Source organism: Streptomyces caeni (assembly GCF_042678285.1).
GTDB classification, from domain to species: domain Bacteria; phylum Actinomycetota; class Actinomycetes; order Streptomycetales; family Streptomycetaceae; genus Streptomyces; species Streptomyces caeni.
The window spans coordinates 41,238-123,613 of the sequence record NZ_JBHUDX010000026.1; the positions used below are offsets into that span (position 1 = coordinate 41,238).

At 71.6% G+C, this 82,376-nt stretch carries 68 protein-coding genes, 5 pseudogenes and 1 riboswitch; of the genes and pseudogenes, 46 read left to right on the forward strand and 27 right to left on the reverse strand.

Annotated features, from left to right (window positions below; genetic code table 11):
- Window positions 1-673 precede the first annotated feature (673 nt).
- Entirely contained in the window at window positions 674-2,206 is a 1,533-nt protein-coding gene (locus tag ACFSL4_RS10495) for an RNA polymerase sigma factor (protein WP_381080935.1), read from the forward strand.
- A 122-nt stretch (window positions 2,207-2,328) separates the two neighbouring features.
- On the forward strand, window positions 2,329-3,147 hold the full coding sequence (locus tag ACFSL4_RS10500) for a S1 family serine peptidase (protein ID WP_381080937.1): 819 nt from the start codon (window positions 2,329-2,331) through the stop codon (window positions 3,145-3,147).
- A 217-nt stretch (window positions 3,148-3,364) separates the two neighbouring features.
- On the opposite strand, the gene ACFSL4_RS10505 is transcribed toward ACFSL4_RS10500, so the two are convergent.
- Window positions 3,365-3,595, reverse strand: coding sequence for a DUF7455 domain-containing protein (locus ACFSL4_RS10505; protein WP_381080939.1), 231 nt, complete (start codon window positions 3,593-3,595; stop codon window positions 3,365-3,367).
- 438 nt (window positions 3,596-4,033) lie between these two features.
- On the opposite strand from ACFSL4_RS10505, the gene ACFSL4_RS10510 reads away from it, so the two are divergent.
- The 6 genes from ACFSL4_RS10510 (at window position 4,034) to ACFSL4_RS10535 (ending at window position 11,300) form a co-directional block, all read left to right on the forward strand.
- Window positions 4,034-6,157: a DNA gyrase/topoisomerase IV subunit B gene (locus ACFSL4_RS10510; protein ID WP_381080941.1), complete on the forward strand. Its 2,124-nt coding sequence runs from the start codon at window positions 4,034-4,036 to the stop codon at window positions 6,155-6,157.
- A gap of 560 nt (window positions 6,158-6,717) precedes the next feature.
- Window positions 6,718-7,242, forward strand: a complete 525-nt coding sequence (locus tag ACFSL4_RS10515; protein WP_381080943.1) for a DUF1453 domain-containing protein — start codon at window positions 6,718-6,720, stop codon at window positions 7,240-7,242.
- Window positions 7,239-8,405 carry a sensor histidine kinase gene (locus tag ACFSL4_RS10520; RefSeq protein WP_381080945.1) on the forward strand — a complete coding sequence of 389 codons (1,167 nt, stop codon included), beginning with the start codon at window positions 7,239-7,241 and terminating at the stop codon, window positions 8,403-8,405. The genes ACFSL4_RS10515 and ACFSL4_RS10520 overlap by 4 nt, the downstream gene beginning before the upstream one ends.
- Window positions 8,402-9,079, forward strand: a complete 678-nt coding sequence (locus ACFSL4_RS10525) for a response regulator (RefSeq protein ID WP_381080947.1) — start codon at window positions 8,402-8,404, stop codon at window positions 9,077-9,079. The genes ACFSL4_RS10520 and ACFSL4_RS10525 overlap by 4 nt, the downstream gene beginning before the upstream one ends.
- 68 nt (window positions 9,080-9,147) lie before the next feature.
- Window positions 9,148-9,711 (forward strand): DUF485 domain-containing protein, encoded by a 564-nt coding sequence (locus ACFSL4_RS10530; protein WP_381080949.1) that lies wholly within the window; start codon window positions 9,148-9,150, stop codon window positions 9,709-9,711.
- Complete coding sequence (locus ACFSL4_RS10535; RefSeq protein WP_381080951.1) at window positions 9,708-11,300, forward strand: solute symporter family protein; 1,593 nt, start codon at window positions 9,708-9,710, stop codon at window positions 11,298-11,300. The genes ACFSL4_RS10530 and ACFSL4_RS10535 overlap by 4 nt, the downstream gene beginning before the upstream one ends.
- A 41-nt stretch (window positions 11,301-11,341) precedes the next feature.
- Here the strand turns inward: ACFSL4_RS10535 and ACFSL4_RS10540 are convergent, their stop codons facing one another.
- The gene (locus ACFSL4_RS10540; RefSeq protein ID WP_381080953.1) at window positions 11,342-12,034 is read right to left on the reverse strand and encodes a response regulator; all 693 of its coding nucleotides are present in this window, start codon (window positions 12,032-12,034) and stop codon (window positions 11,342-11,344) included.
- Window positions 12,035-12,194: 160 nt separating this feature from the next.
- Here ACFSL4_RS10540 and ACFSL4_RS10545 point away from each other — a divergent pair, with 160 nt between their 5' ends.
- The 3 genes from ACFSL4_RS10545 (at window position 12,195) to ACFSL4_RS10555 (ending at window position 15,044) form a co-directional block, all read left to right on the forward strand.
- Window positions 12,195-13,010: an ABC transporter ATP-binding protein gene (locus ACFSL4_RS10545; RefSeq protein WP_381080955.1), complete on the forward strand. Its 816-nt coding sequence runs from the start codon at window positions 12,195-12,197 to the stop codon at window positions 13,008-13,010.
- Window positions 13,000-13,863 carry an ABC transporter permease gene (locus ACFSL4_RS10550; RefSeq protein ID WP_381080957.1) on the forward strand — a complete coding sequence of 288 codons (864 nt, stop codon included), beginning with the start codon at window positions 13,000-13,002 and terminating at the stop codon, window positions 13,861-13,863. The genes ACFSL4_RS10545 and ACFSL4_RS10550 overlap by 11 nt, the downstream gene beginning before the upstream one ends.
- 119 nt (window positions 13,864-13,982) lie before the next feature.
- On the forward strand, window positions 13,983-15,044 hold the full coding sequence (locus ACFSL4_RS10555; RefSeq protein WP_381080959.1) for an ABC transporter substrate-binding protein: 1,062 nt from the start codon (window positions 13,983-13,985) through the stop codon (window positions 15,042-15,044).
- Between the two features lie 18 nt (window positions 15,045-15,062).
- Here the strand turns inward: ACFSL4_RS10555 and ACFSL4_RS10560 are convergent, their stop codons facing one another.
- The 4 genes from ACFSL4_RS10560 to ACFSL4_RS10575 all read right to left on the reverse strand — a co-directional run bounded on the left by ACFSL4_RS10560 (window position 15,063) and on the right by ACFSL4_RS10575 (window position 20,004).
- A complete protein-coding gene (locus ACFSL4_RS10560; protein ID WP_381080961.1) occupies window positions 15,063-15,752 on the reverse strand; it encodes a response regulator in 690 nt (229 codons plus the stop codon).
- Window positions 15,749-17,488, reverse strand: coding sequence for a sensor histidine kinase (locus ACFSL4_RS10565; protein ID WP_381080963.1), 1,740 nt, complete (start codon window positions 17,486-17,488; stop codon window positions 15,749-15,751). Before ACFSL4_RS10565 ends, ACFSL4_RS10560 begins: the two co-directional genes overlap by 4 nt.
- A gap of 171 nt (window positions 17,489-17,659) precedes the next feature.
- Complete coding sequence (locus ACFSL4_RS10570; RefSeq protein ID WP_381080965.1) at window positions 17,660-18,610, reverse strand: sucrase ferredoxin; 951 nt, start codon at window positions 18,608-18,610, stop codon at window positions 17,660-17,662.
- Between the two features lie 134 nt (window positions 18,611-18,744).
- Window positions 18,745-20,004, reverse strand: a complete 1,260-nt coding sequence (locus ACFSL4_RS10575; RefSeq protein WP_381080967.1) for a citrate synthase — start codon at window positions 20,002-20,004, stop codon at window positions 18,745-18,747.
- A 96-nt stretch (window positions 20,005-20,100) separates the two neighbouring features.
- Here ACFSL4_RS10575 and ACFSL4_RS10580 point away from each other — a divergent pair, with 96 nt between their 5' ends.
- Window positions 20,101-21,267: a citrate synthase/methylcitrate synthase gene (locus ACFSL4_RS10580; RefSeq protein ID WP_381080969.1), complete on the forward strand. Its 1,167-nt coding sequence runs from the start codon at window positions 20,101-20,103 to the stop codon at window positions 21,265-21,267.
- 275 nt (window positions 21,268-21,542) lie between these two features.
- Here ACFSL4_RS10580 and ACFSL4_RS10585 read toward each other — a convergent pair whose 3' ends face one another.
- Together ACFSL4_RS10585 and ACFSL4_RS10590 are read right to left on the reverse strand one after the other, a co-directional pair.
- Complete coding sequence (locus tag ACFSL4_RS10585) at window positions 21,543-21,779, reverse strand: hypothetical protein (RefSeq protein ID WP_381080971.1); 237 nt, start codon at window positions 21,777-21,779, stop codon at window positions 21,543-21,545.
- Window positions 21,780-21,963: 184 nt separating this feature from the next.
- Entirely contained in the window at window positions 21,964-22,485 is a 522-nt protein-coding gene (locus ACFSL4_RS10590) for a DUF6082 family protein (protein ID WP_381080973.1), read from the reverse strand.
- Between the two features lie 370 nt (window positions 22,486-22,855).
- Here ACFSL4_RS10590 and ACFSL4_RS10595 point away from each other — a divergent pair, with 370 nt between their 5' ends.
- On the forward strand, window positions 22,856-24,070 hold the full coding sequence (locus ACFSL4_RS10595) for a CobW family GTP-binding protein (protein ID WP_381080975.1): 1,215 nt from the start codon (window positions 22,856-22,858) through the stop codon (window positions 24,068-24,070).
- Window position 24,071: 1 nt separating this feature from the next.
- On the opposite strand, the gene ACFSL4_RS10600 is transcribed toward ACFSL4_RS10595, so the two are convergent.
- The gene (locus ACFSL4_RS10600; protein ID WP_381080977.1) at window positions 24,072-26,528 is read right to left on the reverse strand and encodes a DNA gyrase/topoisomerase IV subunit A; all 2,457 of its coding nucleotides are present in this window, start codon (window positions 26,526-26,528) and stop codon (window positions 24,072-24,074) included.
- Between the two features lie 493 nt (window positions 26,529-27,021).
- Here ACFSL4_RS10600 and ACFSL4_RS10605 point away from each other — a divergent pair, with 493 nt between their 5' ends.
- The 4 genes from ACFSL4_RS10605 to ACFSL4_RS10620 all read left to right on the forward strand — a co-directional run bounded on the left by ACFSL4_RS10605 (window position 27,022) and on the right by ACFSL4_RS10620 (window position 31,831).
- Window positions 27,022-28,395, forward strand: a complete 1,374-nt coding sequence (locus tag ACFSL4_RS10605) for a M16 family metallopeptidase (RefSeq protein WP_381080979.1) — start codon at window positions 27,022-27,024, stop codon at window positions 28,393-28,395.
- Window positions 28,392-29,780, forward strand: a complete 1,389-nt coding sequence (locus tag ACFSL4_RS10610; RefSeq protein WP_381080981.1) for a M16 family metallopeptidase — start codon at window positions 28,392-28,394, stop codon at window positions 29,778-29,780. The genes ACFSL4_RS10605 and ACFSL4_RS10610 overlap by 4 nt, the downstream gene beginning before the upstream one ends.
- A 246-nt stretch (window positions 29,781-30,026) precedes the next feature.
- A riboswitch (cyclic di-AMP (ydaO/yuaA leader) is annotated at window positions 30,027-30,173 on the forward strand.
- A gap of 12 nt (window positions 30,174-30,185) precedes the next feature.
- On the forward strand, window positions 30,186-30,938 hold the full coding sequence (locus tag ACFSL4_RS10615) for a M23 family metallopeptidase (protein ID WP_381080983.1): 753 nt from the start codon (window positions 30,186-30,188) through the stop codon (window positions 30,936-30,938).
- Window positions 30,939-31,135: 197 nt separating this feature from the next.
- On the forward strand, window positions 31,136-31,831 hold the full coding sequence (locus ACFSL4_RS10620) for a GntR family transcriptional regulator (RefSeq protein WP_381080985.1): 696 nt from the start codon (window positions 31,136-31,138) through the stop codon (window positions 31,829-31,831).
- A 245-nt stretch (window positions 31,832-32,076) separates the two neighbouring features.
- Here ACFSL4_RS10620 and ACFSL4_RS10625 read toward each other — a convergent pair whose 3' ends face one another.
- A complete protein-coding gene (locus ACFSL4_RS10625) occupies window positions 32,077-32,358 on the reverse strand; it encodes an HPr family phosphocarrier protein (protein WP_381080987.1) in 282 nt (93 codons plus the stop codon).
- Window positions 32,359-32,514: 156 nt separating this feature from the next.
- Here ACFSL4_RS10625 and ACFSL4_RS10630 point away from each other — a divergent pair, with 156 nt between their 5' ends.
- The 6 genes from ACFSL4_RS10630 (at window position 32,515) to ACFSL4_RS10655 (ending at window position 41,021) form a co-directional block, all read left to right on the forward strand.
- On the forward strand, window positions 32,515-35,316 hold the full coding sequence (locus ACFSL4_RS10630) for a bifunctional acetate--CoA ligase family protein/GNAT family N-acetyltransferase (RefSeq protein WP_381080988.1): 2,802 nt from the start codon (window positions 32,515-32,517) through the stop codon (window positions 35,314-35,316).
- Between the two features lie 113 nt (window positions 35,317-35,429).
- Window positions 35,430-36,017: a DUF5998 family protein gene (locus tag ACFSL4_RS10635; protein ID WP_381080990.1), complete on the forward strand. Its 588-nt coding sequence runs from the start codon at window positions 35,430-35,432 to the stop codon at window positions 36,015-36,017.
- Window positions 36,017-37,207 carry an alkaline phosphatase family protein gene (locus ACFSL4_RS10640; RefSeq protein WP_381080992.1) on the forward strand — a complete coding sequence of 397 codons (1,191 nt, stop codon included), beginning with the start codon at window positions 36,017-36,019 and terminating at the stop codon, window positions 37,205-37,207. The genes ACFSL4_RS10635 and ACFSL4_RS10640 overlap by 1 nt, the downstream gene beginning before the upstream one ends.
- Before the next feature lie 259 nt (window positions 37,208-37,466).
- Window positions 37,467-38,117 (forward strand): thymidine kinase, encoded by a 651-nt coding sequence (locus ACFSL4_RS10645; RefSeq protein ID WP_381080994.1) that lies wholly within the window; start codon window positions 37,467-37,469, stop codon window positions 38,115-38,117.
- Window positions 38,118-38,733: 616 nt separating this feature from the next.
- Complete coding sequence (locus tag ACFSL4_RS10650) at window positions 38,734-40,464, forward strand: lamin tail domain-containing protein (protein ID WP_381080995.1); 1,731 nt, start codon at window positions 38,734-38,736, stop codon at window positions 40,462-40,464.
- The gene (locus ACFSL4_RS10655; RefSeq protein WP_381080996.1) at window positions 40,461-41,021 is read left to right on the forward strand and encodes an SH3 domain-containing protein; all 561 of its coding nucleotides are present in this window, start codon (window positions 40,461-40,463) and stop codon (window positions 41,019-41,021) included. The genes ACFSL4_RS10650 and ACFSL4_RS10655 overlap by 4 nt, the downstream gene beginning before the upstream one ends.
- A 152-nt stretch (window positions 41,022-41,173) precedes the next feature.
- Here ACFSL4_RS10655 and ACFSL4_RS10660 read toward each other — a convergent pair.
- Window positions 41,174-41,488 (reverse strand): annotated as a pseudogene (locus ACFSL4_RS10660) (transposase); the annotation flags it as partial.
- Here ACFSL4_RS10660 and ACFSL4_RS10665 point away from each other — a divergent pair.
- Window positions 41,486-41,602, forward strand: a pseudogene (locus ACFSL4_RS10665) (thymidine kinase); the annotation flags it as partial. The pseudogenes ACFSL4_RS10660 and ACFSL4_RS10665 sit on opposite strands and share 3 nt — an antisense overlap.
- A 24-nt stretch (window positions 41,603-41,626) precedes the next feature.
- On the opposite strand, the gene ACFSL4_RS10670 reads toward ACFSL4_RS10665, so the two are convergent.
- Window positions 41,627-42,430 (reverse strand): VOC family protein, encoded by an 804-nt coding sequence (locus ACFSL4_RS10670; protein ID WP_381080998.1) that lies wholly within the window; start codon window positions 42,428-42,430, stop codon window positions 41,627-41,629.
- A 218-nt stretch (window positions 42,431-42,648) separates the two neighbouring features.
- On the opposite strand from ACFSL4_RS10670, the gene ACFSL4_RS10675 reads away from it, so the two are divergent.
- Window positions 42,649-43,500: a sulfurtransferase gene (locus ACFSL4_RS10675; protein ID WP_381081000.1), complete on the forward strand. Its 852-nt coding sequence runs from the start codon at window positions 42,649-42,651 to the stop codon at window positions 43,498-43,500.
- A gap of 144 nt (window positions 43,501-43,644) precedes the next feature.
- Here the strand turns inward: ACFSL4_RS10675 and sepH are convergent, their stop codons facing one another.
- From sepH to ACFSL4_RS10690, 3 genes are all read right to left on the reverse strand, one after another.
- Window positions 43,645-44,682 carry a septation protein SepH gene (gene sepH / locus ACFSL4_RS10680; RefSeq protein WP_381081002.1) on the reverse strand — a complete coding sequence of 346 codons (1,038 nt, stop codon included), beginning with the start codon at window positions 44,680-44,682 and terminating at the stop codon, window positions 43,645-43,647.
- A 456-nt stretch (window positions 44,683-45,138) separates the two neighbouring features.
- Window positions 45,139-46,458, reverse strand: a complete 1,320-nt coding sequence (locus tag ACFSL4_RS10685) for a D-arabinono-1,4-lactone oxidase (protein WP_381081004.1) — start codon at window positions 46,456-46,458, stop codon at window positions 45,139-45,141.
- Window positions 46,418-47,656 (reverse strand): MFS transporter, encoded by a 1,239-nt coding sequence (locus ACFSL4_RS10690; protein WP_381081006.1) that lies wholly within the window; start codon window positions 47,654-47,656, stop codon window positions 46,418-46,420. The genes ACFSL4_RS10685 and ACFSL4_RS10690 overlap by 41 nt, the downstream gene beginning before the upstream one ends.
- Before the next feature lie 215 nt (window positions 47,657-47,871).
- Between ACFSL4_RS10690 and ACFSL4_RS10695 the strand changes: the two genes are divergently transcribed.
- Both ACFSL4_RS10695 and ACFSL4_RS10700 read left to right on the forward strand, forming a co-directional pair.
- On the forward strand, window positions 47,872-48,999 hold the full coding sequence (locus ACFSL4_RS10695; RefSeq protein WP_381081008.1) for a ferrochelatase: 1,128 nt from the start codon (window positions 47,872-47,874) through the stop codon (window positions 48,997-48,999).
- Between the two features lie 8 nt (window positions 49,000-49,007).
- Window positions 49,008-49,835: an inositol monophosphatase family protein gene (locus ACFSL4_RS10700; RefSeq protein WP_381081010.1), complete on the forward strand. Its 828-nt coding sequence runs from the start codon at window positions 49,008-49,010 to the stop codon at window positions 49,833-49,835.
- Between the two features lie 231 nt (window positions 49,836-50,066).
- Here ACFSL4_RS10700 and ACFSL4_RS10705 read toward each other — a convergent pair whose 3' ends face one another.
- Window positions 50,067-50,240, reverse strand: a complete 174-nt coding sequence (locus ACFSL4_RS10705) for a hypothetical protein (protein ID WP_381081012.1) — start codon at window positions 50,238-50,240, stop codon at window positions 50,067-50,069.
- Between the two features lie 413 nt (window positions 50,241-50,653).
- On the opposite strand from ACFSL4_RS10705, the gene ACFSL4_RS10710 reads away from it, so the two are divergent.
- The 4 genes from ACFSL4_RS10710 (at window position 50,654) to ACFSL4_RS10725 (ending at window position 54,188) form a co-directional block, all read left to right on the forward strand.
- Complete coding sequence (locus ACFSL4_RS10710; RefSeq protein ID WP_381081014.1) at window positions 50,654-51,307, forward strand: response regulator transcription factor; 654 nt, start codon at window positions 50,654-50,656, stop codon at window positions 51,305-51,307.
- Window positions 51,308-51,312: 5 nt separating this feature from the next.
- Window positions 51,313-52,545 (forward strand): sensor histidine kinase, encoded by a 1,233-nt coding sequence (locus tag ACFSL4_RS10715; protein WP_381081016.1) that lies wholly within the window; start codon window positions 51,313-51,315, stop codon window positions 52,543-52,545.
- A 394-nt stretch (window positions 52,546-52,939) separates the two neighbouring features.
- Window positions 52,940-53,236 carry a DUF4193 domain-containing protein gene (locus tag ACFSL4_RS10720; protein ID WP_003993510.1) on the forward strand — a complete coding sequence of 99 codons (297 nt, stop codon included), beginning with the start codon at window positions 52,940-52,942 and terminating at the stop codon, window positions 53,234-53,236.
- Between the two features lie 13 nt (window positions 53,237-53,249).
- The gene (locus tag ACFSL4_RS10725) at window positions 53,250-54,188 is read left to right on the forward strand and encodes a hypothetical protein (protein ID WP_381081018.1); all 939 of its coding nucleotides are present in this window, start codon (window positions 53,250-53,252) and stop codon (window positions 54,186-54,188) included.
- Between the two features lie 198 nt (window positions 54,189-54,386).
- Here the strand turns inward: ACFSL4_RS10725 and ACFSL4_RS10730 are convergent, their stop codons facing one another.
- Complete coding sequence (locus tag ACFSL4_RS10730; protein ID WP_381081020.1) at window positions 54,387-54,848, reverse strand: DUF3093 domain-containing protein; 462 nt, start codon at window positions 54,846-54,848, stop codon at window positions 54,387-54,389.
- A 58-nt stretch (window positions 54,849-54,906) separates the two neighbouring features.
- Between ACFSL4_RS10730 and ACFSL4_RS10735 the strand changes: the two genes are divergently transcribed.
- The 8 genes and pseudogenes from ACFSL4_RS10735 (at window position 54,907) to ACFSL4_RS10770 (ending at window position 61,852) form a co-directional block, all read left to right on the forward strand.
- The gene (locus ACFSL4_RS10735; RefSeq protein ID WP_381081022.1) at window positions 54,907-55,491 is read left to right on the forward strand and encodes a PaaI family thioesterase; all 585 of its coding nucleotides are present in this window, start codon (window positions 54,907-54,909) and stop codon (window positions 55,489-55,491) included.
- On the forward strand, window positions 55,488-56,003 hold the full coding sequence (gene dut / locus ACFSL4_RS10740) for a dUTP diphosphatase (protein WP_381081024.1): 516 nt from the start codon (window positions 55,488-55,490) through the stop codon (window positions 56,001-56,003). The genes ACFSL4_RS10735 and dut overlap by 4 nt, the downstream gene beginning before the upstream one ends.
- Before the next feature lies 1 nt (window position 56,004).
- On the forward strand, window positions 56,005-56,775 hold the full coding sequence (locus tag ACFSL4_RS10745; protein WP_381081026.1) for a DUF3710 domain-containing protein: 771 nt from the start codon (window positions 56,005-56,007) through the stop codon (window positions 56,773-56,775).
- Between the two features lie 165 nt (window positions 56,776-56,940).
- Window positions 56,941-57,161, forward strand: a pseudogene (locus ACFSL4_RS10750) (alginate lyase family protein); the annotation flags it as partial.
- Window positions 57,162-57,382: 221 nt separating this feature from the next.
- A complete protein-coding gene (locus tag ACFSL4_RS10755; protein WP_381081028.1) occupies window positions 57,383-59,932 on the forward strand; it encodes an ATP-binding protein in 2,550 nt (849 codons plus the stop codon).
- Complete coding sequence (locus tag ACFSL4_RS10760; protein WP_381081030.1) at window positions 59,929-60,612, forward strand: response regulator; 684 nt, start codon at window positions 59,929-59,931, stop codon at window positions 60,610-60,612. Before ACFSL4_RS10755 ends, ACFSL4_RS10760 begins: the two co-directional genes overlap by 4 nt.
- 88 nt (window positions 60,613-60,700) lie before the next feature.
- Entirely contained in the window at window positions 60,701-61,099 is a 399-nt protein-coding gene (locus ACFSL4_RS10765; protein ID WP_381081032.1) for an OB-fold nucleic acid binding domain-containing protein, read from the forward strand.
- 3 nt (window positions 61,100-61,102) lie between these two features.
- Complete coding sequence (locus ACFSL4_RS10770) at window positions 61,103-61,852, forward strand: DUF3159 domain-containing protein (protein WP_381081034.1); 750 nt, start codon at window positions 61,103-61,105, stop codon at window positions 61,850-61,852.
- A 255-nt stretch (window positions 61,853-62,107) separates the two neighbouring features.
- Here the strand turns inward: ACFSL4_RS10770 and ACFSL4_RS10775 are convergent, their stop codons facing one another.
- Both ACFSL4_RS10775 and ACFSL4_RS10780 read right to left on the reverse strand, forming a co-directional pair.
- Complete coding sequence (locus ACFSL4_RS10775; RefSeq protein ID WP_381081036.1) at window positions 62,108-62,779, reverse strand: potassium channel family protein; 672 nt, start codon at window positions 62,777-62,779, stop codon at window positions 62,108-62,110.
- Window positions 62,779-63,450, reverse strand: a complete 672-nt coding sequence (locus tag ACFSL4_RS10780) for a potassium channel family protein (RefSeq protein WP_381081203.1) — start codon at window positions 63,448-63,450, stop codon at window positions 62,779-62,781. The genes ACFSL4_RS10775 and ACFSL4_RS10780 overlap by 1 nt, the downstream gene beginning before the upstream one ends.
- Window positions 63,451-63,671: 221 nt before the next feature.
- Here ACFSL4_RS10780 and ACFSL4_RS10785 point away from each other — a divergent pair, with 221 nt between their 5' ends.
- Together ACFSL4_RS10785 and ACFSL4_RS10790 are read left to right on the forward strand one after the other, a co-directional pair.
- Window positions 63,672-65,723 carry an APC family permease gene (locus ACFSL4_RS10785; RefSeq protein ID WP_381081038.1) on the forward strand — a complete coding sequence of 684 codons (2,052 nt, stop codon included), beginning with the start codon at window positions 63,672-63,674 and terminating at the stop codon, window positions 65,721-65,723.
- A gap of 141 nt (window positions 65,724-65,864) precedes the next feature.
- The gene (locus ACFSL4_RS10790) at window positions 65,865-67,193 is read left to right on the forward strand and encodes a class I SAM-dependent RNA methyltransferase (protein ID WP_381081040.1); all 1,329 of its coding nucleotides are present in this window, start codon (window positions 65,865-65,867) and stop codon (window positions 67,191-67,193) included.
- A gap of 318 nt (window positions 67,194-67,511) precedes the next feature.
- Here ACFSL4_RS10790 and ACFSL4_RS10795 read toward each other — a convergent pair whose 3' ends face one another.
- Window positions 67,512-68,882: a hypothetical protein gene (locus ACFSL4_RS10795; protein ID WP_381081205.1), complete on the reverse strand. Its 1,371-nt coding sequence runs from the start codon at window positions 68,880-68,882 to the stop codon at window positions 67,512-67,514.
- 127 nt (window positions 68,883-69,009) lie between these two features.
- Here ACFSL4_RS10795 and ACFSL4_RS10800 point away from each other — a divergent pair, with 127 nt between their 5' ends.
- A complete protein-coding gene (locus ACFSL4_RS10800) occupies window positions 69,010-70,239 on the forward strand; it encodes a molybdopterin-dependent oxidoreductase (RefSeq protein ID WP_381081042.1) in 1,230 nt (409 codons plus the stop codon).
- 316 nt (window positions 70,240-70,555) lie between these two features.
- Here the strand turns inward: ACFSL4_RS10800 and ACFSL4_RS10805 are convergent, their stop codons facing one another.
- From ACFSL4_RS10805 to ACFSL4_RS10815, 3 genes are read right to left on the reverse strand one after another with little or no spacing between them, the layout of a single operon-like run.
- On the reverse strand, window positions 70,556-71,296 hold the full coding sequence (locus ACFSL4_RS10805; protein WP_381081044.1) for a class I SAM-dependent methyltransferase: 741 nt from the start codon (window positions 71,294-71,296) through the stop codon (window positions 70,556-70,558).
- Window positions 71,293-71,913 carry a TIGR04282 family arsenosugar biosynthesis glycosyltransferase gene (locus ACFSL4_RS10810; RefSeq protein ID WP_381081046.1) on the reverse strand — a complete coding sequence of 207 codons (621 nt, stop codon included), beginning with the start codon at window positions 71,911-71,913 and terminating at the stop codon, window positions 71,293-71,295. The genes ACFSL4_RS10805 and ACFSL4_RS10810 overlap by 4 nt, the downstream gene beginning before the upstream one ends.
- A complete protein-coding gene (locus ACFSL4_RS10815; RefSeq protein WP_381081048.1) occupies window positions 71,910-72,614 on the reverse strand; it encodes a glycosyltransferase family 2 protein in 705 nt (234 codons plus the stop codon). The genes ACFSL4_RS10810 and ACFSL4_RS10815 overlap by 4 nt, the downstream gene beginning before the upstream one ends.
- Window positions 72,615-72,713: 99 nt before the next feature.
- Here ACFSL4_RS10815 and ACFSL4_RS10820 point away from each other — a divergent pair.
- A pseudogene (locus ACFSL4_RS10820) lies at window positions 72,714-73,245 on the forward strand (IS701 family transposase); the annotation flags it as partial.
- A 73-nt stretch (window positions 73,246-73,318) separates the two neighbouring features.
- Here the strand turns inward: ACFSL4_RS10820 and ACFSL4_RS10825 are convergent.
- The gene (locus tag ACFSL4_RS10825; protein WP_381081052.1) at window positions 73,319-74,320 is read right to left on the reverse strand and encodes an NAD-dependent epimerase/dehydratase family protein; all 1,002 of its coding nucleotides are present in this window, start codon (window positions 74,318-74,320) and stop codon (window positions 73,319-73,321) included.
- A 126-nt stretch (window positions 74,321-74,446) separates the two neighbouring features.
- Here ACFSL4_RS10825 and ACFSL4_RS10830 point away from each other — a divergent pair, with 126 nt between their 5' ends.
- Window positions 74,447-75,166: a flavodoxin family protein gene (locus ACFSL4_RS10830; RefSeq protein ID WP_381081054.1), complete on the forward strand. Its 720-nt coding sequence runs from the start codon at window positions 74,447-74,449 to the stop codon at window positions 75,164-75,166.
- A 256-nt stretch (window positions 75,167-75,422) separates the two neighbouring features.
- Here the strand turns inward: ACFSL4_RS10830 and ACFSL4_RS10835 are convergent, their stop codons facing one another.
- The 3 genes from ACFSL4_RS10835 to ACFSL4_RS10845 are packed head-to-tail and all read right to left on the reverse strand — an operon-like array spanning window position 75,423 to window position 80,107.
- Window positions 75,423-76,832, reverse strand: coding sequence for a phytoene desaturase family protein (locus tag ACFSL4_RS10835; RefSeq protein WP_381081056.1), 1,410 nt, complete (start codon window positions 76,830-76,832; stop codon window positions 75,423-75,425).
- Entirely contained in the window at window positions 76,829-78,634 is a 1,806-nt protein-coding gene (locus ACFSL4_RS10840) for a DUF3556 domain-containing protein (RefSeq protein ID WP_381081058.1), read from the reverse strand. The genes ACFSL4_RS10835 and ACFSL4_RS10840 overlap by 4 nt, the downstream gene beginning before the upstream one ends.
- 3 nt (window positions 78,635-78,637) lie before the next feature.
- Entirely contained in the window at window positions 78,638-80,107 is a 1,470-nt protein-coding gene (locus tag ACFSL4_RS10845; protein ID WP_381081060.1) for a class I adenylate-forming enzyme family protein, read from the reverse strand.
- A gap of 147 nt (window positions 80,108-80,254) precedes the next feature.
- Between ACFSL4_RS10845 and ACFSL4_RS10850 the strand changes: the two genes are divergently transcribed.
- Both ACFSL4_RS10850 and ACFSL4_RS10855 read left to right on the forward strand, forming a co-directional pair.
- The gene (locus ACFSL4_RS10850) at window positions 80,255-81,523 is read left to right on the forward strand and encodes a PucR family transcriptional regulator (RefSeq protein WP_381081062.1); all 1,269 of its coding nucleotides are present in this window, start codon (window positions 80,255-80,257) and stop codon (window positions 81,521-81,523) included.
- Window positions 81,524-81,702: 179 nt separating this feature from the next.
- Window positions 81,703-82,146: pseudogene (locus ACFSL4_RS10855) on the forward strand (CoA-transferase); the annotation flags it as partial.
- Between the last annotated feature and the right edge of the window lie 230 nt (window positions 82,147-82,376).

Here is an 82,376-nt window from a genome sequence, read left to right on the forward strand (position 1 = left end):
CGCCAACTGCTCACCGTCCACCCCGAGGTGGAGCGCGTGGTGCCCGCGCCGCGCGAGCACTGACCGCACGGCGCGAGCGGTGCGACCGGCAGTGGGCAGCCCCTTCGGCCGACGCCCGGTCCGTGCGGTCGACGGCCGCCACCGGGGGCCCTCGCCCGCCGCCGGACTCCGTCGGATCCTCCCGGGACCCGGCGGAGCCCGGCGGAGCCCGGCGGAGACCCCTGGCGTCGTCCGGCACGTGCGGCCGACGCGGTCACGGACGGACGTCGTCGCCATGGCCGGTGCCGGCCGTGGGTACGGCGGTGCAGCCCGGAGAATCCCTGCGCCCGGGGCCGGCTCCACGGCGTCGGTTCCACGGCATGGCGGGTCGTGAAGCGCCGCACGTCCACGTCTGGCCTGACCATGGCACCGGTTGAACGCTTCTGCCCGCATCTGAACGCCTTTGGGTGGTTGCGGGGTGTGACTCGGGCCACGCGGATTGGGCGTAACGCTCTACGGGACTGCGCGATGACCTAAGAGGTGACAGCCGAGGAGGGAATACGGACGCCGTTCACGGCGCTGTGCATCCTCCAGGCCCCGCCCGCGCCGTCGGCCCATCCCCAAGCCGGCGGTCGGCCCCTGTCCGCTGTGGACGGGGCCGGAAGCCGTTTTCCAACGTTCCGAGAGGTTGTTCGTGTCGGCCAGCACATCCCGTACGCTCCCGCCGGAGATCGCCGAGTCCGTCTCTGTCATGGCTCTCATTGAGCGGGGAAAGGCTGAGGGGCAGATCGCCGGCGACGATGTGCGTCGGGCCTTCGAAGCTGACCAGATTCCGGCCACTCAGTGGAAGAACGTACTGCGCAGCCTCAACCAGATCCTCGAGGAAGAGGGTGTGACGCTGATGGTCAGTGCCGCAGAACCGAAGCGCACCCGAAAGAGCGTCGCGGCGAAGAGTCCGGCCAAGCGCACCGCCACCAAGACCGTCGCGGCGAAGACGGTGACGGCCAAGAAGGCCGCAGCCCCCGCCGCTCCGGTCGCACCGGTCGCCGACGACCCGGCTGAGGAGGCGCCCGTCAAGAAGGCCGCTGCCAAGAAGACGACCGCCAAGAAGACGGTCGCGAAGAAGGCCGTCGCCAAGAAGACGGCGGCGAAGAAGACGGCCGCCAAGAAGGACGACGCCGAGCTGCTCGAGGAAGGCGTGCTCGAGGAGACCCCCGGCAAGGCCGGCGAGGAGCCCGAGGGCGCAGAGAGCGCCGGCTTCGTGCTCTCCGACGAGGACGAGGACGACGCGCCCGCACAGCAGGTGGCCGCCGCCGGCGCAACCGCCGACCCGGTCAAGGACTACCTCAAGCAGATCGGCAAGGTCCCCCTCCTCAACGCCGAGCAGGAGGTCGAGCTCGCCAAGCGCATCGAGGCCGGCCTCTTCGCGGAGGACAAGCTGGCCAACGCCGACAAGCTCGCCCCCAAGCTCAAGCGTGAGCTGGAGATCATCGCCGAGGACGGCCGCCGCGCCAAGAACCACCTCCTGGAGGCCAACCTCCGTCTCGTGGTCTCCCTCGCCAAGCGCTACACCGGTCGCGGGATGCTCTTCCTGGACCTCATCCAGGAGGGCAACCTCGGTCTGATCCGTGCGGTCGAGAAGTTCGACTACACCAAGGGCTACAAGTTCTCCACGTACGCCACCTGGTGGATCCGTCAGGCGATCACCCGCGCCATGGCCGACCAGGCCCGCACCATCCGCATCCCGGTGCACATGGTCGAGGTCATCAACAAGCTCGCTCGCGTGCAGCGCCAGATGCTCCAGGACCTGGGCCGCGAGCCCACCCCGGAGGAGCTGGCCAAGGAGCTCGACATGACCCCGGAGAAGGTCATCGAGGTCCAGAAGTACGGCCGCGAGCCCATCTCGCTGCACACTCCGCTGGGCGAGGACGGCGACAGCGAGTTCGGTGACCTCATCGAGGACTCCGAGGCCGTGGTCCCGGCCGACGCGGTCAGCTTCACGCTCCTCCAGGAGCAGCTGCACTCCGTCCTCGACACCCTGTCCGAACGTGAGGCGGGCGTCGTCTCCATGCGCTTCGGTCTCACCGACGGTCAGCCGAAGACCCTCGACGAGATCGGCAAGGTGTACGGGGTCACCCGCGAGCGCATCCGTCAGATCGAGTCCAAGACGATGTCGAAACTGCGTCACCCGTCGCGCTCCCAGGTGCTGCGCGACTACCTCGACTAAGTCCCGGTCCGCGTCGCCGAAGGGCCCGGCTCCTGAGCGGAGTCGGGCCTTCTGCGTGTGCGCGATGGGGCGAGCTGGATCACTGTAGGTGTTCTACGAACACCTCACAGTGAGGAGCGCCCATGCGTCGTCCCTTCACCCGAGCCCTGGCCCTCGGAGCCGCGGCCGCCCTGATAATGCTGACATCCCCCGCGCCCGCGACGGCGGACAGCGTCGTCATCGGAGGCTTTCCGGTCGACATCTCGCAGAGCCCGTGGACGGTCGCCCTCTCCAGCCGTGACCGGTTCGGGGGTACGCGGGCGGGGCAGTTCTGCGGGGGAGTGGTGGTCGGCCAGTCCAAGATCCTGACTGCGGCACACTGTCTGAGCATGGCCGTTCTGGGGCTGCCGCCCGGCCAGGTGCGGGACCTCAAGGTCATAGCGGGGCGGACCGACCTGACGTCAAGTCAGGGTCAGGAGATCCCGGTGACGGCCACATGGGTCAATCCCCAGTACAACAGCTATACGAACGCTGGGGACTTCGCCGTGCTGACCCTCGCGTCGCCGCTGCCCGCCAGCTCGGTCATCCCCATGGCGGCGGCCGGCGACGGTGGCTACGCGTCGGGCACGGCCGCGACGGTGTACGGCTGGGGTGACACCACGGGGGGCGGAGAATACGCCCACAGTCTGTGGGGTACGAACGTCAAGGTTCTGCCGGACACGACCTGTGAACAGGCGTATCCCGGCGGAGCGGACGGACGGTACGTGGCCGCTTCCATGCTGTGCGCCGGGGAGCCGGAGGGGGGCCGCGACGCCTGTCAGGGTGACAGTGGCGGCCCGCTGATCGCCGGGGGGCGCCTGATCGGCCTGGTGTCATGGGGCGACGGCTGCGGACAGCCCGGCAGGCCCGGGGTCTATACGAGGGTGTCGGCTGCCGTCGGCGCGCTGAGCGATGGCCGCTGAGATGCGGCCTTCCGCGTACCGCAAGCGCCGTACGGGTGCCGAAGGGGGCCCTGCGGCGGGGCCGCGAAGAGCGGCACCGCGCATGTGGGCCGTGCACGCGTCATGAGGATACCGACCGGCCGAGACCCAGAAGTGCGGGCGGTCACCCCGTGTGATCGGGGCGACCGCCCGTTCCCCGGCCTCGGTGCCGGTGCAGGCTCGTCGTCGACGTGAAGTGTCAGCGCTCCTCGTTGGAAGCGCTTGCCGGAACGGAGGTGAGTCGCTCCGTTTCGTCCTGTATCTCAGCGGCGATCTTCTTGAGTTCTGGCTCGAACTTGCGGCCGTGATGGGCGCAGAAGAGCAGTTCTCCACCGCTCAGGAGGACGACGCGCACGTACGCCTGGGCGCCGCAGCGGTCGCAGCGGTCAGCGGCCGTCAGCGGGCTCGCGGGGGTCAGAACAGTAGTCACGTCGCCTCTTCTCTAGCTCGACGAGCTGTCGTACCAGGGTCAACATCCAACCAGGCCGAAAACGTTCCCGCTCGCGGCTCTTCCTCGAAAAATTCTTTCCGGGCCGGCTGTCTGCTGCCGGTTGGCGGCGAATGTGCCGTATTACGTGGTGTGTGTCGTACGGGTTCGCGCTGTCTGTCGGTTGTCCGTCCTCCCGGCGGGTTGCCGGTTGTGGATGAGGACGTGCCCCGAGGCTAAATGGTTCATGCCTCGAAGGGAACGTGATATGTACTTCACCCTGTCGAGGGATCGAACGTCCGTGCGAGTCTGGACTAGTCTGAGTGTGGACGAGGGTGGCGTTACAACGGCTCTACCTGGCCTCGGTACCCTCGGACCGCAACTGAAGCCGGCCCCTTACCCCAGAGGGCCCCATCTGAAATTCAGCGAGGAGCGAACCGCGTGACCGCCGACACGTCCGTGCCGTCCACCGCGTTGCTGACCGGAGCAGACCGGGACGGTTCCAACTACACCGCGCGGCACCTGCTCGTCCTCGAGGGCCTCGAGGCCGTGCGCAAGCGCCCCGGTATGTACATCGGCTCGACCGACAGTCGCGGCCTGATGCACTGCCTGTGGGAGATCATCGACAACTCCGTCGACGAGGCCCTGGGCGGCTACTGCGACCACATCGAGGTGATCCTGCACGACGACGGCTCGGTGGAGGTGCGGGACAACGGGCGCGGCATCCCGGTCGACGTCGAGCCCAAGACCCGCCTTTCCGGCGTCGAGGTCGTGATGACCAAGCTGCACGCGGGCGGCAAGTTCGGCGGCGGCTCGTACGCGGCGTCCGGCGGCCTGCACGGTGTGGGCGCGTCCGTGGTGAACGCGCTCTCCGCGCGCCTGGACGTCGAGGTGGACCGCAGCGGCCACACGCACGCCATCAGCTTCCGGCGCGGCATGCCGGGCGTCTTCGCGGCCGACGGTCCGGACGCGAAGTTCGAGGCGGCGAGCGGTCTGCGGAAGGCCAAGAAGATCCCCAAGACCCGCACCGGAACGCGCGTGCGCTACTGGGCCGACCGCCAGATCTTCCTGAAGGACGCCAAGCTCTCCCTGGAGACGCTCCACCAGCGTGCCCGCCAGACCGCGTTCCTGGTCCCCGGCCTGACCATCGTCGTCCGCGACGAGTGCGGGCTCGGCGAGGGCGGCAGCAAGGGCGAGGAATCCTTCCGCTTCGACGGCGGTATCAGCGAGTTCTGCGAGTTCCTGGCGAGTGACAAGCCGGTGTGCGACGTCCTCCGTTTCTCCGGACAGGGCACCTTCAAGGAGACGGTCCCCGTTCTGGACGAGCACGGCCAGATGACGCCCACCGAGGTCACCCGTGAGCTGGGCGTCGATGTCGCGCTGCGTTGGGGAACCGGCTACGACACCACCGTCAGGTCGTTCGTCAACATCATCGCCACGCCCAAGGGCGGCACCCACGTCGCCGGCTTCGAGCAGGCCGTCACCCGCACGATGAACGAGGTGCTGCGCGCCAAGAAGATGCTGCGGGTCGCCGAGGACGACATCGTCAAGGACGACGCGCTCGAGGGCCTCACCGCGGTCGTCACCGTGCGCCTGGCCGAACCGCAGTTCGAGGGCCAGACCAAGGAGGTCCTCGGCACCTCCGCGGCCCGCCGCATCGTCACGAACGTGGTCTCCAAGGAGCTCAAGGCGTTCCTGACCTCCAGCAAGCGGGACGCGGTCCAGCAGGCCCGTGTCGTCCTGGAGAAGGCCGTCGCCGCCGCCCGTACGCGCATCGCCGCCCGCCAGCACAAGGACGCGCAGCGCCGCAAGACGGCCCTCGAGTCCTCGTCGCTGCCCGCCAAGCTCGCCGACTGCCGCAGCGACGACGTGGAGCGCAGCGAGCTGTTCATCGTCGAGGGGGACTCCGCGCTCGGTACGGCGAAGCTCGCCCGCAATTCCGAGTTCCAGGCGCTGCTGCCGATCCGCGGCAAGATCCTGAACGTCCAGAAGTCGTCCGTCACGGACATGCTCAAGAACGCCGAGTGCGGGGCGATCATCCAGGTCATAGGGGCCGGTTCGGGCCGGACCTTCGACATCGACACGGCCCGCTACGGCAAGATCATCATGATGACCGACGCCGATGTGGACGGCTCGCACATCCGCTGTCTGCTGCTGACGCTGTTCCAGCGCTACATGCGGCCCATGGTCGAGGCCGGCCGGGTGTTCGCCGCCGTGCCGCCGCTGCACCGCATCGAACTCGTCCAGCCGAAGAAGGGCCAGGACAAGTACGTCTATACCTATTCGGACCGCGAGCTGCGCGACAAGCTGCTGGAGTTCCAGAGCAAGGGCGTCCGGTACAAGGACTCCCTCCAGCGCTACAAGGGTCTCGGTGAGATGGACGCCGACCAGCTGGCCGAGACCACGATGGACCCGCGCCACCGCACCCTGCGCCGGATCAACCTCTCCGACCTGGAGGCCGCCGAACAGGTCTTCGACCTGCTGATGGGCAACGAAGTGGCGCCGCGCAAGGAGTTCATCTCCGGCTCGGCGGCGACGCTGGACCGGTCGCGCATCGACGCGTAGACCGCGCCCCGCGGGGTCCACGGGAAGGGGCGGGCCGCCGCTGGTGGGGTGGCCCGTTCTGCGTGTTGCGCGGCCGGCTGCGGCGCGTCGCCCTCCTGCCGCCCGGATGGCCGGGGATCGCTGCGGCGCGGACCACGTGGCCGATTGTGCGCGCGGTTGCGAGCGCGCGGTTACCTGTGACCGGTGTCGTGTGGCAGAGTCTCGGTGCGGAGCCCGGGGACGGGCGGTGACACCGAGGGTGCCGGCTGGCGAGGACCCCGCACGTCGGCGACAGCGCAGGGCATGCGCCCCCGACGGCGGCCGAGGTCAGTACCGTGCGGCTGGTGCGCCGGTACGGCCGGTACGGCCGGTGCGCCCGACGGCGGGTACATCCGCGCGGCCTGTACACGTACGGCCACGCCGGTGCTCTCTCCACCCGCGGGTGGACGTGCGGGCCCGTCACGGATCCACCCGGGATCCACCCAGGCTCCGATCTCCCGGATCACCGATGTCCGTAGCGTCGAAGGCGCCGACGGCACCCACCGCCGGCATCCGCTCTTCCCCGCCGACGGAGGTCCCAGATGTCCGGGCTCGCCGATGCCCTGCTGCTCACCGCGGCGGTCGTCCTGATCGTCGTGCGCCAGTTCCGTGCGCGCCGCATCACCGCCGACCGGCGTTGGTGGAGCATCCCCCTCGTCCTGGGCCTCCTCGCCATGCGCAAGCCAGGCGTCCTCGACCACCACCACCCCGCCGAGTCCGCCCTCCTGCTCGGGGCCGAGCTGCTGACAGGACTGGCCACCGGAGCGGGCTGGGCCTGGACCACGCGGATATGGACGGAGCCGGACGGCACGGTCTGGAGCCGGAGCACCAAGGCCAGCGTCGCGGTGTGGCTCGGCGGGGTGGCCCTGCGCGTCGGTCTCTTCGGCGTCGGCGCGGCACTCGGCGTGCATCAGGACGGTTCCGCCCTGGTCCTCGCCCTGGCCGCCACCCTGCTGGTGCGCGGAGGGATCCTGGTCCGGCGGTGCCGGTCCGTGGTCCCTGCGGGCGTGCGGAGCGCGGCGTACGGTGACCGCGTGCCCCAGCCCTCGTGGAAGGAGCCAGTGTGACGGACAACGTGTGGACGTGCTGGCCCTCCCGAGAGGCACTCTCCCGCGCGGGAGTCTCCGGCGCCCGGCGCGCGCTCGCCTGGTCCGGTCGGCTCGCCGCCCTCGCCATGCTCCTGTGGACGACCTTCGCGGGTGGCGGCCTGCCGGCGTGGGGCATCGTCCTGGCGGCCTTCGGGCTCCTGGTGTGCGCGGGGGCGGTGTGGGCCTTCTTCCGGACCACGCTGCATCACCGGCTGCTGCCCTCGGTCATCCTGCTCGTGGCCCTGATGGGGCTGGCGCTGGCCGCCTATGTCACGGATCTGCGCATCCCGGCGGTCGTGCTGTGGTGCGGGTGCGCCATCACCGCCATGGAGCGGCTGCCCCTCGCCGCCGCGGTGCCCGCCGCCGCGGTGCCCGCCGTCGCGGCGGGTCTGGGGGCGTACGCGGCGGTCAACGGCGACGCCTGGACGACGACGGCGATCACCGCCGTTGGGATCGCCCTCGCCGGATATGTGCTGCGCCTCGACGCCGAGGCACGCGGCAGCGCCCTGCGGTTGCTGACCCAGGAGCGGGCCGCACGGGCGGCCGAGGCGACCTCCGCGGCCCTCGCGGAGCGGGCCCGGATCGCGCGGGAGATCCACGACGTGCTTGCCCACAGCCTCTCGGCCCAGCTCGTGCACCTGGAGGCGGCCCGGCTGCTGATCGAGGGAGGAGCTGACCGGGACAGGATCCTCGAACGGGTCGTGGCGGCCCGGGGAATGGCCCGGGAGGGACTCGCCGAGACCCGGCAGGCGCTGTCCGCGCTGCGCGGCGAGATGTCCCCGGTCGAGGACTTCCTGAGTGAGCTCGTCACCTCGGAGGCCGGCGCGGATGTCACCGTCTCGGGTGAGCGCAGGCCGCTGCCCGCCGAGGCATCGCAGGCGGTCCGCAGGGTCGCGCAGGAGGCCCTGACGAACGTCCGCAAGCACGCGCCCGGCGCCAAGGTGCACATACGGCTGGAGTACGCGGAGCGCGAAGTGACGCTGGACGTACGGGACTCCGGCGGTTCGCCGGGCGACCTGACCGGGGCGGGCACCGGATACGGTCTGCTGGGCATGCGCGAGCGTGCCGAGTTGCTGGGCGGCTCGCTGGAGGCGGGGCCGGGCGAGGAGGGATTCGTGGTGACGCTGAAGGTACCCCTGTGACGGAGGAGAGGAAGAGGAAACCCGCCCGGGTCGTGGTGGCCGACGACCAGACGGTGGTGCGTGAGGGCATCGTGATGCTGCTCGGGCTCCTTCCGGGGATCGAGGTCATCGGGGCCGCCGGGGACGGGGAGGAGGCCGTGAAGCTGGTTGCCGAACTTGCCCCGGACGTGGTGCTGATGGACCTGCGCATGCCGCGGTGCGACGGTGTCGAGGCGACCCGGCGCATTCGCACCGGGCATCCCGGCACCCAGGTCGTCGTGCTCACGACGTACGCGGACGACGATTCGCTGTTCCCGGCGCTGAGAGCCGGGGCGCGGGGCTACCTCACCAAGGACGCGGGCGGTGAGGAGATCGTGCGGGCGGTGCACGACGTGCTGTCCGGGGCCGCCGGGCTCTCGCCGAGCATCCAGCGGCGGCTGCTGGAGCGGCTGTCGGAGCCGGCGCCGATGACGGTCCCGGAGGTGGCGGACGGACTCACCGCGCGGGAGACGGAGGTACTCGCGCTGATCGCCGAAGGGCTGACCAACCAGGAGATCGCCCGCAGGCTGCACGTGTCCACGGCCACCGTGAAGACCCACATCAACAACCTCTTCGCCAAGACGGGGCTCAAGGACCGTGCCCAGGCGGTTCGTTACGCATACGCCAGAGGGCTGGTGACGCCTCCCTCGCTGTGAGTCACCTGATGGGGTGAGAGCACAGAGAAGAAGAGCCGGAGAACTTTCCGTTCTGTCCATCCTTGGGCATGCAGTCAAGTGATGGTCATCCCCGCGGGCGCGGGGGTGGTTCCGAGGGTTCGGACGAGACCTACGAAGGCCGTGAACCGGATTCCGCGGCCCCGGGAGCGACCGGGCACGCGGGGTGCAGCGACCCCTGGTACGACGCCCTCGCCTCCGGCTGGGGCGAGGTGGACGGAACGGGCGCGCTCGCTCCCGTCGTGCCGCCCGCGCGCCGGGAACAGGAAGGGACGGCCCGTGCGGCCGAGGTCTACCTGGAGGTGCAGCGCAGTGCGGCGTTCCAGGAGGTGCGCAGCCGGTACCGCAGGTTCGTGATCCCGGGGCTTGCGGCCTTCCTCACCTGGTACGTGGCTTATCTGGTGACCGCCCAGACGGCGCACGGGCTGATGGCACGCCCGGTGGCGGGGGCCGTGAACGTGGCGATGCTGGCGGGGCTCGGGCAGTTCCTGACCACGTTCCTGTTCACCTGGGCGTACGCCCGGCACGCCCGGTTGCGCAGGGACCGGGCGGCGCTCGATCTGCGCTGGAACACCGAGGAGTCGACGCGGGGACACGGGGGTGGCGAGCGGTGACCGGAGAGCAACGGCCACTGGGGCTGCTGCTGTTCGGCGTGTTCGTCGCGATCACGCTGGCGATCACGGCGTGGGTCAGCCGCAACCGGCATGGGTCGGCGGAGGAGTTCTATGCGGGAAGGCGGCTGTTCTCTCCGATGGAGAATGGTTTTGCCATCGCGGGCGACTACCTGTCGGCGGCATCCTTCCTGGGCGTCACCGGGCTTGTCGCGCTGTGCGGATACGACGGGCTGCTGTATGCGGTGGGCTTCCTCGTGGCCTGGCTCGTGGTGCTGTTCTTCGTCGCCGAGCCGGTGCGCAACTGCGGCCGGTTCACGCTCGCCGACGTCGTCGCCGCGCGCATGGGGCAGCGGCCGGTGCGGATCGCGGCGGGAACGTCCTCGGTGACCGTGTCGGTGCTGTACCTGGTGGCGCAGATGGTGGGAGCCGGGAGCCTGGTCGCGCTGCTGCTCGGGGACACCGGCACGGCGGCGCGTGCCTGGGCGGTGATCGCGGTGGGCACGCTCATGGTGGTCTACGTGGCGTTCGGCGGGATGCGCGCCACCACCTGGATCCAGATCGTCAAGGCGGTCCTGCTGCTCGGCTGCACGATGGTACTGACCACGCTCGTCCTGGTGCGTTTCCATGGGGACCTCGACGCGCTGCTGCGCACGGCCGCGGAGCGCAGCGGGCACGGTGCGGCGTTCCTCGCGCCCGGCCTGAAGTACGGCGGGAGCTGGTCCGCGCGGATCGACTTCATCAGCCTGGGCCTGGCACTCGTGCTGGGCACGGCCGGGCTGCCGCACATCCTGTCCCGTTTCTACACCGTGCCGACCGCGCGGGCCGCCCGTCGCTCGGTCGTCTGGTCGGTCGGGCTCATCGGCGGCTTCTACCTGATGACCGTCGTGCTGGGCCTCGGCGCGGCCGCCCTCGTCGGCCCCGAGGCCGTCCGGGGGTCGAACGCGGCCGGGAACACGGCGGTGCCGCTGCTGGCGCTGAGGCTGGGCGGAGGGGCGGAATCCACCGGAGGAACGGTTCTGTTCGCCGTGGTGGGCGCCGTCGCGTTCGCCACGATCCTGGTGGTCGTCGTCGGCCTGACCCTCGCCTCGTCGGCCGCTGTCGCCCACGACCTGTACGCGTCACTGCGGCGCCGACGTGCCGGCCCGCGGAGCGAGGTGGCCGTGGCCAGGGCCGCCGCCGTCGGCATCGGCGTGGTCGCCATCGCGCTCGGGCTGCTCGCCCGCGACCTGAACGTGGCCTTTCTGGTGGGGCTTGCCTTCGCCGTCTCCGCGTCGGCGAACCTGCCGGTGCTGATGTACTCGCTCTTCTGGCGCGGCTTCACGACACGGGGCGCCGTCTGGGCGGTCTACGGCGGTCTCGTGCCCGCGCTGGGACTCGTACTGCTGTCCTCGGTCGTCTCGGGGAGCCCCGAATCGCTGTTCCCGGCCATCGACTTCCAGTACTTCCCGCTGCAGAACCCGGGCATCGTCTCCATCCCGCTCGGCTTCCTTGCGGGCTGGCTCGGCACGGTCACCTCGGCGGAACCGGCGGACGAGGCCCGGCACGCGGAGACCGAGGTGCGCTCACTGACGGGAGCGGGGGCGGCGTGAGCGGGACCACGGGGGCCTGTCCGCATCGCGTGTGCGGAGTTCTACGGAGCCACCCACGCATACCGGTGCTCGGGACGTCCCGTGTCGCCGTACTTCAAGGACAGACGCAGCCGGCCCGCCTGTTCCAGGTGGCGCAGATAGCGCTGGGCGGTGGAGCGGCTGAGACCTGTTCTGGCGGCCACATCGTGGGCCGAGAGCGGTCGGCCCGCCCGGTGCAGCACATCGCAGATGAGGTCTGTCGTCGGCTCCGAGTGACCGCTGGGCAGCCCGGGCGACGAGGCCGCGGGCGCGGTGCGCAGGGCGCCGAAGATGCGGTCGACCTGCTCCTGTCCTGCGACGCCGCGACCACCGACGCGGTCGACGGTGCGTCGTAGGGCGGCATACGACTCCAGGCGTGTGCGCAGGGCCGCGAAGGTGAACGGTTTGACCAGATAGTGCAGGGCGCCCAGGCGCATCGCGGTCTGCAGGGTCGCCACATCACCCGCCGCCGTGATCATGATGACATCGGTGCCGTGGCCGCGTTCGCGCATCCTGTGGACCAGTTCGAGGCCCGTCTGGTCGGGCAGGTAGTGGTCGAGCAGCACCAGGTCGATCGGGGCGCGGTCCACCCTGGCAAGCGCCTGAGCGACGCTGTGCGCGCGGTCGGCGACCCTGAACCCGGGAACCTTTCCCACGTACTTGGCGTTGATCTCCGCGACGCGGAAGTCGTCGTCCACGACCAGGACGTCAATCATCGGGCCTCTCTCCTCAAGGCCAGGCGAGCGTGAAGCCCGTGTTTCGGCTCCGTTGTTGTAGCGCGAGCAAAACGAGCACAACAGCCCCCTGTAAGCAGAAGTAGGGGTTGCGCCCAGAAGACTGCTGCCAGGGCCAGCACCGCATCTACGGTCCGGGGCCATGAGCACAGACACCAGCCCCGCCATCGAGCTGCGGGGCGCCGGCAAGACCTTCCGGACCCCCTCAGGGGCCCTGCACACGGCCGTCAGGGACCTGGACCTGAGGATCGGGCGTGGCGAGTTCGTCGCCGTCGTCGGACCCACCGGGTGCGGCAAGTCGACGACCCTGACCCTGGTCAGCGGTCTGGAGGAGCCCACCGAGGGCGAGGTCCTGGTGGCGGGCGAACCGGTCGCCGGAGTGGGCGACAAGGTCGGTTTCGTCTTCCAGCAGGACGCCACGTTCCCTTGGCGCACGGTCCTGTCCAACGTCATGGCGGGCCCGCGCTTCCGCGGTGTGCCGAAGGCGGAGGCCAAGCGGAAGGCGCGCGAGTGGCTGGCCCGGGTCGGCCTCGCGGCGTTCGAGGACCGTTACCCCCACCAGCTCTCCGGTGGGCAGCGCAAGCGCGTCGCCCTCGCCGCCACCTTCGTCAACGACCCGGAGATCCTGCTCATGGACGAGCCCTTCTCGGCGCTCGACGTGCAGACCAGGGCCCTGATGTCGGACGAACTGCTCGAGCTGTGGGAGGGCACGCGGGCCTCGGTCGTCTTCGTCACGCACGACCTCGAGGAGTCCATCGCGCTCGCCGACAAGGTCGTCGTGATGACTGCCGGGCCGGCCACGGTGAAGCAGATCTTCGACATCGACCTGCCGCGGCCGCGCAAGGTCGAGTCGGTGCGCCTGGAGCCGCGGTTCATCGAGATCTACCGGGAGATCTGGGAGTCGCTGGGCGAAGAGGTCCGCATCACGCGCGAGAGGGGTACCGCCCGTGTCGCCTGAGGTCATCTCCGCGCCTTCCCGCGTCGACACCTCCAAGGCCGGCCGTTCGCACTCACGCGCGCGTGCGGTGCGCCGGCGCAGGGCTGTCGTCCTGCTGGCCCGCGTGCTGCTGCTGGTCGCCGTGCTCGGGCTCTGGGAGGCGCTGTCGCGGACCGGCGTCATCGATCCGTTCAACTTCTCGATGCCGTCGAAGATCTGGGACCAGATCTCCACCTGGGTCACGCACGGCACGGCGCTCGGCTCCCTCGGCGAGCAGATCTGGGTCACGCTGCAGGAGGCGCTGCTCGGCTGGGTCATCGGTGTGGTGGCCGGTGTGGTCTTCGGTATCGCGCTGGGGCGGATCGCCTTCCTCGCCGACATCCTTGGCCCCTACATCAAGGTGCTCAACTCCATACCCAGGATCGTCCTCGCCCCGATCTTCGTGATCTGGTTCGGGCTGGGGCCCTCCTCCAAGGTCGCGTCGGCCGTCGTCCTGGTCTTCTTCCCGGTCTTCTTCAACGCCTTCCAGGGCGCCCGTGAGGTCGACCGCAACCTGGTCGCCAACGCACGCATCCTGGGGGCGAGCGACCGCCGTGTGACGCTTCAGGTCGTCATCCCGTCGGCCACCTCGTGGATCTTCACCAGCCTCCATGTCAGCTTCGGCTTCGCCCTCATCGGCGCGATCGTCGGCGAGTACATCGGTGCCACCAAGGGCATCGGTCTGCTCGTCGCACAGTCCCAGGGCACGTTCAACGCGGCCGGTGTGTACGCCGCGATGGTCATCCTCGCGGTCGTCGCGCTGGTGGCCGAGGGGCTCCTGACCTTCGCCGAGCGCCGCATCTTCCGCTGGAAGCCGTCGGACTCCGGGCACTGACCGGCCTTTTGGGGACGCCGGAGGCCCCGCACGGACGGCCCCGCTCCCCTCTGCCCCCAGGGCACCCCTTCTCCCGCTCGCACCGCCCCGCACCGCCTCTCCCAAGGACGTGAACCCTCATGCGCAAGTCCGCCAGAATCGCCGCCCTCGCCGCGGCCGGTCTCCTCGCCGCCACCTCCCTCACCGCCTGCGCCAACGACGCCGCCGGTACCGCCTCGTCGGGTTCCGGCAGCAAGGGTGACGGCAAGGGTGTGAAGGTCAAGATCATGGTCGGTGGCCTGGACAAGGTCATCTACCTGCCGGCCATGCTCACCCAGCGGCTCGGCTACTTCGACGCCGAGGGCCTCGACGTGGAACTGCTGAGCGAGCCGGCCGGCGTGCAGGCCGAGACCGCGCTCGTCTCGGGCCAGGTCCAGGGAGCCGTGGGCTTCTACGACCACACCCTCGACCTCCAGACCAAGGGCAAGCACGTCGAGTCGGTGGTGCAATTCTCCCAGGCGCCCGGCGAGGTCGAGATCGTGTCCGGCAAGCGTGCGAAGGACATCACCTCGCCCAAGGACTTCAAGGGCAAGAACCTCGGCATCACCGGCCTGGGCTCCTCGACCGACTTCCTCACCAAGTACCTCGCGGTCAAGAACGGCGTGAAGATCAGCGAGTTCAGCCCGGTGGCGGTCGGTGCCGGCCCGACGTTCATCTCCGCCCTCCAGAAGGGCTCCATCGACGCCGGCATGACCACGGACCCGACCGTCGCCACGGTCATGCAGAAGAACCTGGGCCGGGTGCTCGTCGACATGAGGACGCCTCAAGGTTCGCAGGACGCGCTCGGCGGCCCCTACCCGTCGTCGAGCCTCTATATGCAGACCGACTGGGTCAACAGCCACAAGGACACGGTGCAGAAGCTGGCCAACGCCTTCGTGAAGACCCTGCAGTGGATGTCGACGCACTCCGCGAACGAGATCGCCGCCAAGATGCCGGCCGACTACTCCCAGGGCGACAAGACCCTCTACGCGAGCGCCGTCGGGAGCACGCTGCCGATGTTCACCAAGAACGGCGTGATGCCCGAGGGCGGTCCCGAGACGGTCGAGAAGGTCCTCAAGGCGTTCAACCCCAACATCAAGAACGCCACGATCGACCTCAGCAAGACCTTCACCACGGAGTTCGTGGAGAAGGCCGCCGGCTGAGGCCCGCCGGCCGCGCCCTCAGAGGCGGGTCGCCCGGACGTAGCGATGCTCCGGGCGGCCCGTTTCGCCGTACCTGAGGGTCAGCGTGGCCCGCCCCGTGCGCTCCAGGAGCTTCAGATAACGCTGGGAGGTCTGGCGGCTCAGCCCGGTCCGCTCGGCCATCTCCTGGGCGGACAGCGGCCCCTCGGCGGTCATCAGGGCACGGCGCACCAGATCCGCGGTGGCGGGGGAGTGGCCCTTGGGCAGCCCCGGTGCCGCACTCGCCGACAGGGCGCCGAACATCCGGTCGACATCGGCCTGTTCGGCCTCGCCTCCGCCGTCAAGGGCACGGCGCAGCTCGGCGTACGCCTCCAGCTTGGCGCGCAGGCCCGCGAAGGCGAACGGCTTGACCAGGTACTGGAGTGCGCCGTGCCGCATCGCCGCCTGCACGGTCCGCACATCGCGGGCCGCCGTCACCATGATCACGTCCGTTTCACGACCGCGCTGCCGCATCTCCCGGACGACCGAGAGTCCCGTCCCGTCGGGCAGGTAGTGGTCCATCAACACGAGGTCGGGACGAGGCGGCGACTCCATCCGGTGCAGCGCGTCCCCCGCGGTGTGCGCCTGCCCGATCACCCGGAAGCCGGGGACTCGTTCGACGTACGCGGCGTTGACCCGGGCGACCCGGGTGTCGTCGTCCACGACCAGCACCTCGACCGGGCGGTTCACCGGGACTCCTGCCCCGGGGCCGGCACGGGTGCGTCATGGGCCCGTACCGGGGACGTCGCGGGCCCCTCGCGGCCGGCGGCGACGTCCTCCGGGTCGGCCCCGGTGGCCGGCTGCGGCGCCGGGGCGGGCTCCTCGAACGCCTCCGGCAGGACGACGGTGAACTCCGCGCCCCCACCGAGGGCTTCGGTCACCTGAGCGCTACCCCCTTGGCGTTCGGCGAGACGGCGCACCAGGGGCAGGCCGATCCCGCGCTGACCGTGAGCCGGCGGCTGCTTGGTCGACCATCCCTCGGTGAAGACCAGTTCCCGTCGCTCGGCCGGGATCCCCGGCCCGGTGTCACGCACCCTGAGGACCGCGGTACGCCCCTCGGCGCGCAATTCGACCTCCACGCGCGCGTGCGGCGTGCCCGCGACGGCGTCGAGGGCGTTGTCGACCAGGTTGCCGACGATGGTGACCAGGCCCCTCGGGTCGATCAAGCGGTCAGGAAGCAGCGTCCGGTCCGCGATCCACAGGGCCACGCCGCGTTCGGCCGCCACCGTGGCCTTGCCCACCAGGAGGGCCGCGAGCAACGGGTCGTGGATCTTCTCGGTGACCTGTTCCGACGTGGCCCGGTGGTCGCCGACCACCTCGCCGACGAACTCCACCGCGTCGTCGAACATCTCCAGTTCCAGCAGGCCCAGAAGCGTGTGCATGCGGTTGGCGTGCTCGTGGTCCTGTGCGCGCAGCGCGTCGATCAGACCGCGGGTGGAGTCGAGTTCGCGGCCGAGTCGTTCCAGTTCGGTGCGGTCGCGCAGGGTGGCGACGGCGCCGCCGTCGTCGGTGGGCATGCGGTTGGCGACGAGGACGCGATGCCCGCGCACGGTGACCAGATCGGTGCCGATGACGCGTCCGGCCAGCACATCGGTGGTACGCCCCTCGCCGAGCGCCTCGTCGAGAGACCGGCCGACGGCCTCGTCGCCGAGGCCCAGCAGACGCCGGGCCTCGTCGTTGAGGAGGCGGACCCGGCCGCCGCGGTCCAGGGCGACGACGCCCTCCCTGATGCTGTGGAGCATCGCCTCGCGTTCGGCCAGCAGTGCCGAGATATCGGAGAAGGCGAGGTCGCGGGTCTGGCGCTGCAGTCGGCGCGAGATCAGGTAGGCGGCCAGCGCGCCCACGGCCAGGGCGGCGCCCGCGTACGCGAACAGCCCCGGGATCGCGTGGAAGAGACGGGCCCGCACGCTGTCGTACTCGATGCCGACGGAGACCGCGCCGATGATCCTGTTGTGCGCGTCCCGCAGCGGCACCTTGCCACGGGCCGAGCGGCCCAGGGTGCCGCTGTCGATCTGCATGACTTCCTTGCCGGCCAGCGCCCGGCTGGGGTCGGTCGAGACGACCTTGCCGATCCGTTCGGGGTCCGGGTGCGACCAGCGCACCCCGTGCATGTTCATCACCACGACGTACTCGGCCCCGCTGGCCTTGCGGATACGCTCCGCCTCCCGCTGCACGGGCCCGTCGGGCGACGGCGGCGTCGACTGCAGGTCCCTGGCGATCTGCGGCTGGGCCGCCGTGGCCTGCGCGATCGCGAGAGCCCGGCGCATCGCCTGGTCGTCCAGCTGATGGCTGAGCGGGGCGAGGAACAGCCCTGTGGCGAGCACGGCGACGCCTGCGGCCATGGCCACCTGCATCAGCAGGACCTGCGAGAACATCCGCCGCGGCAGACCGAGGCGCAAGCGTCGTACCGGGGGTGACGGGCTCATGCGTATGACGGTACGGGCCGGGGGCGCGGCGCCGCAGGGGGTATGGCATGGATCTCCTGTGCGGCGGCGGTCCCGCAGCTCCGTGCGGCCGTACGGCATCGGCCCCGTAGCTCCGCGCGACCGCACGGTGGCCGGTACCGCGTCCGTGCCCCGGCTCGCGGGCCCGGCGCCTCAGCGGGGCCCGGGACCCGCGGCGTCCGGCGCGGGCATCTCCCGTACCGATACGACATCCATCCGGGCCGGCGAGCCCACTGCCGAGCCGCAGCTCTCCGGGCGCGGTGGCAGAGAGGCGCCCTGTGCCACGACGACGCGCCACAGCCGGCCGTCGGCGTGGGCGACGGTGACCTCCCACCGCGGTGCCGCGCCCCGGGTGCGGACGACGTTCAGCGCGTCCGCGGCGTACTCGTGGGCCGATGCGCGCACCGCGAGCTCCGCGGCCTGTGCGGGCCGCTCCCAGGCGGAGCGGCCGCGGCAGCCCTCGGTCACGACCCGGCCTTCGCGCACACCTTGGAGGACTTCCTTGACGTGGGGGGCCTGGGCCCGCCCGTATGCGTAACCGAACGGCAGGACGAGCAGGGTGGGGGCGAAGCGGTGGCCGCCCAGGTGCGTGACCTCCCACACTCCGTCCACTCCGGACGAGGACAGTTCGGCCGCGAGCGGACGGCCCAGAAGAGCGCAGCAACGGTCTCGCTTGCCGTTGGTGCAGACGAAAGCAAGCGGGTCGCCTGTGTGGGGCTGTCCCCGGAGCGTGGTGTCGAAGGTGTGGGGGTCACCCATGCCGAGCGCCGGGAAGTCCAGGTCGAGCAACCGTTCCGGCTCGGCGGTCGTGGCGGAGTGCAGCCATATGGTGCCCGGAACGGTGTGGGCCGCATACACCCGCCGCGCGGCGGGTGCACCGCAGTCGGCGTGCCGGCCGGGGCGGCGGATGAGCGCGATCCGGACGCCCGTGCCGTGCGCGGCCGCTTCCAGGGCGCGGCCCAGTTCCGGATCCAGGTGGCTCGATGTGAGTGCCTTGGCACCCCAAGGGCCGGGCTGTTCCAGGAGCAGCCATGTCCTCGCGGTCGCCGCGGTCCCGATGAGGGGCTCGTCGAGGTCCCGGGACGCGGTCGTACAGATACTCACAGAGGTGAGCCTAACCTGACTCCGTCGACGTCGACTTCCGTCCGTATGGAGGGGCGCGTCCGGAGCGCGTCCGGCGTGCGGTGGGGGCGCCGAGATGTGCGACAGGGAGGCCGGTGAAGGGCGGCGCGCCCGGCTCATCCGGGGAGCGGCTGTGGGGGACGCGCGCCCACGTAGTGTCCGCTCGGGCGCATGCGCAGCGGGCGCTCCTCGTACTCCTCCAGGGAGTGGGCGATCCAGCCCGCCGTACGCGCGACGGCGAAGACGGCCTCGCCCGCCGTGGCGGCCATGCCGGAGGCGACCGTGAGAACGGCGAGGGCGAGGTCGACGTTGGCGTGCAGGGGCGCGTGGCGGGCCGTCGTGGCGACGATGTCCCGGGCCGCCGCCAGGGGCGGTGCCGCGGCCGGTACGTCCTCCAGGAGTGCGAAGAGCGCACGCGCGCGGGGGTCTTCCCCGGGGTACAGCCGGTGCCCGAGCCCGGGCACGCGGCGGCCGGCGCGCAGTTCGTCGGCGACCACGGGCGCGGCGGTGCCCCGGTCCAGGACGTCGAGGAGCATCCGGTGCGCGAGGCCGCTGGCCGCGCCGTGCAGGGGGCCCTCCAGGACGCCGAGTCCCGCCGAGACGGCGGCGTACGCGTGCGCGCGGGCGGAGGCGGCGACGCGGACCGCGAGGGTCGAGGCTGCCAGGTCGTGGTCGACCAGCAGTCCGAGCGCCGCGTCCAGGACGCGAAGTGACGCCTCGTCCGGGATCCGGCCGGTGAGCCGGCCCCACAGGCGCCGGGCCAGCGGGCCCGTGTCGCGGTGGTCGTGCCGCAGCGGCGGGAGGGCGGCGACGAGGGTGGGGATGAGAGTGCGGGCGGTGCCGAGGACCGCGTCCGGCGACAGGTCGAAGCGGAGCGGGTCCGCGGTGGCCGCCGCGATGGCCGCCACGCGCAGCCGGTCGGTGGGGCTGCTGTGCTCGGGCAGTGCGTCCACCGCGCGCCGGGCGACGGCGACGGACGCGTCCGGGGCGGTGAAGGTGACCCCGGGCCGCAGGTGCCCGGTCCACAGCCACTCTGCGATCTCCTCGTAGGAGTGGCGCGCCGCCAGTTTCGTCGCGTCGACGCCGCGGAAGTAGTACCGGTCCTTCTCGATCAGGGTGATGCCCGTACGGACCGAGAGCTCGCCGCCGGTGGATGAAGTGCCGCTCGGCCCGCGCCTGTTGCGCCGGGCGAGCGCGGCCACCTCGTCGGCGTCGAACGTGCTGCCGCGCCCGCCCGGCTCACGACGGCTGCCGAGCTGGCCGCGGCTCACGTATGCGTAGACCGTCTCCGGCTTGACGCCGAGCAGTTCGGCCGCCTCCCTCGTGGTGAGCCGGGCCTCGCCGTGACGGGTGCGAGCCGCTTCTTGATCCCTCATGTCGGTCACCGTATCCATGGACACTGCATTGAATCAATCAATATTGACATGACTTGAGTCAAGCATGGACAGTCAAATCAATTCAAGGGAGGAATCATGCCGAACAGCAGGGCCGCGTCGACCTCCGTCGACGTCCCGCGAGGGCTCGCGGGTGTCGTCGTCACCGACACCGCACTGGGTGACGTCAGGGGGCAGGAGGGCTTCTATCACTACCGCCAGTACTCGGCCGTCGAACTCGCCCGGACCCGTGGCTTCGAGGACGTCTGGCACCTGATGGTCCACGGCGCGCTGCCGGACGCCGCGCAGCGGTCCGCCTTCGCCGCGCGGACCGCGGAACTGCGCCGCCTGCCCGACGCCGTACGGGCCGCGCTTCCCGCCGTGGCGGCGGCGAGCGGCCGCTCCGGCCCGCTGTCGGGACTGCGCACGGCGCTCTCCCTGCTCGGCGCCTCCCTGGGATTCCAGCCGGTGTACGACGTCGACGCGGACCGGCGCCGCGAGGACACGATCGCGGCGACCGCGGCCGTCCCGACCCTGCTGACGGCCCTGTACCGCCTGGGCCGGGGCCTTGAACCGGTCGAGCCCCGGGAGGATCTGCCGCACGCCGCGAACTATCTGTACATGCTCACAGGCTCGGAGCCGGACACCGCGCGTGCCCGGGCGATCGAACAGTACTTGATCTCAACCATTGATCATGGATTCAATGCATCAACCTTCACGGCCCGGGTGATCGCATCGACCGGGGCGGACGTCGCGGCGGCCCTCGTGGGCGCCGTCGGCGCCCTCTCCGGGCCGCTCCACGGCGGAGCGCCGAGCCGCGCCCTGGACACCCTCGACGCGATCGGCACCCCCGACCGCATCGACTCCTGGATCCGTGAACGGGTCCTCGCGGGTGACCGCATCATGGGTTTCGGCCACCCCGTCTACCGCACGCGGGACCCGCGCTCGCGCATGCTGTGTGACATCGCGAAGCAATTCGGCGGCCCACTGGTGGACTTCGCGGTCGAGGTCGAGCACCGCGTGGAGGTCATCCTGGCGGAGCTGAAGCCCGGCCGCGAACTCCACACGAACGTGGAGTTCTACGCGGGCGTGGTCATGGAGCTCTGCGGTCTGCCCCGCGAGATGTTCACCCCGACCTTTGCGACGGCCCGGGTGGTCGGCTGGAGCGCCAACATCCTGGAACAGGCGGAGGACCCGAAGATCATCCGACCGGTGGCGCGGTATGTGGGGCCGGTTCCACCGGTGGCGGTACCGGCGGTCGCCTGAAGGAGCGCGCGCACCACGAGGGCGGTGCACGCCCACGGCCCGGCCTCGGGGAGGGCCGGGTCGGCGAGGAGTGTCTGCCGCGGCCTTCACCGGACTCGGTGGAGGCCACGGTCCGGTGTCGTGCGCAGGACCCGGAGCCGATCTGGCACCGGGTCCGACGACGTGTGCCGCCGAGCAGGGACCGGGTGTTGTACTGCTCGGTCGGGTAGGGCCCCTGGGCGCGCAGATGGCGTGCAACGGGGCGGGGTGACGCGTGGAGCGGACGGGGTGGAGGCTCAGGCGTCCGGGATCTCGACCTTGGCGCGGACCAAGGTCTCCCGGCTGATGATCACAATGCGTTCGTGGTCGGCCCGTGCGGCGTCGGCGGGCAGTTCGCTGTCGAGCGTCGCGGTGGCTTCGGTCCCGATGACGGCGAAGTTGCCGTCGCTGAGTTCGAAGATGTCGGGGCAGGTCTCGCCTGTCACGCTGCCGCGTTCACGGGGAGATGCACCGATCCGGCGCACAATCTTCAAAGGTGATCCCGGTCCTCAGAGCAGTGGGTGGTGATTGCGGGGTCAGGTTAGTCTTTCGATGCCGGTGGTGTGATCAGACCCCGCTAGCCCAAGTGACTCATTCGGCCCGTGGCCGACTCCCGGACGAGCTGCTCCTCCCGGGCTGCGGCTCCTGGGCTGCTCCCCCCGGGCTGCTCCTCCCGGGCTATTCTTCCAGCGGCTGGCCGACCACCCACCACTCGTCTGTGTCGGCGTCGTCCAGATCGCGCACGATGCGGTCCATCATTCGGCCCACGTGTGCCTCCGTGGAAGCCCGCGCGAGGCTGTCGCGGTGGTGGCGCGTGGCCTCCCAGTACTCGCGGACGGCGTGGCTTTGGCAGAGTACGCGAAGATGCCCGTGCAGTTCCTGCCAGTTGATGTATCCCGCGAGGTAACTCTGCAGGGCGTGGGTGTACAGCGCGTTGGCGAAGAGGTACTGCCGCCGCAGCCGGGGCCGCTCCGGCTCGGGCCGGCTGCTGAGGTCGACGGTGCTCATCACGGCCGCCAGTTCGGGGTCATCGATGGCCTTGCTCAGCAGATGGAAGTGCATCCGCTGCTGCTCGATCTGCAGTCGCAGTTCGATGCACCTGCGCTGCTGCCGGGTGAGGACCGCCAGAGCCCCCGCCGCGAGCACGAGTCCCGTCGCGGCGGAGCCCGGCCCCCGCAGCCCCAATTTCCGTGTGACCATGTCAACCCCCGAATCAGGCGACCGTCCGCCGGTCGCCGGGCGCGGGTCGGCTGGAGGGGACCGGCGAGCGATGGGCGGCGCGCTTGCCGTCTCCCAGGGTGCCGAGCGGCTCTGATCGGCGGGGAGGCGGAGAGGAGGCGCACAGAGGGAAGTGCGGGTCGCGTTCCCCGGCGCCATGCCAAACGTGTGCCCCGCGAGCGCCGCTAACAATCGTTCACTTCACGGGGTTTCCACCCGCTCGTATCCTGGGTCGGCATTCAATCCTCAAACGAGAGCCGCCCCGTTCCGGCTGGATCCGGTCCGTGCGCCGTTCTCGTACGGCCGTCGGTATGCGATCCGGCGCACGCATCGGTGTGAGAAGGGGCGCACGTTGAGCCAGTCGTCGGATTCGCAGCAGATCCCGGTCGTCGTACTCGCGGGATTCCTGGGCTCGGGCAAGACCACCCTGCTCAACCACATCCTTCACCACAGCGGAGGCAGCCGCGTCGGCGCCATCGTCAACGACTTCGGGGCCATCGAGATCGACGCGATGGCCGTCGCCGGGGCACTCGGGGACTCCACCGTCTCGCTCGGCAACGGATGTCTGTGCTGCGCCGTGGACGCCGGTGAACTCGACCGCTACCTCGACCGCCTCGCCGACCCCGCAGCCGGCATCGACGTCATCGTCATCGAGGCCAGCGGGCTCGCCGAACCGCAGGAAATCGTCCGCATGGTGCTCGCCAGCGAGCAGCCGCGTGTGCACTACGGCGGGCTCGTGGAGGTCGTCGACGCCGTCGAGTTCGACGCGACCCGGGCGAGGCATCCCGAACTCGACCGGCATCTCGCCCTCGCCGACCTCGTCGTCGTCAACAAGACCGACCGGGCAGGCGACGGCGAGCGGATCGTGCGGCTCGTCCGGTCGCTCGCCGACGGCGCCGCCGTCGTCCCGGCCGCCTACGGGCGGATCGACCCCGGGTTCCTCTTCGACCGCAGACCGGCCGCGGAACGGATCGGGCAGCTGTCCTTCGACGATCTGCGGTACGAGGAGCCCGACTTCGGCGAACCCGGGCCTCATGGCCATACGTCCGGTGACCACACGTCGTGCGATCACACGTCCGGCGAGCACACATTGTGCGACCACGCGTCGTGCGACCACGCGTCGTGTGACCACACGTCCTGCGCGCTCGGGCACGACAGCGCCCCTCGCATCCATCTGCACGCCGGATATGACAGTCTCCCCTTCCGCTCCACCCTGCCGATGAACCCCCGGCGGCTGATGAGCTTTCTCGACAGCAGGCCGCAGGGCCTCTACCGGATCAAGGGCTACGTCGACTTCGGCGCCGCCGACCCGCGCAACCGCTACGCCGTGCACGCCGTGGGACGGTTCCTGCGTTTCCAGCCGGAGCCGTGGACAGCCGGTGACGAGCGGCTGACCCAGCTCGTCCTCATCGGGGCCGGCATCGACGCCGACACTCTCCGCAAGGAACTGGAGGCGTGCGCGGACGACGCCCCGCACGCCGACGAGCACGGTATGTGGGGCGTCCTTCGCTACGTTCGGGACAGGGAGGCCGAGGCCGCCGCAGGCTCCGGCGACCTCCAGGACTGACCTACACCGCTCCCGCCACCGCCGCCACCGTCTTCGGCAGCGACACGCCCGATCCGTCGCGGCGTGGATCGATCTCCGGCAGCTCGGCCGGCATGCCGTTCTTCTGCGCGGCCCGCGCGGGCGTCGCGCCCGCCCACGCCAGCGACAGGCAGTCCTCGCCCTTCAGGAACCGCTGGCAGCGCACGCCGCCAGTGGCGCGGCCCTTGCGCGGGAACTGGTCGAACGGCGTCAGCTTGGCCGTCGTCTGGACCGAGTCGTCCAGCGTGCCGCGCGAACCGGCGACCGTGAAGACCACCGCGTCGACCGCCGGATCCACCGCCGTGAACGAGATCACCTTGGCACCTTCCGAGAGCTTGATCCCCGCCATGCCGCCCGCGGGACGGCCCTGCGGGCGCACCTGGGAGGCGGGATAGCGCAGCAGCTGGGCGTCGTCCGTGATGAAGACCAGGTCCTCCTCACCCGTGCGCAGCTCGACCGCGCCGACGATCCGGTCGCCCTCCTTGAGGGTGATGACCTCCAACTCCTCTTTGTTGGCCGGGTAGTCCGGGACCACACGCTTGACGATGCCCTGCTCCGTGCCGAGCGCGAGGCCCGGGGAGGACTCGTCCAGGGTGGTCAGGCAGACCACCGTCTCGCCCGCCTCCAGGGAGACGAACTCCGAGACCGGCGCGCCCCCCGAGAGGCTGGGCCGCGCGGCCGTGTCCGGCAGCTGCGGAAGGTCGATCACGTTCAGGCGCAGCAGCCGTCCGGCGGACGTCACCACGCCGAGCTCGCCGCGTGCGGTGGCGGGGACGGCGGAGACGATCAGGTCGTGCTTGGTGCGCCTGCCGTCGGTGTCCTCCGCGAACGGGTCGCCGTTCGTCGTGCGCGCCAGCAGCCCGGTCGACGACATCAGCACCCGGCACGGGGCGTCCTCGACCTGGAGCGGGACCGCCTGGGCCGGGGCGCCGGAGGACTCCAGCAGCACCGTGCGCCGGTCCGTGCCGAACTTCTTCGCCACCGCGGCCAGTTCGCCGGAGACCAGCTTGCGCAGTTCCGTGTCCGACTCCAGGATCCGGGTCAGCTCCTCGATCTCGGCGTTGAGCCGGTCCTTCTCCGCCTCCAGCTCGATGCGGTCGTACTTGGTGAGGCGGCGCAGCGGCGTGTCGAGGATGTACTGCGTCTGGATCTCGCTCAGCGAGAAGCGCCGCATCAGGCGCTCCTTGGCCTGCGCCGAGTTCTCGCTGGAGCGGATCAGGCGGATGACCTCGTCGATGTCCACCAGCGCCGTCAGCAGGCCCTCGACGAGGTGGAGGCGGTCGCGCCTCTTGCCGCGGCGGAATTCCGAGCGGCGCCGCACGACATTGAAGCGGTGGTCGAGGTAGACCTCCAGCAGCTCCTTCAGACCCAGGGTGAGCGGCTGGCCGTCGACGAGCGCCACGTTGTTGATGCCGAAGGACTCCTCCATCGGCGTCAGCTTGTAGAGCTGCTCCAGGACCGCCTCGGGCACGAAGCCGTTCTTGATCTCGATGACCAGGCGCAGGCCGTGCTCACGGTCGGTGAGGTCCTTGACGTCGGCGATGCCCTGCAGCTTCTTCGACCCGACCAGGTCCTTGATCTTGGAGATCACCTTCTCCGGGCCGACCGTGAAGGGCAGCTCCGTGACGACCAGGCCCTTGCGGCGCGCCGTCACGTCCTCCACGGCGACGGTGGCGCGGATCCGGAAGGTGCCGCGGCCCGTCCCGTACGCGTCGCGGATGCCGGACAGGCCGACGATGCGGCCGCCCGTGGGCAGGTCGGGTCCCGGGACGTGCTTCATCAGGGCGTCCAGGTCCGCGTTCGGATGCCTGATCAGGTGGCGGGCGGCCGCGATCACCTCGCGCAGGTTGTGCGGCGGCATGTTCGTGGCCATGCCGACCGCGATGCCCGACGCGCCGTTCACCAGGAGGTTCGGGAAGGCGGCCGGGAGGGCCTCGGGCTCCTGCTCCTGACCGTCGTAGTTGGGTGAGAAGTCGACGGTGTCCTCGTCGATCGACTCGGTCATCAGGCTTGTGGCCTCGGCCATACGGCACTCGGTGTACCGCATGGCGGCCGGCGGGTCATCGTTGCCCAGCGAGCCGAAGTTGCCGTGGCCGTCGACCAGCGGGACGCGCATGGAGAAGGGCTGTGCCATGCGCACCAGGGCGTCGTAGATGGACGCGTCGCCGTGCGGGTGCAGTTTGCCCATGACCTCGCCGACGACACGGGCGCACTTCACATAGCCGCGGTCGGGGCGCAGACCCATCTCGTTCATCTGGTACACGATCCGCCGGTGCACCGGCTTGAGGCCGTCGCGGGCGTCCGGCAGGGCCCTGGAGTAGATGACCGAGTACGCGTACTCGAGGTAGGAGCCCTTCATCTCGTCGACGACGTCGATGTCGAGGATCTTCTCCTCGTACGAGTCGCCGGGCGGCGGGGTCCTCGTGCTGCGGCGGGCCATTGCTGCCGGCTCCTTCACAGTTCTGCGCTGGGCATGAACGGAATCTGACGCGGACCATTGTGGACCGCCGCACCGACAACGTGTGACCGGCTCCCCCGGGAGCCCCGGGCCGGGGGGCCCCGCACGGAGCCCACGGCCGCCGGGGATCCGGTGCCGACGGCGGCGCACCCGCCCGTCCCGGCGCCCCGCGGAAGCAGCCGCGGGACGGTCGCGCCCGTGGCCCTCTGCCGCCCGTGGTCCCCTGCTGCCCGGCGGTCCGCCGTCCGGGGTTCGGCGTCCCGGTCTGCCGTCCGGGGTCCGGCGTCCGGACGACGGCAACCGGTGCCCGCGCCGCGTCAACCGTGTGCTCGTCCTCCACCCCCCGTAATCCTGGTCTCGCTCTCGGCGTACGGCGCACGGGAACTTGGCCACCCGCGCGCACGCTTGCATACAGTGACAGGACCGGCAGGAAACCGCGGTTTCCCCGACAGTTTCCGCGATCGAAGGGACGTACATGCCCATGGGTCACACGGCCACAGCCGAGGCAGGCTCCGGCGGCCTGACAGCGACCGAGCACCGCCTGTCCAACGGCCTGCGCGTGGTGCTCTCCGAGGACCACCTGACCCCGGTCGCGGCGGTGTGCCTCTGGTACGACGTCGGCTCGCGCCACGAGGTCCGGGGCCGCACCGGCCTCGCCCACCTCTTCGAGCACCTGATGTTCCAGGGCTCGGCCCAGGTCAGGGGCAACGGCCACTTCGAGCTGGTGCAGGGCGCCGGCGGTTCGCTCAACGGTACGACGAGCTTCGAGCGCACCAACTACTTCGAGACCATGCCGGCCCACCAGCTGGAGCTCGCCCTGTGGCTGGAGGCCGACCGCATGGGCTCGCTGCTCGCCGCCCTCGACGACGAGTCCATGGAGAACCAGCGGGACGTCGTGAAGAACGAGCGCCGCCAGCGCTACGACAACGTCCCCTACGGCACCGCCTTCGAGAAACTGACCGCGCTCGCCTACCCGGAGGGCCACCCCTACCACCACACGCCGATCGGGTCGATGGCGGACCTGGACGCGGCCACCCTGGAGGACGCGCGGGAGTTCTTCCGCACCTACTACGCGCCCAACAACGCCGTCCTGTCCGTCGTCGGCGACATCGACCCGCGGCAGACCCTCGCCTGGGTGGAGAAGTACTTCGGGTCCATCCCCGCGCACGACGGCAAGCCCGCGCCCCGCGACGGCTCGCTGCCGGACATCATCGGCTCGCAGCTGCGTGAGGTCGTCGAGGAGGAGGTCCCGGCGCGTGCCCTGATGGCCGCCTACCGGCTGCCGAACGACGGCACGCGCGCGTGCGACGCGGCCGACCTCGCGCTCACCGTCCTCGGCGGCGGTGAGTCCTCCCGCCTCTACAACCGGCTGGTACGGCGGGACCGCACCGCGGTCGCCGCCGGGTTCGGTTTGCTGCGGCTGGCCGGAGCGCCGTCCCTGGGCTGGCTCGATGTGAAGACCTCCGGCGACGTAGAGGTGCCCGTCATCGAGGCGGCCATCGACGAGGAGCTCGCCCGGTTCGCCGAGCAGGGCCCCACGGCCGAGGAAATGGAGCGCGCCCAGGCCCAGTTGGAGCGTGAGTGGCTGGACCGACTCGGCACGGTCGCGGGCCGCGCCGACGAACTGTGCCGCTACGCCGTGCTCTTCGGCGACCCCCAGCTCGCCCTGACCGCCGTCCAGCGCGTGCTCGACGTCACCGCGGAGGAGGTGCAGGCGGTCGCCCAGACCCGGCTGCGCCCCGACAACCGCGCGGTGCTCGTGTACGAGCCGGTCGCGGCCGAGGCCGAGGAAGCCGCTGAAAGCACTGCCCTCGAAGGCAACCGCAACGACGAGGAGTCGCAGAAGTGACCGAGCTCGCGACCATGGACTTCCACCCGCAGCCCCAGCCCGGCGAGGCCAGGCCGTGGGCGTTCCCGGCCCCCGGGCGCGGCACGCTCGACAACGGCATGACGGTGCTGCGCTGCCACCGCCCCGGCCAGCAGGTCGTCGCCGTCGAGGTGCTCCTCGACGCGCCCCTGGACGCCGAGCCGGCCGGTCTCGACGGCGTCGCCACGATCATGGCGCGCGCCTTCTCCGAGGGCACAGACAAGCACTCCGCCGAGGAGTTCGCGGCCGAGCTGGAGCGCTGCGGCGCCACCCTCGACGCGCACGCCGACCACCCCGGCGTCCGCCTCTCCCTCGAAGTGCCCGTCTCCCGCCTCCCGAAGGCGCTCGGGCTGCTCGCCGACGCCCTGAGGTCGCCGGCGTTCGCGGACAGCGAGGTCGAGCGCCTGGTGCGCAACCGCCTCGACGAGATCCCGCACGAGACCGCCAACCCGGCCCGTCGCGCCGCCAAGGAACTGTCCAGGCAGCTGTTCCCCGCGGCCTCGCGCATGTCGCGCCCGCGCCAGGGCACCGAGGAGACGGTCGAGCGCATCGACTCCGCGGCCGTCCGCGCCTTCTACGAGCGGCACGTACGGCCCGCGACGGCCACCGCCGTCGTGGTCGGCGACCTCACCGGGGTCGACCTGGACGCGCTGCTCGGCGAGACGCTCGGCGCCTGGACGGGGGAGCCCGCCAAACCGCGCCCGGTGCCGCCGGTGACCGCCGACGACACCGGCCGGGTGATCATCGTGGATCGCCCCGGCGCCGTCCAGACGCAACTGCTCATCGGCCGCGTCGGTGCCGACCGCCACGATCGCGTGTGGCCCGCGCAGGTGCTCGGCACGTACTGCCTCGGCGGCACCCTCACCTCCCGCCTGGACCGCGTCCTGCGCGAGGAGAAGGGCTACACCTACGGTGTGCGGGCGTTCGGCCAGGTGCTGCGCTCCGCGCCGGACGGCACCGGTGCCGCGATGCTGGCCATCAGCGGCTCCGTCGACACGCCCAACACCGGCCCGGCGCTCGACGACCTGTGGAAGGTGCTGCGCACCCTCGCCGCCGAGGGGCTGACGGACGCCGAACGCGATGTCGCCGTGCAGAACCTGGTGGGGGTGGCGCCGCTCAAGTTCGAGACCGCGGCGGCCGTCGCGAGCACGCTCGCCGACCAGGTCGAGCAGCACCTTCCGGACGGCTACCAGGCGGCGCTGTATCAGGCGCTCGCCGCCACGGGCACGGTGGAGGCCACGGCCGCGGTCGTGAGCGCCTTCCCGGTGGACCGTCTGGTGACCGTCCTGGTGGGCGACGCCGCGAAGATCGCGGAGCCGGTCAGGGCGCTCGGCATCGGTGAAGTGAGCGTCGTAGCGGCCGAGTAGAACGGCGGGCACGCGCGCGTGCAGCCATGAGGGGACACGCGCGCACGGCAGCGGTGTCCGAGGGGCCCCGGTGACCACACAGTCACCGGGGCCCTGCCGTCGGAGATTTGTCCGCATTGCCATGGAGGCTGCCCTTCTGCCCTGTGGGATGCGCTACAAATCCCCTGCTCGGTTTGTCGCGGGAATCGGGGCCCGCTTAGCGTCTGCCCGGCTGTCCGTCAGGCAGTAGGCCGCGTCCGCGGCACCGGACAGTCATCGCCGAGTCCCCGCACGGCGCGAGCCAGGGGAGCCGGGGACCCACCGCAGTCCCTGGGGTGAATCGGGTCCTGCCCGTAGGAGACCTTCCTGCTCCGAACCCGTCAGCTAACCCGGTAGGCGAGAGGGAAGGAAAGGACCAGTCACTTCATGGCGTTCACCTGCGCCACCGGGAAGCACCGCCGTCCGAGCCGCGTGAAGCGCACGACCACGAACGCCATGGGCGTCGCGGCGCTCACCACCACCGGTGTCATCGGCACCCTGTCCGCCCCCGCGCTCGCGGCCGGCAACCCCGTCGAGCAGACCGGACTGATGCAGGCCGTCATGCTCGGCCACTCGGTCGCCGAGAAGATCGACGCCCAGGCCGCCGCCCAGAAGCAGGCCGCCGAGCACAAGAAGGCCGAGGAGGCCGCGCGCAGGAGGGCCGCGGAGAAGGCCGCGAAGGAGCGCGCGGCCAAGGAGCGCGCCGCCCGTGAGGCCGAGCGCAGGCGCCTGACCGCGTACGTGGCGCCGGTCTACGGCTCGTACGTCTCCACCGGTTACCGCACCGGCGGCTCCCTGTGGTCCTCCGGCACCCACACCGGCATCGACTTCCACGCCGCCACGGGTACGCCCGTGCACGCGGTCGGCGCCGGTACCGTCGTCGAGGCGGGCTGGGCCGGCGCGTACGGCAACCAGATCGTCATCAGGATGAACGACGGCACCTACACGCAGTACGGCCATCTGTCGTCCATCGGTGTCTCTGTGGGCCAGCGGGTCACCCCCGGCCGGCAGATAGCCCTCTCCGGGGCCACCGGCAACGTGACCGGGCCGCATCTGCACTTCGAGGCCCGTACGAGCCCGGAGTACGGCTCGGACATCAACCCCGTCGCCTACCTCCGGGCGCACGGTGTGAACGTCTGACCGCGCGCCCCGGAAGGGGTGCGGGTGCCCGATGGCCCCGGCCGGCGAGCCGGGGTCATCGTCGTTTCCAAGAGCGGCTGTCCAAAAAATATACATGGATTCCGGCCCGCCGTCGGAAATTCCGGCCGACTGCAATAGAGTCGGTTGAACACGCGTCAATCGGCGACGTTTCACGGGGATTAAGGCGGAGGTCGGACATGCGTATTCCGGCGCACTCGGTATGCACGGCGATCCGTGATGACATCGTCGCGGGTGTCTACGAGCGGGGCAGCCGGCTCACCGAGGAACTCCTCGCACGTCGCTACGGTGTCTCGCGCGTCCCCGTGCGCGAGGCCCTGCGCACGCTGGAGGCCGAGGGCTTCGTCGTCACCCGCAGGCACGCCGGCGCGTGCGTGGCGGAACCCACCGAGCGGGAGGCCGCCGACCTCCTGGAGATGCGGATGCTGCTGGAGCCGCTCGGGGCCGCGCGGGCCGCCCAGCGGCGCACCGAGGCCCATCTGAAGGTGCTGCGGGGGCTGGTCAGGCTGGGGCAGGAGCGGGCCAGGAAGGGCAGCAGCGACGATCTGCGCTCACTGGGCGGCTGGTTCCACGAGACGCTCGCACAGGCATGCGGGAGCCCGGCGCTGACGTCGACGCTCGCCCAACTGCGGCACAAGATCGCCTGGATGTACACGGTGGAGGCGCCGGCCAGCCCCGTGGAGTCCTGGGCGGAACACGGCGGCATCGTCGACGCCGTCGCGCGTGGGGACGGCGAGCGGGCGCGGGCCCTCACGGCGCTGCACACCGAGCGTGCGACCGCCGCGCACCGCCTCCGCTTCCCGGGCACGGGAGACCGGACGGACCGTGTGAGGACTTCGCAACAAGCCGTAAACATCTCAGGACTGCGGAATTAACACGGGCGCCGTATACAAAGAGAGTGATATTCGGCGGGTCCTATTTCGGCTGCCCGTTTTTCGCGTGTCGCGGAAAAACCAAGTGTGCGATTCGTGCGTGGCTCGCGGATTTTTTGCGCACCCTGCGGAATGTGCCGTGCGCGGTGGTGCCGGCGGTGCGGTTCGCGGCCTTCGGGGCGGACGCGTCGTAGCCGCGTCCGCCCCGAAGGCCGACGCGGCTTTGACGCGCCGCGGGGAGTGAAGGGTCAGACGGTCTCGGGAAGCTCCTCCAGCCCCTCGGCGACCAGCTTGGCCAGGCGGTCCAGCGCGGCGTCCGCACCCTCCGCCTCGGAGGCGAGCACGACCTCCTCGCCGCCCTGGGCGCCCAGACCGAGAACCGCCAGCATGGACGCGGCGTTGACGGGGTTGCCGCCGGCCTTGGCGATCGTCACGGGGACGCCGGAGGCCGTGGCCGCCCGGACGAAGATGGAGGCGGGGCGGGCGTGGAGGCCCTCGGCCCAGCCGACGTTGACGCGGCGCTCAGCCATGTGTTGCTGCCCTTCAGGTGTCAATGTTGTCTAGACCAGTTTCCCATACCGTGAGGTGCGCCCGGAAGGGGCGCCGGTCGTGTCCGGAGCGGCCCCGGACCGGTTCCCCCAGACTGCCTCGCGCCGTTGTCACACGCGAGCCTTACTCTGGGGCCCATGCAGATCGCGTCGGACCGGCACGAGTATCCCGCCCACTGGGAGGCCGATGTGGTGCTGCGCGACGGCGGCACCGCGCGCATCCGGCCCATCACCGCCGACGACGCCGAGCGCCTCGTCAGCTTCTACGAGCAGGTCTCGGACGAGTCGAAGTACTACCGCTTCTTCGCGCCGTACCCCCGCCTGTCCGCCAAGGACGTCCACCGCTTCACCCACCACGACTTCGTGGACCGGGTGGGACTCGCGGCGACGGTGGCGGGCGAGTTCATCGCAACCGTGCGGTACGACCGCATCGGCGCCGACGGCCGGCCCGCCTCGGGGCAGGCCGACGAGGCCGAGGTCGCCTTCCTGGTCCAGGACGCGCACCAGGGCCGCGGCGTCGCGTCGGCCCTCCTCGAACACATCGCGGCGGTGGCCCGGGAGCGCGGCATCCGCCGGTTCACCGCCGAGGTGCTGCCCGCCAACACCAAGATGATCAAGGTGTTCACGGACGCCGGGTACCAGCAGAGGCGCAGCTTCGAGGACGGCGTCGTCCGGCTGGAGTTCGACCTGGAGCCCACCGACCGGTCGCTCGCCGTGCAGCGCGCGCGGGAGCAGCGGGCCGAGGCGCGGTCGGTGAAGCGGCTGCTCGCGCCCGGCTCGGTCGCCGTCATCGGCGCGGGCCGCACGCCCGGGGGAGTGGGCCGCAGCATCCTCGACCATCTCCGGGACGCCGGCTTCACCGGCCGCCTGTACGCGGTGAACACGGCGTTCGCCGAAGGGCAGAAGGCACTCGACGGAGTCCCCGCCCACCGCTCCGTCCGCGACATCGCCGAGCCGGTCGACCTCGCCGTCGTCGCCGTACCCGCGCAGCGCGTTCCCGAGGTCGTCGCCGAGTGCGGCGAGCACGGGGTGCAGGGGCTCGTGGTCGTCTCCGCCGGGTACGCCGAGAGCGGTCAGGAGGGACGCCTGCGGCAGCGGGAACTGGTGCGCCAGGCCCGGTCGTACGGAATGCGGATCATCGGGCCGAACGCCTTCGGGATCATCAACACCTCGCCGTCGGTCCGGCTCAACGCGTCCCTCGCGCCCGAGATGCCGCGCCCGGGACGCATCGGCCTCTTCGCGCAGTCCGGGGCCATCGGGATCGCGCTGCTGTCGCGGCTGCAGCGGCGCGGGGGAGGCGTCACCGGGGTCACGGGCGTGTCGACCTTCGTCTCCTCCGGGAACCGGGCGGATGTGTCGGGCAACGACGTCCTGCAGTACTGGTACGACGACCCGGACACCGACGTCGCCCTGATGTACCTGGAGTCCATCGGCAACCCGCGCAAGTTCACCCGCCTCGCGCGCCGGACGGCCGCGGCCAAGCCGCTGGTCGTCGTGCAGGGAGCACGGCACGGGGGCGCGCCGCAGGGCCACGCCGTACGGGCCACACGGCTGCCGCACGCCACGGTGTCCGCCCTGCTCCGGCAGGCCGGCGTGCTCCGGGTGGACACGATCACCGAACTGGTGGACACGGGACTGCTGCTGGCCCGTCAGCCGCTGCCCGCGGGACCGCGGGTGACCATCCTCGGGAACTCCGAGTCGCTGGGCCTGCTGACGTACGACGCGTGCCTGACTGAGGGGCTGCGGCCGTCGCGGCCGCTGGACCTGACGACGGCGGCCACGGCAGGGGACTTCCACCGGGCGCTGTCGGCGGCGCTGGCCGACGACTCGTGCGACGCCGTCATCGTGACGGCGATACCGGCGGTCGGCGAGAACTCCCCCCAGGACGCGGCCCTGGCGGAGGCGCTCCGGTCGGCCGCGGCGGCAGCCCCCGCCAAGCCGGTCCTCGTGGTGCACGTCGAGATGGGCGGGATCGCGGGGGCGCTGTCCGCGGCGACCGGCACATCACCGCAGGCCCAGCGGAGCGATGTCGCGCGCCCCGCGGAGCGGCCGATCCCCCCGGTGGCACCGCCCGGCGCCCGCCTCATCCCCGCCTACCCCGCCGCCGAGCGCGCCGTCAGGGCCCTCGCGGAAGCCGTCGAGTACGCCCAGTGGCGGCGCGAGGCCGCCGAGCCGGGCAAGGTGCCCGAGTACGACGACATCGACGAGAAGGGAGCCGCCGAGCTGATCGGCTGGCTGCTCGCACGCGACGAGGGGCCGACCCTGGGCACGGACGAGACCTGCGACCTGCTCGCGCGCTACGGCATCCAGGTGCGCAAGGCGCTGCCGGCACCCACGCCCGAGACCGCCGTCGGCGCCGCCCGCGCGATCGGCTACCCGGTGGCGCTGAAGGCGACCGCTCCCCATCTGCGGCACCGCGCCGACCTGGGCGGGGTTCGCCTGGAGCTGGCCGACGAGGAACAACTGCGGCGCGCCTACGCCGAGTTGACCGAGCTGTTCGGGGCGCCCGAGGAGATCCGGCCGGTCGTCCAGGCCATGGCGCCGCGCGGCGTCGACATCCTCATCCAGGCCGTCATCGACCCCGCCGCCGGTGCCGTGCTGTCGTTCGGGCTGGCCGGGGCCGCCTCCCAGCTCCTCGGCGACACGGCGCACCGGCTGATCCCGGTCACGGACCGCGAGGCCGCCTCCCTGGTGCGATCGATCCGGACGGCCCCGCTCCTGTTCGGCTGGCGCGGCTCCGACCCCGTCGACACATCCGCCCTCGAGGAGCTGATGCTGCGCGTGTCCCGGCTGGTCGACGACCACCCGGAGGTCGTCGCGGTCACCCTGGAGCCCGTGGTCGTCGCCCCCCACGGCCTGAGCGTCCTCGGCGCCACCGTGCGGCTCGGGCCCCCGCCCGCCCGCGACGACCTCGGCCCGAGGACGCTCCCCGTGTACTGACGGACCGGTCTCCGGCGCCCGCCCGCGGCGCCGTGCACGGCCCCGCCGTTCGAACAGCCCGGATGCCCATGACCGTCCCGGAGTGGTCCGGCCCACGGACTAGGATGGACGTCATGGCCAAGACCAGTACGACGACCCAGGGGCTGCGCGCGGCGATCGAGCGCAGCGGCTACTACCCGGCTCTCGTGGCCGAGGCGGTGGAGGCCGCCGTGGGCGGCGAGCCCATCCGGTCGTATCTGGTCCACCAGGAGACGACCTTCGACGCGAACGAGGTGCGCCGGCATGTGACCGTGCTGGTCCTCACCGGCAACCGCTTCATCGTCAGCCACACAGACGAGCAGGCCGCGGACGACACCTCCCCGACCCCGTACGCGACGACATCCACCGAATCGGTGAAGCTCGGCCGGATCTCGTCGGTCGTCGTCAGCCGCGTCGTCGCCCACCCGGAGTCGTACACGCCGGGCACGCTGCCCCGCGAGGTCGTCCTGACCATCGGCTGGGGCGCCGTCTCCCGCATCGACCTGGAGCCCGCCGCCTGCGGCGACCCCAACTGCGAAGCGGACCACGGTTACACGGGCAGTTCGACGGCGGACGACCTCAGCCTCCGCGTCAGCGAGGCCGGCGACGGTCCGGAGACGGTGCGCCAGGCGCTCGCCTTCGCGCAGTCCCTCTCCGAAGCGACCGCGGACCTCACCCGCTGATGGCACTGCCCACCTGGGACCACCACCCGGAGCCGCTCGCCGTCGGCTCCGCGCCCGTCCCCGAGTACGGCACCGGCTCGCTGGCCGACCTGCTGCCCACCCTCGCCGCGGGCATGGGGGTACCGGGGCGGACCGCCGGCATATCGGAACTGGCCGCCGCCGACCGGGCCTGCGTCTTCCTGGTCGACGGGCTCGGCTGGCTGCAGCTGAAGGCGCACCCCGGCGACGCCCCCTTCATGTCCTCGCTCCTGGCGTCCTCCCGCGGCGGCACCGGACGCCCGATCACCGCGGGCTATCCGGCGACCACCGCGACCTCGCTCGCCTGCGTCGGCACCGGTCTTCCGCCCGGGGCACACGGCTTGCCCGGCTACACCGTCCGTAACCCGGAGACCGGCGAGCTGATGAACCAGCTCCGCTGGCAGCCGTGGACCTCGCCGCGCGCCTGGCAGCCGCACCCGACGATCTTCCAGCTCGCCGACGCGGCCGGTGTCCACACGGCGCAGGTGTCCTCCCCGGCCTTCGAGAACACCCCGCTGACCAAGGTCGCGCTGAGCGGCGGAACGTTCCACGGGCGGCTGACCGGCGAGGACCGCATGGATCTGGCGGCCGAGCAACTGGCCGCAGGCGACCGCTCGCTCGTCTACACCTACTACTCCGAGCTCGACGGTGCCGGCCATCGGTTCGGGGTGGACTCGGACGCCTGGCGCGGCCAGCTCATGTACGTCGACCGGCTTGCGCAGCGCCTGGCCGAGCAGCTGCCGCCGCGCACCGCCCTGTACGTCACCGCCGACCACGGGATGATCGACGTTCCGTTCGACGAGCGGCACCGCATCGACTTCGACCAGGACTGGGAGCTGCGTGCCGGAGTGGCCCTGCTGGGCGGTGAGGGGCGTGCCCGGCACGTCTACGCCCTGCCGGGCGCCGAGAACGACGTCCTGACCTGCTGGCGGGAAGTCCTCGGTGAGCAATTCTGGGTGGCCTCGCGGGACGAGGCGATCGCGGCGGGCTGGTTCGGCCCGCACGTCGACGAACGGGTGTACGCGCGCATCGGGGACGTGGTCGCGGCCGCCTATGACGACGTGCTGATCATCGCGTCCGAGCGGGAGCCGAAGGAGTCGGCGATGGTCGGCAACCACGGGTCGCTGACGCCCGTGGAACAGCTGGTGCCGCTGCTGGAAGTCCGCACCTGAGCGCGCCACGCCTCCCGCGGCCCAGTACGCTCACGATGCCCCCGCACGCCTCTGGCTCCGCTCCGAAAGGTCCTCGACTCCTCATGCCCGAGCTGGTGTTCTCCTCCGGAACGGTGGACTGCGGGAAGCCAACCGACTCTCTTGGGTATGCGCCGTCGGCTGCCCATGGCGCGGGTCGTGTCACGTCGACCGGCGGCGAGGTCGTCTGTGTCGACAGCGCCCTTTCTGTTCGTTTGGTCCGAAAGGTTCCTCTGGCCTGATGTCCGAATTGGTGTTCTTCTCGGGGACGATGGACTGTGGAAAGTCAACTTTGGCGCTACAAATCGAACATAATCGAACGGCGCGTGGTCTGCAGGGTCTGATCTTCACGCGTGACGACCGTGCGGGTGAGGGCAAGCTGTCGTCGCGTCTGGGGCTGGTGACCGATGCGGTGGAGGCCGGGCCGGGGCTTGATCTGTACGGGTATGTGGTGGAGCGGTTGTCCCGGGGCGGCCGGGTCGATTACGTGATCGTGGACGAGGCACAGTTCCTGCTGTCCGGGCAGATCGACCAACTGGCCCGGGTCGTGGACGACTTGGAGCTGGATGTCTTCGCGTTCGGCATCACCACCGATTTCCGCACGAGGCTCTTCCCCGGCTCCCAGCGTCTGATCGAACTTGCCGACCGCCTGGAGACGCTGCAGGTGGAGGCGATGTGCTGGTGCGGTGCCCGGGCCACGCACAATGCGCGCACCGTGGGTGGGGAGATGGTCGTCGAGGGGGAGCAGGTCGTCGTGGGCGACGTGGCCCGGTCGGCGGCGGAGGTCGGGTATGAGGTGCTGTGCCGGCGTCATCACCGCAGGCGGATGACGAGCGCCGCGGCGCGGGCGGCGGCGCTCTCGCCGGACGTGCTGCCGGTCACCGCCACATGACCTCCGGCCGGCGAGAAGCGCGTCAGACCTGCTTGCCGGCCGCGCCGGTCATGGGGGAGCGGGAGGCTCTGGGCCGTGGGCTCGGGAGGGTGGCCCTGGCCGCGGGGTCGAGTCCTGGGGGACGTCCACGGTGATCCTGTGGAGAGTGTTCGAACTCGAATCCCGCTGGGCTGGGGGCTGAGGCATGTGCTGTGGGGCGGGGCCGCGGACCGGAATCTTCTCGGCGCTGACGCTTCCCTTGCGGAGATGTCGCACGGCCGACTTGTCGTCCTGTGTCGGCTGAGGACCTCGTGGAGGCAGGCTCGGTGGCCGAGACCAGGCGTCGCGTTCGGAGGCGCTCTCCGGAACGTTCAAGAGCCGGGTGCGATGGCAGCGTTCTCGTGACCGGCGCGGGATCTTTTGAGTTCGCGTCAGGTGTCGTAGTGCTCGCGACAGCCGGACCGGGAGCATCGTCCGCAGAGGCCGCGTCTCACGCAAGGGGCGTCGCGCACCGACTTCAGTCGATGGACGCAGAGAAGTAACGCCCCGTCTGTTCAGAGGCGTTGGCGGGCACTGTATTCTCCGGCGACCGCTGCGATCGGCCGCGTCGTCGACCCGAACTTGGGAGGATCCCCCTGTGCGCAGACGCCGTATCCTGATACCCCTCTTTCTGGCAACCGTGTTCACGGTCGCCAGCGCCTTTCTGAGTCCCCACACCGCTTCTGCGGCCGTGCCGGACGCGCCGCACTGCTCCACCGCGGGCACATGGCGCCACGGTGAGCTCAACGTCTACTGGTTCGACGTCAACCAGGGCGACTCACAGCTCGTCGTGGGCCCGACCGGCCGCACGCTGCTCATCGACCTCGGCGAGACCGCGTTCAACTCCACCGGCACGAACACAAACGCTACGCGCGTTGCCTCCGAGATACGCTCCATATGCGGCATATCCTCCGGGCCGGTGCACCTGGACTACGTGATGGCCTCCCACCAGCACCTCGACCACATCGGCTACGCCGCAAACCCCAATGACACCACCAAGTACGGCAACGGCCTCTACCAGCTGCTGACCCCGCTCTCCTCCGGCGGCCTCGGCTTCACCGTCGGGCAGCTGCTGGACCACGACGGCGGCGTGTGGACCGACACCAACGGCGACAACGACTGCGACGTCGGCACGTCCGCCGCGCCCAGCACCGAGACCGCCTGGCACAACGCGGGCACCACCTCCCTGACCGCCAAACGGTGGATCTGCTGGCTCTACGGACCCTCGGGACAGGCCGACCGCGCCAACATCGACGGCAAGGTCCTGCGCATCACCAACGCGAACCCGTGGCCGTCGCTCGACCTCGGCACCGGCGTCGCCTCCAACGTCGTCGAGGCCAACGGCAAGGACGTCATGCAGGCCGACGGCACCACCCCGGTCAGCGGCGACCACAGCGCGGACGCCACCCCGCCGAGCGAGAACGACTACTCGATCGCACTGCGCACCACCTGGGGGCCGTTCGCCTACGCCACCGCAGGCGACAGCGACGGTGAGTACTCCGTCAGCGCCAACGGCTACACCTACAACAACATCGAGAGCCTGCTCGCGTCGAAGATGGGCGCGGTCAACGCACTGCGCGCCAACCACCACGGCTCCGCGCACTCCTCTTCCGACGCCTATGTGAACTCCACCCACCCGCAGGTCGGCTTCATCTCCTGCGGCGTCAACTCCTATGGGCATCCGGGCAACCGCACCCTGAACGCCTTCCGCAGCGTCGGCGCGGACATCTACCTTGCCAACAACCCCTGCGACACCACCGACGCGACCGGCGCGGCCATCGACTACTCCGGCACCTTCAACCACAACGGAACCGTGCACCTCGCCACCAGCAACAGCGGAGCCGGCTTCACCGTCGACTACGACGCGGGCACCCGCACGTACACCACCTCGGGCAGCTCCGGCGGCGGCGCCGGGGACCCCACCCAGGTGAAGGTCAACGAGTTCCTGATGGCGCCCTCCTCCGGAACCGAGTGGGTGGAGCTGTACAACCCGACCGCGAGCACGGTGGACGTCAGCGGCTACTACATCGACGATGTCGCCGGCGGCGGCGGTTCGCCCAAGCAGATCCCGTCGGGCACGACCATCCCGGCCGGGGGCCGGTGGGTGATGGACTTCGCCTCCGGGTTCCTCAACAACACCGGCTCGGAATCCGTACGGTTCCTGAAGATCGTCGGGGGCGTGGAGACCGTCTACGACACCTACTCGTACTCGCTCGGCTCGACGCAGTACGACAAGGTCTTCCACCGTGCCGGAGACGGCGGAACATGGTGCGGCACCATTTCCTCCAACGTCACCAAGGGCACCGCCAACCCGACGAGTTGCCCGTGAGAGCCCTGACCATCCGGGTGGCGGTGGGCGCCCTGGCCCTGGTCGCCGCCGCCGTCGGGACCGCTTTCCTCGCCACAGCCCGGCACGTGCCCGCCGGCCCCCTGAGCGGCGACGGCCGGCTGGTGCTGATCAGCGGGCGGGACGACCACGGGCTTGTCGCCACCGCACGGGTCGCCCTGTACCGGCAGCCGGGCGACCGGACCCCGGTCGCGCAGGTGAAGGACGGCGTCCTGGCCCGGGTCCTGTCGGTGAGCGGCAGCTTGCTCCAGGTGCGCACCGTCGACGGCGCGTCCGTTCAGGGCTGGGTCGACGACTTCTACCTGCGCGGCACCGTCCACCTGGTCGGTCCGGCCCCGGTCTGCCGGGTCCGGCTCGGCGGCCGGCTGCTCCCCGCGGGGGAACAAGCGGTCGTCCTCGACGCGCGGGGCTCCGAGGCCCGCGTCCGTGACGTCCGGACCGGCCGGTCCGGGTGGGTGCCCCGCTCCGCCGTACAGGAGCTGGCGCCGGCACCGGAGGCAGGATGCGCGCGGCAGAAGCAGGGGCACGACGAGCCGTGAGACGCCGCTGACCCCGGCCGCGGGTCCGGAAGGCCGTCGCCGTCCGGACCCGTGGCGCGGTTCCGGACGGGCCCGGCCCGGTGTCCGCCGCATGCTGGATCGACGCTGGACAGCGGCCCCCGACAGGCGATCAACACAGGTCACTGCCGGGTCACCGAAGTTCTCTCTTTCTGTCGACGGCGCGGGATGACCAGGCCAGTGCCTCGGCAGCCGCCGTCGGCGATCGTCATCGTGGCGTCGGCGGCGGCCCTGGCGCCGGATTCCTCCCAGCCCCGGGAGTCGTGCCGGTTGCCGGGCAAGGGCCGGCCGGCCGCGACGACCGGACGGGTGTCGGCGTCGATGACGACCTGGTGGGCGGTGGAGTAGCCGTGGTATTGGGACTGCACGGCTATCGAGCGGTCGCGGGTGGGCACGAGGGCGCCGTCCACGATGAGCGCGGTGTCCTTGCGGAACCGCCGGCGCGGTCGGCGGGTGACATCGGCTGCGAAGTCCTGTGCCGTCGCCATCGCCGGCGCCGTATGACGGCGGCCGCCCGCGCGGCGGCCCCCTCCCCTGAAGTGCTCCCGGTGCCGTCCACATGACGCCCCGTGGATTCACCCGAGGGCTCAGCCGGGCCGGCTGACCACCGAGAACGTCGCGCCCTCCGGGTCGGTCACGGTGACCACCGGGCCCAGGGCCGTGTGGCACGCTGGACGCACGACATGCCCGCCCAGCCCGGTGACCCGGGCGGCCGCCACCTCGATGTCCGCGACCTGGAAGTACGTCATCCAGTGCGGGCCCCGGTCCCGGGGCAGGGCGTGACCGACGCCGTGGATGCCCGCGACGGGACGGCCCTGGATGTGCAGGGTGACGTAGTCGGCGTCGGCGGAGACCACGGGCTCCTCCTCGTAGCCGAAGACGGTCTGGTAGAACTTGGCGACGCTCTCCGTGTCGTAGGTGAGCAGCTCGTTCCAGACCGGAGTGCCGGGGCGACCCGTCAGGCCCGCGACGGGACGGCCGGCCGCCTGCCAGACGCCGAACACCGCGCCCATCGGGTCGCAGACGATCGCCAGCCGTCCCGCTTCCCCCGCGTCCAGGGGGCCGACGCCCACCGTTCCGCCGCAGCTGCGTACCGCCTCGGCGGTGGCGTCCACGTCGTCGGAGGCGAGGTACGGCGTCCAGGCGATCGGCAGATGGCGGTCGGGCGGCAGCTGACCGATGCCCGCCACCTCGTGGTTCTTCAGCACGCCCCGGACGTAGGGGCCCAGATGGCGCGGTCCCGGCCGGAACTCCCAGCCGAACAGCGCCCGGTAGAACTCCTGGGTCGCGGCCATCCCGTGCACCATCAGGCTCACCCGGCACGGTGTGCCGGGCGCGTGCCGATCGTGCGGTGTGCCGTCTTGGCCGGCCGGCCCCCGTGCCTCGGTCATGGTCACTCTCTCCTCGGCCCTCGTGGCGGCCGTTCAGCCCCACGGCCTGAGGATGACCGATCCACCGTCTCTCGTCCGCTTCGGTGCGGTTGCCGCGGGATGTCCGTCAGCCGTACGGCATGTGCCCGATCCCGTACACCGGGTGATCGCACCTGTCCGGCGGAGCAGAGTAGCCGGACCTGGGCGAGGCGGCCACCCCCGTGCGCAAGGATGGCCCCATGAAGGTCATCATCTCCGCATCCGAACTCGCGAGCGACCTGGCGGGAGCGCGACCGCCCACGCTCCTGGATGTCCGCTGGCAGCTGACCACCGCGAAGACGGCCGGCGCCGCGCCCTTCGACGGTCGTGCCGAGTACGCGGCCGGGCACATTCCCGGTGCCGTCTTCGTGGACCTGGACGCCGACCTCGCGGATCCCCCGGGGCGTGCCGGACGGCATCCGCTGCCCGGCACGGGGCGTTTCGGCGCCGCCATGCGGGCCGCCGGGGTCTGCGCGGACCGGCCGGTCGTCGTGTACGACGGCGGGCAGTGCTGGGCCGCCGCACGCGCGTGGTGGATGCTGCGCTGGACGGGTCACCCGGACGTGCGGGTGCTCGACGGCGGGCTGGCCGCCTGGGACGGACCGGTGTCGTCGGGGACGGAGGAGGCCGTCCCGGGGGACTTCCGGCCCGTGCCGGGTGCGTTGCGGCTCCTGGACGCCGACGGTGCCGCGGCGCTGGCCCGTACGGGGGTGCTCCTGGACGCTCGGGCCGGTGAGCGCTACCGGGGCGAGGTCGAGCCGATCGATCCCGTGGGCGGACACGTCCCCGGCGCGGTGTCGGCGCCGACGGGGGAGAACGTGGCCGCGTCCGGGCACTTCCTGCCCGCCGCCGAACTGGCGCAGCGCTTCACGGCGCTCGGCGTCGCGGAGGGCAAGGAGGTCGGTGTGTACTGCGGATCGGGTGTCTCCGCGGCCCACGAGGTACTGGCGCTCGCGATCGCGGGGATCCCGGCCGCCCTCTATGCGGGGTCGTGGTCGGAGTGGTCCGCGGACGGCAGCCGTCCGGTGGCGGTGGGCCCGGACCCGCAGTAGACGGGTGGCCGACGGGTTCGCCGCATGTGGCCGACCTGTCCACCGCACCGGCGGCCGACCGGTCGGCCCGCTCCGTGAACGCCGCGTCGGTACGGGGGCCACGCCGTCGTCGGGTGGGCCCCCGTACCTGTGGACCCGGCCTGGTTACTCCTGCTTCTTGCGCCGGGTCCCGAACACGATCTCGTCCCAGCTGGGGACCGCGGCCCTGCGGCCCGGCCGGACCCCGTCCGCCTCGGCCTGACGGTCCGTCGCACCGACCAGACGGTCGCGGTGGCTGCCGACCGTGCGCGGCATGAGGACGTCCGCGTACGCGGAGCCGGCCGAGGCCGCGGGCGCGGGGGGCTCCTCCGCCGCGGGTTCCTGGGCTGGCTCCTCCTGCGGTTCCGCGGGCCGCTCGGGCACCACCATGTCGCCGCGGAAGCTCGGCACCGCCTCCAGGAGGCTGGTGAGCGAGTCACGCTCGGCGGTGCTCTCCTCCGCGGGGTCGGACGACTGCGACGGCAGAACCGGGCGCTCCGCCTGGCGGTCCAGGGCACGGTCCAGCCGGCCCTCGCGCGGCAGGCGGGCGATCCGCGGCACGAAGGGGTAGCTCGGCTCGGGCGCCGCGAGGTCGTCGGACTCGCCGATCAGCGAGCGCGCCTCGTCGTCGACGGCCTGGACGAGTCGCCGGGGCGGGTCGTACGTCCAGCTCGCCGAGTGCGGTTCGCCCGCGACCCGGTAGACCAGCAGGACCTCCCAGGTGCCGTCGTCGCGGCGCCAGGAGTCCCATTGCACGGTGTCCTTCTCGGCGCCGCGCAGCAGCAACCGCTCCTGGACGGCCTCGCCGAGCTGTGGACCGGTGTTCTCGCCGGGCCGGCGCACGGGCGTCTTGCGGGCCCGTTCGGCCATGAAGGCGCGTTCGGCCAGCACCGGCCCCTCGAAGCGGCGCACACGGTCGACGGGGATCCCCGCGAGCTGTGCGACCTCCTCCGCGGACGCGCCGGCCCGTATCCGCGCCTGGATGTCCCGTGGGCGGAGATGACTCTCCACCTCGATCTCGATCTGGCCGAGGCGAGGACGGTCGCCGCGCACGGCGGCGCGGAGCCGTTCGTCGATCGGAAGCGTGTACTCCGTGCTGTCCGCAGCCTTCAGCACCAGCCGTGTGCCGTCATTGGAGACGGCCACGACACGCAGTTCGGGCATGGGGACCTCCCGGGTGGTGCCTGCCGACGTCACGTGCGTCGCTGCTTCCGCTAGTCGAGTGTGGCCTGCCCGGGTGCAGCCTGCCACAACCTTGCCGAGTTGCCCGGCGTGTCGGGCACGGGCCCTGGATCGCCGTTATGGCACGGTTACCTGTTCGCAACGCTAAGTGACCAACTGCGTCACCCTGTGCACCTAGCCCCCTCCCGGCGGTCCAGCGAGGTCCCGGACATCCTGGTGGGAGGCCGGGCCCAGGGCTCGCAACAGTACTCCATTCGGACCATGTCCGTGGGTCGGCGCGCCGCCCAACTTCTGGCAAGGGGGGCGAGTTGACCGTCCGATGCGCCTCTTTCGTGCCCCTCAAACGTGGCGTTCCTCACCCGACCACCAGAAACGGAACCAATCGCTTCGCTCGGGTCCCCCTCTTCTTCTCGTGCGGTCCGGCGCCGGGCGCGCGGGCTACGAACCCAGCACCCGGCGCAGGTAGGCGTTGCCGAAGCGGCGATCCGGGTCGAGGCGGTCCCGCAGGGCGGCGAACTCCCCGAAGCGCGGGTACACCTCGGCGAAGTACTCCGCGTCGCGCGTGTGCACCTTGCCCCAGTGGGGGCGCCCCGCGTGCGCTGTGAAGATCCGCTCGGCCGCCGTGAAGTACGCCTGATAGGGCGTACCGCGGAACATGTGCACGGCGACGTAGGCGCTGTCCCGGCCGGACGCGGTGGAGAGCGTGATGTCGTCGGCGGGCGCGGTGCGTACCTCGACGGGGAAGCTGACCCGCAGGCCCGACCGGTCGACCATGGCCTTGAGTTCGCGCAGGGTGTCCACCAGGGCCTCGCGCGGGACGGCGTACTCCATTTCCACGAAGCGCACCCGGCGCGGAGAAGTGAAGACCTTGTAGGGGATGTCGGTGTAGGTGCGTGCCGACAGGGCGCGGCTGGAGATCTGGGCGATCGCCGGGATCGTGGCGGGCACGGCGCGGCCGACCCAGTTGGCCACCTGGAAGACGCCGTTGGAGAGGAACTCGTCCTCGAACCAGCTGCTCAGCTGTCCGACCGGACGCTCGGGCCCGGCGCTGCGGTTGTTGCGCTTGGTGTTCGTGTTGCCGGTGTGCGGGAACCAGTAGAACTCGAAGTGCTCGTTCTCGGACCAGAGTTCGTCGAACTCGGCCAGCACCTTCTCGAAGGGCATCGGCTCCTCGCGGGCCGTGAGCAGGAAGATCGGCTCCACCGCGAAGGTGATGGCGGTGATGATGCCCAGGGCGCCTATGCCGATACGGGCGGACGCGAAGACGTCCGGGTTCTCCTGCTCGGAGCAGGTGAGCACCGAGCCGTCCGCCGTCACCAGCTCAAGCCCCTTGATCTGGGCGGCGATCGAGCCCGAGTCGCGGCCGGTGCCGTGCGTGCCGGTGCTGGTGGCGCCGGAGACGGTCTGCTCCATGATGTCGCCCATGTTCGTGAGCGACAGGCCCTCGCGCGCGAGGGCGGCGTTGAGCCTCTTGAGCGGCGTGCCCGCCTCGACGGTGACGGTGCCCGCCTCCCGGTCGATCCGCCGGATGCCGGCGAGCAGCTGAGGGCGTATCGACACCCCGTCGGTCGCGGCGGCGGCCGTGAAGGAGTGACCCGTGCCGACGGCCTTCACGGTGAGGCCGTCCTCGGCCGCCTTCCGCACGGCCGCGGCGAGTTCGTCGACCGAAGCGGGGGTGACCTCCCGTGCGGGCCGGGCGGTGACGTTCCCCGCCCAGTTACGCCACGTGCCGCTCTTCTCGCTCACTGTGGTGCTCATGGGATCCTCCCCGCTGCGGAGCCGGCCTGCTCAGCCGGCGATACCCGAGAAAACCGACCGTGACCGCGACGCCCCCGGCCGCCGCCGGAACCCCGTACCCGGCCCCCGGTCCGACCGCGTCGATCACCCGGCCGGCCACGGAGGAGCCGATCGCGATCCCGACCGCGAGCCCGGTGGACACCCAGGTCATCCCCTCGGTCAGGTGCGCGCGTGGTACGTGCCGTTCGACGAGGGCCATCGTCGTGATCATCGTGGGTGCGATGGACAGGCCCGCAACGAACAGCGCCACGGCCAGAGACAGCAGGTTTCCGACCAGTAGGAGGGGGATCATACTCACGGCCATGGCACATACGCCCAGTAGCCACCTGCGGTGCGGTTCCCCGGCGAAGCGCAGCAGCCCGAAGACGACGCCTGCGACGCAGGAACCCGCCGCGTACAGCGCCAGAACGACGCTGGCTGCCGCCTTGTGGCCCTGCCCGTCGGCGAAGGCGACGGTCACCACGTCGACCGCGCCGAAGACGGTTCCGGTCGCCGTGAACGTGGCCACCAGGACCCGGAGCCCGGGGGAGCGCAGCGCGCTGCCGCGGGTGTGCCGCTCGCGCGGATGCGGCTCGGGCTCGGTGGCGCGCTGGGCGGTCAGCCACAGGACGCCGGCCGCGAGGAATCCCGCGGCGAGGAGGGGGCCGGCCTCCGGGAACCAGCTCGTGGACAGCCCGATGGAGATGATGGGTCCGAGGATGAAGCAGACCTCGTCCACCACCGACTCCAGGGAGTAGGCGGCGTGCAGGTGAGGGGTGCCCCGGTACAGCGCGGCCCAGCGGGCCCTGACCATGGCGCCGAGGCTGGGCACCGTGCCCATGCCCGCGGCGCAGACGAACAGCAGCCAGTCCGGCCCGGCGAGGTGCGAGGCCAGCAGCAGCCCCGCGGCCGCGGTCAGCGTGCAGAGCGCCGCCGGGCGCAGCACCCGCCGCTGCCCGTAGCGGTCCACCAGACGTGAGGCCTGCGGGCCGGCCACGGCGGCGGAGAGGGCGAGGGTGGCCGAGAGGGCCCCGGCGAGCCCATAGCGCCCGGTGCGCTGGGAGATCATCGTGACCACGCCTATGCCCATCATCGACAGCGGCATCCGGCCGAGGAGACCGGCGGCGGAGAAGCCCTTGGAGCCGGGGGCGGCGAACAGGGCACGGTAGGGGCTGGGCACGGGGTCTCCGGGAGATGCGGTAAGGCGCGAAGCATGGCATGCGCCTTACGGGCGGGGCGAGCCCAAAGTATGCCGGGCATCGGGTTCGCGCCAGCGTTCGAACAGGCCGGGGCCCGTTGGTTCCTCCCTCCGCTCCCGCCGGCCGCTCCCCGAACCCGCGACGGCACGGGCGGGCGGCGGGGGTGTCGTCGGCGGCGGGTGGCAGGATCGGAGACATGCCCGACGCACTCGACGCCAGCCCGTACGACGCCCTGCTGCTCCTCTCGTTCGGAGGCCCGGAGGGCCCGGACGACGTGGTCCCGTTCCTGGAGAACGTGACGCGGGGCCGGGGCATCCCCAAGGAGCGCCTGAAGGAGGTGGGGCGGCACTACTTCCTCTTCGGTGGGGTCAGCCCCATCAACGGCCTGAACCGCGCCCTCCTCGACGCCCTCCGCAAGGACTTCGCCGATCACGGCCTCGACCTGCCGGTCTACTGGGGCAACCGCAACTGGGCGCCCTATGTGACCGACACCCTGCGCGAGATCGTTGCCGACGGCCACCGCCGCGTCCTGGTCCTCGCCACCAGCGCGTACGCCTCGTACTCCGGCTGCCGCCAGTACCGCGAGGACCTCGCGGCCGCCCTGGCCGCCCTGGCGGACGAGGGCCGCCCGCTGCCGCGTATCGACAAGCTGCGGCACTACTTCAACCATCCCGGCTTCGTGGAGCCCATGATCGAGGGCGTCCTGAACTCCCTCGCCGACCTGCCCGAGGACGTCCGGGCCGGCGCGCACATCGCCTTCACCACCCACTCCATCCCGCACTCCGCGGCGGACACCTCCGGCCCGGCCGAGGGGCACGGGGGCGGCGGGGCGTACCTGCGGCAGCACCTGGACGTGGCGCGGCTGATCGCCGACGCCGTGCGCGAGCGGACGGGAGCCGACCACCCCTGGCGGCTCGTGTACCAGTCGCGCTCGGGCGCACCGCACATCCCATGGCTGGAACCGGACATCTGCGACCACCTGGAAGAGCTGCACGCCGCCGGGGTCCCGGCGGTGGTGATGGCACCCATCGGGTTCGTCTCGGACCACATGGAGGTGCTGTACGACCTCGACACGGAGGCGACGGCGAAGGCCGAGGAGCTGGGGCTGCCGGTGCGCCGCTCCGCCACCGTGGGCGCCGACCCCCGGTTTGCCGCCGCGATCCGCGACCTGATCGTGGAGCGCGCCGCGATCGAGCGCGGGCAGCGGGTGACCCCGTGTGCCCTGGGCGCGCTGGGTCCGAGCCACCACGTCTGCCCGGTGGGCTGCTGTCCCGCCCGCGCCGCCAAGCCCGCCGCCGCGGGCGCCGACAGCCCGTACGCGTGAGGAGCACCGTGACCGAGCAGCCCGAGCAGCCCGAGCCGACCGACCCGCTGGAGGCCGAACTCCTGGAGATCGCGCTGGACGCCGCCACCCGCGCGGGCGCCTTCCTGCGCGACGGGCGCCCCGAGGACCTCGGGGTGGCCGCCACGAAGTCCAGCGCCATCGACGTCGTCACCGAGATGGACATCGCCGCCGAGAAGCTGATCACCGGACTGCTCGCAGACCGCAGGCCCCAGGACAGCCTGCTCGGCGAGGAAGGCGCCAGCGTCGAGGGCAGCAGCGGAGTGCAGTGGGTGATCGACCCGATCGACGGCACCGTGAACTACCTGTACGGCCTGCCCAGCTGGGCGATCTCCATCGCGGCCCGCAAGGAGGGGGAGACGCTCGTCGGAGTGGTCCATGCGCCCGTGCGCGGGGAGATCTTCCGGGCCGTCCGCGGGCAGGGCGCGTTCCTGAACGACCGCCCGGTGCGCGTGCGCCCGGCGCCCGAGCTGGGCCTCGCCCTGGTGAGCACCGGCTTCGGCTACCTCGCCGAGCGCAAGGCCCACCAGGCCGAGGTGGTCCGGTGGCTGATCCCCGAGGTGCGGGACATCCGCCGGGGCGGCTCCGCCGCGATCGACCTGTGCGATGTGGCGGCGGGCCGTCTGGACGGGTACTACGAGCGGGGACTGAACCCCTGGGACTACGCGGCCGGCGACCTCATCGCCCGCGAGGCGGGCGCCCTGACCGGCGGCCGCCCCGGAGAGCCCCTCTCGCCGGCCTTGACGGTCGCGGCCGCGCCGGGCCTCTTCGAACAGCTCCAGCGCCGGCTGGACGAACTGGGGGCATGGCACGACTGAGCCGAGCGGGCCGGCGCTGTACCGGCCCGCGCGTTTGGCGACCCCATCGCCCGTGCGTGCGGGCGGCCGCCGCCCGCACGCCCGGCTGCCAACCGGCACGCCCGGCCGCCGCCCGCGCGCCCGACGCCGGCGCCGGCCGTATGGCCGGGCCGATCCGGACCGGACCCTCCGGACGGACATGAAGCGGGGCCCCGGCCTGGATCTGCCGGGGCCCCGCTCCGAGCGAGCCGATCAGACGCGGATCGCGCCGACCTCCACACCGTGCTCGGCGGCGAGACGGTGCAGGTCGTCGAGTTCCGACTGCTCGACATCCGCGAGGAAGTCGTCGCCTGTCTCGCGAGCCCGCGTCAGGTCGGACTCGGTCGCCCTTATGCGCTGCAGAAGTCCTGTGGTGAATGCGTCCATGCTGCGCCCCCTCGTCCTGGGTCGTGGGTCGATGGCACGGGGGTGTGCCCTGGGAAGGGGCGATCACGTCTCCACTGGGTGCCCAGCGCTGCCCCGGCCGGGCGGCGACGGTGCCGGACACCCACGCCCGCCCGTGGTGGAAGCGATGGACGGCCGACCACATGGTGGTGTGCCGGATGCAGAGTGTGATCGCGGGGTGTAAAGCCGTCCTCCCCCCGCTTCCTTCCGCGGAAACCTCAACCGCGCGAGAAAATTTCGCATTCCCGGGTCCCCGGCCCGCGGGCCCCGGTCCGCTGACCTGTCTTACAGCCGGTTTATGGCCGAAAAGGGCAGGATGGAGGTCTCATCCACGACAGACCTGCCCGCGGGCTGCCCGTATCGGGCGCGCGGGTGGACACAGGAAGGACAGCGACGTGCGCGTACTCGTCGTCGAGGACGAGCAACTGCTCGCCGATGCGGTGGCCACCGGACTGCGCCGGGAGGCCATGGCCGTCGACGTCGTGTACGACGGTGCGGCCGCCCTGGAGCGCATCGGCGTCAACGACTACGACGTGGTCGTCCTCGACCGCGACCTCCCGCTCGTACACGGCGACGACGTGTGCCGCAAGATCGTCGAGCTGGGCCTGCCCACCCGCGTGCTGATGCTCACCGCGTCCGGCGACGTCAGCGACCGTGTGGAGGGCCTGGAGATCGGCGCCGACGACTACCTCCCCAAGCCTTTCGCGTTCAGCGAGCTCATCGCGCGCGTGCGAGCCCTCGGCCGGCGCACCAGTGTGCCGCTGCCGCCCGTCCTGGAGCGTGCCGGGATCAAGCTCGACCCCAACCGCCGCGAGGTCTTCCGCGACGGCAGGGAGATCCAGCTTGCCCCCAAGGAGTTCGCGGTCCTGGAGGTCCTCATGCGCAGCGAGGGCGCAGTGGTCTCCGCCGAGCAGCTCCTGGAGAAGGCATGGGACGAGAACACGGACCCGTTCACCAACGTCGTACGCGTGACCGTCATGACCCTGCGCCGCAAGCTCGGCGAGCCCCCGGTCATCGTCACCGTGCCCGGCTCCGGATACCGGATCTGATACCTGTGGCCACGACCCCCGCACCGCCCACGGCGCCGCCCAAGCCCACCTGGGACCCCAGGAGGCCGGAGCCGCCGTTCCCCTGGCTGCGCCCGACCATCCGGATAAGGCTCACGCTGCTGTACGGCGGCATGTTCCTGATCGCCGGCATCCTGCTGCTGTCGATCATCTACCTCTTCGCGGCGCACGCGCTCAACGTGGGCAGCGACCTGCCGTTCAAGATCGTCTCGGGCCAGGTCGCCAGCAACAGCTGCAACCTCCCGTCCCAGCCGACGCCCGACGAGCTCAACAACGCCCTGAACGCCTGCGTGAACGAGCAACGTCAGCACGCCCTGGACAACCTGCTCAGCCGTTCGCTGCTGGCCCTGCTCGGCCTCGCCGTGATCGCCTTCGCGTTCGGGTACGCGATGGCGGGCCGCGTGCTGTCGCCGCTGGGCCGGATCACCCGCACCGCGCGCGCGGTGGCCGGCTCGGACCTCTCCCGCCGCATCGAGCTGGACGGCCCGGATGACGAGCTGAAGGAGCTGGCCGACACCTTCGACGACATGCTGGAGCGGCTGCAGCGGGCCTTCACGGCCCAGCAACGGTTCGTCGGCAACGCCTCGCACGAGCTGCGCACGCCACTCGCGATCAACCGCACGCTCCTTGAGGTGCACCTGTCCGACCCCTCGGCATCCCCCGAGCTCCAGCAGCTCGGCAAGACGCTGCTGGCCACCAACGAGCGCAGCGAACAGCTGGTGGAGGGGCTGCTGCTGCTCGCCCGCAGCGACAACCAGATCGTCGAGCGGGGGCCCGTCGACCTGGCGGAGGTCGCCACCCAGGCCATCGACCAGGTGCACGCAGAGGCGCAGGCCAAGGGCATCGAGATCCGTGGTGAGCGAGCCCCGGCGGTAGTCCAGGGCAACGGTGTGCTGCTGGAGCGGATCGCCCTGAACCTCGTCCAGAACGCGGTGCGCTACAACATCCCCGAGGGCGGCTGGGTCGAGGTGACCACCGAGGTCCAGCACGGCCAGGCGGTCCTGGTGGTCTCCAACACCGGTCCGGTGGTCCCCGCGTACGAGATCGACAACCTCTTCGAGCCCTTCACGCGGCTGCGTACCGAGCGCACGGGCAGCGACAAGGGGGTGGGCCTCGGCCTGTCCATCGCGAGGTCCGTGGCGCGCGCCCACGGCGGTCACATCACCGCGCAGCCCCGAGAAGGAGGCGGGCTGATCATGCGGGTCACCCTCCCCGACTGAGATCCCGCCGCCGAACCGGGCTGGTGTTCGCTTTGCGCGGAATGTCCGGGCCGCTCTCCCGGCGTGGTCCTGTGTGATCGATCACACGCATGTCATTCCGGCCATCTACTCTCCGTGACGCTTTCTGCCCCCGTAAGACCGTAAAAATCCAGGTTTTCCAGGGGCTTGATCACGGGAAGTACACGGTGAGATGCCTTTGAAGTGCGGCAGGGAGACCGTGTACGGTCCGGTTCGCCATCCAACCCGATCACTCTTGAGGAGTCCGGTTGGGTGTCGATTGAGTAACAGACCTTGATGTGAGGCAAAATCTCCGCCTCGAGGCGGGCACAAGTCCGGCCTCTCACGCGTTACGTGCGCTGGAGACACCCGCAGACACCCAGAGGGGGAGAGCGAAATGGCAACGGATTACGACACCCCACGCAAGACCGACGACGACGTCGACTCCGACAGCCTTGAAGAGCTGAAGGCCAGGCGGAACGACAAGTCCGCCTCCGCCGTGGACGTCGACGAGTTCGAGGCCGCGGAGGGCCTTGAGCTCCCGGGCGCCGACCTCTCGAACGAGGAGCTGGCCGTCCGGGTGCTGCCGAAGCAGCAGGACGAGTTCACCTGCATGAGCTGCTTCCTGGTGCACCACCGCAGTCAGCTGGCCCGCGAGAAGAACGGTCAGCCGATCTGCCGCGACTGCGACTGAGGCGGGGTCGGCCGTGACCGGCTCGACCCCTCCTCGGAAGCGCCGCTTCCCGCGCTGGGGAGCGGACTCGGAGCCGGATTCCGGCTCCCACGGCGTGCGTGACGACGAGCGAGGCTCTTCCGGTAGGGGAACAGCCTCGCTCGAACCGGTAGACGCCCCCGCGGCACCGGTGGGGCCTGTGGTGCCGGCCGATCCCCCGGCACCCCTGGCACGACGCCGTGCTGCCGCCGTCCGGGACGGAATCCGGAAGGGCGTCCGCAAGGGCGGCAGCCGGGCCAGGGAGGGCCTGGCGTACGTCACCGACCGGATCATCGAGACGGCTCCCCGGATACCCGTACGGGACCTCAGGACGCTCCGTGGGCAGTTCCCCGGCCTGGGGCCCGAGGAGCTCGCGGACAAGCTCGTCGCCGGCGCTGCGGGGGCGACCGCAGTGGTCGGGGCCGGGATCGGGGCGGCGGCGATGCTGCCCGTGCCGCCGGCCATGCCGACCGAACTGGCCGCGGAGATCACCGGCGTCGCGTCGATCGAACTGAAGCTGATAGCCGAACTGCACGAGGTGTACGGGCTGCGGCCGCCCGGTGGCCTGGCCCAGCGCAGTGTGGCGTATCTGAGGTCCTGGTCCGGGGAGCGCGGGATCGACGTGACCAAGCCGTCGACGATCGACGCGGCCCTGGGCGGGCAGATGCGGCGCGAGCTGCGGCAGCAGATCACCAGGCGCATGGTGCGGGACCTGCCGAGTCTGACGCCGTTCATGGTGGGGGCCGCCGTCGGGGCGGTCATGAACCGGCGGGACACCAGACGGGTTGCCGAGCGGATCCGCAGGGATCTGCGCAGGATGCAGGTCCCGTGGGAGGCGTTGCCCGAGCTGCCGCCGCTGGAGCAGCCGGCCCGCTCCCCGGAACTCGAGAGACTCCAGGCACGCGAAGACTTCGAGGCACGCGAAGACCTCTGAGAACCCCACGACCGGGCCGCTCTTCCGGCCGCTCTTCCGGCCGCTCTTCGCGGCCGTCTTCTCGCGGGCCGTCAGCGACGCCGCCCGCGCCGCAGAGAAAGGGCCGGGGAGAAAACGCCGCAGAGGAGGCGCCGCAGAGGAGGCGCCGCAGAGTAAAGAGAAAGCGCCGAACAGAAGGAGCCGCGGGCAAGCCGGTCGCTACACCGCCGCCCGCGCGGACTCGATCGCCGCCGCCAGCCGCTCGGGCTCCCTGGTCGACAGGTACAGGTACGGCGTCGGGTCGGCCGGGTCCGTGACCTCGACCTTCAGGGCTTTCGGGATGTACGCGCGCAGCAGCATGAAGGCGCGCGTGTCCGCCTTGTGCGTGCGCCAGGCGCGGGCCTCCTCCGGGTCCAGGACCTCCGCGTCACCGAGCGCCGACACCGGGATTTTCGCCTCACCCGCGATCAGTGAGCCGCCGACCACGCGGATGCGGACCGACCCGTACGAGCTGGCCACGACCGCCGACACCGCCGTGCCGCCGACCAGGCCGCCGAGCATCGGCAGCGTGCCGAAGGGCAGCAGGATCAAGGCGATGGCGACACCGACCAGGAGGCACATCAGCCACCAGGAGCGGGGCGCGGTGAGGCGTTCTTCGTACGGTGTCGCGGAAAGCTGCATGGAGCCAAGCTTGGCACGGTGTCGGCGACCCGTTCACGCGCGGGTAAGGTCTGCGGCTGTGAGTGGTACTTCCGCAGCCCTGATGCCCCCCGCCGATGCCGTGGCGCCGATACGGCACCCTGACGCTCCCGCCCCGGGCGAACTGCTCGGCGAACACTACGGGCAGTGTTTCGGCTGCGGGGGAGAGCAGCCCCATGGGCTGCACCTGGCGGCGCGCGCCGGTGAGGGTGTGTCCCTCACCGCCGAGTTCACCGTCCAGTCCGCCCACCAGGGCGCGCCCGGCCTCGCCCACGGCGGGGTCCTCGCGACCGCCCTGGACGAGACCCTCGGCTCGCTGAACTGGCTGCTGCGCACCATCGCGGTGACCGGACGGCTGGAGACCGACTTCGTGCGGCCCGTCCCCGTCGGTACCGTGCTGCACCTGGAGGCCGAGGTGACGGCGGTGGCCGGACGGAAGATCTATTCGAGGGCGACCGGGCGTATAGGCGGCCCCGACGGGCCCGTCGCAGTGCGGGCTAAGGCGCTCTTCATCGAGGTGAAGGTCGACCACTTCATCGACCATGGCCGCCCTCAGGAGATCAAGGCGGCCATGGACGACCCGGACCAGGTGCGGCGTGCTCGCGCCTTCGAGGTGAACCCGTGAGCCGTGAGGCCGTGCAGGTGCTGATCCGGCGCGTCGACCCCGATGTACCGCTTCCGGCGTACGCGCACCCCGGCGACGCGGGGGCCGATCTGCGCACCACCGAGAGCCGCGAGTTGCGGCCGGGGGAGCGGGCCGTGCTGTCCACGGGCGTGTCCGTCGCGCTGCCCGAGGGATACGCGGCCTTCGTGCACCCGCGGTCGGGCCTCGCCGCCCGCTGCGGTGTCGGCCTCGTGAATGCCCCGGGGACGGTTGATGCCGGGTACCGTGGGGAGATCAAGGTGATCGTGGTGAATCTCGACCCGCGCGAGTCCGTGCGGTTCGAGCGCTTCGACCGGATTGCCCAACTGGTCGTCCAGCAGGTCGAGAGGGTCCGCTTCCAGGAGGTCGCGGAGCTTCCCGATTCGGCGCGGGCCGAGGGGGGCTTCGGGTCCACCGGCGGTCATGCCGCTGTGGGCGGCGCAACGGGCGGGAATCGATACGCTTCGGTCGTATCCGACCGGGAAGGACAGTGACGTGTTCGGACGTCGCAAGAAGAAGGGTGCCGCCGAGGACGCGGCCGGCGAGGCCGAGCAGGTCGTCGACGGTGTCGACACTGAGGCGGAGGAAGAGGCCGAGCGCGAGCGCGAGCGCGTGAGGCTCGAACCGGAACCCAGGCCCGACGGACCCTGGGACAGCTCCGAGATCCGTGAGCCGGGTGAGGGCCGCGTGGACCTCGGCGGGCTGTTCGTGCCCGGGGTGGACGGCATGGAGCTGCGGGTCGAGGTCGCGGGTGACGCGATCGTGGCGGCGACCGTCGTCCTGCGTGACAGCGCCGTTCAGCTGCAGGCCTTCGCCGCGCCCAAGCGTGAGGGCATCTGGGCCGAGGTGCGCGAGGAGATCGCCTCCGGCATCACCCAGCAGGGCGGCATCGTCGACGAGGTCGAGGGCCCGCTGGGCTGGGAGCTGCGGGCACAGGTGCCGGTGCAACTGCCGGACGGCACGGGTGGTTTCCAGGTCGTGCGGTTCGTCGGTGTGGACGGTCCCCGCTGGTTCCTGCGGGGTGTGATCTCCGGCCAGGGCGCCGTGCAGCCGCAGGCCGCCGGCCTGCTGGAGCAGATCTTCCGGGACACGGTCGTGGTGCGCGGCGAGGGCCCGATGGCGCCGCGCGACCCGATCGTCCTGAAGCTGCCGAACGACGCCCAGATGGTGCCCGAGGGCATGCAGCAGGACGAGGGAGCCTCCTCCCGTTTCTCCGGCGGCATGGGCCAGTTGCAGCGCGGCCCCGAGATCACCGAGGTCCGCTGACCCCGTCGCGGGACAGAACGATCAGGCAGGCCGTGCCCCTGGTTCAGGGGTGCGGCCTTTTCGTGTGCGTACCCTTGACCTGCGGCTGGTCTGTACCTATCTTCTCGGGTCGTCGATCGTTCAAGAGGATGCTCATCGTTCACATGCGAGAGCAAACGCGGTCGTATGCCTGCCGCTCCCTCACGTCGTCGCCGCGCATCGCACGCCTTACCGTTCCTGACGCTGGTCATCGCGCTGACCGGCGGCCTCCTGATCCAGCCGGCGGCCCGTCGCGCCGAGGCGGCCCCGCCCGTCTTCGTTCACCCCGGAGTCACCGTTTCCAGGGCTCAGCTCGACTTCGCGCGCGACGGGGTCGAGCCGGCGCCCGGCCCTGGAAGGGCGCCTTCGTCGCCTGGGAGACCCTCACCCACGGCGACAACCCCGGCTGACCGCTGTGCGGCGCCGTCGCGCCCTCGCCGCCGCCGTGCCCGCTCGGGGCGCGGCGGCCCCCGCCCCACATCAGGGTGTCGTCGGGGACGCCCCTCCTCACGCACCACACCCGGCTGCCGTGATGATGGACCTAGGGTCGAGACGGCGCACACAGCCGTGACGGGAAGACGATGAGGCCATGGGACGCGGCAAGCTTCGGATCTATCTCGGCGCGGCGCCGGGCGTGGGCAAGACCTACGCCATGCTGTCCGAGGCCCACCGCCGCGTCGAACGGGGCACGGACTGCGCGGTGGCCGTCGTGGAACACCACGACCGGCCGCGCACCGAGGCGATGCTGCACGGCCTGGAGCAGATCCCGCGCAGGGAACTGGAGTACCGCGGAAGCCGCTTCACGGAGATGGACGTGGACGCGGTCCTGCGCCGGGCCCCCGCGGTGGCCCTGGTGGACGAACTCGCCCACACCAACGTCCCCGGCTCCCGCAACGCCGAGCGCTGGCAGGACGTCGAGGAACTGCTGGCCGCCGGGATCGACGTGGTCTCGACCGTCAACATCCAGCACCTGGAGTCCCTCGGCGACGTCGTCGAGTCGATAACGGGCGTACGGCAGCGCGAGACCCTGCCCGACGAGGTGGTGCGCCGGGCGGACCAGATCGAACTGGTCGACATGTCGCCGCCGGCGCTGCGCCGGCGTATGGCGCACGGCAACATCTACGCGCCCGACAAGGTCGACGCGGCCCTGTCCAACTACTTCCGGCCCGGGAACCTCACCGCCCTGCGCGAGCTCGCCCTGCTCTGGGTGGCCGACCGCGTCGACGAGTACCTGAACGAGTACCGCAGCCGGCACCGTGTGTCGGCCATCTGGGGCTCACGCGAGCGGATCGTCGTCGGCCTCACCGGCGGCCCCGAGGGGCGCACCCTGATCCGCCGGGCGGTGCGGCTGGCGGAGAAGGGCGCCGGGGGTGAGGTCCTGGCCGTCTACATCGCCCGCAGCGACGGGCTGACCTCGGGCTCGCCCAAGGAGCTGGCCGTCCAGCGCACCCTGGTCGAGGACCTGGGGGGCACCTTCCACCACGTGGTGGGCGACGACATCCCCGCAGCGCTCCTCGACTTCGCGCGCGGAGTGAACGCCACCCAGATCGTCCTCGGCTCCTCGCGCCGCAAGGCATGGCAGTACGTCTTCGGGCCCGGCGTCGGCGCCACGGTCGCCCGGGAGTCCGGCCCCGATCTCGACGTGCACATCGTCACCCACGAGGAGGTCGCCAAGGGGCGCGGTCTGCCCGTGGCCCGGGGCGCCCGGCTCGGCCGCTCGCGCATCGTCGCCGGCTGGCTGGTCGGCGTGGCCGGCCCCGCACTCCTCACCCTTCTGCTCGCCGGCATCGGCACCGGCCCCGGCATCGCCAGCGACATGCCGGCGTTCCTGGCGCTGACGGTGGCCTCGGCCCTGCTCGGCGGGCTGCTGCCGGCGCTCGCCTCGGCCGTGGCGGGCTCCCTGCTGCTCAACTGGTTCCTCACCCCGACCGTCCACACCCTGACGATCGCGGACCCGCAGAACATCGTCGCCATCGCGATCTTCGTCGCCGTCGCGGTGTCGGTGGCGTCGGTGGTGGACGTTGCCGCACGGCGCACCCACCAGGCGGCCCGGCTGCGCGCCGAGTCGGAGATCCTCTCCTTCCTGGCGGGCAGCGTGCTGCGCGGCGAGACCAGTCTGGAGGCGCTCCTGGAACGGGTGCGCGAGACCTTCGGCATGGAGAGCGCGGCGCTGCTGGAGCGGACCGGCGACATCGACCCGTGGACCTGCGCGGGCAACGTGGGCCCGGGCGCGCCGGTCGCGCGGCCGGAGGACGCCGACGTGGACGTGCCGGTCGGCGACCACATGGCGCTGGCCCTGTCCGGACGTGTCCTGCCCGCCTCCGACCGGCGGGTGCTGGCCGCGTTCGGCGCGCAGGCCGCTGTGGTCCTGGACCGCCGGCGCCTGAGGCAGGAGGCAGAACAGGCCCGCGCGCTCGCCGAGGGCAACCGCATCCGCACCGCGCTGCTGGCCGCCGTCAGCCACGATCTGCGGACGCCGCTGGCGGGCATCAAGGCGGCGGTCACCTCGCTGCGCTCGGACGACGTGGAGTGGTCGCACGAGGACCGCGCGGAGCTGCTGGAGGCGATAGAGGAGGGCGCCGACCGCCTCGATCACCTGGTGGGCAACCTGCTGGACATGTCCCGGCTGCAGACCGGCACGGTCACCCCGCTGATCCGGGAGATCGACCTGGACGAGGTGGTGCCCATGGCGCTGGGCGGGGTCCCCGAGGGCAGTGTGGAGCTCGACGTCCCCGAGACCCTGCCGATGGTCGCCGTGGACGCCGGGCTCCTGGAGCGCGCGGTCGCCAACCTCGTCGAGAACGCGGTCAAGTACAGCCCCCGGGCAACACCCGTGCTGGTCGCCGCGAGCGCCCTCGCCGACCGTGTGGAGGTCCGCGTCGTCGACCGCGGCCCGGGCGTCCCGGACGACGCCAAGGACCGCATCTTCGAGCCCTTCCAGCGCCATGGCGACGCGCCGCGCGGTGCCGGCGTCGGCCTCGGCCTCGCGGTCGCCCGTGGCTTCGCCGAGGCCATGGGCGGCACCCTCGACGCCGAGGACACCCCGGGCGGCGGGCTCACGATGGTTCTCACCCTCCGGGCCGCGGGGAGCCCGCACAACCCCGGACGACTCGCCGAACCAGAAAGGCAAACCACATGACCCGGGTGCTCGTGGTCGACGACGAGCCGCAGATCGTACGCGCCCTCGTGATCAACCTGAAGGCGCGGGAGTACGAGGTCGACGCGGCCTCCGACGGCACGACCGCGCTCCGGCTCGCCGCCGCGCGCCACCCCGACGTCGTCGTGCTCGACCTCGGGCTGCCCGACATGGACGGCGTCGAGGTGATCAAGGGGCTGCGCGGCTGGACCAGGGTGCCGATCCTGGTGCTGTCCGCGCGTCACTCCTCGGACGAGAAGGTTCAGGCGCTGGACGCGGGCGCCGACGACTACGTCACCAAGCCGTTCGGGATGGACGAGCTGCTGGCCCGGCTGCGCGCCGCGGTCCGTCGGGCCGAGCCGACCGGGGGCGGCGAGGAGGACGCGATCGTGGAGACGGCGGGGTTCGCCGTCGACCTGGCCGCGAAGAAGGTCAACCGCGGAGGGAAGGACGTGCGCCTCACCCCCACGGAGTGGCATCTGCTGGAGGTGCTCGTGCGCAACGCGGGCCGCCTGGTCGGCCAGAGACAACTGCTGCAGGAGGTGTGGGGGCCGTCGTACGGGACGGAGACGAACTACCTTCGGGTGTACATGGCCCAGTTGCGGCGGAAGCTGGAGGCGGACCCGTCGCATCCCGAGCACCTGATCACTGAGCCGGGGATGGGGTACCGGTTCGAGCGGTGAGGCGGCCCGGGCGGCGTGCGGCGGCGGGCGGTTGGGCGGGGGGTGCCATGGGTACGTCGGTGTCAGCGCATCCCGGTACGCTTTCGGTATGAGCGCTGTTCCTCGTTCCGAAAAGCCGGTGGGCCGTTTCCGGCGCATGCTCGACCGGCTTTCCTCGTCGCGGGAGGACCTGGAGTCCGAGGAACTGCGGGAGGACGCGGAGACCGCGGGCTGTACGCGCATCGGCGACTGCCACGACCGGCAGATCGTCACGGTTACTGGTACCTTGCGCACGGTCACGCTGCGTCCGCGAGCCGGTGTCCCGGCCCTGGAGGCCGAGCTGTTCGACGGGTCGGCCGCGCTGGACGTGGTGTGGCTCGGCAGGCGCTCCATCGTCGGGATAGAGCCGGGGCGCAAGCTGATCGCCTCCGGCCGGATCTCGATGAGCCGGGGCCGCAGAGTGCTGTTCAACCCGAAGTACGAACTCAGACCGCTCGGACGGGAGTAGCCGGTGACGTCACTCGAGAAGCCGACCGAAGACGCCCAGCATGATTCCCGGGCGGTGACCGAGGCCGCGCTCTTCGAGGCGTTCGGCGGTGTCCGGGGCATGGTCGAGACGGTGGTGCCCGGCCTCCTCTTCGTCACCGTCTTCACCGTCAACAAGAACCTGCACTGGTCGGCGATCGCCGCGCTCGTGGTGTCGCTGCTGCTGGTGGCGGTCCGCCTCGTGATGCGGGACACCCTCAAGCACGCCTTCAGCGGTGTGTTCGGCGTCGCGTTCGGCGTGGTCTTCGCGATGATGACCGGCAACGCCAAGGACTTCTATCTGCCGGGCATGCTCTACACGCTGGGCCTGAGCCTGGCCTACATCGTCACCACGCTCGCCGGAGTCCCGCTGATCGGCCTGATCCTGGGCCCGGTCTTCAAGGAGAACCTCTCCTGGCGCACCCGGAACCCCGGCCGCAAGAAGGCGTACGCGAAGGCGAGCTGGGCGTGGGGCCTGATCCTGCTCGGCAAGTGCGCGATCCTGTTCCCCCTGTACTGGTGGGCCGACACCGCCCAGCTCGGCTGGGTCCTGGTGGCGTTGAAGATCCCGCCGTTCCTTTTCGCCGTCTGGCTCACCTGGGTGTTCCTCGCGAAGGCACCCGCGCCGATCGACGTGTTCGCCGAGATGGAGGCCGAGGAGCAGGCCGAGAAGGCACGGCAGGCCGCCGCCGAGGGGCACGAGGCCCCCGCGGGGCGCCACCGCAGGGAGTCGTAGGTTCCGGAAGAAGGGCGCCCGGAGGTCGCCGGGCGCCCTTCTTCCGTGTCCGGGCCGGGCCGAGTCGTCCGAGCCGCCCGAGCGGTCCGGTGAAGTCCGGTGCGGTCCGGCAGCGCCCCGAAGGGGCGCGGGGCTGTGCCGACGTGCGGCTCCGCCGCGCGGGCGCGACCAGCCTCCCCCAAGCTCTCAACCACGTTCGTGCAGGGGGCACCCCCCGTCGGACCGCAGGCGGTCACCGGACTGCCCGCGGAGCGCTCAGGCGTCCTCGCGCCGTACCGACAGCAGCTCCTCCAACTGCTCCTCGCGCGCCTGGGCCGCCACGAACAGCAGCTCGTCGCCCGCCTCCAGGGAGTCCTCCCGGGACGGGGTCAGGACGCGGGTGCCGCGGATGATCGTCACCAGGGACGTGTCCTCGGGCCACTGCACATCGCCGACCTGTGTGCCCGCCAGGGCCGACTCCGGCGGCAGGGTCAGCTCGACGAGGTTCGCGTCGCCGTGGCTGAAACGGAGCAGACGCACCAGGTCGCCGACGCTCACCGCCTCCTCGACCAGGGCGGACATCAGGCGCGGGGTGGAGACGGCCACGTCCACTCCCCAGGACTCGTTGAAGAGCCACTCGTTCTTGGGGTTGTTGACACGGGCCACGACGCGCGGGACGCCGTACTCCGTCTTCGCCAGCAGGGACACGACCAGGTTCACCTTGTCGTCGCCCGTCGCGGCGATCACCACATTGCAGCGCTGCAGCGCCGCCTCGTCCAGAGAGGTGATCTCGCAGGCGTCGGCCAGCAGCCACTCCGCCTGCGGCACGCGCTCGACCGAGATCGCGGTCGGCGCCTTGTCGATCAGCAGAACCTCGTGCCCGTTCTCCAGGAGTTCGCCCGCGATCGAGCGGCCCACGGCACCGGCACCGGCAATGGCGACCCTCATCAGTGCCCGCCCTCTCCTTCAGGCCCCCCGGCGAACGCCGCCTCGACCTTCTCGACGTCGTCCGTCCGCATCATCACGTGTACCAGGTCGCCCTCCTGCAGCACCGTCTGCGAGGTGGGCAGCATCGCCTCGCCCAGTCGGGTGAGGAAGGCCACGCGCACGCCGGTCTCCTCCTGGAGCCGGCTGATCTTGTACCCGACCCAGGCCGGGGAGGCGTGCACCTCGGCGAGCTGGACGCCTCCGGTGGGATCGCGCCACAGCGGCTCGGCGCCGGACGGCAGCAGACGGCGCAGCATCTGGTCCGCCGTCCAGCGGACCGTGGCGACCGTCGGAATGCCGAGGCGCTGGTAGACCTCGGCGCGGCGGGGATCGTAGATACGGGCCGCGACGTTCTCGATGCCGAACATCTCGCGGGCGACCCGCGCGGCGATGATGTTCGAGTTGTCGCCGCTGGAGACGGCGGCGAACGCGCCGGCCTCCTCGATGCCCGCCTCGCGCAGCGTGTCCTGGTCGAAGCCGACTCCGGTGACCCGACGGCCACCGAACCCGGAGCCCAGTCGTCGGAAGGCGGTGGGGTCCTGGTCGACCACGGCGACCGTGTGCCCCTGTTGCTCCAGGGTCTGGGCGAGAGCGGAGCCCACTCTTCCGCAGCCCATGATGACGATGTGCACGACCGTCCTTCCGATGTCCATGATGACAGCTAGGTTTCCCTCAGGTTCTCAGACCGCCGCCCAAGCTACACAGGCACGGTCCGCGCGGGGCACCCCCGTGCACGTGCGTCGGGCGGCTTTGTCGATCAGCCGTGCTCCTGCCCCCGCCCGGTCTGACTCGTGAGGCATATCTCCACGTGTGGGTGGGCGACCTCCAGTTCGAAGCTTTACGATCCTCTGTTGTGTCCAAACTGACCGACGTGCCCAAGCGGATCCTGATCGGGCGCGCACTGCGCAGTGACCGGTTGGCCGAAACGCTCCTGCCGAAGCGCATCGCCCTCCCCGTCTTCGCCTCCGACCCGCTCTCCTCCGTGGCCTATGCGCCCGGAGAGGTGCTGCTGGTGCTGTCCATCGCGGGTGTGACGGCCTACCACTTCAGCCCCTGGATCGCGCTCGCGGTCGTCGTCCTGATGTTCACGGTGGTCGCCTCCTACCGGCAGAACGTGCACGCGTACCCGAGCGGTGGCGGCGACTACGAGGTGGCGACCACCAACCTCGGTCCCAAGGCCGGTCTGACCGTCGCCAGCGCCCTGCTCGTCGACTACGTCCTCACGGTCGCCGTGTCGATCGCCTCCGGCATCGAGAACCTCGGCTCCGCGATCCCGTTCGTCGTCGAGCACAAGGTGCTCTGCGCGGTCGCCGTGGTCGTGCTGCTCACGCTGATGAACCTGCGCGGGGTCAGGGAGTCCGGGACGCTGTTCGCGATCCCGACCTATGTATTCGTCACCGGCGTCTTCATCATGATCGCATGGGGCGCCTTCCGCGGGCTGGCCCTCGGCGACACCATGCGGGCCCCGACGGCCGCGTTCCACATCAGGGCCGAGCACCAGGGCCTGGCGGGCTTCGCTCTGGTCTTCCTGCTCCTGCGCGCCTTCTCCTCCGGCTGCGCGGCGCTCACCGGTGTCGAGGCGATCTCCAACGGCGTCCCGGCCTTCCGCAAGCCGAAGTCGAAGAATGCGGCGACGACGCTCGCGATGATGGGCCTGCTCGCCGTCACCATGTTCTGCGGCATCATCGTCCTGGCCATGGCGACCAAGGTCCGCATGGCCGAGAACCCAGCCACCGACCTGATCCACAACGGCGTGGCGGTGGGCTCCGGCTATGTCCAGGACCCGGTGATCTCACAGGTGGCCGAGGCCGTCTTCGGCAAGGGCAGCTTCCTGTTCATCGTGCTCGCGGCGGCCACGGCGCTGGTGCTGTTCCTCGCCGCCAACACCGCCTACAACGGGTTCCCGGTGCTCGGCTCGATCCTCGCCCAGGACCGCTACCTCCCGCGCCAGCTGCACACCCGCGGCGACCGCCTGGCCTTCTCCAACGGCATCGTGCTGCTGGCGGGCACGGCGACCCTGCTGATCGTCCTCTACGGCGCCGACTCGACCCGGCTGATCCAGTTGTACATCGTCGGTGTGTTCGTGTCGTTCACGCTGAGCCAGACCGGCATGGTCCGGCACTGGAACCGCCATCTGGCCACCGAGAAGGACCAGGCCAAGCGCCGCCGCATGGTCCGCTCGCGTGCCATCAACGCCTTCGGCGCCTTCTTCACCGGACTCGTCCTGGTCGTCGTCCTGGTCACCAAGTTCACGCACGGAGCCTGGGTCGCGCTGCTAGGCATGTGCATCTTCTACGCGACGATGACCGCGATCCGGCGCCACTACGACCGCGTGGCCGACGAGATCGCCGCTCCCGAGGACCGCAGTGACGACACCGTGCGCCCATCGCGGGTGCACTCCGTGGTGCTCATCTCCAAGATCCACCGTCCCACGCTGCGTGCCCTGGCCTACGCCAAGCTGATGCGCTCCGACACCCTGGAGGCGCTCAGCGTCAACGTCGACCCGGCGGAGACGAAGGCGCTGAAGAACGAGTGGGAACGGCGCGGCATCGACGTGCCCCTGAAGATCCTCGACTCGCCCTACCGCGAGATCACGCGCCCGGTGATCGAGTACGTGAAGAGCCTGCGGCGGGAGTCCCCGCGCGACGCCGTGTCCGTGATCATCCCCGAGTACGTGGTGGGCCACTGGTACGAGCACCTGCTGCACAACCAGAGCGCGCTGCGGCTCAAGGGCCGGCTGCTGTTCACGCCGGGCATCATGGTGACCTCCGTGCCGTACCAGCTGCAGTCCTCCGAGGCGGCGAGGCTCCGCGCCCGCAAGCGCCAGGAGTGGAACGCGCCGGGTTCCGTGCGGCGGGGGCCGGCGGAGCAGCGGTCCAAGGAGTCGTCGGCCCCGAAGGGCTGACGTCCGCCGGGGCCCGCCGCCCCCACCGGCTCGTGGTGAACGGCCGGACGACACCCGCGTAGACTGGTGGGCTGTTGTCCGGCCGCGCTGCTTCGCAGCCGTCCCCTTCCGTTCCCCTCTTGTACCTGGAGCCGTCCCGCCATGCAGGCAGAACCCAAGAAGTTGCTGGTGGGGGAGGAGTACGAGGTCGAGATCGGCCCCGTCGCCCACGGCGGTCACTGCATCGCCCGTACGGACGCGGGCCAAGTCCTCTTCGTGCGGCACACGCTGCCCGGAGAACGGGTCGTGGCGCGGGTGACCGAGGGCGAGGAAGGGGACCGCTTCCTGCGGGCGGACGCGGTGCGGGTGCTGCAGGCGTCGAAGGACCGCATCGAGGCGCCGTGCCAGTACGCGGGCCCCGGCCGCTGCGGCGGCTGCGACTGGCAGCACGCCAAGCCGGGCGCGCAGCGCCGGCTGAAGGGCGAGGTGATCGCCGAGCAGCTGAGACGGCTCGCGGGTCTGACGCCGGAGGAGACGGGCTGGGACGGCACGGTGGTACCGGCGGAGGGCGACAAGCTGCCGGCCGGTGAGGTGCCGAAGTGGCGTACGCGGGTCCAGTACGCGGTGGACGTGTCCGGGAGGGCGGGCCTGCGCCGGCACCGCTCGCACGAGGTGGAGCCGATCGACCACTGCATGATCGCCGCGGAGGGCGTCAGCGAGCTGGGCATCGAGAAGCGGGACTGGACGGGCATGGACTCCGTCGAGGCGATCGCGGCGACGGGCTCGCAGGACCGCCAGGTGATCCTGACGCCGAAGCCGGGCGCACGGCTGCCGCTGGTCGAGCTCGACCGGCCGGTGTCGGTGCTGCGGGTCGACGAGAGGTCCGGTGGGGTGCACCGCGTCCACGGCCGCCCCTTCGTCCGCGAGCGCGCCGACGGCCGCACCTACCGCGTCGGCGGCGGCGGTTTCTGGCAGGTTCACCCGAAGGCGGCGGACACCCTGGTCACGGCGGTGATGCAGGGTCTGCTGCCGCGCAAGGGCGAGACGGCGCTCGACCTGTACTGCGGCGTCGGCCTCTTCGCCGGCGCGCTCGCCGACCGGCTCGGCGAGCAGGGCGCCGTCCTCGGCGTCGAGTCCGGCAGGCGCGCCGTCGAGGACGCCCGGCACAACCTGGCGGACTTCGATCGCGTCCGCATCGAACAGGGCAAGGTCGAATCGGTTCTCCCGCGCACCGGCATCACGGAGGCCGACCTGATCGTCCTGGACCCGCCGCGCGCGGGCGCGGGCCGCAGGACGGTGGAGCACCTCTCGACCCTGGGAGCGCGGAGGATCGCCTACGTCGCCTGCGACCCGGCGGCCCTGGCACGGGACCTGGCGTACTTCCGGGACGGGGGGTACAGGGTGCGGACGCTGCGGGCGTTCGATCTGTTTCCGATGACGCACCACGTGGAGTGCGTCGCGATCCTGGAGCCAGTCGGGAAAGGCCACTGACCTGCCGCTTTACAGTTTCTTCGGTCGGCTCGGCCTGTTTCGTGGCGGGAGAACAGATGAAGCCGGACCACGTCGAGTGACCTGCGTATTCGTCGTGGGCGACGGGTCGCGTGGTGGTGACGGTGCGTTTCTGCGGCGTGACGCACGAGTGGCGCAGGGACTGAGGCTCCATCAGGTCCCTGACGCGACGGCGGCCGTCGTGCGGTGCTGAGACCGCTTGGCGACGGCGTCGTGCCGATCTTCGGGATCGATCCGGCCGCGGACGTCACCGCGCGGCATCTGCGAAAACTACGGCCGAGGCCGTCTCCGCGGCCGGTGTCACCAGCCCGTCATCAGCAGGTGGTTGAGGAGAAGCGCGAGCACCGCCTGGGCGGCGAGCCAGGCGCGGGGGTGGGTGAGGAGCGCGCAGGACGGGAGCAGCCACATCGCGAAGGGGAGCCAGATGCGTTCCGTCTCCGCCTTGCTCATCCCGGAGAGGTCGGCGATGAGCAGAGCGAGCAGGGCGGCGGCCAGGAGGAGTGCGAGGCGGACCGTGGTGCGTGCCGAAGAGCCCCGCCGCAGCAGAACGGCCCCTGTCCGCCGCAGTCCCGCCGTCGTCGCCAGGCCCGTGATCAGCACCGTGCAGGCGAGATTGGCCCACACCCAGTAGCCGTAGGGCCGTACCCCGCCCGCTCCTTGGCGGTACCGCGTGACCAGCAGCCGGTACGCCTCCCACCAGTCGAACCCGGCCAGCGTGAACGCCGCCGGTACGACGGCCACGCCGGCGAGCAGCGCCGCCAGCAGCGCCGGCCGTTCCCGCACCCCGCGCCGCCCGAGCAGCAGCACCGCCGCGCCGATCAGCGCGAAGAGCGTCAGGCCGTAGGAGAGGTAGCAGGTGAGGCCGAACAGCAGCCCCGACGCGCCCGCCGCGGCCAGGGAGCCCCTGGTGACGGCCAGCGCCAGCAGGGCCACGGTCCACGCGGCCACCGCCGCGAAGTACGCGTCCGCCGAGGTGCCCATCCACACCGCTGCCGGTGCCAGTACCAGAAAGGGCGCGGCGCGCCGCGCGAGCCGCTCCGAGGCCAGTGCCCGCACCGCGATCAGCACCGCCACGCACCCCGTCGCACCGACGACGACGCACCAGACTCCGGCCCAGCCCCCGCCCCCCAGCCCGATCCGGTCGAGCAGGACGAAGGTGAGCGTGGCGGCGGGCGGGTGGCCCGCGACGTGGGCGGGCCAGTTGTCGGGGGAGTGCAGCAGGATGTGGTGGGTGAAGTCCCGCAGGGTGACCGGGATGTTCTGGAAGCGGTCGATGACCTGGAGGTACTCGTTGTGGGTGGTGAGTTTCACGGCGATGCCGCGCTGCCAGCCGTCGATCAGCGCGAGGGAGAACGTCCACGCCAGGGCGGTGGCCCAGGCCGCCGGGAGCAGGGCGCGCCAGGGGAGCCGGACCGCGAGGGCAGGGCCGTACGCCGTCGTGGCGGCCGCGACGAGCAGGGCCGCCGGGGTGCCGGGGCCCAGGTGCGGCCCCCAGGACGCCAGCACCGGGGGCCAGTCGACGAAGAGCGTGTGGTCGGTGTGCTGGATGTGCCGGCCGATCAGCACCGCCGCCGTCACGAGTGCGGCGGCGGCCCCGGCGGCGTACAGGTCACGGCGGAGGTCGCGGGAGGGATCGGTGGAGCGCGGGGTGCGCGGCTCGGCGGATGGCAGGGTGTGGGTCACATCCGGAAACGCTAGGCCAGGCGGACGTCTGCGCACGGCCGTCCGGGCCGGACGTCAGCGTTTCGTCACAGGCTGCGGGCCCCATTCGGGGGGTGGCTGGGCCTACGGTCGGCTCATGCGAGACGATCCACGGCTCCCCACTTCGCCCCGTTTCTGGCGCAGCCCGCTGCGTGGTCCCTGGTTCACGTCGGTGCTGGGCCTGGTCCTGCTCGTCGGCATCACGGTTGTGTTCTTGACGGGCCTGGTCTCGTACGCCGCCTACAACCCGGACCTGTCTCCGGTGAACGACAAGACACCGGACAAGGGGATCCTCGGCTTCTACCTCTTCGCCTGGCCGACGAACCCGCACTGGCTGTACCGGCTCAACCAGGGCGTCCACGTCACCCTCGGCATCACCCTGATCCCCGTCCTGCTGGCCAAGCTGTGGTCGGTGGTGCCGAGGCTGTTCGCGCTGCCGCCGGCCCGCTCGCTCGCCCACGCGCTGGAGCGGATCTCCCTGTTGCTGCTGGTCGGCGGCGGCTTGTTCGAGTTCGTGACCGGGGTCCTCAACGTCCAGCTCGACTACGTCTTCCCCGGCTCGTTCTACCCGCTGCACTTCTACGGCGCCTGGGTGTTCTTCGCGGCCTTCGTGGCCCACGCGCTGCTGAAGGCGCCCATGGCGCTGCGCACCCTGCGCCGACCCGGCGAGGAGAAGAGCGACCTGGTGTCCGCGCGCCCCGCCGAGCCCACCGTCTCCCGGCGGGGCGCCCTGTGGTTCGTCGGGGGCGGCTCGCTGCTTCTGCTGCTGACGACCGTGGGGCAGAACTTCGACGGCCTGCGACGCACCGCCCTGTTCGCACCGCACGGCGGCGCCGACCCCGGCAGCGGGCCCAACGGCTTCCAGATCAACAAGACCGCCGCGTACGCCGGGATCGACGAGGCGGAAACGGGCGAGGACGCCTGGCGGCTCGTCGTGACCGGACGCACCGGCACGGTCCGTCTCAGCCGTGCCCAGCTTGCCGAACTCCCGCTGTACAGCTCGGCGCTGCCCATCGCCTGCGTCGAGGGCTGGTCGACGTCCGATCAGTGGTGGCGCGGGGTGCGGCTGCGGGACCTCGCCGCGCTCGTCGGGTACGACGGCGATCCGCCGGACGTGCTCGTCGAGTCCCTCCAGCGGCACGGCGCATTCCGCCGCGCGGCCCTGCGCGCCAACCAGGTTGCCGACCCGCGTTCCCTGCTCGCCCTGTACGTCAACGGCGAGGCTCTGTCCCCCGACCACGGCTATCCGGCCCGAGTGATCGTGCCTGCCGCGCCCGGCGTGCTGAACACGAAGTGGGTGGCCCGGCTGACCTTCGGAGACCTGTGATGCGCCCGTCCCGGATCCCCTTCGGCAGCCCCGTGCAACTCCTGCTCCTCGCTGCCTCGTTCGCCCTCGCTGCCTACGCGGGGGTACGCCTCCTCGCCGACGACTGGTTCGGCGTGGCGTTGTGGATCGTGGGGGCCGCGCTGCTGCACGACCTCGTGCTGCTGCCGCTGTACGCGGGCGCGGACCGGGCCCTCGCGGGCGGTCTCGGCACGGTCGGCCGCCGGGGGCTGACGATGTACGTCCGGGTCCCGGCGGCCCTGTCGGGGCTGCTCCTGCTCGTATGGTTCCCGCTGATCAGCGGGATGGTGGACCGGCGCTACCGGTTGGGCACCGGGCTGTCGCCGGAGGGCTTCCTCGCCCGCTGGCTGTTGAGCAGCGCGGTTCTCTTCGGCGGTTCGGCGCTGCTGCTGGCGCTGCGGCTGCGCAGGGCGACGAAGCGGCGCCCGCCGGCTGTCCAGTGACCGGCCCGCTCCCAGCCGTACGCGTACCGCAGCAGGGCCGGAGTGCCGAGCCGCGCCCAGGGGAAGGGGGAGCCGGCGTCGGTGCGGGCGTCGGTGATGTGGACGTCGACGCGTTCGTCGACGTCCACCGGAGCGGTCTCGGCGAGCAGCAGGCCGCGCGGTCGCAGGAGCCCGACCGCCCGCTCCAGAAGCGCGGTGGGGTCGCCCCCGATGCCGATGTTGCCGTCCATCAGCAGGACCGTGCCCCAGCGGCCCTCACCCGGCAGCGGTTCGAAGACCGAGCGCCGCAACGCCTGGCCCCCGAGCCGGATCGTGTGCTCGACCGCGGCCTCGTTCACGTCGATGCCGAGGGCGGTCCGGCCCCGGGCGGCGAGCTCCGCGGCCAACCGCCCCGGTCCGCAGCCGACGTCCAGCACGGTGCCCTCGCACCGGTCCAGCACGTCCAGGTCGACCGCGTCCGCACGCGCGCACCACCGTTCCACCTCCAGGGGTAGCAGCCAGCCGTCGGCCCGGCGAAGGAACAGCGGCCCTCGTCCGGCGTGCAGGGCGGCGGTGTAGGAGTCGGCGGCCGCCCACGGGGGCACGCTGCTGCTCATCGGCGGCCCGAAGCGGCGGTACAGCGGGCGAGGCGGGCGGTGAACCTGCCGTGCGGGGCCAGGGCGGCGACGGCGTGGGCGTCGGCGGCGGTGTCGACGTCCCGCAGGCTGGGCAGGTCGCGGACCCGCAGACCGGCCGAGATGAGCCGGTCCCGTTGCACGGCTCCGGTCACCGGCGTCGACATGGGCACGCCCCGCAGCAGTGCGGGATCGGGCTCGGCCAGTCCGAGGGCCCAGAATCCGCCGTCCTCGGCAGGCCCGAAGTACGCGTCGGTGTCCGAGAAGTCCACGGTGAGCAGGTCGGGCGTCACCTGCGGGGTGTCCATGCCGATGAGCAGGGCCGGACCGGCGCATCGCCCGAAGGCGTCCGCCAGCCGCTCGTTCAGGCCGCCCGTGCACTGCGGTACGACGTCGAAGCCGGGCGGCAGCCAGGGGCCGGGGGAGCCGTCGAGGACGAGCACCCGGCGTGTCGAGGGCGTGGCGGCCACGGCCCGCAGGGTGTCGGCGAGTGCCGCCTCCGCGAGCTCAGCGGCCTCCTCGGGTGTGAAGGGCGGGGTGAGGCGGGTCTTGACCCGGCCCGGCAGCGGTTCCTTGGCGATGACCAGCAGTGTGGTCACCGTGCGCTCCCCTCACTGACCGGGGCCTCCCGGAGAACGCGGCTCATGTCGCGTACCGCCTGCCAGGTGCCCCGCCAGGTGCCCGTCACCTTCGAGGCTCCGGAACGCGGCAGGTACGGCACGTCGCGCTCGGCGATCCGCCAGCCTGCGTCGGCGGCTCGCACCACCATCTGCAGCGGATAGCCGCTGCGCCGGTCGGTGAGGCCGAGAGCGAGCAGCGGCTCACGCCGGGCTGCGCGCAGCGGGCCGAGGTCGTGCAGGCGCAGCCCGGTTCGGCGGCGCAGGAGGCGGGCGAGCGCCAGGTTGCCCGCGCGGGCGTGTGCGGGCCAGATGCCCCGGGCGCGGGGGCGGCGTCGCCCGAGGACGAGGTCGGCCGCGCCCGAGCGGACCTCGTCGACGAAGGGCACGAGCAGCGACGGGTCGAGGGACGCGTCGCAGTCGCAGAAGCAGACGATCTCCGCGGTGGCGGCCGTCAGTCCTGCGTGACATGCGGCGCCGAACCCCCGGCGGGACTCGTGCACGACGGTCGCGCCGAGCGCACGTGCGATCTCCGCCGAGCCGTCGGTGGAGCCGTTGTCGACGACGAGGGCCCGCCAGCCGGCCGGGATCCGCTCGAGCACCCACGGCAGGGCATGGGCCTCGTTCAGACATGGGAGGACTACGTCGACGTCTGATGGTGGTGAGAGGGTCACGGCTTTCACCCTACGAACACAAAGGGGGTATTTCGGGCTTTCGCTCCTTGCGAAACGCGGACGTCGGGGGCGCGGCGTCCGGGGGCGGTGTGGGGACAGCCTGGTGCCGGCCCGCGCACCGACCACGTCCTCGCCCGGGCCCCGCCCGAGGCATGGGCGTCTGCCGGAGGGCCCGGGAGCCAAGGGCGAACGCTACTGCGACTGGGTCGCCGCCCGTCTGCCCGCGGTGCGGGAGTTCGACGGTGACGGGCCGGCCCGGCAGCGGTGGATGCCGGCCCGCCGCAGCATCACCAAGCCCGACGAGATCGCCTACCGCCTTGCCCGCGCTCCGTTGGAGGCGACCGTCGCCGACCCGGTCCGAGTCGCCGGCTGCCGCTGGAAGACCGAGGAGTGCTTCCAAAGCGCGAAGAACGAGTGCGGCCTGGACCGGTACGAGGTCCGTCGCCACGTGGGCTGGTACCGGCACATCACGCTCGCCATGCCCGCCCACGCGTTCCTGGCGGTGATGGCCGCGCAGGAACGCGAAAAGGGGGTGACGAGGTGGGCACACCCGACCTCGTGGCCCTCACCCCAGCCGGAATCCGTCGTCCGCCGGCAGCTGAACCCCGTCGCCGTCCTGCACGCCGCGACCACGCGGTGAAGTGGTCCCGATGGCGACGGAGCCACCAAGAGCGTGCCCTGACCTGCGAAAACGCAGAAGTCTTGCTGGCGTGCTAGGAGCTTTGCATCCCGGCCCGCGCGAACTCCGCCATGCCCTCCTCGAACCCGATCTCCGGCTTCCACCCGAGCACGTTCCGCAGCCGTGCGGAGTCGGCGGTGATGTGCCGGACGTCGCCCAGCCGGTACTCCCCGGTCACGACGGGCGTCGGCCCACCGTGCGCGGCGGCCAGCGCGCCCGCCATCTCGCCGACGGTGTGCGGCTCGCCGCTGCCGGTGTTGTACGCCGTGAGCGCCCCCGGCGCCGACCCGGCCTCCAGCGCCAAGGCGTTGGCGGCGGCCACGTCCCGCACATGCACGAAGTCCCGCCGCTGTCGTCCGTCCTCGAAGACGCGCGGGGCCTCGCCCCGGGCCAGCGAGGAACGGAAGAAGGAAGCCACTCCTGCGTACGGGGTGTCGCGGGGCATCCGGGGCCCGTACACGTTGTTGTAGCGCAACGACACCGCCGACCCGCCCGTGCAGCGGGCCCAGGCGGCGGCCAGGTACTCCTGCGCGAGCTTGGTCGTGGCGTAGACGTTGCGCGGATCGGCCGGGGCGTCCTCCCCGACCAGGCCGGGCAGGAGGTCCCCCCTGCACGCCGGGCACAGCGGCTCGAACCGGCCCGCGTCGAGATCGCCGACCGTGCGCGGGCCCGGCAGCACCACTCCATGCCGGGGGCACTCGTACCGTCCCTCGCCGTACACCACCATCGACCCGGCCAGTACGAGACGCCGCACTCCGGCCTCCGCCATGCCGGCGAGCAGGACGGCGGTTCCCAGGTCGTTGCGTGAGACGTACTCGGCCGCGTCCGCGACCCCGTCGCCGAGGCCGACCATCGCCGCCTGATGGCACACCGCGTCGACGCCGACGAGGGCACGGGCGATCGCCGCCGGGTCGCGCACGTCCGCCCCGGGGTCCTTCCGGACGTCGTACACGACCGGCTCGTGCCCGCGCTCCCGCAGCACGTCGACGACATGGGACCCGATGAACCCGGCACCGCCGGTGACCAGTACACGCATATGGCCACGCTAGGTCCAGGAGCCCGCCGGACACCGTGACCCGCCCGGGTACGTCACCACTCCGTAAGACGTCACGGGGCGCGTCGGACCCGGACAAAGCGTCCTGCGCGCGAGACGCTGCCCGTCATGGACGCAACCCCTCCCCACCGCTTCGACGACCTCACCGCGTTCTACATCAACTGCACCCTCAAACCGTCCCCGCAGCTCAGTCACACTCAGGGGCTGATCGACAAGAGCCGCGCGATCATGGATGCGCAGGGAGTGAGGACGGACGAGATCAGGGCGGTCGACCACGACATCGCCACCGGCGTCTACCCGGACATGACCGAGCACGGCTTCGCCACCGACGAGTGGCCGGCGCTCTACGAGAGGGTGATGGCCGCCGACATCCTGGTGGTGGCCGGACCGATCTGGCTGGGCGACAACAGTTCGGTGACCAAGAAGGTCATCGAGCGCCTCTACGCCTGCTCCTCGCTGCTGAACTCCCAGGGCCAGTACGCCTACTACGGCCGGGTCGGCGGCTGTCTGATCACCGGCAACGAGGACGGCGTCAAGCACTGCGCGATGAACGTCCTCTACAGCCTGCAGCACCTCGGCTACACGATCCCGCCCCAGGCGGACGCCGGTTGGATCGGCGCGGCCGGCCCCGGGCCGTCGTACCTCGACCCGGGCTCGGGCGGCCCGGAGAACGACTTCACCAACCGCAACACCTCCTTCATGACCTGGAACCTCATGCACATCGCCGCCCTGCTCAAGCGAGCCGGGGGCGTCCCCGCCCACGGCAACCAGCGCTCGGAGTGGGACGCGGGCTGCCGGCCGGGCGCCGACAACCCCGAGCACCGCTGAGGCCGGGAGCCGGACTCGCAGGTTCGTGGCGGGCCGGTCGAGCCCTGCAGACCCGACGGCACGGCCTGCCGTGTGGCCCGCGGTCAGGACACGGCTCGTGATCCGCCCGCGTCTGACGCATGGCTGCGGTGGTGACGCGCCGAGCCGGCGGGCGCGCGGCTGCCTGCTGGGTGGTCTGCCGCGCCGGGCGGACTCGCGGGCGACTTGTGCCGAGCCCTGCGAAGGCCGCCCGGCAGCAGGGGAGCCGAACCCGGTCTCAGAGCCGGGCGAGTGCGCGCTGTGCGGCGTTGTAGCCGCACATTCCGTGGGCGCCGGCGCCGGGCGGAGTCGCGGCGGAGCAGAGGTAGACCCCTGGCACGCCGGTTGCGTACGGGTCGAGCGCCGCGCGTGGCCGGAAGGCCAACTGCCAGGGGTCGTTGGCGCCGGTCACTATGTCGCCGGCGACGTAGTTCTCGTTGTGCAGGCTCATCTCCGTCGTGGAACGCACTGATGTCGCCCGGATCCGGTCCCGGAAGCCGGGGGCGAACTGCTCGATCCGCGCGGTGATCGCCTCGGTCGCGTCGCCGGTGTAGCCGGCCGGTACATGGGCGTAGGCGTAGAGGGGGTGCACGTCGCCGGCCGATCGGGTCCTGTCGGCGAGGTACTGCTGGCCGACGAGCACGAACGGCCGCTCCGGCATCCGGCCGGCGGCCACGTCCTTCTCGGCCGCCGCCATCTCCTCCATGCTGCCGCCGAGGTGCACCGTGCCGGCCGAGCGTGAACCCTCGTGCGTCCACGGCACGTCGCCCTCGACGGCGAAGTCGACCTTGAACGCCCCGGGCCCATGGCGGTACCTCAGGTACGCGCGGCGCACGCGGGTTGGCATCCGGGCGCCCGCGATTTGGGCGGCCGCCGCCGGGGAGGTGTCCAGCATCACCAGGTCGGGACCGCCGAGCTCGTCGAGCGACGTCACCCGGCGGCCGGTCTCGAACCGGACGCCGTGCTCGGCCGCGCGGACCAGGACCGCGTCCCTGATCGCGGCCGAACCGCCCTCGGCCACCGGCCAGCCGAAGGCATGCGCGGCTGTGGTCAGCGCGACCCCGATCGCCGAGGAGGCGAGCGTGTCCAGGGGCCGGAAGGCGTGCGCGGCGACGCCGGTGAAGAGCGCCTGGGCTTCCGGGGTACGGAAGCGGCGCGCCAGCAGCGTGGCGGGAAGGCCGGCGTAGGCGCCGAAGAGGGCCAGGTGGAGCGGGTGCCGCGGAAGGTGCAGCACGGGCTGCAAGAACTCCCGGCTGATGGTCCCGAACCGTTTCACGAGCGGTCCGAACGTGTGCAGCCACCCGCGGCCGCCCTCCCCGAGCCCGGCGGCGGTCCCGGTCACCGACCGGATCGCGACCGCGCCGCGCCCGCTGTCGAGCGGGTGCGCGAACTCGACCGGGGCCCAGCGCCAGGACAGGCCCGCCCCGGCCAGGTCGAACCGCTCGGCGAAGGCGGAGCCGGGCGCGAGGGGGTGCATGCCGGAGCACTCGTCGTGGACCACGCCGGGCAGGGTCAGCTCGCTGGAGCGGGTGCCGCCGCCGAGGACGTCCGCTGCCTCGATGACGCGGACCCGTACGCCTGCGGCGGCGAGGGTGAGGGCGGCGGCGAGCCCGTTGGGCCCGCTGCCGACCACGACCGCCGTCGTCATGCGAGTGCCCCCTCGCCGTTCGCCGTCCGGTGCACCGGGTGGTGCCGCGGGTGCCGCCAGGTGACCTGGAGCGGGACGGGCCCGTCCGGCAGCCACGGCTGCCGGTCGACGAGGTCGCGCACGTCCCACCGGCCGCGCTCGACGATCCCGAGAGCCGCGTCCATCACGAAGTACTCCTGCACGGGCCGGTGGATCGGCTGGGACTCCACCCAGAAGACCACCAACTCGCCGGGGGCGAAGCCGAGCCGTCGCTGCATAGCCTCGATCAGCTGGTCGTCGTGGAGGTGACCGTCGCCGAAGTTCCAGCCGACGACGAGGTTGGCGCCGATCTCGCCCTCACGCACGGTGTACGTGTCGAGGTCGTCACCGAGGTAGGTCCGCGCCACCGACAGCAGCCCCTTGCCCTGGGTGTGCATCGAGCGCCAGGCGATGAACATCTGCATCGCCATCTCGGCTTCCGGGGCGGAGTAGCCGAGGGCCCGCAACTGCCGGTTGTGCGTCTCGACCGGGATCGGCAGTTCGTTCAGCCGCTCCTCGGCACCCGGCGCCATCGCCCAGACCGCCGACGCCCAGTTCCCGGCGTACTGCCGCATCGAGGGCAGGAAGGAGACCAGATCCGGGCGCAGGTTCCCCAGCACGGGCAGGAACAGCAGGGCACCCGCGATCACCGGCAGCATCCACGGCTCGCTGAAGTCGAGCAGGCCGTAGCCCTCGCCGGCCGGGTGCCCGGCGAACAGGAAGATCGCGGTGTACGCGAACAGGACGTTCCACTCCAGCGGCACCGCCAGCGGGAACGTCGAGGTGATGAACAGGTGGAAGAGCACCATGCACGCGACGGCGACGAGGGTCAGCTCCCGGTCGGTGCTGAACAGCAGCACGAGCGGGACCGCGAATTCGGCGAGCGTTCCCAGCACGTGCGCCATGAAATGGGCCAGGCCGGAGGGACGCAGGTCCTCGGGCGGGTTCTTGTAGTGCCCGAGCCGCACCGCCCTCGGCATGAACGGCGCGTTCGACACCATCGGGGGTACGACGAACGAGAAGTGGCGGGTGAACTTCGAGACGGCGGCGCCCACCCACACGATGACGATGATCAGCTTCGCGGCGATGATCATGTCGGTGAAGTCGAGCGTGGCGCAGACGACCATCACGGGGACGTACTGCTCGCCCCGTGCCGCCAGGAAGGGGACCTTGTCGCGGAGGCCGAGGAGCACGAGCAGGACGGCCGGGACCGCGAACAGCACCGGCTGGACCAGGCCCCCGGTCACCTGCGGGCGGGCGGCGGACAGTGCCGCGGTGCCGGCCCCGGGCAGCACGATGGCCACGGCCAGGGCGGCCAGGACCGCGGAGTACAGCAGGGCGTCGACGACACCGCGCCGGTCACCGCGGGTGAACGGCACCACGCGTGGCCACGGTGGCAGCCGGATCGTGCCCGGCCGCAGCCAGTAACGCGCCCCGCCGTACATCGGTTTGAAGTGGCCGGTGAGCGGACCCCAGGCGCCGCCGACGCCGACGGTCTCCAGCAGCGCCACCCACAGCACGAGCTTCTGGTAGACGATCGGCTCGTCCCACCACCGGCCGACGTCGAGCAGGCCGCCGACGTCGGAGGTGGCGGTCACCACCAGCAGACCCCCGATCGTGGAGAGGCCGACCAGCTTGAGGATGTAGATCAGGTGCAGCACCCACGGGCTGCCGAAGCCGTTTCCGGCCCAGAACGTGCTCAGCACCTTCAACCGCTCGGAGAAGGGGCGCCGCAGGAACTCCTCGGGGTCGACGGCGGGGAGGACGGGGGTCTTGAAGGCCATGCCTCACGCTCCGGTGGTGACGGTCTCGTGCTGTCGGCGCAGCGCGGGCTTGTCGATCTTGCCGATGGGGTTCTTGGGGAGGGCGTCGAGGATCCGCACGCCCACGGGCACCTTGTAGCGGGCCATGTTCGCGGTACACGCCTCGACGAGGTCCTCGGCGGTGACGGCGGCGCCGGGGTGCAGTGCCACATAGGCGAACGGGACCTCCCCGAACCGCTCGTCGGCCTGGCCGATCACGGCGGCCTCGCAGACGCCCTCGCGGGAGAGCAGGACGGTCTCGATCTCCTTGGGGTAGATGTTCTCGCCGCCCCGGATGATCATGTCCTTGATCCGGTCGACGATGCGCAGACAGCCGTCCTCGTCCAGGACGCCGACGTCGCCGGTGTGCAGCCAGCCGCCGCGCAGGGTCTCGGCCGTGGCCTCGGGACGGTTGAGATAGCCGCGCATCACATTGGGCCCCTGTACGACCACCTCGCCGCGCCGGCCGCGGGGCAGGACCGTTCCGTCGGAGCCCATGATCTCCACCCGCACCCCGGGGAACGCAGGGCCGACCGTGCCGGCCCTGCGCTCGCCCCACCACCGGTTGCTGGTGGCCGCGCAGGTGCACTCGGTCAGGCCGTAGCCTTCCGCCAGCACGAAGCCGAAGCGCTCCTCGACCGCGTCGAGCAGCTCCTTCGAGGCCGGTGCAGCCCCGCACACGGCGAACCGCACCGAGGAGAAGTCCGCGTCGCGCGGCTGCGCGAGCAGCATGGTGTAGATCGTGGGCACGCCCGAGAAGTACGTCGGACGCTGCCGCTCCACGGCGTCGAGGAACCCGGCGACGGTGAACCGGCTCATCAGCGTCAGCTGGGAGCCCGTGCGCATCGGCGACAGGAAGCTGACGCAGATCGCGTTCACGTGGAAGAGCGGGAGGAAGAGGAGGCAGTGGTCGTCGGCGGTGAGCCGCATCAGGTCCGCCATCATCGAGGTCATCGCCTCAAGGTTGGCGTGGTCCAGCATCACCCCCTTGGGCCGGCCCGTCGACCCGCTCGTGTAGACCAGCAGGGCCAGTTCGTCCGGTGAGGTCCGCGCCGCGGGCAGCGCCGGCCCCACGGGCACACGTCGCAGTTCGTCGGCGGCGAGGCTGGGCCGGCCACCGTCGGGCGTGCCCGGACCGAGGTTCACGACGAGGGCGCTGCCGGCGTCCGCGATCTGGTGGTCGGCCTCCTCGGCGGTGAACGCCGGGTTGACCGGCGTCGCGGTCGCGCCGAGCCGCCAGGCGGCGGCCATCGCGACGAGGAGCTCGACGCGATTCGGCAGCATGACCGCCACGACCGACCCGCGCCCGATGCCGTGCTCGGCGAACTGCCCGGCCGCCGCCTCCACCCACGCGGCGAACTCCGCGTAGGTGAGCTGATGCCGTTCGTCGCGGACGCACGGGCGGTGGGCGTGGGCCGGGTCCGTGGACCAGGGGAGATATGCCGGTGGCGTCATGGATGGCTCCTGTCTTTCGAGGGGGTGCGTCGAAGGTAGGAAGGGTTGTGACGGGCGACACTGTCCTCGGGAGACAAGGAATGGGGTCAGAATGGTCCCGGCGGGCCGCATTCCTTGGCCGGACGGGCAGTTGGTGGAGGTGCCGGGATGGCGGGGCGTTACGAGGTGGAAGTACCCGCCGACATCGGCGTGATCGGTGCCGCCCTCGCGGAGCAGCTGGTGGAGCTCACCACGGTCATGGCCACCGCCATGGAGGAGCAGATCCCGGAGCTGCCGCAGGACCGGACGACAGCGGCCCTGCTCGCGCGGAGCGTGGAGAGCAACCTGCGCGCGGCGAGCGCGCTCTACCGCGGCGAGCTGGAACTCGCCGAGCTGGTGGCCCCCGCGCAGGCCCGGGAGTACGCGCGCCGACTGGCGCAACGCGGCGCCGCCGTGACCGCGCTGGTGCGCGCGTACCGGCTCGGGCAGCATCTGCACCTGACGTGGTCCGCCGAGGAACTGGTCCGCGAATACCCCGACCCGGCGCGGGCGCTGGCCGCCGTGCGCGCCCTGCTCGGGCTGAACTTCGTCTACATCGACACCGTCTCCGAGCAGGTCATCGAGGAGTACCAGGCCGAGCGCGAGCGCTGGCTCTCCCACCGCAACACGGTCAGGGCGGAGACCCTGGAGCGGATCCTGGCCGGGGACGCGGTCGAGGAGTCCGCCGCCGAGGCCACGCTGGGCATCCGGCTCCGCCGGCACCACCTGGGCGCGGTGCTGTGGACCGCGGGCGGGCACGACGCACCGGACGACCTGCCGCGGCTGGAGTCCGCGGCCGGCCGCCTCGGGCAGGCCCTGGGCGCCGTGGGCAGCCCCGTGTTCTGGCCGAAGGACTGGGCCTCGGCCTGGGTCTGGTTCCCGCTCGGCCGTGCCGCGGCGGCCGACACCGAGGCCGCCGCCGCGGCCCTGGACCGTACCGCACCACGCGTGCACGCGGCCCTCGGCGCTCCGGCCCCGGGACTGGCCGGCTTCCGGAACACCCACGAGGACGCACTGCAAGCCTTTCGCGTGGCCACGTTCGGCAGCGGCGAGCCGCCCTCGGTCGTGAGCTACACCGATCCCGGCGTCGGTGCCGCCGCGCTCCTCACAGCCGACCTGCCCCGCACCCGCCGCCTGGTGACCGCCTCGCTGGGCGAACTGGCCGCCCGGACCGAGAGCGCCGCCAGGCTGCGCGAGACCCTGCTCGTGCTGATCCAGGAACGCGGGAGCCTCGTCGCCGCGGCGGATCGCCTGCACGTGCACAGGAACACCGTCAAGTACCGCATCGCCCGCGCCGTCGCCCAGCGCGGCCGCCCGCTGGAGGAGGACCGCCTGGAGTTGGAGCTGGCGCTGGTCGCGGCGCACTGGCTGGGGGACGCGATACTGCCGGGGGGCTGACCGGCTCCCCGAGGACTTGGCGAAGTCGTCCTCGCCTTTGCTGGAGAACCCCATCCGGCCTGCGAACGCTGGGGCGTCGCGGCCATCTGCATCGGCGTGGGCCAGGCGCCCGCGGTGGTGCTGGAGAACGTCACGGACGAGGTGAGCTTGGCGGGACGGGTGCGCAAGCTCTGGCGGGGGAAGGAGACCTCACCAACGCCGGCAAGGTCCCGGTCACCGAACTGCCCGGCGCCGCGTGCTTCCACCACGCCGGCTCCTTCGCCATGATGCGCGGCGGTCATCTGGACGTCTGCGTACTCGGCGCGTTCCAGGTGTCCCGGCACGGCGACCTCGCCGACTGGCACCCCGGCGACGCGGACGCCATCCCCGCGGTCGGCGGCGCGATGGACCTGGCCGTCGGTGCCCGGCAGGTCTACGTCATGATGACGCTGTTCACCCGGGACGGAGCCCCGAAGCTCGTTCCCGTGTGCACGTATCCGCTGACCGCGACGGCCTGCGTCTCCCGTGTCTACACCGACCGCGGCGTCTTCGCCACGGGCCCCGGCGGAGTGCGGGTGCTGGGGACGTACGGCCTCACCGCGGACGAACTGCGGGCGCGCCTGGACGTCGAACTCCTCGACTGAGGCGTCCCCGTACTCCGGTCCCCCGGCGACGTGCTCACCGGCCTTTCCCGTCGGGCACCGTCGCCAGGCGTGTCCCGGTCCGGGGCGCGTCCCGCTGCGCCGCCGTCTGCGCATCACTCCGGCGCCCGCCGGAGCGGGCCTGCCCCTCCCCGGTGGAGAGCGGCGCTGCCGAGGTCGGCCAGGGCGCGGGGCGCTGGTCCCAGCCGGTACCGTCGGCCGGACAAGCACGA

Bases quoted from the DNA above. Each gene is read 5' to 3' on its own strand.
- ACFSL4_RS10500 (WP_381080937.1), top strand. From the start codon at position 2,329: ATGCGTCGTCCCTTCACCCGAGCCCTGGCCCTCGGAGCCGCGGCCGCC.
- ACFSL4_RS10515 (WP_381080943.1), top strand. From the start codon at position 6,718: ATGTCCGGGCTCGCCGATGCCCTGCTGCTCACCGCGGCGGTCGTCCTG.
- ACFSL4_RS10530 (WP_381080949.1), top strand. From the start codon at position 9,148: ATGCAGTCAAGTGATGGTCATCCCCGCGGGCGCGGGGGTGGTTCCGAG.
- ACFSL4_RS10540 (WP_381080953.1), bottom strand. From the start codon at position 12,034: ATGATTGACGTCCTGGTCGTGGACGACGACTTCCGCGTCGCGGAGATC.
- ACFSL4_RS10545 (WP_381080955.1), top strand. From the start codon at position 12,195: ATGAGCACAGACACCAGCCCCGCCATCGAGCTGCGGGGCGCCGGCAAG.
- ACFSL4_RS10555 (WP_381080959.1), top strand. From the start codon at position 13,983: ATGCGCAAGTCCGCCAGAATCGCCGCCCTCGCCGCGGCCGGTCTCCTC.
- ACFSL4_RS10565 (WP_381080963.1), bottom strand. From the start codon at position 17,488: ATGAGCCCGTCACCCCCGGTACGACGCTTGCGCCTCGGTCTGCCGCGG.
- ACFSL4_RS10575 (WP_381080967.1), bottom strand. From the start codon at position 20,004: ATGAGGGATCAAGAAGCGGCTCGCACCCGTCACGGCGAGGCCCGGCTC.
- ACFSL4_RS10580 (WP_381080969.1), top strand. From the start codon at position 20,101: ATGCCGAACAGCAGGGCCGCGTCGACCTCCGTCGACGTCCCGCGAGGG.
- ACFSL4_RS10590 (WP_381080973.1), bottom strand. From the start codon at position 22,485: ATGGTCACACGGAAATTGGGGCTGCGGGGGCCGGGCTCCGCCGCGACG.
- ACFSL4_RS10600 (WP_381080977.1), bottom strand. From the start codon at position 26,528: ATGGCCCGCCGCAGCACGAGGACCCCGCCGCCCGGCGACTCGTACGAG.
- ACFSL4_RS10605 (WP_381080979.1), top strand. From the start codon at position 27,022: ATGCCCATGGGTCACACGGCCACAGCCGAGGCAGGCTCCGGCGGCCTG.
- ACFSL4_RS10615 (WP_381080983.1), top strand. From the start codon at position 30,186: ATGGCGTTCACCTGCGCCACCGGGAAGCACCGCCGTCCGAGCCGCGTG.
- ACFSL4_RS10620 (WP_381080985.1), top strand. From the start codon at position 31,136: ATGCGTATTCCGGCGCACTCGGTATGCACGGCGATCCGTGATGACATC.
- ACFSL4_RS10625 (WP_381080987.1), bottom strand. From the start codon at position 32,358: ATGGCTGAGCGCCGCGTCAACGTCGGCTGGGCCGAGGGCCTCCACGCC.
- ACFSL4_RS10630 (WP_381080988.1), top strand. From the start codon at position 32,515: ATGCAGATCGCGTCGGACCGGCACGAGTATCCCGCCCACTGGGAGGCC.
- ACFSL4_RS10635 (WP_381080990.1), top strand. From the start codon at position 35,430: ATGGCCAAGACCAGTACGACGACCCAGGGGCTGCGCGCGGCGATCGAG.
- ACFSL4_RS10640 (WP_381080992.1), top strand. From the start codon at position 36,017: ATGGCACTGCCCACCTGGGACCACCACCCGGAGCCGCTCGCCGTCGGC.
- ACFSL4_RS10645 (WP_381080994.1), top strand. From the start codon at position 37,467: ATGTCCGAATTGGTGTTCTTCTCGGGGACGATGGACTGTGGAAAGTCA.
- ACFSL4_RS10670 (WP_381080998.1), bottom strand. From the start codon at position 42,430: ATGACCGAGGCACGGGGGCCGGCCGGCCAAGACGGCACACCGCACGAT.
- ACFSL4_RS10675 (WP_381081000.1), top strand. From the start codon at position 42,649: ATGAAGGTCATCATCTCCGCATCCGAACTCGCGAGCGACCTGGCGGGA.
- sepH (WP_381081002.1), bottom strand. From the start codon at position 44,682: ATGCCCGAACTGCGTGTCGTGGCCGTCTCCAATGACGGCACACGGCTG.
- ACFSL4_RS10685 (WP_381081004.1), bottom strand. From the start codon at position 46,458: ATGAGCACCACAGTGAGCGAGAAGAGCGGCACGTGGCGTAACTGGGCG.
- ACFSL4_RS10695 (WP_381081008.1), top strand. From the start codon at position 47,872: ATGCCCGACGCACTCGACGCCAGCCCGTACGACGCCCTGCTGCTCCTC.
- ACFSL4_RS10705 (WP_381081012.1), bottom strand. From the start codon at position 50,240: ATGGACGCATTCACCACAGGACTTCTGCAGCGCATAAGGGCGACCGAG.
- ACFSL4_RS10720 (WP_003993510.1), top strand. From the start codon at position 52,940: ATGGCAACGGATTACGACACCCCACGCAAGACCGACGACGACGTCGAC.
- ACFSL4_RS10730 (WP_381081020.1), bottom strand. From the start codon at position 54,848: ATGCAGCTTTCCGCGACACCGTACGAAGAACGCCTCACCGCGCCCCGC.
- ACFSL4_RS10755 (WP_381081028.1), top strand. From the start codon at position 57,383: ATGGGACGCGGCAAGCTTCGGATCTATCTCGGCGCGGCGCCGGGCGTG.
- ACFSL4_RS10760 (WP_381081030.1), top strand. From the start codon at position 59,929: ATGACCCGGGTGCTCGTGGTCGACGACGAGCCGCAGATCGTACGCGCC.
- ACFSL4_RS10765 (WP_381081032.1), top strand. From the start codon at position 60,701: ATGAGCGCTGTTCCTCGTTCCGAAAAGCCGGTGGGCCGTTTCCGGCGC.
- ACFSL4_RS10775 (WP_381081036.1), bottom strand. From the start codon at position 62,779: ATGAGGGTCGCCATTGCCGGTGCCGGTGCCGTGGGCCGCTCGATCGCG.
- ACFSL4_RS10790 (WP_381081040.1), top strand. From the start codon at position 65,865: ATGCAGGCAGAACCCAAGAAGTTGCTGGTGGGGGAGGAGTACGAGGTC.
- ACFSL4_RS10800 (WP_381081042.1), top strand. From the start codon at position 69,010: ATGCGAGACGATCCACGGCTCCCCACTTCGCCCCGTTTCTGGCGCAGC.
- ACFSL4_RS10805 (WP_381081044.1), bottom strand. From the start codon at position 71,296: ATGAGCAGCAGCGTGCCCCCGTGGGCGGCCGCCGACTCCTACACCGCC.
- ACFSL4_RS10825 (WP_381081052.1), bottom strand. From the start codon at position 74,320: ATGCGTGTACTGGTCACCGGCGGTGCCGGGTTCATCGGGTCCCATGTC.
- ACFSL4_RS10830 (WP_381081054.1), top strand. From the start codon at position 74,447: ATGGACGCAACCCCTCCCCACCGCTTCGACGACCTCACCGCGTTCTAC.
- ACFSL4_RS10835 (WP_381081056.1), bottom strand. From the start codon at position 76,832: ATGACGACGGCGGTCGTGGTCGGCAGCGGGCCCAACGGGCTCGCCGCC.
- ACFSL4_RS10840 (WP_381081058.1), bottom strand. From the start codon at position 78,634: ATGGCCTTCAAGACCCCCGTCCTCCCCGCCGTCGACCCCGAGGAGTTC.
- ACFSL4_RS10845 (WP_381081060.1), bottom strand. From the start codon at position 80,107: ATGACGCCACCGGCATATCTCCCCTGGTCCACGGACCCGGCCCACGCC.
- ACFSL4_RS10850 (WP_381081062.1), top strand. From the start codon at position 80,255: ATGGCGGGGCGTTACGAGGTGGAAGTACCCGCCGACATCGGCGTGATC.